Origin of the sequence: Streptomyces umbrinus (genome assembly GCF_030817415.1) — a bacterium.
GTDB classification, from domain to species: domain Bacteria; phylum Actinomycetota; class Actinomycetes; order Streptomycetales; family Streptomycetaceae; genus Streptomyces; species Streptomyces umbrinus_A.
This window is the reverse complement of the sequence record NZ_JAUSZI010000002.1, coordinates 5676195-5789833: the sequence shown is the minus strand read 5'-3', so window position 1 is coordinate 5789833 and position 113639 is coordinate 5676195. Positions and strand designations below refer to the sequence as shown.

99 protein-coding genes, 3 tRNA genes, 3 rRNA genes, 3 pseudogenes and 1 riboswitch (1 of these 109 only partly in view) are annotated in these 113639 nt (G+C 69.5%); of the genes and pseudogenes, 53 read left to right on the top strand and 55 right to left on the bottom strand.

The features are described from left to right. From QF035_RS25295 to QF035_RS25285, 3 genes are all read right to left on the bottom strand, one after another. Positions 1–161, bottom strand: partial view of an MFS transporter gene (locus QF035_RS25295; RefSeq protein WP_307522884.1) — the beginning only. 1135 nt of this gene lie to the left of the window's left edge; only the first 161 of its 1296 coding nucleotides appear in the window; it begins with the start codon at positions 159–161; its stop codon lies beyond the left edge, outside the window. A 241-nt stretch (positions 162–402) separates the two neighbouring features. Beyond that, positions 403–478 (bottom strand) — tRNA-Glu (locus QF035_RS25290). An 80-nt stretch (positions 479–558) separates the two neighbouring features. After that, complete coding sequence (locus QF035_RS25285) at positions 559–2136, bottom strand: metallophosphoesterase family protein (protein ID WP_307522883.1); 1578 nt, start codon at positions 2134–2136, stop codon at positions 559–561. Positions 2137–2262: 126 nt separating this feature from the next. On the opposite strand from QF035_RS25285, the gene QF035_RS25280 reads away from it, so the two are divergent. From QF035_RS25280 to QF035_RS25260, 5 genes are all read left to right on the top strand, one after another. Beyond that, positions 2263–2613 (top strand): metallopeptidase family protein, encoded by a 351-nt coding sequence (locus QF035_RS25280; protein ID WP_055613650.1) that lies wholly within the window; start codon positions 2263–2265, stop codon positions 2611–2613. Between the two features lie 219 nt (positions 2614–2832). Continuing rightward, positions 2833–3363, top strand: a complete 531-nt coding sequence (locus tag QF035_RS25275; RefSeq protein WP_307522881.1) for a hypothetical protein — start codon at positions 2833–2835, stop codon at positions 3361–3363. A 282-nt stretch (positions 3364–3645) separates the two neighbouring features. Next, positions 3646–5844 carry a DEAD/DEAH box helicase gene (locus QF035_RS25270; protein ID WP_307522880.1) on the top strand — a complete coding sequence of 733 codons (2199 nt, stop codon included), beginning with the start codon at positions 3646–3648 and terminating at the stop codon, positions 5842–5844. A gap of 168 nt (positions 5845–6012) precedes the next feature. After that, positions 6013–7548 carry an amino acid permease gene (locus QF035_RS25265; RefSeq protein ID WP_307522879.1) on the top strand — a complete coding sequence of 512 codons (1536 nt, stop codon included), beginning with the start codon at positions 6013–6015 and terminating at the stop codon, positions 7546–7548. Between the two features lie 200 nt (positions 7549–7748). Next, positions 7749–7821, top strand: a tRNA-Lys gene (locus QF035_RS25260). A gap of 107 nt (positions 7822–7928) precedes the next feature. On the opposite strand, the gene QF035_RS25255 is transcribed toward QF035_RS25260, so the two are convergent. From QF035_RS25255 to QF035_RS25245, 3 genes are all read right to left on the bottom strand, one after another. Continuing rightward, the gene (locus QF035_RS25255; protein ID WP_307522878.1) at positions 7929–8156 is read right to left on the bottom strand and encodes a hypothetical protein; all 228 of its coding nucleotides are present in this window, start codon (positions 8154–8156) and stop codon (positions 7929–7931) included. Between the two features lie 148 nt (positions 8157–8304). Further along, complete coding sequence (locus QF035_RS25250) at positions 8305–8505, bottom strand: hypothetical protein (protein WP_307522877.1); 201 nt, start codon at positions 8503–8505, stop codon at positions 8305–8307. Beyond that, positions 8505–8696, bottom strand: a complete 192-nt coding sequence (locus QF035_RS25245) for a hypothetical protein (protein WP_307522875.1) — start codon at positions 8694–8696, stop codon at positions 8505–8507. The genes QF035_RS25250 and QF035_RS25245 overlap by 1 nt, the downstream gene beginning before the upstream one ends. Positions 8697–8929: 233 nt before the next feature. Here QF035_RS25245 and QF035_RS25240 point away from each other — a divergent pair, with 233 nt between their 5' ends. Genes QF035_RS25240 through QF035_RS25230 form a run of 3 tightly spaced genes read left to right on the top strand, consistent with a single transcriptional unit; the run spans position 8930 to position 10565 of the window. Further along, a complete protein-coding gene (locus QF035_RS25240) occupies positions 8930–9190 on the top strand; it encodes a hypothetical protein (RefSeq protein ID WP_307522873.1) in 261 nt (86 codons plus the stop codon). Next, entirely contained in the window at positions 9162–9689 is a 528-nt protein-coding gene (locus QF035_RS25235) for a DUF6879 family protein (RefSeq protein ID WP_307522871.1), read from the top strand. The genes QF035_RS25240 and QF035_RS25235 overlap by 29 nt, the downstream gene beginning before the upstream one ends. A 24-nt stretch (positions 9690–9713) precedes the next feature. Next, positions 9714–10565, top strand: coding sequence for a helix-turn-helix domain-containing protein (locus QF035_RS25230; RefSeq protein WP_307522870.1), 852 nt, complete (start codon positions 9714–9716; stop codon positions 10563–10565). Positions 10566–11405: 840 nt separating this feature from the next. Here QF035_RS25230 and QF035_RS25225 read toward each other — a convergent pair. After that, positions 11406–11702 carry a GntR family transcriptional regulator gene (locus QF035_RS25225; RefSeq protein ID WP_307522869.1) on the bottom strand — a complete coding sequence of 99 codons (297 nt, stop codon included), beginning with the start codon at positions 11700–11702 and terminating at the stop codon, positions 11406–11408. A gap of 158 nt (positions 11703–11860) precedes the next feature. On the opposite strand from QF035_RS25225, the gene QF035_RS25220 reads away from it, so the two are divergent. Together QF035_RS25220 and QF035_RS25215 are read left to right on the top strand one after the other, a co-directional pair. Further along, positions 11861–12211, top strand: coding sequence for a hypothetical protein (locus tag QF035_RS25220; RefSeq protein WP_307522868.1), 351 nt, complete (start codon positions 11861–11863; stop codon positions 12209–12211). Then, positions 12211–12753, top strand: coding sequence for a hypothetical protein (locus QF035_RS25215; protein ID WP_307522867.1), 543 nt, complete (start codon positions 12211–12213; stop codon positions 12751–12753). The genes QF035_RS25220 and QF035_RS25215 overlap by 1 nt, the downstream gene beginning before the upstream one ends. Here QF035_RS25215 and QF035_RS25210 read toward each other — a convergent pair. From QF035_RS25210 to QF035_RS25200, 3 genes are all read right to left on the bottom strand, one after another. Then, positions 12696–13103 (bottom strand): RipA family octameric membrane protein, encoded by a 408-nt coding sequence (locus tag QF035_RS25210; protein WP_307522865.1) that lies wholly within the window; start codon positions 13101–13103, stop codon positions 12696–12698. The two genes, QF035_RS25215 and QF035_RS25210, sit on opposite strands and share 58 nt — an antisense overlap. Before the next feature lie 57 nt (positions 13104–13160). Continuing rightward, positions 13161–13787 (bottom strand): GTP cyclohydrolase II, encoded by a 627-nt coding sequence (locus tag QF035_RS25205; RefSeq protein ID WP_307522864.1) that lies wholly within the window; start codon positions 13785–13787, stop codon positions 13161–13163. A 134-nt stretch (positions 13788–13921) separates the two neighbouring features. Further along, positions 13922–14458, bottom strand: coding sequence for a MarR family winged helix-turn-helix transcriptional regulator (locus tag QF035_RS25200; protein WP_307522863.1), 537 nt, complete (start codon positions 14456–14458; stop codon positions 13922–13924). 148 nt (positions 14459–14606) lie between these two features. Here QF035_RS25200 and QF035_RS25195 point away from each other — a divergent pair, with 148 nt between their 5' ends. From QF035_RS25195 to QF035_RS25175, 5 genes are all read left to right on the top strand, one after another. Continuing rightward, positions 14607–15746, top strand: a complete 1140-nt coding sequence (locus QF035_RS25195; RefSeq protein ID WP_307522862.1) for a dihydrofolate reductase family protein — start codon at positions 14607–14609, stop codon at positions 15744–15746. 148 nt (positions 15747–15894) lie between these two features. Continuing rightward, a tRNA-Met gene (locus QF035_RS25190) sits at positions 15895–15968 on the top strand. A 166-nt stretch (positions 15969–16134) separates the two neighbouring features. After that, complete coding sequence (locus QF035_RS25185) at positions 16135–17238, top strand: PP2C family protein-serine/threonine phosphatase (RefSeq protein ID WP_373466716.1); 1104 nt, start codon at positions 16135–16137, stop codon at positions 17236–17238. Positions 17239–17541: 303 nt separating this feature from the next. After that, positions 17542–17697: riboswitch (cyclic di-AMP (ydaO/yuaA leader) on the top strand. A gap of 11 nt (positions 17698–17708) precedes the next feature. Further along, complete coding sequence (locus QF035_RS25180; protein WP_307522861.1) at positions 17709–18758, top strand: M23 family metallopeptidase; 1050 nt, start codon at positions 17709–17711, stop codon at positions 18756–18758. An 80-nt stretch (positions 18759–18838) separates the two neighbouring features. Continuing rightward, the gene (locus QF035_RS25175; RefSeq protein WP_307522858.1) at positions 18839–19783 is read left to right on the top strand and encodes an aldo/keto reductase; all 945 of its coding nucleotides are present in this window, start codon (positions 18839–18841) and stop codon (positions 19781–19783) included. Positions 19784–19931: 148 nt separating this feature from the next. Here the strand turns inward: QF035_RS25175 and QF035_RS25170 are convergent, their stop codons facing one another. From QF035_RS25170 to QF035_RS25155, 4 genes are all read right to left on the bottom strand, one after another. Further along, a complete protein-coding gene (locus tag QF035_RS25170) occupies positions 19932–21212 on the bottom strand; it encodes a PrsW family intramembrane metalloprotease (RefSeq protein ID WP_307522857.1) in 1281 nt (426 codons plus the stop codon). Positions 21213–21344: 132 nt separating this feature from the next. After that, the gene (gene trmB / locus QF035_RS25165; protein WP_307522855.1) at positions 21345–22154 is read right to left on the bottom strand and encodes a tRNA (guanosine(46)-N7)-methyltransferase TrmB; all 810 of its coding nucleotides are present in this window, start codon (positions 22152–22154) and stop codon (positions 21345–21347) included. Between the two features lie 285 nt (positions 22155–22439). Then, positions 22440–23651 (bottom strand): L-2-hydroxyglutarate oxidase, encoded by a 1212-nt coding sequence (gene lhgO / locus QF035_RS25160; protein WP_307522852.1) that lies wholly within the window; start codon positions 23649–23651, stop codon positions 22440–22442. 402 nt (positions 23652–24053) lie between these two features. Further along, complete coding sequence (locus QF035_RS25155; RefSeq protein ID WP_143643663.1) at positions 24054–25478, bottom strand: MFS transporter; 1425 nt, start codon at positions 25476–25478, stop codon at positions 24054–24056. A 775-nt stretch (positions 25479–26253) separates the two neighbouring features. Between QF035_RS25155 and QF035_RS25150 the strand changes: the two genes are divergently transcribed. Together QF035_RS25150 and QF035_RS25145 are read left to right on the top strand one after the other, a co-directional pair. Next, complete coding sequence (locus QF035_RS25150) at positions 26254–28347, top strand: asparagine synthase-related protein (RefSeq protein ID WP_307522850.1); 2094 nt, start codon at positions 26254–26256, stop codon at positions 28345–28347. Between the two features lie 306 nt (positions 28348–28653). After that, positions 28654–32005: pseudogene (locus QF035_RS25145) on the top strand (BTAD domain-containing putative transcriptional regulator). On the opposite strand, the pseudogene QF035_RS25140 reads toward QF035_RS25145, so the two are convergent. Continuing rightward, positions 31999–33952 (bottom strand): annotated as a pseudogene (locus tag QF035_RS25140) (sigma-70 family RNA polymerase sigma factor). The pseudogenes QF035_RS25145 and QF035_RS25140 sit on opposite strands and share 7 nt — an antisense overlap. 298 nt (positions 33953–34250) lie before the next feature. Continuing rightward, entirely contained in the window at positions 34251–35045 is a 795-nt protein-coding gene (locus QF035_RS25135) for a TetR/AcrR family transcriptional regulator (RefSeq protein ID WP_307522849.1), read from the bottom strand. Between the two features lie 378 nt (positions 35046–35423). Here QF035_RS25135 and QF035_RS25130 point away from each other — a divergent pair, with 378 nt between their 5' ends. From QF035_RS25130 to QF035_RS25120, 3 genes are all read left to right on the top strand, one after another. Beyond that, a complete protein-coding gene (locus QF035_RS25130) occupies positions 35424–36788 on the top strand; it encodes an NAD(P)/FAD-dependent oxidoreductase (RefSeq protein WP_361923481.1) in 1365 nt (454 codons plus the stop codon). Positions 36789–36911: 123 nt separating this feature from the next. Next, positions 36912–38558: an ATP-binding SpoIIE family protein phosphatase gene (locus QF035_RS25125; protein ID WP_307522848.1), complete on the top strand. Its 1647-nt coding sequence runs from the start codon at positions 36912–36914 to the stop codon at positions 38556–38558. Between the two features lie 79 nt (positions 38559–38637). After that, positions 38638–39468 (top strand): class I SAM-dependent methyltransferase, encoded by an 831-nt coding sequence (locus tag QF035_RS25120; protein ID WP_307522847.1) that lies wholly within the window; start codon positions 38638–38640, stop codon positions 39466–39468. An 85-nt stretch (positions 39469–39553) separates the two neighbouring features. Here the strand turns inward: QF035_RS25120 and QF035_RS25115 are convergent, their stop codons facing one another. Next, the gene (locus tag QF035_RS25115; RefSeq protein WP_307522846.1) at positions 39554–40825 is read right to left on the bottom strand and encodes an MFS transporter; all 1272 of its coding nucleotides are present in this window, start codon (positions 40823–40825) and stop codon (positions 39554–39556) included. A gap of 148 nt (positions 40826–40973) precedes the next feature. On the opposite strand from QF035_RS25115, the gene QF035_RS25110 reads away from it, so the two are divergent. The 4 genes from QF035_RS25110 to rrf all read left to right on the top strand — a co-directional run bounded on the left by QF035_RS25110 (position 40974) and on the right by rrf (position 47401). Continuing rightward, positions 40974–41522, top strand: coding sequence for a MarR family winged helix-turn-helix transcriptional regulator (locus QF035_RS25110; protein WP_269653814.1), 549 nt, complete (start codon positions 40974–40976; stop codon positions 41520–41522). A 704-nt stretch (positions 41523–42226) separates the two neighbouring features. Then, a 16S ribosomal RNA gene (locus QF035_RS25105) occupies positions 42227–43756 on the top strand. Between the two features lie 317 nt (positions 43757–44073). Next, positions 44074–47197 (top strand): 23S ribosomal RNA (locus tag QF035_RS25100). 87 nt (positions 47198–47284) lie between these two features. Continuing rightward, positions 47285–47401: ribosomal RNA gene (gene rrf / locus QF035_RS25095) — 5S ribosomal RNA — on the top strand. Together the 16S, 23S and 5S rRNA genes form the textbook arrangement of a ribosomal RNA operon. A 99-nt stretch (positions 47402–47500) precedes the next feature. Here rrf and QF035_RS25090 read toward each other — a convergent pair. The 4 genes from QF035_RS25090 to QF035_RS25075 all read right to left on the bottom strand — a co-directional run bounded on the left by QF035_RS25090 (position 47501) and on the right by QF035_RS25075 (position 51297). Continuing rightward, positions 47501–48169: a response regulator gene (locus tag QF035_RS25090; RefSeq protein WP_307522844.1), complete on the bottom strand. Its 669-nt coding sequence runs from the start codon at positions 48167–48169 to the stop codon at positions 47501–47503. Next, positions 48166–49419, bottom strand: a complete 1254-nt coding sequence (locus QF035_RS25085) for a sensor histidine kinase (protein ID WP_307531401.1) — start codon at positions 49417–49419, stop codon at positions 48166–48168. Before QF035_RS25085 ends, QF035_RS25090 begins: the two co-directional genes overlap by 4 nt. A gap of 193 nt (positions 49420–49612) precedes the next feature. Beyond that, positions 49613–50386: an ABC transporter permease gene (locus tag QF035_RS25080; RefSeq protein ID WP_307522842.1), complete on the bottom strand. Its 774-nt coding sequence runs from the start codon at positions 50384–50386 to the stop codon at positions 49613–49615. Then, positions 50383–51297 (bottom strand): ABC transporter ATP-binding protein, encoded by a 915-nt coding sequence (locus QF035_RS25075; protein WP_307522841.1) that lies wholly within the window; start codon positions 51295–51297, stop codon positions 50383–50385. Before QF035_RS25075 ends, QF035_RS25080 begins: the two co-directional genes overlap by 4 nt. Before the next feature lie 95 nt (positions 51298–51392). Here QF035_RS25075 and QF035_RS25070 point away from each other — a divergent pair, with 95 nt between their 5' ends. Next, positions 51393–51983: a GNAT family N-acetyltransferase gene (locus tag QF035_RS25070; RefSeq protein WP_307522839.1), complete on the top strand. Its 591-nt coding sequence runs from the start codon at positions 51393–51395 to the stop codon at positions 51981–51983. Between the two features lie 33 nt (positions 51984–52016). On the opposite strand, the gene QF035_RS25065 is transcribed toward QF035_RS25070, so the two are convergent. The 7 genes from QF035_RS25065 to QF035_RS25035 all read right to left on the bottom strand — a co-directional run bounded on the left by QF035_RS25065 (position 52017) and on the right by QF035_RS25035 (position 61170). After that, positions 52017–53600, bottom strand: coding sequence for a type IV secretory system conjugative DNA transfer family protein (locus tag QF035_RS25065; RefSeq protein WP_307522838.1), 1584 nt, complete (start codon positions 53598–53600; stop codon positions 52017–52019). A 14-nt stretch (positions 53601–53614) separates the two neighbouring features. Beyond that, on the bottom strand, positions 53615–55039 hold the full coding sequence (locus tag QF035_RS25060; RefSeq protein WP_055613372.1) for an ATP-binding protein: 1425 nt from the start codon (positions 55037–55039) through the stop codon (positions 53615–53617). A 12-nt stretch (positions 55040–55051) separates the two neighbouring features. Further along, on the bottom strand, positions 55052–56611 hold the full coding sequence (locus tag QF035_RS25055) for an SCO6880 family protein (RefSeq protein WP_307522837.1): 1560 nt from the start codon (positions 56609–56611) through the stop codon (positions 55052–55054). Then, positions 56608–57930 carry a hypothetical protein gene (locus tag QF035_RS25050; RefSeq protein ID WP_307522835.1) on the bottom strand — a complete coding sequence of 441 codons (1323 nt, stop codon included), beginning with the start codon at positions 57928–57930 and terminating at the stop codon, positions 56608–56610. Before QF035_RS25050 ends, QF035_RS25055 begins: the two co-directional genes overlap by 4 nt. Beyond that, a complete protein-coding gene (locus QF035_RS25045; RefSeq protein WP_307522834.1) occupies positions 57920–58759 on the bottom strand; it encodes a hypothetical protein in 840 nt (279 codons plus the stop codon). Before QF035_RS25045 ends, QF035_RS25050 begins: the two co-directional genes overlap by 11 nt. A 191-nt stretch (positions 58760–58950) precedes the next feature. Further along, positions 58951–59259 (bottom strand): hypothetical protein, encoded by a 309-nt coding sequence (locus QF035_RS25040; RefSeq protein ID WP_055613376.1) that lies wholly within the window; start codon positions 59257–59259, stop codon positions 58951–58953. A 543-nt stretch (positions 59260–59802) separates the two neighbouring features. Next, positions 59803–61170 carry a S53 family peptidase gene (locus tag QF035_RS25035; protein WP_373466715.1) on the bottom strand — a complete coding sequence of 456 codons (1368 nt, stop codon included), beginning with the start codon at positions 61168–61170 and terminating at the stop codon, positions 59803–59805. A gap of 317 nt (positions 61171–61487) precedes the next feature. On the opposite strand from QF035_RS25035, the gene QF035_RS25030 reads away from it, so the two are divergent. Next, positions 61488–61874, top strand: a complete 387-nt coding sequence (locus QF035_RS25030) for an ArsR/SmtB family transcription factor (RefSeq protein ID WP_307522833.1) — start codon at positions 61488–61490, stop codon at positions 61872–61874. Beyond that, the gene (locus tag QF035_RS25025; RefSeq protein ID WP_307522831.1) at positions 61871–62509 is read left to right on the top strand and encodes an SRPBCC family protein; all 639 of its coding nucleotides are present in this window, start codon (positions 61871–61873) and stop codon (positions 62507–62509) included. The genes QF035_RS25030 and QF035_RS25025 overlap by 4 nt, the downstream gene beginning before the upstream one ends. Before the next feature lie 7 nt (positions 62510–62516). Here the strand turns inward: QF035_RS25025 and QF035_RS25020 are convergent, their stop codons facing one another. Genes QF035_RS25020 through QF035_RS25010 form a run of 3 tightly spaced genes read right to left on the bottom strand, consistent with a single transcriptional unit; the run spans position 62517 to position 63831 of the window. After that, positions 62517–62780, bottom strand: a complete 264-nt coding sequence (locus QF035_RS25020) for a DUF397 domain-containing protein (protein WP_307522830.1) — start codon at positions 62778–62780, stop codon at positions 62517–62519. Further along, positions 62773–62967: a DUF397 domain-containing protein gene (locus tag QF035_RS25015; RefSeq protein ID WP_307522829.1), complete on the bottom strand. Its 195-nt coding sequence runs from the start codon at positions 62965–62967 to the stop codon at positions 62773–62775. Before QF035_RS25015 ends, QF035_RS25020 begins: the two co-directional genes overlap by 8 nt. Positions 62968–62976: 9 nt before the next feature. Beyond that, positions 62977–63831 carry a helix-turn-helix domain-containing protein gene (locus QF035_RS25010; RefSeq protein WP_307522828.1) on the bottom strand — a complete coding sequence of 285 codons (855 nt, stop codon included), beginning with the start codon at positions 63829–63831 and terminating at the stop codon, positions 62977–62979. A gap of 191 nt (positions 63832–64022) precedes the next feature. On the opposite strand from QF035_RS25010, the gene QF035_RS25005 reads away from it, so the two are divergent. From QF035_RS25005 to QF035_RS24980, 6 genes are all read left to right on the top strand, one after another. Then, positions 64023–64448 (top strand): ATP-binding protein, encoded by a 426-nt coding sequence (locus QF035_RS25005; RefSeq protein ID WP_307522827.1) that lies wholly within the window; start codon positions 64023–64025, stop codon positions 64446–64448. A gap of 207 nt (positions 64449–64655) precedes the next feature. Next, the gene (locus tag QF035_RS25000; protein ID WP_307522826.1) at positions 64656–65261 is read left to right on the top strand and encodes a Uma2 family endonuclease; all 606 of its coding nucleotides are present in this window, start codon (positions 64656–64658) and stop codon (positions 65259–65261) included. A gap of 92 nt (positions 65262–65353) precedes the next feature. Next, on the top strand, positions 65354–65824 hold the full coding sequence (locus QF035_RS24995) for a trypsin-like serine peptidase (RefSeq protein WP_307522825.1): 471 nt from the start codon (positions 65354–65356) through the stop codon (positions 65822–65824). 5 nt (positions 65825–65829) lie between these two features. After that, entirely contained in the window at positions 65830–66105 is a 276-nt protein-coding gene (locus QF035_RS24990; RefSeq protein WP_307522824.1) for a trypsin-like peptidase domain-containing protein, read from the top strand. A gap of 92 nt (positions 66106–66197) precedes the next feature. Continuing rightward, on the top strand, positions 66198–67205 hold the full coding sequence (locus tag QF035_RS24985) for a C40 family peptidase (RefSeq protein ID WP_307522823.1): 1008 nt from the start codon (positions 66198–66200) through the stop codon (positions 67203–67205). A 183-nt stretch (positions 67206–67388) separates the two neighbouring features. Then, positions 67389–68090, top strand: coding sequence for a phosphatase PAP2 family protein (locus QF035_RS24980; protein WP_307522822.1), 702 nt, complete (start codon positions 67389–67391; stop codon positions 68088–68090). A gap of 116 nt (positions 68091–68206) precedes the next feature. Here the strand turns inward: QF035_RS24980 and QF035_RS24975 are convergent, their stop codons facing one another. Next, entirely contained in the window at positions 68207–69763 is a 1557-nt protein-coding gene (locus tag QF035_RS24975; protein ID WP_307522821.1) for an FAD-binding oxidoreductase, read from the bottom strand. Between the two features lie 502 nt (positions 69764–70265). On the opposite strand from QF035_RS24975, the gene pstS reads away from it, so the two are divergent. The 4 genes from pstS (at position 70266) to pstB (ending at position 74384) form a co-directional block, all read left to right on the top strand. Next, a complete protein-coding gene (gene pstS, locus QF035_RS24970) occupies positions 70266–71387 on the top strand; it encodes a phosphate ABC transporter substrate-binding protein PstS (protein ID WP_307522820.1) in 1122 nt (373 codons plus the stop codon). 103 nt (positions 71388–71490) lie between these two features. Beyond that, positions 71491–72492: a phosphate ABC transporter permease subunit PstC gene (pstC, locus tag QF035_RS24965; RefSeq protein ID WP_307522819.1), complete on the top strand. Its 1002-nt coding sequence runs from the start codon at positions 71491–71493 to the stop codon at positions 72490–72492. Continuing rightward, complete coding sequence (gene pstA, locus QF035_RS24960) at positions 72489–73559, top strand: phosphate ABC transporter permease PstA (protein ID WP_189836709.1); 1071 nt, start codon at positions 72489–72491, stop codon at positions 73557–73559. Before pstC ends, pstA begins: the two co-directional genes overlap by 4 nt. A 48-nt stretch (positions 73560–73607) precedes the next feature. Beyond that, positions 73608–74384 (top strand): phosphate ABC transporter ATP-binding protein PstB, encoded by a 777-nt coding sequence (gene pstB / locus QF035_RS24955; RefSeq protein ID WP_055612687.1) that lies wholly within the window; start codon positions 73608–73610, stop codon positions 74382–74384. A gap of 266 nt (positions 74385–74650) precedes the next feature. On the opposite strand, the gene QF035_RS24950 is transcribed toward pstB, so the two are convergent. Both QF035_RS24950 and QF035_RS24945 read right to left on the bottom strand, forming a co-directional pair. Further along, on the bottom strand, positions 74651–75649 hold the full coding sequence (locus tag QF035_RS24950; RefSeq protein ID WP_307522817.1) for an inorganic phosphate transporter: 999 nt from the start codon (positions 75647–75649) through the stop codon (positions 74651–74653). Positions 75650–75656: 7 nt separating this feature from the next. Continuing rightward, entirely contained in the window at positions 75657–76277 is a 621-nt protein-coding gene (locus QF035_RS24945; protein WP_307522816.1) for a DUF47 domain-containing protein, read from the bottom strand. A gap of 203 nt (positions 76278–76480) precedes the next feature. Between QF035_RS24945 and QF035_RS24940 the strand changes: the two genes are divergently transcribed. Next, the gene (locus QF035_RS24940) at positions 76481–76852 is read left to right on the top strand and encodes a metal-sensitive transcriptional regulator (protein WP_307522814.1); all 372 of its coding nucleotides are present in this window, start codon (positions 76481–76483) and stop codon (positions 76850–76852) included. A 133-nt stretch (positions 76853–76985) separates the two neighbouring features. Here QF035_RS24940 and QF035_RS24935 read toward each other — a convergent pair whose 3' ends face one another. The 9 genes from QF035_RS24935 to QF035_RS24895 all read right to left on the bottom strand — a co-directional run bounded on the left by QF035_RS24935 (position 76986) and on the right by QF035_RS24895 (position 85923). Then, entirely contained in the window at positions 76986–77186 is a 201-nt protein-coding gene (locus QF035_RS24935) for a hypothetical protein (protein ID WP_307522812.1), read from the bottom strand. A gap of 100 nt (positions 77187–77286) precedes the next feature. After that, complete coding sequence (locus QF035_RS24930) at positions 77287–78126, bottom strand: hypothetical protein (protein ID WP_307522810.1); 840 nt, start codon at positions 78124–78126, stop codon at positions 77287–77289. A gap of 488 nt (positions 78127–78614) precedes the next feature. Next, positions 78615–79049, bottom strand: coding sequence for an NUDIX hydrolase (locus QF035_RS24925; RefSeq protein WP_307531399.1), 435 nt, complete (start codon positions 79047–79049; stop codon positions 78615–78617). Between the two features lie 23 nt (positions 79050–79072). Continuing rightward, complete coding sequence (locus tag QF035_RS24920; protein ID WP_307522809.1) at positions 79073–80128, bottom strand: CHAD domain-containing protein; 1056 nt, start codon at positions 80126–80128, stop codon at positions 79073–79075. Continuing rightward, on the bottom strand, positions 80109–82340 hold the full coding sequence (locus tag QF035_RS24915) for an RNA degradosome polyphosphate kinase (protein WP_307522807.1): 2232 nt from the start codon (positions 82338–82340) through the stop codon (positions 80109–80111). Before QF035_RS24915 ends, QF035_RS24920 begins: the two co-directional genes overlap by 20 nt. A 301-nt stretch (positions 82341–82641) precedes the next feature. Next, on the bottom strand, positions 82642–83526 hold the full coding sequence (locus QF035_RS24910) for a hypothetical protein (protein WP_307522806.1): 885 nt from the start codon (positions 83524–83526) through the stop codon (positions 82642–82644). After that, on the bottom strand, positions 83523–84536 hold the full coding sequence (locus tag QF035_RS24905; protein WP_307522804.1) for a hypothetical protein: 1014 nt from the start codon (positions 84534–84536) through the stop codon (positions 83523–83525). Before QF035_RS24905 ends, QF035_RS24910 begins: the two co-directional genes overlap by 4 nt. Then, positions 84533–85537 (bottom strand): ABC transporter ATP-binding protein, encoded by a 1005-nt coding sequence (locus QF035_RS24900; protein WP_307522802.1) that lies wholly within the window; start codon positions 85535–85537, stop codon positions 84533–84535. The genes QF035_RS24905 and QF035_RS24900 overlap by 4 nt, the downstream gene beginning before the upstream one ends. After that, positions 85534–85923 (bottom strand): GntR family transcriptional regulator, encoded by a 390-nt coding sequence (locus QF035_RS24895; protein WP_307522801.1) that lies wholly within the window; start codon positions 85921–85923, stop codon positions 85534–85536. The genes QF035_RS24900 and QF035_RS24895 overlap by 4 nt, the downstream gene beginning before the upstream one ends. Positions 85924–86060: 137 nt before the next feature. Between QF035_RS24895 and QF035_RS24890 the strand changes: the two genes are divergently transcribed. The 6 genes from QF035_RS24890 to QF035_RS24865 all read left to right on the top strand — a co-directional run bounded on the left by QF035_RS24890 (position 86061) and on the right by QF035_RS24865 (position 90835). Further along, a complete protein-coding gene (locus QF035_RS24890; RefSeq protein ID WP_307522799.1) occupies positions 86061–86612 on the top strand; it encodes an RNA polymerase sigma factor in 552 nt (183 codons plus the stop codon). A 59-nt stretch (positions 86613–86671) separates the two neighbouring features. Next, the gene (locus tag QF035_RS24885) at positions 86672–87529 is read left to right on the top strand and encodes a zf-HC2 domain-containing protein (protein ID WP_307531397.1); all 858 of its coding nucleotides are present in this window, start codon (positions 86672–86674) and stop codon (positions 87527–87529) included. Beyond that, positions 87529–87690 carry a hypothetical protein gene (locus QF035_RS24880; protein ID WP_200396790.1) on the top strand — a complete coding sequence of 54 codons (162 nt, stop codon included), beginning with the start codon at positions 87529–87531 and terminating at the stop codon, positions 87688–87690. The genes QF035_RS24885 and QF035_RS24880 overlap by 1 nt, the downstream gene beginning before the upstream one ends. Before the next feature lie 84 nt (positions 87691–87774). Then, positions 87775–88653 (top strand): ABC transporter ATP-binding protein, encoded by an 879-nt coding sequence (locus QF035_RS24875; protein ID WP_307522796.1) that lies wholly within the window; start codon positions 87775–87777, stop codon positions 88651–88653. Continuing rightward, positions 88650–90194: an ABC transporter permease gene (locus tag QF035_RS24870; RefSeq protein WP_307522795.1), complete on the top strand. Its 1545-nt coding sequence runs from the start codon at positions 88650–88652 to the stop codon at positions 90192–90194. The genes QF035_RS24875 and QF035_RS24870 overlap by 4 nt, the downstream gene beginning before the upstream one ends. Beyond that, entirely contained in the window at positions 90191–90835 is a 645-nt protein-coding gene (locus QF035_RS24865) for an ABC transporter (protein ID WP_307522793.1), read from the top strand. The genes QF035_RS24870 and QF035_RS24865 overlap by 4 nt, the downstream gene beginning before the upstream one ends. Positions 90836–90926: 91 nt before the next feature. On the opposite strand, the gene mshD is transcribed toward QF035_RS24865, so the two are convergent. Beyond that, positions 90927–91853, bottom strand: a complete 927-nt coding sequence (gene mshD / locus QF035_RS24860) for a mycothiol synthase (RefSeq protein WP_307522791.1) — start codon at positions 91851–91853, stop codon at positions 90927–90929. A gap of 237 nt (positions 91854–92090) precedes the next feature. On the opposite strand from mshD, the gene QF035_RS24855 reads away from it, so the two are divergent. The 4 genes from QF035_RS24855 to QF035_RS24840 all read left to right on the top strand — a co-directional run bounded on the left by QF035_RS24855 (position 92091) and on the right by QF035_RS24840 (position 97510). Beyond that, positions 92091–93911: a bifunctional metallophosphatase/5'-nucleotidase gene (locus QF035_RS24855; protein ID WP_307522789.1), complete on the top strand. Its 1821-nt coding sequence runs from the start codon at positions 92091–92093 to the stop codon at positions 93909–93911. 91 nt (positions 93912–94002) lie between these two features. Further along, positions 94003–95250 carry an LmeA family phospholipid-binding protein gene (locus tag QF035_RS24850; protein WP_307522787.1) on the top strand — a complete coding sequence of 416 codons (1248 nt, stop codon included), beginning with the start codon at positions 94003–94005 and terminating at the stop codon, positions 95248–95250. A 253-nt stretch (positions 95251–95503) separates the two neighbouring features. After that, positions 95504–95632: a hypothetical protein gene (locus tag QF035_RS24845; RefSeq protein WP_307522785.1), complete on the top strand. Its 129-nt coding sequence runs from the start codon at positions 95504–95506 to the stop codon at positions 95630–95632. Positions 95633–95731: 99 nt separating this feature from the next. Next, positions 95732–97510 (top strand): ABC transporter ATP-binding protein, encoded by a 1779-nt coding sequence (locus QF035_RS24840; RefSeq protein ID WP_307522783.1) that lies wholly within the window; start codon positions 95732–95734, stop codon positions 97508–97510. Between the two features lie 112 nt (positions 97511–97622). Here the strand turns inward: QF035_RS24840 and QF035_RS24835 are convergent, their stop codons facing one another. The 6 genes from QF035_RS24835 to QF035_RS24810 form a co-directional block, all read right to left on the bottom strand. Beyond that, on the bottom strand, positions 97623–99755 hold the full coding sequence (locus QF035_RS24835; RefSeq protein ID WP_307522781.1) for a pectinesterase family protein: 2133 nt from the start codon (positions 99753–99755) through the stop codon (positions 97623–97625). Positions 99756–99885: 130 nt separating this feature from the next. Next, positions 99886–100737, bottom strand: coding sequence for a hypothetical protein (locus QF035_RS24830; RefSeq protein ID WP_307522780.1), 852 nt, complete (start codon positions 100735–100737; stop codon positions 99886–99888). Between the two features lie 162 nt (positions 100738–100899). Then, a complete protein-coding gene (locus tag QF035_RS24825; protein ID WP_307522778.1) occupies positions 100900–101715 on the bottom strand; it encodes a PH domain-containing protein in 816 nt (271 codons plus the stop codon). A gap of 124 nt (positions 101716–101839) precedes the next feature. Beyond that, complete coding sequence (locus QF035_RS24820; RefSeq protein ID WP_307522777.1) at positions 101840–102682, bottom strand: intradiol ring-cleavage dioxygenase; 843 nt, start codon at positions 102680–102682, stop codon at positions 101840–101842. Positions 102683–102843: 161 nt separating this feature from the next. Then, a complete protein-coding gene (locus QF035_RS24815; RefSeq protein WP_307522775.1) occupies positions 102844–103131 on the bottom strand; it encodes a hypothetical protein in 288 nt (95 codons plus the stop codon). After that, complete coding sequence (locus QF035_RS24810; protein ID WP_307522773.1) at positions 103128–103352, bottom strand: hypothetical protein; 225 nt, start codon at positions 103350–103352, stop codon at positions 103128–103130. Before QF035_RS24810 ends, QF035_RS24815 begins: the two co-directional genes overlap by 4 nt. A gap of 128 nt (positions 103353–103480) precedes the next feature. On the opposite strand from QF035_RS24810, the pseudogene QF035_RS24805 reads away from it, so the two are divergent. Next, positions 103481–104311, top strand: a pseudogene (locus QF035_RS24805) (helix-turn-helix domain-containing protein). Further along, positions 104308–104526, top strand: coding sequence for a DUF397 domain-containing protein (locus QF035_RS24800; protein WP_307522771.1), 219 nt, complete (start codon positions 104308–104310; stop codon positions 104524–104526). Before QF035_RS24805 ends, QF035_RS24800 begins: the two are co-directional and overlap by 4 nt. Here the strand turns inward: QF035_RS24800 and QF035_RS24795 are convergent. Then, positions 104495–105667, bottom strand: coding sequence for a class I SAM-dependent methyltransferase (locus QF035_RS24795; RefSeq protein WP_373466714.1), 1173 nt, complete (start codon positions 105665–105667; stop codon positions 104495–104497). The genes QF035_RS24800 and QF035_RS24795 overlap by 32 nt on opposite strands. Before the next feature lie 357 nt (positions 105668–106024). On the opposite strand from QF035_RS24795, the gene QF035_RS24790 reads away from it, so the two are divergent. After that, complete coding sequence (locus QF035_RS24790) at positions 106025–106717, top strand: RNA polymerase sigma factor (protein ID WP_307522769.1); 693 nt, start codon at positions 106025–106027, stop codon at positions 106715–106717. Beyond that, positions 106714–107835: a CU044_5270 family protein gene (locus tag QF035_RS24785; RefSeq protein WP_307522767.1), complete on the top strand. Its 1122-nt coding sequence runs from the start codon at positions 106714–106716 to the stop codon at positions 107833–107835. The genes QF035_RS24790 and QF035_RS24785 overlap by 4 nt, the downstream gene beginning before the upstream one ends. 27 nt (positions 107836–107862) lie before the next feature. On the opposite strand, the gene QF035_RS24780 is transcribed toward QF035_RS24785, so the two are convergent. The 4 genes from QF035_RS24780 to QF035_RS24765 all read right to left on the bottom strand — a co-directional run bounded on the left by QF035_RS24780 (position 107863) and on the right by QF035_RS24765 (position 111573). Continuing rightward, entirely contained in the window at positions 107863–109323 is a 1461-nt protein-coding gene (locus QF035_RS24780) for a sensor histidine kinase (RefSeq protein WP_307522765.1), read from the bottom strand. Next, positions 109320–110051: a response regulator transcription factor gene (locus QF035_RS24775; protein ID WP_307522764.1), complete on the bottom strand. Its 732-nt coding sequence runs from the start codon at positions 110049–110051 to the stop codon at positions 109320–109322. Before QF035_RS24775 ends, QF035_RS24780 begins: the two co-directional genes overlap by 4 nt. A gap of 106 nt (positions 110052–110157) precedes the next feature. Then, entirely contained in the window at positions 110158–110343 is a 186-nt protein-coding gene (locus QF035_RS24770) for a hypothetical protein (protein WP_307522762.1), read from the bottom strand. 72 nt (positions 110344–110415) lie between these two features. Continuing rightward, positions 110416–111573, bottom strand: a complete 1158-nt coding sequence (locus QF035_RS24765) for a S1C family serine protease (protein ID WP_307522760.1) — start codon at positions 111571–111573, stop codon at positions 110416–110418. A 249-nt stretch (positions 111574–111822) separates the two neighbouring features. Here QF035_RS24765 and QF035_RS24760 point away from each other — a divergent pair, with 249 nt between their 5' ends. After that, positions 111823–113580 carry a trypsin-like serine protease gene (locus QF035_RS24760; RefSeq protein ID WP_307522758.1) on the top strand — a complete coding sequence of 586 codons (1758 nt, stop codon included), beginning with the start codon at positions 111823–111825 and terminating at the stop codon, positions 113578–113580. Positions 113581–113639 lie beyond the last annotated feature (59 nt).

Here is a 113639-nt window from a genome sequence, read left to right as displayed (position 1 = left end):
GCGTCCAGCACCAGAATGGCCAGGCTGGGCAGGGCGAACAGGGACACCTGGTCGCCGACCAGGCTGATGCTCTGGCCCGCCCACATCCGGCGGAAGTCCCGGCGGCCGGCGTCCCGTGCGGTGACGTCCGTACCGACGGCCGGTGCCCCCCGGACCGCCAAGCCGGGCCCTCCTCATCGCGCGCCGACGCCTCTGCCGCAGCTCTGTTCGCTCTCTTCTAGCAAAGGCCGCACGGCGCAACCAGTACGCCTCGGAGCGGAGGGTCGGTTCCCGGACAGGTCGTGGGCCGAACCAGCGGGCCGAACCAGCGGTCCGAAGCAGTGGGCCGAACCGGTGGGCTGAAGCCGGGAAAAACAAATCGCAGGCCAGAGAAGACTCTGACCTGCGACTCATATAAGTAGCTGGTGCCCCCAACGGGATTCGAACCCGTGCTACCGCCTTGAAAGGGCGGCGTCCTAGGCCGCTAGACGATGAGGGCTATCGGCCCGCCTGGGCGCCTTGCAGCGCGTCGGGGACGTGAGAAGCATATGGGATGTCGGGAGGGATCGCCAAAACGGTTTACGGGGTGGGTGCGGAAGGGGTCGGGGTGGCCGGGGTGGTGACGGCGCCCGGCTGGTTCTCCTTGGGGAGGTGACGGCTGACCTCGGCCGTGGTGAGGCCCAGGCCGCCGAGTTTGATCTCGTCCCAGGCCTGGAGGCGGCGGGTGTCGCGGTCGAGGTAGAGGATCGACGTCTCGATCGGTGCGGGGTCCTCGCCCTCCAGCGCGCGCAGACCGCCGCCGCCCGTGGAGCCCTCGATACGCAGCCGGGTGCCGTACTTCAGGATCTCCATCTCCTGGTGGTGGAGGTGGCCGGCCAGGACCAGGGGCACGTCGCCGTCCGTCTGGCGTGCGGCCGTCGGGTTGTGCGCGACGGCGATGTCGACCGGGGTGCCGGCCGCCTCCTGGTCGCGGAGGGAGGAGGCGAGGCGGGCGCCCGCGAGCACCTCGGACTGGTCGCCGCCCAGCTTGGCCGTGCGGTCGGGGGTGAACTGCGGGTCGCCGACGCCCGCGAAGCGCAGGCCCGCCACCGAGACGGCCCGGCCGTCGTCGAGCACGTGCACGTTCTTCATGCGCTCCAGATAGTTCTGGGTGACCCGGCCGTCGTGGTTGCCGCGCACCCAGACGTACGGAGCGCCGAGGTCGGACGCCGGGTCCAGGAAGCCGTTCTCCGCCGCCGTGCCGTGGTCCATGGTGTCGCCGGAGTCGACGATCACGTCGATCTTGTACTGCTCCACCAGCGAGGCGATGATCTTCCAGCTCGCCGGGTTGAGATGGATGTCGGAGACGTGCAGGACGCGGATGGTGGAGGGGTCGGGCGCGTAGGCGGGGAGCGTGGACGTGACGTCGTACAGCTTCGTCACGTTCGTCACCAGGCGGGCCAACTCCTTCTGGTAGACGTCGAATTCGCTGACGATGCTGCGGGCGTTGCCGACCACCGAGGGGGCGGAGGAGAGCAGGCCGGAGAACTTCGGTTCCAGGACCGAGTTGGGGTTCCAGGTCGCGAAGGCCGTCGCTCCCGAGGCCGCCAGCAGGGTCAGGGCCAGGCCGCCGGCCGCCAGGGCCCGGCGTGGGCGGCGGTAGACCGCGAGGCCGAGGGCGGTCGCGCCGGAGACGACGGCGACGACGGACCGTACGGCCAGGTCGAGGGTGCCGTCGCCGACGTCCTGGGCCACCTCGTCCTGGAGGCCGGAGAGGCGTTCGGGGTGGTCGACGAGGGCCTGGGAGCGGACGGGGTCGAGCTGGTCGACGTCCACGTCGAGGCGGAGCGGTGCCGTGTGGCTGCGCAGTTCCAGGGCGCCGAGCGGCGAGACGTTGATCTTCGTGCCGCCCGTGAGGGAGGGGCGCAGCGTCATCGTGGTGTCCATGGGGCCCACCGGCGCCCGGACGTTCCCGACGATCAGCAGGCCCAGCCACGCGCCGAACAGGACCACGGTGACGAGGCCCAGGGCTCGGACCCAGGGGTGCGGTTGGGGGACGAGTTCGACGACGGGGGCGACGGGGTGTGTGCGGCGGCGTGCGCGGAAGCGGCGTACGAGGGCGCGGGGAGCCCTTCGTACACGGTGCAGAGCGGTGGCGGCAGCGGGGACGCGGGCCATTGGTCCCGTATGCCCAGAGGTGGGGGCGGATATGCGGCGCGGCTCCCGCTGTCGGGCGTGCCCCGGGGTGTGTTCTCGTACGCCGCGTCCCATGGCGTCCGCGCGTCGGTGCCGGACAATGGCCCTGTGCTGGAGATGACGCGCGAGGAGTTCGAGGAGCAGGTCGCCGAGGCGCTGGACCGGATTCCGCCGGAGCTGACGCGGCTGATGGACAACGTGGCGGTGTTCGTCGAGGACGAACCGCCCGCCGACGACCCCGAGCTGCTCGGGCTCTACGAGGGGACTCCGCTGACCGATCGCGGCGAATGGTACGCGGGAGTGCTGCCCGACCGGATCACGATCTACCGGGGGCCCACGCTGCGGATGTGCGCGACGCGGGAGGAGGTGGTGGCCGAGACCGAGGTGACCGTGGTCCACGAGATCGCCCACCACTTCGGCATCGACGACGCGCGGCTGCACGCGCTCGGGTACGGGTGAGGACGTGAGGCCGTACCTTTTCGGGTACGGGTGACGACGTGCGGCCGCAGCCTCTCGAAGCGCGGCCGCGCCTCTCGGACATGGCTGACGATGCGCGGGTGACATATCTCTCGTGCCCTGCGGGCGGTTCTCCCGTGTCTCTCCGGCGTTCGCGTGTCTTCTTGCGGGCGGCGGGAGTTGGGCAGGGGGACTCCTCACACCGCCCGGAGGTGGCTGCCCGTGCGCGCCAAGTACGTACCCGTCCGTCTGGCCGCCGCCGCCCTGGCCGTCGCCGCGTCCGCCGGCTGCATGAGCGTCGGTGACGACGGGGGCGACCACGCGAAGCCCTCGCACTCGGCCGGGCAGCGGGGCGGTGAGGCGCCCGACGGCGGGTCCGCGGTGAGCGGCGGAGGCCCCGGCTACCGCGGGACGGGTGACGGAAAACACGGTCCGGTGAAGCCCCACGAGTCGGCGTCCGGGTCGGCGTCACCGTCCGCGGGGGAGAGCGGGACGGCCGCTCCGCCCAAGCAGGGCAAGGACGGCAAGGACGGCAAGGACGGGAAGAAGCCCAAGCCGGGGGCGCCCTCACCGACGAAGGCCCAGCCCACGCCGACGCGGCCGGCCCCCAAGCCGACGCCCACCAAGGAGGAGCCGCCGCCTCCGTCGCCGGACCCGACCACCGCCGAGCCGTCGTCCTCGGCGCACCCCGAGCCCGAGCCGCAGCTCGTGGAGCGGCGGGAACCGGCACCCCAGGCCGGTGTCGAGGCCTGAACGGGCCTGGCCGCAACGGGCCTGGTCACAGCGGGTGCGCCCGGGTTCGGCGAGAGGGCCCGGGGGCCGTGTGACCAGAGCCTCTCGGAGCCGGTTTGCCTTACCGGGTGGGGGGTGCGTATGGTGGTAGATCGTTTGATCCCATTGCCCGGCGCCAGTTAGAGCGCGCCGTGTGGCGCGTACTCTCCCTTGCCGTGGCTGACCGCATTGAGGCGGTCGTTTGCGAAATCACGGAGTTGACGGGCGCGTGCCGTACGAGACTCCGGAAGGTTTCGCATTCGCATGTCCATTTCCAGTACTGATCACGTCGTCGTGCCCGAGAACGAGAACATCGGGGACGCTGCCGACGAGACTGCCGCGCCTGCGGCCCCCGAGGTTCCCGAGGTCACCTTCAGCGACCTGGGTCTGCCCGAGGGCGTCGTGCGCAAGCTCGCGCAGAACGGCGTGACCTCCCCCTTCCCGATCCAGGCCGCGACCATCCCGGACGCCCTGGCCGGCAAGGACATCCTCGGCCGCGGCCGCACCGGCTCCGGCAAGACCCTCTCCTTCGGTCTGCCGATGCTCACGCAGCTCTCCGGCGGCCACACCGAGAAGAAGAAGCCCCGCGGCATCATCCTCACGCCGACGCGTGAGCTCGCGATGCAGGTCGCGGACGCCCTCCAGCCGTACGGCGACGTGCTCGGCCTGAAGATGAAGGTCGTCTGCGGCGGTACGTCGATGGGCAACCAGATCTACGCCCTGGAGCGCGGTGTCGACGTCCTCGTCGCCACCCCGGGCCGGCTGCGCGACATCATCAACCGCGGCGCCTGCTCCCTGGAGAACGTCCAGGTCGCGGTCCTCGACGAGGCCGACCAGATGTCCGACCTGGGCTTCCTGCCCGAGGTCACCGAGCTGCTCGACCAGATCCCCGGCGGCGGCCAGCGCATGCTGTTCTCGGCCACGATGGAGAACGAGATCTCCACGCTGGTCAAGCGCTACCTGACCAACCCGGTCACGCACGAGGTCGACAGCGCCCAGGGCAACGTCACGACGATGTCCCACCACATCCTCATCGTGAAGCCCAAGGACAAGGCGCCGGTCACCGCCGCGATCGCCTCCCGCAAGGGCCGCACGATCATCTTCGTCCGTACGCAGCTGGGCGCCGACCGTATCGCCGAGCAGCTCTGCGACTCCGGTGTGAAGGCCGACGCGCTGCACGGCGGTATGACGCAGGGTGCCCGTACCCGCGTCCTCGAGGACTTCAAGAAGGGCTACGTCAACGCGCTCGTCGCGACCGACGTCGCCGCCCGCGGCATCCACGTCGACGGCATCGACCTGGTCCTGAACGTGGACCCGGCCGGCGACCACAAGGACTACCTGCACCGCTCCGGCCGTACGGCCCGCGCGGGCCGTTCCGGCACGGTCGTCTCGCTCTCCCTGCCGCACCAGCGCCGCCAGATCTTCCGGCTGATGGAGGACGCGGGCGTCGACGCCTCGCGCCACATCATCCAGGGCGGTACGAGCTTCGACCCCGAGGTCGCGGACATCACCGGTGCCCGGTCGATGACCGAGGTCCAGGCCGAGTCCGCGGGCAACGCCGCGCAGCAGGCCGAGCGCGAGGTCACCGACCTCACCAAGCAGCTGGAGCGCGCGCAGCGTCGTGCCGTCGAGCTGCGCGAGGAGTCGGACCGGCTGATCGCCCGTGCCGCGCGTGAGCGTGGCGAGGACCCGGAGGCCGCGCTCGCCGAGGCCGCTGCCGTGGTCGAGGCCGCCGCCGCGGCCGTCGCCGAGCAGGCGGTGGCCGAGGAAGCCGCCGCTGCCGCTCGCGAGGAGCAGCCGCGTCAGCGTCGTGACGAGCGCGGCAACTACGAGCGCCGTGACCGTCGTGACGACCGCCCGTCGGGCGGTTTCAACCGTGACCGCGGTGGCGACCGTGGCGGCGACCGCGGTGGTTTCCGTCGCGACGACCGTCCGTCGGGTGGTTTCCGTCGCGATGACCGTCGTGACGACCGCGGTGGTGACCGTGGTGGGTTCCGTCGGGACGACCGTCCCTCGGGCGGTTTCAACCGTGACCGTCGTGACGAGCGTCCCTCCGGTGGCGACCGTGGCGGCTTCCGCCGTGACGACCGCCCGTCGGGTGGCTTCAACCGTGACCGTCGTGACGACCGCGGTGGTGACCGTGGCGGCGACCGTGGTGGTTTCCGTCGGGACGACCGTCCCTCGGGTGGCTTCAACCGTGACCGTCGTGACGACCGTCCCGCCGGTGGCGAGCGCGGCGACCGTGGTGGCTTCCGCCGCGACGACCGTCCCGCCGGTCACAGGGGCAGCGACCGCCCGTTCAACCGCGACCGGCAGGGCGACCGCCCTTCGGGCGGCGGCTTCCGCTCCGGCGGCCACGACCGCCCCTACGGCCGTCGTGACGACCACCGCGGCGCCGGTTCCGGCTCGGGCCCGTCCTTCGGACGCCGTGACGACAAGCCGCGCTGGAAGCGCAACGGCTGACGTCGCCTGAGCGGCGACTGCTGAACAACTGAAGGGGCCCGGACGACCTCGGTCGTCCGGGCCCCTTCGCGTGCCTGGGCACGGGCGGCGATGTGCGTGTACGGCACGTCAATTTTTGGCCAATCGCCTGGCGCATGTCGTACCCCCGGCAGGGGAATTGCTGGGGGCATGACAGATGACGCCAAGGCAAGTGGGCTGTCGGACGAGGAACGTCTCGCGCAGCTCGGCTACACGCAGGTCCTCGCCCGCCGCATGTCGGCGTTCTCCAACTACGCGGTCTCCTTCACGATCATCTCGGTGCTCTCCGGGTGCCTGACGCTCTACCTGTTCGGCATGAACACCGGCGGGCCCGCCGTGATCACCTGGGGCTGGGTCGCGGTCGGCCTGATGACCCTGTTCGTCGGACTGGCGATGGCCGAGATCTGTTCGGCGTACCCGACCTCCGCCGGCCTCTACTTCTGGGCCCACCGCCTCGCCCCGCCGCGTACGGCGGCGGCCTGGGCGTGGTTCACGGGCTGGTTCAACGTCCTCGGCCAGGTCGCGGTGACGGCGGGCATCGACTTCGGCGCGGCCTCGTTCCTGGGCGCGTATCTGAACCTGCAGTTCGACTTCGAGGTCACACCGGGCCGTACGATCCTGCTCTTCGCCGCAATCCTGGTCCTGCACGGCCTGTTGAACACCTTCGGCGTACGCATAGTCGGCCTGCTCAACAGCGTCAGCGTGTGGTGGCACGTGGTGGGCGTGGCGGTCATCGTGGGCGCGCTGACGTTCGCGCCGGACCACCATCAGTCGGCGTCCTTCGTGTTCACGGAGTTCGTGAACAACACGGGCTGGGGCAGCAGTTTCTACGTCGTGCTGCTAGGCCTCCTGATGGCGCAGTACACCTTCACCGGCTACGACGCCTCCGCGCACATGACGGAGGAGACGCACGACGCGTCGACGGCGGGCCCGAAGGGCATAGTCCAATCGATCTGGACATCATGGATAGCGGGCTTCGTCCTGCTCCTGGGCTTCACCTTCGCGATCCAGTCGTACGACGGTGCCCTCGGCTCGCCGACCGGGGTGCCGCCCGCCCAGATCCTCCTGGACGCGCTCGGCGCGACGGCGGGCAAGCTGCTCCTGCTGGTGGTGATCGGCGCCCAGTTGTTCTGCGGCATGGCGTCCGTGACCGCCAACTCCCGCATGATCTACGCCTTCTCGCGCGACGGGGCCCTGCCGTACTCGCACCTCTGGCACACGGTGAACCCGCGCACACGCACGCCCGTCGCGGCGGTGTGGCTCGCGGCGCTGGGCGCGCTGGTGCTCGGCCTGCCCTACCTGATCAACGTGACCGCGTACGCGGCCGTGACGTCCATCGCCGTGATCGGCCTCTACATCGCGTACGTCATCCCGACCCTGCTCCGCCTGCGCAAGGGCGAGGCCTTCGACCGCGGCCCGTGGCACCTTGGCCGTTGGTCGCGCCCGATAGGCGTGGTGGCGGTCGCGTGGGTGGGCGTGATCACGATCCTCTTCATGCTGCCGCAGGTCTCCCCGGTCACCTGGGAGACCTTCAACTACGCCCCCCTCGCGGTCCTGGCCGTCCTCGGCTTCGCCGCGGCCTGGTGGTTCGCCTCGGCCCGCCACTGGTTCCTCAACCCGGACCACGAACGCACCCATGCTCGGGAGGCGGCTCGGGCGGGGGCGCCGGATCCGGTTGATCCGTAGGCCGTACGCCCGGGCGGCCCCTGCGCTGCCCCGCTCCACACCTTTGCGCCGCACCCCGCTCCGCACCTCGCGCGGCACCCGCGCAACCCTTTCGGCGTGGCCGGGTCACCGATACCCGATCGGAGTCTCGGCCACGTCCGGCTATGCTCGTTCCTGCATCGACCACGGGTCGGTGCGTGTGTCGGCGTGGTCCGGCGCACGGACCCTTAGCTCAATTGGCAGAGCAGTGGACTTTTAATCCATTGGTTGTGGGTTCGAGTCCCACAGGGTCTACCGACGAGGCCCAGGTCAGAGGGAATCTGACCTGGGCCTTCGGTGTGTTTGGGGGCTTGGAGGTCGTTAGCTCAGTCGAAGCTCAACCGAAGCGCAGATGATCAGCCTCAGTCGCTGTCGTCGTCGGCGAGCCGATCCGCCCTGGAAACGAGAGCCTGGGCGCCATCCAGGTCGTCTCCAAAGTTCACCGTGATCCGGTAGTTGTTGATCGGCAGGTACTTGACGTCGACCTGGTGCTCCGCGGCAGCGCTATGAATGAGGTCCCTCACGTGCGACTCGACGGCGTCGGTGATCGTCAGGTCGACCGTGCACTCGATTTCCTTGCTGAGCTTCACGAGACCTCCGTGTCTCGCATCGTGGCGTCAGCGTGCTCCGCACCCCAAGCGTCCGCAAGACATGGAGCGGCCCCGGCCGGTGGACATGCCCGGCCGAGGCTGGTCCCACCCGCCCCGGAGCTCACGGGGTACAGGGACGGACGGGGATCTACTGCGGTAGCGCCCGCCACGCCTCCCATATGCCCTGCGCCACAGCGCACCGCCGGTTCCCGTAGTCGCAGTCCGCGCAGCCCTGCGAGTGGTCCATGTACTCGCGGAACTTCGCCTGCTTCGGCGTGAACTCGGCAGCGGTGGCGGCGGCCCGGGGTGATCCGCTGGACGTGTCGCGCCAGTCGGACCGGCCGCCCATCACGATGCGCTCCCGTGCTTGGGGTGGTTGCGCATCTCGACCTCGCAGTCGGTCGCAGCCCGCGTGTTCCCGCGCCGCTCATACCCGGCACGCTGCTTCTCCAGCGCCGCACACACATTGCAGCCCGGGGCCGGCTTCGGAGGGCTCGTCGGATCCAGCAACGTGACGGGGGATTCCTGGGTCGTGCTCATGCGCCTGCCTCCGCTGGCGTAGGTCTGCCCAGCGCGGCTATGCACGGGCAGAGTGGTGGGCCTGCCGCTGGTCACGACGCTAGGGACGCGATGTGCGGAAGTGCCAGCAATGTGCACTGATGTTCACAGAAATAGGTTCCGCCAGCTGTTGGCCACTTCGCACCCTTGACCCTCTACCTCAGGAGACTGACTGTGGTGTACATCCGTGAACACCAAGAGCGTCGGAGGCGGAGATGAAACTACGGTTCATCGGGATCGACCCCAACACGGGCACAGGTGAGAGCCCCACCGTGTGGGTCGACGAGAAGGAGAACGAGCTGGTCATCCAGGGATGGAAGCCCGGTCCTGAACTCGAAGCGGAGTGCGCTGCGTTCGAGGTGCCAGGCCACGCCGCAGGCATCCCCGACCACGAGGCAGTAGTCCGTATCCCGGCCCGCATGGTGCCGGTCTTGAGGAAGGCGTGCGATGCCGCAGAACGTGCCGACCTTCGCTGAACTCCTGGACGGTGCGCAGCACTCGGCCGTCCACCTGGAGATGCGCGATGCCTACGGCGTCGCCAGCGAGGCCGACGACTTCGCTCACTGGAAGCGCACCGGTGAACGCGACACAGACCCCGCCTCGCAGTACTGGGCGCCATGGGTGGACCTCATCCGGCGCACCGTAGTCCGTGGTGTGACCGTGCGCCGGGCCCGCATCGTGTCCGAGCCGGTCAGCGACTACATCCGCTACGAGCATGCGAGCACAGTCGTCAACGTGGAGGCCGGCGAACAGGTGCGGTGGCTGGCCCGTCGGCGCGCCTCGGACATTGCTCTGCCGGGCAACGACTTCTGGCTGATCGACGGTCGGCTGATCCGGTGGAATCACTTCACTGGGAGCGGTGCCTCCGGCGGCGGCGAGATCAGCGAGGACCCGGCCGCCGCGGAGCTCTGCGCAAGCGCCTTCGAGACTGTGTGGGAGCGAGCAATCCCGCACGACGACTACAAGATCAGTTAGCAAGGAAGGCGCACAGGTCAGCTCATGCCCGTCTCTCCTTCATCTTCGGCCCAGGCTGCACGCGAGCGCGTCGCACAGCGTCTCCGCGACCTACGCGCCGATGCGGGTATCACCGGGACTGAGCTGGCCTCGCGCTGCGGCTGGACCCATCCGAAGACCTCCCGCATCGAGAACGCGCGCACGCCTCCCACACCGGAGGACATCCGGCTGTGGTGCCGTGCGTGCGACAGCGCGGACCAGGCGCCGGACATCATCGCGCAGTCGCGGGATGCCGAGTCGCAGTACGTCGAGTGGCGGCGCAAGGTCCGGGCCGGCCTGAAGCGTCTGCAGAACAGCTATGTGCGGCTCTTTCGGTCGACGGAACTGTTCCGCGTCTACTCGCCCACCCTTGTCCCTGGTCTGCTGCAGACTGAGGGGTACGCACGCGCCCTGCTGTCCGCGAACGCCCGCCTGCTCGACCTGCCCGATGACGCCGAAGAGGCCGCAGTCGCACGCCTCGAACGCTCGCAGATCATCCACGAGCCGGGACGCCGATTCGTCCTGCTCATCGAGGAGAGCGTCCTGCGCTACCAGCTGGGCGACCAGGACGCCATGGCCGCCCAGCTCGGCTACCTGCTCACCGCGGGGGCCCTGCCGTCCGTCTCTCTGGGCATCATCCCCAGCGCGGCACCGGAACGGCCGCTGTGTCCGCAGGAGTTGTTTCACATGTACGACGACACGCTGGTCTCGGTGGAGCTGCTCTCCGCGCAGGTCCGTGTCACTCAGCCCAGCGAGATCGCCCTGTATCTGAAAGCGTTCGAGCAACTGCGGAGCATGGCCGTGTACGGGGCCGACGCGCGCGCCCTGATCGTGCAGGCCATCGACGCCCTGCGCTGACCCCTGGTGGGTCAGAGATGCTCTCCTACCAGTCGCTCTCGATGTAGCCCGGCACGTCACACATGCCGCGCCAGTCGACCGTGCCATCCCCAACGCCCTCATAGCTTTCGCGGCAAGTGTCCAAGTCCTCTGGGGGATTTGACGGGTCGGAACCGCTGCTGGTGCCGTAGCCGACAGCGGCGACGAGGAGCGCCACGACGACTATTGAGACCTTGACCCACCCTGGCATGCCGGCGTTTCTCCGTGGCCCAGGTGTGGAGGCGTGGGTACGGGAGAAGGGCGAGGAACTGGGTCGGGCCTCCAGCGGCGCGGTGGGGTGCCTGGCCTTCCTGGCGTGAAAGGCGGCGGCGCCTGCTTCTCTCCCAACCGTTGCGGGGACTGCCGCTCCACAGCCCTCATGAGTACAGCGCAGCGTTCTGACGGTGTCCGACACGACGGTCTCCTCGACGGCTCGGACGGGCAGCCGCTCCCCTGGAAACGTCACAGCATGGCACGACAAAGGCGCTCCCTGCACGGTCGTCATGACCGCGCAGGGGTCTGATGCCGTGCAGAGATCAGGTGGCGGGAAGCGCAGCGTCGCCCATACCGAGCTTGTCCGCGAGCCAGTCCACACCCTTGGGGGCAATGAAGGTCTGCTCGACCACCTTGTAGCAGCATGTACGAGCTTGACCTCGGCGCGGTCCTTCTTGATGTGGACCTTGTGGGGGATCCGCAGGTTCTGAATCTGCAGGAAGCGCAGGTCATCTTTGCGGAGCCGGTCCATGAACTTCGTGCGCCCGAGTCCGCCCGCCGACGGCCTTCCAGTAGCGCGAGATCTTCATGGCGGACCATGAGACAGATTCAGGCTTCCGGTGTGCCCTCGACCGGCGCGTCGCTCGGTGGCTGCTCGGCGACGAAGGATCCCTTGCCGCGCACGGTGACGATGAGCCCGCGCTCGCGCAGTTCCTGGGCGGCACGTCGTGCGGTGAGCCGCGCTACGCCGTACTCGTCGGCGAGATGGTTCTCCGAAGGAATGGGCCTGTCCGGTGCCAGCTCGCCAGAGGCAATCTTTCCGGAGATGACGTCGGCCAGCTGTACGTAGAGCGGTCTCGCGCTCATCGGGTCCAGGGTGGGCTTCGGCTCTTCCGGATCGCTCATATGTCCAACGTAGAGAGGCAGTGCCCTGCACGATCGTGTGGATCCCTCTGTACTTGTATGCAGAGGGCTACAGCCTGAGATAGCTTCAAGAACAGAAAAACCCCGGCGAGGTGTCCAGACCTCCCGGGGCACGGCCAACGCTGACTAGGAGCGTCGACATGCACGACCTTATCCGCCGCACCCTCGAATGGCTGCGCCTCCTCTTCTGCCCGGGCACGGGCAGACGGCGCCGCACCCGCCATCGCACCTACCTCTGCATCCACTTCACCGCCGTACGGCACCCCTCGCCCTCCGCACCCCTACCGCCACGGCTCCCCCACCACCGCTCCCCGTACGGCCTTGTCACGCCCCTCGACGGCGCCGACTCCGCCCTCGTACGCCCCTACCTCGCCGCTCACGACGAGGAAGCCGCACTACAGCAGCGCCGCCGCCTCGCCCTCGTGCTCGCCGCCGACTTGGGGATCGACCTCGACCGGCACCTGATCGGCGCGCAGGAGGTGGCCGCCTGATGAAGTACACGACGAAGCGGACCACCGGCCCCGCGGGGGTCTCTCCCGCGCCCCGCCTCCTGCCCTGGCCGTCCCTTGACGGCAAACCCTCCGACCTGGTCACGGAGGACGGCGGCGGATACGTGTCCCGCCTCGCCGACGATCTGGAGGCGGCCCAGCTCGCCACAAGCACCGATGTCCTCGGCCTGGCCCGCACAGTGCTGGACGATCCGGCCTCGCCGTACACCGAGGTCCGCTACGCCGGTCTCCGCCTCGCCGAGTGCCTGGCCGACGCCCTGCGCGTCGCCGAGGCCCGGGGCATGCGCCTGCCTGCACCGGATACCGAGGACGACGGGCAGGCCACCCAGGAGACGAAGAGGCATCCAACATCCGCCACCAGGTACGGCGGCTGGAGCCCGGCCAATGACGACACCGTCCGAAGCGCCTCGCCTCGGGACGACCGAGGCGCAGGGGTTGGTCGTGTTCCTGGCGGCAGCCGGCCGGCTCAAGTGATCAACAACAACGCCACCCACATCACCACAGCCAGGCACGGGAGCACGTAAGTGATCAGGGTGATCGACAGCCCCCGCCTGCGGCCGGTCCAAGTCGACCACGTGGTGGCGTAGTCGGGGAGGCGTTGTAGTGCTCTTGCCTGGACGTGGCGGTAGTAGAGGCGGTGGCGGTGGCCGACGTAGAGCCAGGTGAGGGCCAGGACGAGGCCGAAGGCGGCCAGGACGCGGGCTGCTGAGAGGTGTTTCTCCGTGGTGAGGAGTGTCGTGTAGGCCACGGCGAAGAGTGACTGGCCCACCAGGAAGAGGTTGCCTCGCTGGAACAGCATCGTGTTCTCGTGCAGCGTGTGCTGCCAGAGTCTGCCGTCCTCCGCCATGCGCTGAGCCTCGCTGTCGTCCCCCATGCCACTGTTCTGCCCTGCGATCGCGCGGAGCCACCCCTTCCGGGAGCGGGTCCGGGGTCAGCCCGCCGTCAGCTTCGCCAGCGGCAGCGTGTGCTGGGTCTGGAGGACCTTCGCGCGGAGGTAGCGGACGTTGTGGGCCGTGGTGAAGACGCCCGTCGGGACGCGGTGGCCGACCGTGATGCCCAGGTCGCGGAGCTGGTTCGCCTTGTCGGGGTTGTTGGACAGGAGGTCCAGTTCCGTGATGCCGAGGGCCGTCAGCATCTGGGCCGCCGCCGTGTAGTCGCGGGCGTCCTCGGGAAGGCCCAGGGCCGTGTTCGCCGCGTACGTGTCGAGGCCCTCGTCCTGAAGGGCGTACGCGTCGAGCTTGTTGTAGAGGCCTATGCCCCGGCCCTCCTGGCGGAGGTAGAGGAGCACGCCGCCGTGGGTCGCGATCTGCTCGACCGCCTCGCGGAGCTGGGGGCCGCAGTCGCAGCGGGACGAGCCGAAGACGTCGCCCGTCAGGCACTCGGAGTGGAGGCGGACCAGGGGCGTGGCCGAAGGGGTGCCGAGGATCACCGCCACGTGTTCCTTGCCGTCGGTCAGGCCGTGGAAGGTGACGAGTTCGGCGTCGACGCTGTAGCCGTCGTTGAAACGCAGCGGCACCCGGACGCGCGAGCGCTGGGTGGCGGCGGGGTAGTCGGGCATGCGGTTCTCCCGGTCCGATCTCTCACCTGCTTCAGATTTGAAGCAGATCCTCGGATCGAGACACTACCTCATGCTTTAAAGTTGAAGCAACGGGATAATGGGTTTGTGGTGCGGCCCATGTGCCCCCGTACGCCTCATGCGTCGCCCGTCGTCGGTCCTCCCGCGCACGGGCTCGACCGGCGGCGCCACGGGACGTCGTCAGGGGCCGCCTGCGGGTCGTCCCCCTCCAGGCCCCGCGCGATCCCCGTACAGATCTCCTCCAGCTGCCCCACCTGCTCGGGCGTGAGCTTGTCGAAGAGTGTGGCGCGGACCGTCTCGACGTGGCCGGGGGCCGTGCGCTCCAGCAGGGCCATCCCCTCGTCCGTGAGGATCGCGACGCTGCCCCGCTTGTCCGCGGGGCAGTCCTCGCGGCGTACCGCCCCGTCCTTCTCCAGGCGGGTCACCGCGTACGTCAGCCGGCTGCGGGTGATCTTCGTGCTCTCCGCGAGGTCCGTCATGCGCAGGCTGCGGCCCGGCGCCTCGGAGAGGTTGGCGAGGATGGAGTAGTAAAGGTGCGGCATGCCGGCCTCCTGCTGGAGCTGCCGGTCGATCGCGTCCTCCAGGAGATGGGAGGCGGCGATGTAGGCGCGCCAGGCGCGCTGCTCCTCGGGGGTGAGCCAGCGGGTCGTCATGCCCCCAGTGTAGGTTTGTTTCAAACTTGAACCAAGCCCGGATCGGCAACCGGGCGACACCGGCCCGCCGTCTGGGCAAGCCCCGCCTCTGTCTCCGAAGGAGCCCGCCATCCCGACAGCCCGTCAGAGTCCGAAAGAGAGCGCGTCAATGCCTCACCCCTACGTCCTGTTGTCCGCCGCCGTCTCCCTCGACGGCTGCCTGGACGACACCGGCCCCGGACGGCTGCTGCTCTCCGGACCGGCCGACTTCGACCGGGTCGACGAGGTACGGGCCGAGTCCGACGCGATCCTCGTCGGCGCGGGCACCCTGCGCGCCGACAACCCCCGGCTCCTCGTCAACTCCGCCGAGCGCCGCGCGGCCCGGGTCGCCGCCGGACGGCCGGAGTACCCGCTGAAGGTCACCGTCAGCGGCAGCGGCGACCTCGACCCCGACGCCAACTTCTGGTCCACGGGCGGCGAGAAGATCGTCTATACGAGCGATGAGGGGGCCGAGAGGGCCGGCGAAGCTCTGCGCGGGCTCGGCGTCGACGTCGTCTCCGTCGGCCCGGGCGTCGACTGGCGTGCCGTACTCACCCACCTCCACGACGTACGCGGCGTACGGCGGCTCATGGTCGAGGGCGGCGGCCGCGTCCACACCCAGCTCCTCCGCCAGGGCCTCGCCGACGAACTGCAGCTCGCCCTCGCGCCCCTCGTCGTGGGTGAGCCGGACGCGCCCCGGCTGTTCGGGCCCGGCGACTACCCGGGCGGCCCCCGCAACCGGCTGCGGCTGATCGAGACGAGGCCCGTGGGGGACGTCGTCCTCATGCGGTACGTCCCCACCGCGCCCGGCACCGGGACCGTACCCTCCGCCGCCGACCACCGATGGCTCGCGCTCGCCTGCGAACTGGCCGCCGAGTGCCCGCCCTCGCGGACCGCCTTCAGCGTCGGCGCGGTCGTCGTCGCGGCCGACGGTACGGAGCTGGCCCGCGGGTACTCCCGTGAGTCCGACCCCGTCTCCCATGCCGAGGAGGCCGCCCTCGCCAAGATCGAGCAGGGTGATCCGCGGCTCGCGACCGCCACGGTCTACAGCAGCCTGGAGCCGTGCGCCCGCCGCGCGTCACGGCCCGCGCCCTGCGCCCGGCTGATCCTCGACGCGGGCGTACGCAGGGTCGTGACCGCCTGGCGGGAGCCGGACACCTTCGTGGCGGGCGCGGACGGGAGCGGGCTGCTGGCCGCGGCCGGCGCCGACGTCCTGGTGCTGGCGGAGTACGAGGCCGACGCGAAGGCGCCCAACCGTCATCTGGCCTGACCGGCCCGTTTCCCGTCGGTATGGACGACGGGCAGGGCCGACCCGTATCGCCGATCGGCATGTTTCGTACCAAACCACCCGGTGAAGCGCGGGCGAAGTTAACGCGTGTGCTTCGGGTCCCGCAGATGGCGTACAGTGGAGTCAACGACGCGGGGTGGAGCAGCTCGGTAGCTCGCTGGGCTCATAACCCAGAGGTCGCAGGTTCAAATCCTGTCCCCGCTACTGAAGGCCTGGGGCCGGAATCCGATCAAGGATTCCGGCCTCAGGTGTTTTCCCGGGTATTTCTTCAGGCGCTTCCTCAGGTGCTTTCTCGGGTGTTCCCAGGTCTCTTCACCCGCCCGGTCCCCGTCCGCTCGCCCGCCACCCCCGCTCCCGGAAGCCTGGACAGGTGGAGGAGCAGGAGCCGGTGCGCGTCGAGCCCGTGGAGAGGACCGCCTCGCACCAGCGCACCCTCGTCCGCGCGCTGCCGGAGCTGCTGATCGTCGCCGGCGTCTGCTACGACCTCCTCAGCCCGCAGGACTTCACCGCGGCTCCCTTCTTCACGGCCGCGGTGCTCATCGCGGCGCCCCTCTTCTCGCTCGGCGCCACGGTGTGGACGGGAATCGCGGCGACCGTGGGCATGGCCCTCGTGCACCTCAGGTTCGCCTTCGACGCGGGCGCGGTCACCGAGGTCCTCACCGTGGCCACGGCCGCCGTGCTCGCCGTCGGCATCAACCGGCTCGTGGGACGCGGCAACGCACGCCTCGCCACCGCCCGCGAGATCGCGGAGGCCGCCCAGCGGGCCGTACTGCCCGAACCGGCCGCGCGGATCGGTGGTCTCGAGATCGCGGCACGGTACGAGGCCGCGCAGGAGGGTGCGTTCATCGGGGGCGATCTGTACGCCGTGCAGGACACCCCGCACGGTGTACGGCTCCTCGTGGGCGACGTACGGGGCAAGGGCATGGGAGCGGTCGCCGTCGTCGCCGTACTCATCGGTGCCTTCCGGGAGGCCGCCGAGCAGGAGGCGAGCCTGGAGGCGGTCGCCCAGCGGCTGGAGCGGGCACTCGCGCGCGAAGGCGTCCGGCGGGACATCATCGCGGTCCTCGAGGACTTCACCACCGCCGTGCTCGCCGAGATCCCGCACGGCACCCCGGTCGTACGCCTCGTGAACCGCGGCCACCCCGGGCCACTCCTGCTGCACGGCGACGGAGAGGTACGTACGCTCGCCGCGCCTGAGCCGGCCCTGCCGCTCGGGACCGGGGAGTTGGGGGCCTGGCCCGACCGCGCGCAGGAGGAGGCGTTCCCGGGCGGGGCCATGCTGCTCTTCCACACGGACGGGCTGTCCGAGGCGCGGGACCGGCGAGACGTCTTCTACGACCCGGCGCGGCGGCTGTCCGGGCGGGTCTTCCCCGGGCCCGACGCGTTGCTCGCCGCGGTACTGGACGACGTCCTGCGGCACACCGGGGGCGGGGCGACCGACGACATGGCACTGCTCGCGGTGCGGCGGCCGTGAGGGTGCGGTCGTGGTGATTGCGTGACGGTCATGAGTGCGGCGGCCGTGAGATGCGTCGCTCTTTCGGCGGCCTTTATCACCGTTCGTAGTCGAACAGCATCCCTCCGCACAGCATCTGACGCATCATCAACAGGGCTCCCGTTCCTGAATGTCGATCAACTCGCCCGATTTACCCCGCTCGTGACCTGTTAGTCCAGGCCAAGAGCCGTAACGATCATCAGGAACAGCTTGGAATCCGGTGCCCGGGTCTATTAACGTTCGATAACGCAGCGCGGTCGTCCCAGCCGTCACAAGAGTCGGCTCCGTGCGCACGCGCCGAATCCCGCAAGGGAACCGGGGAACCACCACTTGGGGTGAATCGCTCGTCTTCGCGGTGTAGCGCACCGCGGTTGACGCGCGTAGGAGACCTTCCTGCTCCGAACCCGTCAGCTAACCCGGTAGGCGAGAAGGAAGGAAAGGAGTGCGCCTACGTGGCGTCCAACCGGTCTGCCCTCACACCCTCGTTCGTTCCGGATGAGTTGACGGGTGAGTCCTCGGGCGAGAAGAAGCCCGACACATTCGCCTACGGCGCTCGTAAGGACGAGGAGACGTGGGAGGTCTGGAATCCCAGCGCGGAGACCGTCCTTCCCGTCCGCGGCCGGCACCGCGTCGCCAAGCAGCGCGGCGGCGGACTCGCCCGTAGCTCGACCGTTCTGGGCGTCGGCGTCATAGCCGCCGTCGGTGCGGGTGGCATGGCCAGCGCGCAGACCGGCAAGCCCCCGGTGTCGATCTCGATCCCCGACCTGCCGAACGTCGGCTCGCCGTTCTCGGACGACGACGCCCCCGAGGGCTCCAGCACCCCGATCACCGCCGTCGGCCTCACCACCGCCGACGCCGAGCAGGGCAACTCGGACGCGGGCGAGGCCCTGCGCGCCCGCATCATGCTCCAGGCCGAGCAGCAGCAGGACCAGGTGGACCGCGAGGCCCAGGAGGCCGCCGAGGCCGCCGCCGCGAAGAAGGCCGCCACGCTGGCCGCCAAGGAGCGGGACGCCGCCGAGGCCAAGGTCGCCGCCGCCAAGAAGAAGGCGGACCAGGAGGCCAAGGAGAAGGCCGAGGCCGCGCGCCTCGCCGAGCTCGCCAAGCAGTTCACGCTCCCCACCTCCTCGTACACGATCACCTCGACCTTCGGGCAGTCCGGTGCGCTGTGGTCGTCCGGTCAGCACACGGGTCTGGACTTCGCCGCTCCCACGGGTACCCCGATCAAGGCCGTTCACAGCGGCACGATCAAGGAAGCCGGCTGGAACGGGTCGTACGGCTACCGCACGGTCCTCGAACTCGATGACGGTACGGAGATCTGGTACGCGCACCAGTCGTCGATCGGCGTCAGCGTCGGGCAGAAGGTGAACACCGGCGACATCATCGGCCGCGTGGGCGCGACCGGCAACGTCACCGGGGCGCACCTCCACCTGGAGGTCCACACCAGCGGTGGCGACGGCATCGACCCGATGGCGTGGCTGCGGGGCAAGGGGCTCACCCCGTAGGACGGGCCTGACCCGTAAGGCGGGCCCGAGAGGCTCCTGGGTGCGGAATACGGCCGTCCGGTACGGCCGTTGACCCATCCATGACCTCTCTCCGCAAGCTGGGTTCGTCCGACCTCGAAGTCTTTCCGCTCTCCCTCGGCGGCAACGTCTTCGGCTGGACCGCCGACCGGGCGCAGTCCTTCGCCGTGCTCGACGCCTACACCGCCGCGGGCGGGAACTTCGTCGACACCGCCGACACCTACTCGGCCTGGGCGCCGGGCAACGAGGGCGGAGAGTCGGAGACCGTCCTGGGCGACTGGCTCGCCGCGCGCGGCAACCGCGCCGACGTCGTCGTCGCCACCAAGGTCGGTGCGCACCCCAAGTACAAAGGTCTGTCCGGGGTGAACATCAAGGCCGCGGCCGACGCCTCCCTGCGGCGGCTCAAAACGGACTACATCGACCTGTACTACACCCACTTCGACGACCCGTCCGTGCCGGTCGAGGAGATCATCACGGCCCTGGACGAGCTCGTCCGCGCCGGCAAGGTGCGCGCCGTCGCCGCGTCCAACCTCTCTCCCGAGCGGCTCCAGGAGTCCCTCGACCTCTCCGACCGCGAGGGCCTCGCGCGGTACGTCGCGCTCCAGCCGCGGTACAACCTCGTCTCCCGCGACTCGTACGAGGGCCCGCTCCGGGACGTCGCCTCCCGGGCCGGTCTGGCCGTCGTCCCCTACTCCTCGCTCGCCTCGGGCTTCCTCACCGGCAAGTACCGGGCGGGTGCCGTCGTCGACAGCGCGCGGGCCGGGTCCGCGGGGGCGCATCTGGAGTCCGAGCGCGGGCCGCGGGTGCTGGCCGCGCTCGACGAGGTCGCGCGGGACCGTGGGGTCGAGGTCGCCACCGTGGCTCTGGCCTGGCTGGCGTCCCGGCCGACCGTCGTCGCGCCCATCGCCAGCGCTCGCACTGTGGAGCAGCTTCCGGCGTTGCTGGGGGTGGCCGGGCTTGTCCTCACGGAGGGGGAGTTGGGGAGGCTGACCTCGGCTTCTGGCTGAGGTTGAGGGGCGGGATGGGGCCGAGGTTGAGGGGCGGGATGGGGCTTGGGCTTGGGCTTGGGTGGGGGTGGGGTTTCGTCTTGGGTTTGGGCTGGGGTGGGGGTGCGGTTGTGTTTTTGGGGTCGCGTTGTGGGTCGGGCTGCGCCTGTTAGCGGTACGGGTTGTACGTGTACGGCGTTGGGTAACCCTGCCACTGCGGTGCCACCGGTGCCGGAGCCGTCGCCCGGGCCGCGTACAGGAGAGCCGGGCGGGCCGGTTCCCGGCGCGTCCACAGTTTGTGGAGCAGCTCCCGCTCCCGTACGACGAAGTCGGCTCCCGCGCGGCCCTTGCGGCCCCGGTGGCGCAGGAACGCCAGCGACGTCGCGTACGCCTCGTACTCCGCGACCGCCCTGCCCGCCGCGCGACCGCCGTGGTGCGTGGCGTAATCGCGGGCCAGCCGCCGTGCCTTCATCGAGCCGAGGACGAACGGTTCCGGGGCCGTGAGCCAGCCCGCCATCGCGTACGCGGGGAGTTCGTCGCGGATCGTGCCCAGTTCGCGCTGGCGGGTCCAGATGACCAGCCAGGTCAGCAGGCCGAACGCCGGGACCATGAAGGCCGCGTAGACCGCGAAGAAGCCGTACTCGCCGAACGTCGACGAGCCGTTCCACATCGCGTGCATGCCCATCGCCAGCAGCAGCCCGATGATCGGGAGCAGTACTCGGCGTACCTGGTGGCGGTCCGCGGACAGCGCCGCGATGCCGAAACCGATGCCCGTGAGCACGGTGAACAGCGGATGCGCGAACGGCGACATGATCACGCGTACGAAGAAGGTCGCCGCCGTGACCGAGGCGATGCCGCTGCCGCCGCTGAGCTGGTCCGTGCCGAACGCCGTGCCGAGGTACAGGATGTTCTCGGTGAACGCGAAGCCGGTCGCCGTGACGCCGGCTATCACCACGCCGTCGAGGATTCCCGTGAACTCCCGTCTGCGGAACAGGAAGACGAGTAAGACGGCTGCTGCCTTCGCCGACTCCTCGACTATGGGTGCTATGACCGTCGCGCCCAGTGTGTCGGCGCTGGACGGGTCCGCTGTCGCCGTCGCTATCCATCTCGTCGCGAAGCTGTTCGCGACGATGGCTATCAGTGCGGCGGCGCAGGCGCCCCAGGCGAAGGAGAAGAGAAGGTTCCGCCAGGGGCCCGGGTCCACTCTGTCCAGCCAGCGGAACGCGGCGACGAGGAGCGGGACCGGGAGTACGGCGAGGCCCAGGCCCACCAGGAAGCCCTCGGTGCCGGTCTGTTTGCGGACCAGGGCCAGGATGACGAGGCCGGAGAGGGCCAGCAGGGTGGTCAGGGCGCTGTAGCGGACCCACTTGCGCTGCCACCAGTGCGGGGCGCCTCCGGCGGGGATGCCGGGGAAGCCGGGGTGTGGTGGGAGCGGGGGACCGGTGGCCATGACAAAGACCCTAACGACGGAGGGGCGTGGGCCGCGAGAGCGCACTGTCGGGGGCGTGGGGGCGGGGCGGTGCGTTGTGTGGCTTCGCCTTGTGGGGCCCTCCAGGCCGTGTGGGCCGTGCGTCGTGTGGCTCTAGCTGCCCGTGTTCGCTGTATGCGGTACGCGGCGGAAGAGCAGATCGTTCACCACGTGTCCCTTGTCCAGGCCCTGCCCCTCGAAACGAGTCAGGGGGCGGAAGTCGGGACGTGGCGCGTAGCCGCCGTCCGGCTGGGTGTTCTCGAAGTCCGGGTGGGCGGTGAGGACTTCGAGCATGACCTCGGCGTACGGTTCCCAGTCCGTCGCGCAGTGCAGCAGTGCGCCCGGCTTGAGGCGGGACGCGGCGAGGGTGAGGAACTCCGGCTGGATCAGGCGGCGCTTGTGGTGGCGCTTCTTGGGCCAGGGGTCCGGGAAATAGACGCGCAGGCCGTCCAGGGAGTCCGGGGTCAGCATCTCGCGGAGCAGGATGATCGCGTCGCCGTTGGCCACGCGGAGGTTGGACAGGCCGGCTCGGTCCGCGAGGTTCAGGAGGTTGCCCTGGCCCGGGGTGTGGACGTCCACGGCGAGGATGCCGGTGGTGGGGTCCTCGGTGGCCATCTGGGCGGTGGCCTCGCCCATGCCGAAGCCGATCTCCAGGACGACCGGGATGTCGGCGGCGAAGAGATCCTTGAGGTCGAGGGGGTGCCGGCCGTCGATGTCCAGGCCCCACTTGGGCCACAGGCGCTGTAGCGCGTCCGCCTGGCCCTGGGTCACTCGGCTTCTGCGGGGCTGGAAGCTGCGGATTCTTCGCTCGAAGTGGGAGCCGGCGGGGTCGGGGCGGGGGCCGTCGGGGAAGCGGGGTTCGCCCTTTGGGCGGGGCTTCCTGGCGGCGTTCGTCGGGTCGGGGGGTGTGGTGGAGTCAGACACAGTGCGTCGATTTTACGGTGTGGGGGGCGGGGTGGGGTGGGTGGCTCGGGGTGGCGGGGTGGCTGTGCGGGCCGTTGTGGGGCGGGGCCGTGCCGGTACGTCGAGTCCGCCGCGTTCCGGGTATACGGCTGTTGTTCTTTGGAGGGAGCCGTTTCTTGGAGGAGCCCTATGCGGCGGACTTCGACGTACCGGCACGGCCCCTTCCGTTCGTGGGTCCCTCTCCCGCCGCCGTCCCCACCCTCATATGTGTGGGCTCATATGTGTGGGCTCCGATTCGTTCTGTGCTCAGGTGGTTGTCATTGATCTGAGGGCTCGGGCTGCGATCTCTCTCCCGATGGGGAGGGAGGCGGTGGCTGCGGGGGAGGGGGCGTTGAGTACGTGGACTGTGCGGGGGGATTCCTGGATCAGGAAGTCGTCCAGGAGGGTGCCGTCCCGTAGGACTGCCTGGGCTCGGACGCCTGCGGTTGCGGGGATCAGGTCGTCGGGGGTGGCGGCCGGGAGCAGGCGGCGGACTGCGTTGGTGAAGGCTGTCTTCGAGAGGGAACGGTGTAGTTCGCCGCCTCCGTAGCGCCAGTGGCGGCGGGCTATGCGCCAGGAGCCGGGCCAGGTGAGGGTTTCTGCCAGCTCTCGGGGGCGTACCGTCCGCCAGTCGTAGCCCTCGCGGGCCAGGGCGGGGACCGCGTTGGGGCCGATGTGGACGCTTCCGTCGATGCCCCGGGTGAGGTGGACGCCGAGGAAGGGGAAGGCCGGGTCCGGGACGGGGTAGACGAGGCCGTGGACCAGATCCGGGCGGGCCAGGGTGTAGTACTCGCCTCGGAAAGGGACGATCCGCATTTTGGGGTCGTCGCCCGTCAGGCGGGCGATGGCGTCGCAGTGGAGGCCTGCGCAGTTGACCAGGACTCGGGCTCGGGTGATGGTGCCGTCGGTGGTGCGGACCGCCACTCCGAGGTCGGGGCGGCGGTCGATCTGGGTGACCTCGGCGTTGTACTTGATGTGGGCGCCGGACGCGTCCGCGAGGTGGCGGGCCACGCCCACGAAGTCGCATACGCCTGTCGTGGTCACGTGGATCGCGGCGAGGCCTCGCACCTGGGGTTCGTACTCCGCGATCTGGGAGGCGCCCAGCTCGCGGACCGGAATGCCGTTCTCCCGGCCGCGCTGGACCAGTGCGTGCAGGCGGGGCAGCTCTTCGCGTTCCGTGGCGACGATCAGCTTGCCGGTGACGGCGTGGGCGATGCCGTACTCCGCGCAGAACTTGACCATCTCGGCGGCGCCCCGGACGGCGTACCGGGCCTTGAGGGAGTTCGGGCGGTAGTAGATACCGCTGTGGATGACGCCGCTGTTGCGGCCTGTCTGGTGCCGGGCCGGGCCCGGTTCCTTCTCCAGCACCGTCACCCGCGTGCCCGGCGCGGCACGCGTGATCGCATACGCCGTCGACAGACCGACGATCCCGCCGCCGATCACCAGCACGTCACAGTCGTAAGCGACCTTGCGCCCCATCTGTCCGCCCCACCTCCAGCCTCCGACTCCCACCCCCGATAGTGCACTGCGCCACTGACAACCCGCTCAAACCCACAGAATGGCAGGGCCGAAGGGAAAGACACGTGGTTCCGGTCCCGGTCCCGACACCGGGGGCGGGTGGCCCCGGCCACGTCGTCGGCCGCCCGTGGTCCCGGTCACGTCATCGGAGGCAGGTAGCTCCGGTCACGTCATCGGAGGCGCGTGGTCCCGGTCACCTTCATATTCGTAGTGCCCGGTCTCCTTTTTTGGTCCGGTCACGGGGATGGTGCCGGTTCGCGCAGGCCGGGCCCCGACAGGGGCGCGGGGAACTGCGCGACCAGCCACATCCGGCCGGCAGCCCCAGGACCACCTCAGCCCCGCAGACGCCAAGGGGGCTTTCCACTAGGCCGGTGCCATCAGCAACGGCCTGGCCCGCTCGCGCAGCTCCACCACCCGCGGCTCATCCCCGTACGGCTCCAGGCGGTGAAGGAGATCCTTCACGTACTCGGTCGTGCGGGCCGACGAGATGCGCCCGGCGACCTCCACCGCCCGCACCCCCTGCTCGCACGCCGCATCGAGGTTGCCCGACTCGAGTTCCGCGACCGCCGACACCACCAGGCGCAGCCCGTGGGAGCGTACGAACTCCTCCGTCGGCTTCGACAGGGCCTGCTCCGTGAAGCGGCGGACCTGGCGCGGGGCCTTCAGGTCGCGGTAGCACTCGGCCGCGTCGGCGGCGAAGCGGTCGTAGCCGTAGAAGCCGAGCCAGGACGGATCGTGGTCGCCGTCGCGGGCCCGCTCCAGCCAGCCCTCGGCGGCCTTCAGGGCGCCGCCGGCCGCCTGGGCGTCACCCGCGCGCGCGTGGGCTCGTGCTTCGACCAGGCGGAAGAAGCTCATCGTGCGGGCGGTGGCCAGGCCCCGGTTGCGCTCCAGGGCGGCCTGGGCGAGGTCGACGCCCTCGTCGCCGAAGCCCCGGTAGGTCGCCTGGAGGGACATGGAGGCCAGTACGTAGCCCCCGAGGGGCACGTCGGCCGCGGCGCGGGCCAGGCGCAGGGCCTGGATGTAGTAGCGCTGGGCGGCCTCCTGCTGGCCGGTGTCGAACGCCATCCAGCCGGCCAGGCGGGTGAGTTCGGCGCTGGCTCCGAAGAGGGCCCGTCCGACCTCGTCCGAGTACGAGCCCAGCAGCAGGGGTGCCGCCTCGACTCGTAAGCACTCCGGCACCATGGACGAACGCCAGTCGCCGCCTCCGTACTTGGAGTCCCAGCGCCTGGCGTCCTCGGCGGCCTCTCGCAGCTTCTGTACGTCGCTGTGGCCGACTTTCAGCGGTGCTCCGGAGCCTTCCAGCGGGCTGGCGTCCCGTGCCACCGAGCTGTCGGCCGGGGTTATCAGCCACCGGGACGCGGGAGTTGCGTATGCGCTCACTGCGAATGATCCGGCGAGCGACTGCCAGATGCCGCCGGAGCCGGCCCGGCGGCCGGCGAGATCGAGACGGTAGAGGTCCGTGGCCGACCGCACGGCCTGTCCCACGTCACGAGGGAAGGCGAGGCCCACTTCCGGTGCGGGATCCGCGTCCGCCAGGCCGATCTCGTGGAGCGGCACCGGGCGGCCGAGCTTCTGGCCGATGGCGGCAGCGATGAGGTGCGGCGCGGCACCCTGCGGCACCATGCCTTTCGACACCCAGCGCGCCACCGACGTCTTGTCGTAGCGAAGAGTCAACCCGCGTTGAGCGCCAAGATCGTTGACGCGTCGGGCGAGTCCTGCGTTGCTGATTCCCGCGAGGGCGAGAACGGCGCCGAGTTTTTCGTTCGGCCCGCGTTGCTCCCTGGACATTGCGCCACCCCTCGACACAGACGGCTGCCGCGCGGGTGGTGGCCCAGCGGCATTCGTGCTGCGTCTTCCCGGGCGCCAACCCCTGGAACCCCACCCGCAAAAGCACGTGGCCGAGCCCTCAGGAATATGCCTCCCGCGAAAACACAGGCAAACACAGGGTAGTTCGCCGCATCCCAAGCGTTAAGGGGCATTGTTCCGGATGGCGGGATTGTGGCCCGTTGGCAAGCACAGAGCGTCGTGTCGTGCTCCCGCTGTGTGGCCGTGCGCCCGTCCGTGCGCTCTTCTCCGGCCATCGGGGGAGCGCTTCCATGGATCGTGCGTGGGTCGGCCCGCTGTACTGGATCCAGTGGGCTGGGGGACACCGCCGCCTCCATCCCCGCGGGTGGCGGACCGGTCCGGGAGGCGGAGTCCGCCTCCCGGACTGTGCGTTGCGCACAGCATGTACGGAGCGTGTGCACGCGTGTTCGTCCATCACCGATTTGGCTGAATATCGCCCATGCCTTTCGAGGTCAAATACCCCTCCCACCATGGCACTTGAGGGCGCGTTAGGTGTTTTTGGGGAGCGTACCGGGGGCGCATTCACGTCGTCACCCTTGGGTAAATTCTGTGCGATCGCCGCCCGCCGCGCGTGCGTTCGCTTTTTCGCGGGCATCTCCCAGGGGCGCACTCCGGGGAGCACAAGCGGCCGCACCGGCCCTCCCGGGCGCATTCTTCGTGGCAGCATGGTGACCGGTTCGTACGGTGCACTGGTTGTCCACAGCCTGTGGAGGCGGCGATGCGGTGGTTGGTGGGATGGAGCAGTACCGCCGCTCGTGCGCCCGGGATCGGTTCGGCGGGAGCGACGGGCAGCGACGGCGAGACGGTGCACCCGGTGGGGTCCCAACTCCTGTGGGGCGACCCCGATCCGCTCTGGGCGGTCGGTGACTGGCGCCCCGACGAGGTGCGCGTGGTCAAGGCCGACGAGCAGAACCGCATGGCGGTGCTCGGCACCTGTGGAGCCTCCGACGAGGAACTGCGCGTGGGCCTGTTCGCCGCGCGCGGCGGGGCACTTCGGCATCTGACAGCCTGGTCCGGCAGCTACACGGCCGTCGTCCAGGTGGGCCGCCGCCTCATGGTCTGCGGCGATCTGGCGGGCGTCAGGCCGGTGTTCTACACCCCCTGGGCGGGCGGCACGGCGTACTCGACCGCGGCCCTCCCCCTCGCCGACCTCATCGAGGCCAACCTCGACTTCGGGCACCTGGCGGCCCTGCTCGCCGCTCCCGACGTACCGGCCGCGCTCCAGGACTCGACGCCGTACGAGGGTGTGCGGCGCATTCCGCCGGGGCACGCGCTGATCCTGCGCGCGGGGGCACGGGAGATTGCCGGGTACGAGCAGGTGGCCTCCCTCGCCGTCGCGGCCGCGACCACCGACCCCGACAGCGCGGTGAACGCCGTACGCGACGCCCTCGTCGAGGCCGTACGCGCACGACTCGCCGCCCCGAGGCACGTACCCGGGGCGGACATCGACCCCGGTCCCGTCCCCGGCATGGGGCCCGCCGAGCGGCGCGCCGCGCGCGGCATGCCCGTGCCCGGCATCGGAGCCGACCTCTCCGGAGGACCCGCTTCCGGCACCCTCGCCCTCCTCGCCGCCGGCCTGCCCGGCGCGCCGGGCACTGTCCTGGGCCATGGCACGGGGGCCGGCGAACGCCTCCTCGCGGTCACGTTCAACGACCTCGCGGTGAAGGGCCGCGAGGCCGAACTGGAGCGGGCGGGCACGCTCGCCGCCAATCCGCGTCTGCACCACGTGGTCGTCGCGGGTGGCGAAGAGGTACTCCCCTACGCCGAGTTGGAGGGCCCGCTGACCGACGAGCCGGGGCCCTCCCTGGTGACGGCCGCCCGGCACCGCGCGCGACTGGCCTCGGGCAGCGCGGACCACTTCACCGGGTACGGCGCGCGTCAGGTACTGGACGCGCACCCGGCCCGCCTCGCCGACCTGCTGATGGACCGTAAACGACGTCATCTGGTGCGCCCCATCGCGGCGTTGGCGAAGGCCGACGGTTCCGTCATGGTCCCCGCGCGCGTGTACGGCGCGGCGCGCAAGCTGTCCCGTACGCCGTATCTCGTCGGCATAGAGGGACTCGCCGACCGGCTGCTGCACAAGCGGTTCGAGGAGCCGGGAGGTGCCGTGGGGGCGTCGCTCGCCGCGCTCACATGGGCCAGACCCGGGCCCGCCGCGCGCTGGCTCACCGGTGAGGCCCTCGCTGAAGTATCGGTTCGCCTGGCGGGGGCGACGACCCGGGGCGGCGTCGGTCCGGGCCAGCGGCCGGGCGATTTCCGCGCGCGCTCGGCCTTGGCACGCCACGCCTCGGACCTCCGGATCCTGGAGCAGGCCGCGGAGGTCCGCTTCCAGCGGCTGCACGCCCCGTTCCTCGACAACCAGGTCGTACGTGCCTGTCGTGCCCTTCCCGAGGCGCTGCGGGTGCAGCCCGGGGCGCGGGCCGCGATCCTCCGTACGGTCCTCGAGGGCGCCGGGGTGGCCGATCTTCCGCCCGGCTGGGGTGCGCCGTCCCATGCGTCCTCGACGGCCGCGGCCCGTACGGGGCTTCGGGTCGCCGTGGACGATCTCGTCGCCCTCTTCGACACGCCTCTCCTTGCCCAGGCGGGTCTGGTCGAGGCCCGGGTCGTCCGCAAGGCCCTCCGGGCGGCGGCCGACGGCGAGACCCTGCCCCTGGAAGGCCTCGCGGACCTGGTGTCCCTTGAGCTCTGGCTCCGCCGGCTGCTGGACCGCCGGGGGACGTGCTGGACGGGGACGCCTGCGCGGCAGCGGGCCGTCCCTGCGGGGATTCGGCCTCAGCGGGGGGCTTTGGGGGCGGGGGCGAGGAGAGGGTAGCGGGGGTGGATTCCGCCCCCGCCGCCCCTACCCATTCCCGTCACTACTCGGGGGCCGGCCCCCGAACCCCCGCTCCTCAAACGCCGGAGGGGCTGAGATACCTCAGGGCCGAGATACCTAAGGGGCGCGGGGAACTGCGCGACCAGCCACAGCCGGGCCCGCACGTACGCTCCATCCCGATCGCCCACCCCTCCCGGCCCGTCCGGCGTTTGAGGACGAGTGCGGCAGCCCTCAGGGATGGGACGGGTAGGGGCGGCGGGGGCGAAAAGATCGGCCCTGCCGGGGTGGAGCGGTGACAATGGCCCCGTGCGGTACAGAATTCTGGGCGTTGCCCAGGCAACGGACGCCCAGGGCGAGGACGTGCCCCTGGGCGGCCCCCGCCTCCGCGCACTCCTGACGGCGATGGCCCTGAGGCCGGGCCGAACGACGTCTCCGGAGACCCTCATCGACGAGGTCTGGCCGGACAGCCCCTCACACGCCGCCCCCGCCGCACTCCACGGCCCTCGTCGCCCGCCTCCGCCGAGCCCTCGGCAAGGACGCGATCACATCGGAGCCCGGCGGCTACCGCCTCGCCGCCAGCCCCGAGGACGTGGACCTGTTCGTCTTCGAGCGCTTGGTCCGCGAGGGCAGGGCGCAACTGGACGAAGCCCCGGAGACAGCGGCCCGCACCCTCCGCGAGGCACTCGCCCTATGGCGCGGCCCGGCCCTGGCCGACCTCCCGGACCGTACGACGGCCGCGACCCGCCCGGAATCCCTCCGCCAGGAGGCGACACGCGCGCGCGTGGAGGCGGACCTGCGCAACGGCCACGCCCACGACGCCGTACCGGAGCTGAGGGAACTCACCGAGACCCACCCGTACGACGAACCTCTGCACGCCCTCCTCATCCGGGCCCTGCGTGACACGGGCCGCACGGCGGACGCCCTGGCCGCGTACGAGATGGCCCGCCGGGCCCTGGCGGACGGCCTCGGCACCGACCCGGGCCCGGAACTCCGAGCCCTGCACGGGGAACTGCTGACGCCTCAGCCGACGGCCCCTGCAGCCCCGGCCGCCGCTCCGAGCCCGACGGCGCCCCCGAACTCGTACACCCCAGCCACCCCTTCAAGAGCCGACCGCACCGGCAACATCCGCCCCCGCCTGAATTCCTTCGTGGGCCGGGAACCCGAACTCGACGCCATCCGTTCCGAATTGCACAGGGTCCGTCTCGTCACCCTCACGGGACCGGGCGGATCCGGCAAGACCCGCCTCGCCGAGGAAGCCGCCGCCGGGCATCCGCAGGCATGGCTGGCCGAGCTCGCCCCGCTCGACCGGCCGGAGGCGGTGACCAGCGCGGTCGTCAGCGCTCTCGGTCTGCGCGAGACCGTGCTGATGACCCACGAGATGACGGTGCAGCAGGACGACCCGGTCGCCCTGCTCATCGAGTACTGCGCCCCGCGCAGCCAGCTCCTGATCCTTGACAACTGCGAACATGTGATCGGTGCCGCGGCCGAGCTCGCCGAGACCCTCCTCACCCACTGCCCGGGCCTCACCATCCTCGCCACCAGCCGCGAACCCCTGGGCGTGCCCGGCGAGTCCGTGCGCCCGGTCGAGCCCCTGCTCCCCGACCCGGCGCACCGCCTCTTCACGGAGCGGGCGGTCGCGGCGTACCCGGACGCCGACGTCAGCCACGACCCCGCCGTCGACGAGATCTGCCGCCGCCTCGACGGCCTGCCCCTGGCCATCGAGCTGGCCGCCGCCCGGCTGCGCATGCTCACCCCGCGCCAGATCGCCGACCGCCTCGACGACCGGTTCCGCCTCCTCACCTCCGGAAGCCGCACGGCGCTGCCCCGCCAGCAGACCCTGCGCGCGGTCGTCGACTGGTCCTGGGACCTGCTCGACGAGCCCGAGCGGACCGTCCTGCGCGAGCTCTCCGTCTTCGCGGGCGGCTGGGACCTGGACGCCGCCGAGGCCGTGTGCACCGGACCCGTGGCCGAGATCGTCGGCGCGCTCGTCGACAAGTCCCTGGTCGTCGCGACGCCCTGCCGGCGAGGGATCAGCGGTATGCGCTACCGCATGCTGGAGACGATCCACGAGTACGCGGCGGAGCGTGCCGCCGAGACCCCCGAGCTGCGCGCCGCGGCCGAGCGCCGGCACCGCGCGTGGGTCCGCGCGCTGGTCGAGGAGGCCGATCCGCTCCTGCGGTCCGCCGACCAGCTCCGGTGGATCGGCCGACTGGAGTCCGACCTGGACAACATCCGCGCGGCACTCCACCGGGGCCTCGTCGCCGCCGACGAGCCGGAGATGAGCTCCATCGTCCTCGCCATGGGCTGGTTCTGGTGGCTGCGCAACTTCCGCCGGGAGGGCGCGGCCTGGGCGGATCAGGTCCTGCGCCTGGGCGCGGCGCTCGACACCCGCTCCCGCGACTCCTCCCGCACGCCCCGGCTCGACAGCGTCGACCACGTCGAGGCCTACCTCGCCGACCCCGGGGTCGAGAGGGATCACCCCTCGCACCGGCCCCGGATGAGACTGCGCGTACTGGATCTCTTCCTGAGGGCGGAGCTCGGCCAGGTCCCGCTGAAGGACGAGCGGACGCAGGAGTACGCCAGGGGCGTGCGGGCCTCCATGGCGCGGGGCGGGCCGGACGCGGCGCGGTTCCCCGGCATCATCTGGCCGCTGATGGCGTTCGTTCTCGGCAACACCGAAGGCATCCGCGACGACATGGAGAGGTCACTGGCCAACTGCCGGGAGCACGGCGGTGACTGGGAGATCGGCGCGGCCCTGCTGTTCGGTGTCCATGTGGCCGTGGACAGCCCCGGCGGTATGGATGGCGTCGACGAGACCCTCGCGGAGCTGCGCACCGTCGCCCGGCGCACGGGGGACCGCTGGATGCTCGCCCAGGTGAGCAGCGCGGGCGGCGAGACGGCCATGGCCCGCAGCCGTTTCGACGAGGCGAAGAGCGAGTTCGAGGACGCCATGCGGCTCGCGGTCGAGGTGGGGGCGTATGTGGAGACGCCGTTCCTCATCGCCCGCCTCGGCGAGATCGCCTACTACGTGGGGGACCGGGCGCAGGCTCTCGCGGCGCTGGACGAGGCGACGGCCGCGGCCGATCGCTACGCGGTGCCGGACTCGAGGGCGTTCGTCCTTCTCATGCGGTCGCAGATGGCCTTCGACGACCGGGACTTCGTACAGGCCCGCGAGCTGCACGGGGCGGCCCGCGTGGAAATGGAGCGTGGCACACCGCCGGCCCATTTCCTGGCCGCGCTGAACGGCCTCGACGCGCTGCTGACCGCGGTCGAGACGAGCCCCGGTCACGGGCTGCGCAAGCTGGTCGACACCCTGCGCGAGGCCGCGACGGCGCGGTGCTCGGAGGTGGTCCTTGCCACGCTGGCCGAGCGGGCGGCGGGCGTCCTCAGCGACATCGACGACCACGCGCGCGTGGTCCGCCTCCTCGCCGCGGGCTCCCACTGGCGCCAGGGCCACCCCCGTCCGTTGCCCTACAGCCGGGACATCGACCGCATCGAGACCGCCGCCCTGTCCCACCTGGGCCGACGGGCGTACGACACCGAGCGGCGCACCGGGGCGACCTTCACCCCGGAGGACGTCCTACGGGAACTCTCCGAAGCGTCAGCCACGGCCGCAGCCGCAGCCGCAGCCACGGACAGCGCCAGCAGCAGTCACTGACACCGGAACCGTGAATCCGCCCAGTCCGCCAACGCCACCGAGTCGAAGGGCGAATGCGGCTCGACGACCAGGCGGATCGTTTTCCTGCCGGTCAGATCCACATGCACGGGCACCGCGCCATGACCGCCCCGGACCAGGCCCGACTGCCACATCCGGGCCCCGTCCGCGAACACGGAGAACCGCACCTGACCGAGCCCCATCGTCATGTCGTCGACACCGACCACCGCGTCGTACGAGGAACACGTGCGGTTGAGATCGATGGTGACCGAGGAGGAGCCGTGGACGGTGACGCCGTTCGCGTACGACGTGTCGGCGATCGACATGCCGTACCGCTGCCAGACCCAGCTGCTCTCGCCGAGCCGCATCTCGGGCTTGGTGCCGTCGCCGGTGACGCCGTAGTCCAGCTGGTTCCACTGGAAGACCGCCGGGGGCGCAGGCGGAGGGGGCGGCTTCGGGGCCGGTGCGGGGGGAGGCGTGGGCGCCGGCTTCGGCGGGGGAGTCGGTTTCGGAGTGGGCTTGGGGGTGGGCGTCGGCTTCGGGGTGGGGCTCGGCGTAGGACGCGGCGAGGGCGCCACGATCGGCACCGGCCGGTTCGGCGCGGGCTCCGCCTTCGGGGGCTTCGGCGACGGCGAGGGCACGCGCGGTTCGACGACGGGCGGGGACGGTTCCGGCTTGGCCACGGGGTCCTTGGGCTTCACCTCGTCACCGGCCAGCGCGAGCGCCACCACGGCGACGGCCGCCGCGACGACACCGGCCGCGATGCCCGCCTTCACGGGCGCCCCGAGCCCCTCGGCGGCGGCCCCGCCACCGGCGCCGGCCCCTCCGGAGCTGCCGCCCGCCGCCGACGCTGCCCCCGCGGCACCGGCCGCACCCACGCCGGTCCCGCCCGCGATGAGCGCGGCCGCCTTCGCGTACCCGGCGGCACCGAACCAGCCGACGACGGCGATCGGTACGAACGCGGGAATCCCGCTGGCGACTTCCTTGATCTGACCGGCCGCGAGCCGGCACTTGGCGCACTCCTCCAGGTGTTTGCGCAGCCCGCGCTCGGCGCGCGTGCGCAGCCCCCCGCGCGCGTACGCGCCGAGCCGGTCGGCGTAGCGCGCGCACTCCTCGTCGGTGGTGAGCGTGACGCTCACATGGGCCTGGAGATACGCCTGCTTGAGGCCTTCCCGGGCCCGACTGGCCAGGACGCGCGTGCCGTTGGCGTCCAGCCCGAAGAGCGTGGCGACCTCACTCGGCGACTCGTCCTCGACCTCGGTGTGCCAGAGCACGGCCTGCCACCGCTCAGGCAGCGACCGGAACGCCTGCATGGCCATCGACTGCTCGGCCTCGTGCATCGCCCGTACGTCGGCGCCCAGGTCCAGAGTGTCATCGTCCGACACCTCGGAGCCGCGTGCGGCCTGTGCCGCGAACACGGCGAAGTCGTCGACGAGGTGCTCGCGCCTCGCCGACTTGGTCCAGCTCGCCGCGACGCGTCGTACGGTCGTCAGCAGATAGGCGCGTACGGCGTGCTCGGGGCCGCGCCCGCCGCGTACGGCCTGGAGCATGCGGGCGAAGACCTCGGCGGTGAGGTCGTCAGCGGTGTGGGCGTCCCGGCAGCAGGTGCGCGCGTACCGGCGGACGGCGTCCGCGTGGCGCCGGAACAGCTCCTCGTACGCGGTGTCGTCGCCCGAGCGCATCCGCTCGATCAGCTCGGTCGTACGCGGTGTCGTCGCCCGAGCGCATCCGCTCGATCAGCTCGGCGTCGGCGGGCGGCAACTCGATCGGGGGCGGCAGTACGCCGCTGTCGTGCCACTCGCGCCGGTCCCGCTGCGTCGGAACGGCCTCCGGGGATCCCGCAGGGGTGCCCTTCGCCCGGCCGCCCTGGCTCGGCACCTGCGGCGACGGCAGCCCACCGGCCTCCGCGCCACCCTCACCGGGTGACTCGTCCCGCCCGTCAACGCTCATCGCGGAAAGGCCCCCGCCTGCACACTCGGACCCGAACACCGGGAAAGAGTGCCACACGGACCCACCGCTGTTACCCGGAGGAACGGACCAACCACTCGTCCGTGGAGACTTGGCGAACCACAGCACTACCGTTCACCCAAACGGGGAAGACTCAACCACCTTCCCCGCTATTCAAGTTGACGAAAGCGCGCCTGCCAGGGGCGCGGGGAACCGCACGATCAGCCCCCACGACCCCGAACCCGACAACGAACCCACACGCATCCCCCGCCGGAGGCACCCGCACCCGTGCCCTTGGGCGCTACGCCGGCCGCGACCGAAGCCCCTCCAGCAGAATGTCCAGCAACCGAGCCGAAGCCGCCGCCTGCTGGGCCGCATCCGGCAAGGACGGCGCCGCCGTGGCGATCACCAGCAGCACATCCGCCACCGTGACGTCCGCACGCAGTTCGCCCGCCGCACGCGCCCGGTCCACGAGCCGCCCCACGACCTCCAGCAGCTGCGCCGCACCGGCGTCGTCCTCGATCGACACGACCTCGACGGTCTCCTGCAGGGGTGTCGGCCGCTGCTCCACGAGCCGCAGCTCGGGCGAGAGCGGCTGGGACCGCTGCTGCGGCACCCGCGTCTCGTCCAGGACCGTGCCCTCGGACCCCTCGTCGCCGACGCCCACCCGCAGGATCTGCGGAGGCAGCAGCCGCCCGGCACCCGAGGCCACCGACGTCCGCAGGAAGCGCGAGAGCGCCGACCACGGCTCGTCCTCCTGACCGAGCGCGGAGCGCGCCTGGTCGGTCAGCCGGGAGGTCTCCTCCTCGGCTATCCGCCGGACCAGGACGTCCTTGCTCGGGAAGCGCCGGTACACCGTGCCGACACCGACGCGGGCGCGCCGCGCCACGTCCTCCATCGGCGCGCCGTACCCCAGCTCGCCGAAGACCTCACGGGCCGCTCGAAGTACGTGCTCCAGATTGCGCTGTGCGTCCACGCGCAGTGGCGTCGTGCGCGACGGGTCCCCCACGCCGCGTCCGTTCGTTGCCGCCGCACTGATCGCTCCGCCCGCTCCGATGGCAGACGCGGAAGACCATTGAGAGTCCTGAATGTGCATATGTGTTCCCCCGGTAATGACGTCTCCCCCCGGAGACTCTCCCCGCCATTGACAGCCGGAGCGAGCGGAACAGCCTTCGCCGCGCGGTCTCGCCGCACGAACCCGTCGAGCGCATCCCCCTACACCCCGATGACACACGAACATAGTTGAGTGGGGGTCAATTCAGAAGGGGCAGGTTCCGCACGGAGCGCCCCCCGATCGGACTACGGGCCGCATACGTCCCGGTTGCGCCCCCTACTTCCACCCCGCTCACACCCGCTGACCTGCGAAGCTTCCCCGCACTCCGGCAAATCGGCCAACCGTGCGCGTCTCAGGCACCCGGTCACACAAATTGACGGGCCTGTGGACAAACTCCCGTAGCCGGTGCGTCATGGGTGAGTGAAGGAACGTGCGCGCATTCTCGTTGTCGGCGGCGGCTACGTCGGGATGTACACCGCTCTCGGGCTCCAGCGGAAGCTGAAACCCGAGCTCAGGCGGGGCGACGTGGAGATCGTCGTGGTGACGCCCGACCCGTACATGACGTATCAGCCGTTCCTGCCCGAGGCCGCCGCGGGCTCGATCTCGCCGCGTCATGTCGTCGTGCCGCTGCGCCGTGTCCTCGACCAGTGCCGGGTCGTCATCGGCGAGGCCGCGTCCATCGACCACGCCAAGCGCACCGCGACCCTCACCACCCTCGCCACCGAGGAGGAGGGCACGGGCCCCGAGCAGATCACGTACGACGAACTCGTGCTGGCCCCCGGCTCCGTCTCCCGGACCCTCCCGATCCCCGGGCTCGCCGAGTACGCCATCGGCTTCAAGACCGTCGAAGAGGCCATCGGGCTGCGCAACCACGTCATCGAGCAGATGGACATCGCCTCCTCCACCCGCGACCCCGCGATCCGCGACGCCGCCCTGACCTTCGTCTTCGTAGGAGGCGGTTACGCCGGAGTGGAGGCCCTCGGCGAGCTGGAGGACATGGCCCGCTACGCCGCGCGGTACTACCACAACGTCAAGGCCGACGACATGAAGTGGATCCTCGTCGAGGCCTCGAACCGCATCCTCCCCGAGGTCGGCGAGGACATGGGCAAGTACACGGTCACCCAGCTGCGCCGCCGCAACATCGACGTACGCCTGGAGACCCGGCTCGACTCCTGCGCGGACCGCGTCGCCGTCCTCAGCGACGGTGCGCGCTTCCCGACCCGTACGGTCGTGTGGACCGCCGGCGTGAAACCGCACCCCGTCCTCGCGGCCACCGACCTCCCGCTGAACGAACGCGGCCGCCTGAAGTGCACCGCCCAGCTGACCGTGGACGGCACCACGCACGCGTGGGCCGCGGGAGACGCCGCCGCCGTCCCCGACGTCACCGCCGCCGAGCCCGGCACGGAGACCGCCCCCAACGCCCAGCACGCCGTGCGCCAGGCCAAGGTCCTCGCCGACAACATCGCCCGCTCGCTGCGCGGCCAGTCCCTGGAGACGTACTCGCACAAGTACGTCGGCTCGGTCGCCTCCCTGGGACTGCACAAGGGTGTCGCGTTCGTCTACGGGCGCAAGCTGAAGGGCTACCCTGCCTGGTTCATGCACCGCGTCTACCACCTGAGCAGGGTGCCCACCTTCAACCGCAAGGCCCGCGTGCTCGCCGAATGGATCCTGTCGGGGCTCTTCAAGAGGGAGATCGTCTCCCTCGGTTCGCTCGAACATCCCCGTGCGGAGTTCGAACTCGCGGCCGGTGGAAAGCCTCCTCAGAACCCGAAGGGGTCGTCCTGACCGGACCCAGGAACTCCATCGGCCGCGCCCGCGTCTGACGGATGTCGGTCCGGTCGGACACACTGGTCCACACCATGGGCGGGCCGACCGCTCGCCCTTCAAACCCACGAGGCCTGTCCCACTGTGAACTTCACGCGCTGGAGCGCCCGGCTCCCCGGAACGCAGCGCCGCGCGGCAGCGCGGACCGAGGATTCGCCGACGGCGCTCCCTTCGGAGGGCTCCGTGCCCGCGGCACGCGCCGAGCGGCTGTCCGACGCGGCGCTCCTGCCCGTCGTCGACGAGCTGCCGGTCCGCGAGGTCCTCGACCGCATCCCGGCCCTCGTCGCCCTGGTCCAGGGCCCGGACCACCGCCTCGCGTACGTGAACGACGCCTATGTGGCGGCTTTCGGCGTCCGCCCGGCCGGCGAGCCCGCCCGCGTCGCGCTCCCCGAGCTGGCCGAGATCGGCTTGCTGCCGCTCCTCGACCAGGTCCTGCGCAGCTCCAAGCCCCGTACGGTCAAGTCCCGCAAGGCCCCCGGCGGCCGCTCGTACACGTTCACGTGCACACCGGTCGAGGTCTCGGCCACCCCCGAAGGGGGTGGCGTACTGATCTTCGCCGCCGACGTCACCGACCACGCCGAGGCCGCCGAGCGGCTGCGCGCCAGCGAGCGCCGGCAGCGTGAGACCGCCGTCACCCTCCAGCGCTCCCTGCTGCCCCAGGAGCTCGAAGAGCCCGACGACCTGCGCGTCGCCGCCACCTACCACCCGGGCGGCACGGAGGCCGCGGTCGGCGGCGACTGGTACGACGTGATCACCCTCGGCGGCGGCCGCACCGCCCTCGTCATCGGCGACGTCATGGGCCGCGGCGTCCGCGCGGCGGCCGTCATGGGCCAGCTCCGCACGGCCGTCCGGGCGTATGCCCGCCTCGACCTGCCCCCGCACGAGGTCCTCCAGCTCCTGGACGGCCTCGCCATGGAGATCGACGCCAACCAGATCGCCACCTGCGCGTACGCGGTCCACGACCCGAACGAGGGCCGGCTGGTGTACGCCTCCGCGGGCCACCTCCCGATCCTCGTCCGCGACGAGAGCGGCACGGTCCTGCGCGCCGACGAACCCACCGGCCCCCCGCTCGGCACGGGCGGCTGGATGCACGCCTCCGGCTCGATCCCCCTCGGCCCCGGCTCCACCGCCGTGCTCTACACCGACGGCCTGGTCGAGCGCCGCGACGCGGACCTGGACGAGGGCATCGCCTCCCTGGAGCGCGCCCTCGCCGGCGCCACCGGCACCCCCCAGGTCGTCTGCGACCGCCTGGTCCGCTCGGCGGGCGTGACCGCCGACCACGACGACGACGTGGCCGTCCTGGTCCTCCAGCACCCGGCCCGTACGGGACCGGACAGCGAGCTCTTCCGCAACGCCGCCCTGGAGCTGCTCGGCGGAGTCGAAGCGGCCCCACGCGCGCGTGCCTTCGCCTCCGGCGTCCTCACCAGCTGGCGCTTCCCGACCGACCTGCACGACCTCGGCGTACTGGCCGCGAGCGAGCTCGTCGCCAACTCCCTCCAGCACGGCACCCCGCCGATGCGCCTCAGACTCCGCCGCACCGACCGGCGCCTCATCGTCGAGGTCACCGACGGCGACGACCACCTCCCGCGCCGCCGCCGGGCAGAGCCGGCCGACGAGTCCGGCCGGGGCATCGCGATCGTCGCCACCATCGCCTCGAACTGGGGCTCCCGCCGCACCCCGGGCGGTGGCAAGGCGGTGTGGTGCGAGTTCGCACTTCCGCGCACCACCTGACCCGGAAGCCGCGCACCATCTGACCCACGGGCCGCGCGCCATCTGGTCGGACCCGGCCGGCGGTGCTAGTAGCTCACCCATGGCTAGCTCACCCCAGGCAGACGAAACGGGCTTTCAGCTCAAAGGCAGCGCTCCCGAGCGCTACGAGGAGTACAGCGCACCGATCATGGCGCCGTTCGTCGAGGCGCTGCTGGACGCCGTGGACCTGTGTCCGGGCCACCAGGTTCTCGATGTGGCCTCCGGAACCGGCTTCGTGGCCCGCGCGGCCGCCGCCCGGGTCGGCCCCACGGGCCATGTCGCGGCCGCCGACTTCAACGAGGCCATGCTCAAGGTGGCCGCCGCCAGGGCACCCCGCATGTACCCGGACATCGAGTTCACCGTGGCCCCCGCCGACCACCTCCCCTATCCGGACGACACGTTCGACGCCGTCCTCTGCCAGCAGGGCGTCCAGTTCTTCCCGGACCTCGGCGCGGCCCTCGTCGAGGCGTCCAGGGTCCTGCGCCCCGGCGGCCGGTTCGCCGCCACCGCCTGGGCCGCCCGGGACCGCTCCCCGTACTTCGTGGCCCACGACCGCGCCATCACCGCGTACGGCGGCCCGCAGGCCGAGGCGCACTTCGCGATGGCCTTCTCCTGCCCCGCCGAACGCCTCACGGCCGCCCTCACCGACGCGGGCTTCCACGACGTGGTCAGCCGTGACGTCACCTTCGGCATCACCCTGCCCCCGCTCTCCGCCTTCGCCCGCGGCCACCTCTCGGCCGTCCCCTGGGGCCAAGCAATCGAGGACGCCGGCGGCCCGGACCGTCTCACCCAGGCCGCCGAGGCGGTGGCCGCGACCCTCACCGACCACACGAACCCCGACGGCACGGCAACGCTCCCGTTCACGTCCACCCTGGTGACAGCCACCCACTGAGCACCTACACGCGAAACAAAACAGGACGGCCGCCTCCACATCAGTGGTGACGGCCGTCCTGTGTATCTCAAGCCCTGTACGCCAGTCAGGCGGCGGTCTGCACCGCATCCGCCGAAGCCCCGCCCCGCGCGACAACCCGGCTCTTCGCCAACGACGGCTGATTCTGTACGGGAGTGAGCTGCTTCCCCAGTCGCACCGCCAGGAACGTGATCCCCAGCGAGAACAACAGGAACGTCACGACGTACGGAGCATGCAGCGAGGCCCCCATCGGCCCGCCCACCGCGGGCCCGACCGCGAGCGCCAACTGCTTCACCAGGGCGAAGGCGGAGTTGTACTGCCCCGCCATCCCGCTCGGCGCCAGATCCGCGACCAGTGGCGCCACGGTCGGCGACAGCATCGCCTCCCCGAGCCCGAACAGCGCGTACGTCGACACGAACGCGGCCGTCGCCATGGTCTGGCTGGCGTGTCCGAGCCCCGCGTACCCGGCGACGACCCAGGCGAAGGCCCAGATCAGGCCGACAGCGCCGATCACCCGGGACCGCTTCCGCCGCTCGACGAACCGCAGCACGGCGAACTGGGCCACCACGATCATCGCCGTGTTCGCGGCAAGCGCGGTCCCGAGCGCGGACGTGGAGATCCCCGCCGCCTCGACGCCGTACGCGCTCAGCCCCGACTCGAACTGCCCGTAGCAGGCGAAGAACAGCACGAAGCCCACCGCGCACAGCTGCACCATGGCCCGGTTGCCGAGCAACTGCTTCCAACTGCCCCTGGCCCCTCCCGGAGCCCCCTCGACCTTGGGCGCACGCGGCATCCGTACGGTCGCCATGATCACGACGAGCAGCAGGAACATCGCCGCCTCGATCGAGAACAGCAGCGTGAACGAGCTCGCCCGTGAGGCGTCGACGAGATGACCGCCGATGAGCCCGCCGACCCCGAGCCCGAGGTTCTGCAGGAAGAACTGGGTGGCGAAGGCGCGCGACCGCGTCTCGGCCGACGAGAAGTCCACGATCATCGTCGCGAGCGCCGGCTGCATCACGGCCTGACCGGCACCGAGCGCGGCCGCGGACAACAGGACGGTCGTCGAGCTGTTCGCGAGCCCGAGGCTCAGCGCTCCGACGGCGGCGGTGACCAAGGCGGCGAGCAGCACCGGCAGCGGGCCCCGGCGGACGATGGCCCGCCCGGCGAACGGCAGCACCACGAGCGCGGCCACGGCGAAGACGGCGAGCACGAGCCCCGCCGTCATCGCACCAAGATCCCGTACCTGCGCCACATAGACGTACAGATACGGGACGGTAAAGCCGAGCCCGAACGCGCTGAGTGCGTTGCCCACATGGATCCGGCGCATCTCAGCGCCCATCGCCCTGGTCACTTTCACCTGCCTTGGTAGGGGAAGTCTTACGTCTGCCTCAGAAGTTAGGGGTGAAGACTTCGAAGCTAAAGTTAGGATCTAAACAGTACATCCCGAAGGACTTCAACGCCAAGCGGGCGCGTGCCATACTGCGGCCATGGGTGACACCCGCCGCGTCAGCGAGCCGACGATCGAAGAGCAGATCGCCGCCTACCAGCGCGAATTCCAGGACCTCGACCCCCAGGTCGAGAAGATCGTCTCGGCGCTGGGCCGCCTGAACCGCCGTATGAACGTCGCCTACGGCCGCCAGACCGCCACCCTCGGCATCAGCAACGCCGAGTGGGAGGTCCTCAAGGCCCTCGTCCTCTCCGGCGCCCCCTACCGAATGGGCCCGAGCGACCTCGCCAAGCGACTCGGCCTCACCCCGGCCGCCATGACCCACCGCATCGACCGCATGGTCGCGGAGGGCCTGGTCACCCGGGAACGCGACGAGTCCAACCGGGTACGCGTCATCGTCGAGCTGACAGAGGAGGGGCGCGGGAAGTGGCTGGAGGCCATGCGCCTGGCCACGGTCTTCGAGGAAGACCTCCTCCAGGACCTCTCCCCGGAGGATCGTGGCGTCCTCGGCGAGGTGCTGACCCGGCTGCTTCGCCGCGTGGAGCACGCCCAGCCGGACGCCGGCGGCCGGCTCACCGACCTTGACTGAGGCCCGAGTTGGGGCTCGGCCCCGGCTCCGACTTCCTGCCCGCCGCTGGTTTGCCGGATGGCCGCCCGGGGGAGACTTGACACTCCCCTCGCCGATCCGTAAGGTTCTTCGAGTTGCCACGGGGCCGTAACGGTTCTGCGACAGCACCTCCGCCGCAGAAGTGGCACACCAAACCATCAGCACGATCTCCCCAACGGGGCGAATTCGGCGTGCCCGAATTCAATTCGATTTGGGGTCGGCAGCCCGATTAGGAACTGCCGAGAGAATCCGCTAACGTTTGGAACGTCGGAACGGCCCAACAGCCGCAAAGACAAACCCGGTTGACAGGGAGTCAGGCCCGAAAGGATCTGATACAGTCAACACAGCCGGAAGGCCAAAAGGTCGGAAAGCACCGAGGAAATCGGATCGGGAAACGGTCTGATAGAGTCGGAAACGCAAGACCGAAGGGAAGCCCGGAGGAAAGCCCGAGAGGGTGAGTACGAAGGAAGCGTCCGTTCCTTGAGAACTCAACAGCGTGCCAAAAATCAACGCCAGATATGTTGATACCCCGTCCACCATGTCATGTGGTGGGTGGAGGTTCCTTTGAAAAAGTCCTGCCGGGCATTTTGTTTCGGCAGGCGCACAGCGAGGACGTTGTGAACAGTCGGGCTTATTCCGCCCGGTTGTTCCGCTCTCGTGGTGTTACGCCGGATTACCGGCAGACATTCACGGAGAGTTTGATCCTGGCTCAGGACGAACGCTGGCGGCGTGCTTAACACATGCAAGTCGAACGATGAAGCCCTTCGGGGTGGATTAGTGGCGAACGGGTGAGTAACACGTGGGCAATCTGCCCTTCACTCTGGGACAAGCCCTGGAAACGGGGTCTAATACCGGATAACACTCCTACAGGCATCTGTGGGGGTTGAAAGCTCCGGCGGTGAAGGATGAGCCCGCGGCCTATCAGCTTGTTGGTGAGGTAGAAGCTCACCAAGGCGACGACGGGTAGCCGGCCTGAGAGGGCGACCGGCCACACTGGGACTGAGACACGGCCCAGACTCCTACGGGAGGCAGCAGTGGGGAATATTGCACAATGGGCGAAAGCCTGATGCAGCGACGCCGCGTGAGGGATGACGGCCTTCGGGTTGTAAACCTCTTTCAGCAGGGAAGAAGCGAAAGTGACGGTACCTGCAGAAGAAGCGCCGGCTAACTACGTGCCAGCAGCCGCGGTAATACGTAGGGCGCAAGCGTTGTCCGGAATTATTGGGCGTAAAGAGCTCGTAGGCGGTCTGTCACGTCGGATGTGAAAGCCCGGGGCTTAACCCCGGGTCTGCATTCGATACGGGCAGACTAGAGTGTGGTAGGGGAGATCGGAATTCCTGGTGTAGCGGTGAAATGCGCAGATATCAGGAGGAACACCGGTGGCGAAGGCGGATCTCTGGGCCATTACTGACGCTGAGGAGCGAAAGCGTGGGGAGCGAACAGGATTAGATACCCTGGTAGTCCACGCCGTAAACGGTGGGAACTAGGTGTTGGCGACATTCCACGTCGTCGGTGCCGCAGCTAACGCATTAAGTTCCCCGCCTGGGGAGTACGGCCGCAAGGCTAAAACTCAAAGGAATTGACGGGGGCCCGCACAAGCAGCGGAGCATGTGGCTTAATTCGACGCAACGCGAAGAACCTTACCAAGGCTTGACATCGCCCGGAAAGCATCAGAGATGGTGCCCCCCTTGTGGTCGGGTGACAGGTGGTGCATGGCTGTCGTCAGCTCGTGTCGTGAGATGTTGGGTTAAGTCCCGCAACGAGCGCAACCCTTGTTCTGTGTTGCCAGCACGTCCCTTCGGGGATGGTGGGGACTCACAGGAGACTGCCGGGGTCAACTCGGAGGAAGGTGGGGACGACGTCAAGTCATCATGCCCCTTATGTCTTGGGCTGCACACGTGCTACAATGGCAGGTACAATGAGCTGCGATGTCGCAAGGCGGAGCGAATCTCAAAAAGCCTGTCTCAGTTCGGATTGGGGTCTGCAACTCGACCCCATGAAGTCGGAGTTGCTAGTAATCGCAGATCAGCATTGCTGCGGTGAATACGTTCCCGGGCCTTGTACACACCGCCCGTCACGTCACGAAAGTCGGTAACACCCGAAGCCGGTGGCCCAACCCCCTTGTGGGGAGGGAGCTGTCGAAGGTGGGACTGGCGATTGGGACGAAGTCGTAACAAGGTAGCCGTACCGGAAGGTGCGGCTGGATCACCTCCTTTCTAAGGAGCACTTCTTGGCTGACAGGCTCTGCCTGCCGGTCCAGAGGCCAGTACATCGGCGAATGTCTGATGCTGGTTGCTCATGGGTGGAACGTTGATTATTCGGCACTCTCAGTCATCTCGGGCTGCAAGTACTGTCCTTCGGGGCGTGGAAAGCTGATCACGGGTGGCGAGGGTGTTGGGCACGCTGTTGGGTGTCTGAAGGTATGGCCGCAAGGTCTGTCTTCAGTGCCGGCCCCGGTAAAAATCTGCTTCGGCGGGTTGTGACGGGTGGTTGGTCGTTGTTTGAGAACTGCACAGTGGACGCGAGCATCTGTGGCCAAGTTTTTAAGGGCGCACGGTGGATGCCTTGGTACCAGGAACCGATGAAGGACGTGGGAGGCCACGATAGTCCCCGGGGAGCCGTCAACCAGGCTTTGATCCGGGGGTTTCCGAATGGGGAAACCCGGCAGTCGTCATGGGCTGTCACCCACATCTGAACACATAGGGTGTGTGGAGGGAACGCGGGGAAGTGAAACATCTCAGTACCCGCAGGAAGAGAAAACAACCGTGATTCCGGGAGTAGTGGCGAGCGAAACCGGATGAGGCCAAACCGTATACGTGTGAGACCCGGCAGGGGTTGCGTGTACGGGGTTGTGGGATCTCTCTTTCACAGTCTGCCGGCTGTGAGACGAGTCAGAAACCGTTGGTGTAGGCGAAGGACATGCGAAAGGTCCGGCGTAGAGGGTAAGACCCCCGTAGTCGAAACATCAACGGCTCGTTTGAGAGACACCCAAGTAGCACGGGGCCCGAGAAATCCCGTGTGAATCTGGCGGGACCACCCGCTAAGCCTAAATATTCCCTGGTGACCGATAGCGGATAGTACCGTGAGGGAATGGTGAAAAGTACCGCGGGAGCGGAGTGAAATAGTACCTGAAACCGTGTGCCTACAAGCCGTGGGAGCGTCGCTGTATGTGCTTGCACATACAGTCGTGACTGCGTGCCTTTTGAAGAATGAGCCTGCGAGTTTGCGGTGTGTTGCGAGGTTAACCCGTGTGGGGAAGCCGTAGCGAAAGCGAGTCCGAACAGGGCGGTTTAGTAGCGCGCTCAAGACCCGAAGCGGAGTGATCTAGCCATGGGCAGGTTGAAGCGGCTGTAAGAGGTCGTGGAGGACCGAACCCACCAGGGTTGAAAACCTGGGGGATGACCTGTGGTTAGGGGTGAAAGGCCAATCAAACTCCGTGATAGCTGGTTCTCCCCGAAATGCATTTAGGTGCAGCGTCGTGTGTTTCTTGCCGGAGGTAGAGCACTGGATAGGCGATGGGCCCTACCGGGTTACTGACCTTAGCCAAACTCCGAATGCCGGTAAGTGAGAGCACGGCAGTGAGACTGTGGGGGATAAGCTCCATGGTCGAGAGGGAAACAGCCCAGAGCATCGACTAAGGCCCCTAAGCGTACGCTAAGTGGGAAAGGATGTGGAGTCGCAGAGACAACCAGGAGGTTGGCTTAGAAGCAGCCACCCTTGAAAGAGTGCGTAATAGCTCACTGGTCTAGTGATTCCGCGCCGACAATGTAGCGGGGCTCAAGCGTACCGCCGAAGTCGTGTCATTTCAGCATATAGGGCCAACGCCCGCTGGGATGGGTAGGGGAGCGTCGTGTGCCGGGTGAAGCCGCAGCGGAAGCTAGTGGTGGACGGTTCACGAGTGAGAATGCAGGCATGAGTAGCGATACACACGTGAGAAACGTGTGCGCCGATTGACTAAGGGTTCCTGGGTCAAGCTGATCTGCCCAGGGTAAGTCGGGACCTAAGGCGAGGCCGACAGGCGTAGTCGATGGATAACCGGTTGATATTCCGGTACCCGCTGTGAAGCGTCAAACATTGAACCAGGCGATGCTAAGTCCGTGAAGCCGCCCTGGAGCCTTCGGGCAAAGGGGAGTGGTGGAGCCGACGGACCAGACCTGTAGTAGGTGAGTGATGGGGTGACGCAGGAAGGTAGTCCAGCCCGGGCGGTGGTTGTCCCGGGGTAAGGGTGTAGCCCGTGTGATAGGTAAATCCGTCGCACATTAAGGGTGAGACCTGATGCCGAGCCGATTGTGGTGAAGTGGATGATCCTATGCTGTCGAGAAAAGCCTCTAGCGAGTTTCATGGCGGCCCGTACCCTAAACCGACTCAGGTGGTCAGGTAGAGAATACCGAGGCGTTCGGGTGAACTATGGTTAAGGAACTCGGCAAAATGCCCCCGTAACTTCGGGAGAAGGGGGGCCATCACTGGTGATCGGATTTACTCCGTGAGCTGGGGGTGGCCGCAGAGACCAGCGAGAAGCGACTGTTTACTAAAAACACAGGTCCGTGCGAAGCCGTAAGGCGATGTATACGGACTGACGCCTGCCCGGTGCTGGAACGTTAAGGGGACCGGTTAGTGCACTTTCGGGTGTGCGAAGCTGAGAACTTAAGCGCCAGTAAACGGCGGTGGTAACTATAACCATCCTAAGGTAGCGAAATTCCTTGTCGGGTAAGTTCCGACCTGCACGAATGGCGTAACGACTTCTCGACTGTCTCAACCATAGGCCCGGTGAAATTGCACTACGAGTAAAGATGCTCGTTTCGCGCAGCAGGACGGAAAGACCCCGGGACCTTTACTACAGTTTGATATTGGTGTTCGGTTCGGCTTGTGTAGGATAGCTGGGAGACTGTGAAGCGGGCACGCCAGTGTCTGTGGAGTCGTCGTTGAAATACCAGTCTGGTCGTGCTGGATGTCTAACCTGGGTCCGTGATCCGGATCAGGGACAGTGTCTGATGGGTAGTTTAACTGGGGCGGTTGCCTCCTAAAGAGTAACGGAGGCGCCCAAAGGTTCCCTCAGCCTGGTTGGCAATCAGGTGTTGAGTGTAAGTGCACAAGGGAGCTTGACTGTGAGACCGACGGGTCGAGCAGGGACGAAAGTCGGGACTAGTGATCCGGCGGTGGCTTGTGGAAGCGCCGTCGCTCAACGGATAAAAGGTACCCCGGGGATAACAGGCTGATCTTCCCCAAGAGTCCATATCGACGGGATGGTTTGGCACCTCGATGTCGGCTCGTCGCATCCTGGGGCTGGAGTCGGTCCCAAGGGTTGGGCTGTTCGCCCATTAAAGCGGTACGCGAGCTGGGTTTAGAACGTCGTGAGACAGTTCGGTCCCTATCCGCTGTGCGCGTAGGAATATTGAGAAGGGCTGTCCCTAGTACGAGAGGACCGGGACGGACGAACCTCTGGTGTGCCAGTTGTCCTGCCAAGGGCATGGCTGGTTGGCTACGTTCGGGAGGGATAACCGCTGAAAGCATCTAAGCGGGAAGCCTGCTTCGAGATGAGTATTCCCACCAACTAGATTGGTTAAGGCTCCCAGTAGACGACTGGGTTGATAGGCCGGATGTGGAAGCCCCGTAAGGGGTGAAGCTGACTGGTACTAATAGGCCGAGGGCTTGTCCTCAGTTGCTCGCGTCCACTGTGTTGGTTCTGAAACCACGAACAACCGTCGTAGCCAAGGCCACGGCTCCGGTTGACAGTTTCATAGTGTTTCGGTGGTCATAGCGTGAGGGAAACGCCCGGTTACATTCCGAACCCGGAAGCTAAGCCTTACAGCGCCGATGGTACTGCAGGGGGGACCCTGTGGGAGAGTAGGACACCGCCGAACAAATATTATGGGAAAGCCCCCGCACTTCGGTGCGGGGGCTTTCTTGCGTTTAGGGGTACTTTTCCCGGCACCTTTTCCTGCCCCTTTTACCGGTCCCTTTCAGGACGGCTCCACCAGCCTTGTGTCGTACGCCAGGATCACCGCTTGGATGCGGTCCCGGGAGCCAGTCTTCGCGAGGATGCGGCTCACGTGGGTCTTCACCGTTGATTCGGCGAGATGGAGCCGGGTGGATATCTCTGTGTTCGTCCAGCCCTGGCCGACGACCGTCAGGATTTCGCGCTCGCGGTCCGTGAGGGAGGTCAGGCGCGGGTCCTGGCCGGGGGCTGTTTCCGGGCCCGGAGTGGGGAGGTGCTCGGCGTAGGCGTCGAGGAGGCGACGCGTGAGGCTCGGGGCCACGACCGCGTCGCCCGTGGCCACCGCGCGGATGCCGGCGAGCAGTTCCTCGGGCTGGGCGTCCTTGATGAGGAAGCCGGAGGCGCCCGCCCGCAGGCCTGCGTACGCGTACTCGTCCAGGTCGAACGTGGTGAGGATGAGGACGCGGGTGCGGTTTCCGGAGGAGACGATGCGGCGGGTCGCCTCGATGCCGTCGAGGCCGGGCATGCGGATGTCCATCAGGGCGACGTCCGGGTGGAGTTCGGCCGTCATGCGGATCGCCTCGCTGCCGTTGGACGCTTCGCCCACGACCGACATGTCGTCCTGGCTCTCCAGGAGCATGCGGAAGCCGAAGCGCTGCAGCGGCTGGTCGTCGACGATGAGCACGGTGGTCACTGCGGGGTTTCCTCCGGTAGGTGAAGGTGGACGCGCCAGCCGTGGTCCGGGAGCGGGCCGGACTCAAGTGTCCCGCCGTACAGGGCAGTTCGTTCGCGCATTCCGGTGAGACCGCGGCCCCCGGTGCCGTTGCTCCGGCCTGTGCTTCCGCGGCCGGTGTCGGTCACCGTCGCGGTCACGGCGCCTCCGTTCCCGTACGACACCGAGACCGTCGATGTCGCGTCTGGGCCGCCGTGCTTGAGGGTGTTCGTCAGGGCTTCCTGGATGACTCTGTAGACGGCGAGTTGGCGGCCCGGCGGGAGGGCGGTGGCTTGGCCGTGGATGGTGGTGCGGACGGGGAGGCCGGCGGAACGTACGCCTTCTATGAGGTGGTCCAGGTCGGTGAGGGACGGCTGGGGGGCCATCTCCACTCCCGGGGGTTCAAGGGGGCCAAGTGGGTCAAGTCCCAGGCGTTCGGCTCCTGGTGGCTGTGTTCCTGAGGGGTCCGCGCGTAGTACGTCCAGGAGGCGGCGGAGTTCGCCCAGGGCCTGGCGGCTGGTCGTGCCGATGGCGGTGAGGGCCTGGGCGGCTCGTTCGGGGTTCTTGGCGGCGGCGTACGAACCGCCGTCCGCGAGGCTCGTGATGACCGAGAGGTTGTGGCCGATGATGTCGTGCATCTCGCGGGCTATGCGGGTGCGTTCGGCGGCGGTGGCGAGGCGGGCCTGCTGGTCGCGCTCCACCTCCAGCTGGCGGGCGCGCTCGACGAGGGAGGCGAGGTACTCCTGGCGGGTGCGGTACGAGACGCCCACGATGGCCACCATGGCGAGGCGGGTCGCCTGCGGAACGATGGACTGGTCGGCGCCCTGTTCTTCGGGGTAGCGGAGGGCGTCCACGACGATCGGCCCCAGGGTGAGGGCGTACGACCAGAGCAGGGTGCGCAAGCCGGTGTGCAGCGCGATGTTGAACGTGGCGACGAGCAGGGTCAGGCTCGCCTGGAGGTCCGTGCCGGTCCAGGCGTTGACGACCGCGAGCGGGAGCATCGCCAGGAGGATCGTGACGGGATATGTGCGGCGCCACAGGAGCGGGACCGTGAATCCCAGCGTCAGGGTGGTGAGAAGCCAGGTCGGTGCGTCCGGGTTCTCGGTGATGTTCCGCCAGCCTCCCTGCATGTCGTTGACCGCGGCGGCCAGGAGGAAACCCGAGACCAGGACGTCCCACACCAGCGGGTGGCGCCGGTCGAAGGCGCGCACCCGGTGGCTGAGGCGGTGTATCTGGCGGGTGGCGGGCTGTTGGCGGGCCCCGTCCGGTGACCAGCCCCGCCAGGACTGGTCGCGCCAGGCCTGGTCCCGGCGGGCGCGGTCACGGCGGCTCTGGTCGCGGGCCCTGCGCAGCCAGTTGCGGGGCCGGTCCCGTGTCTCGGTCACGGTTCCATCCTCGTACGCGAGCCGGTGGTGAGGGAGTTGGTCATACGTCCCGTCGTTCGAGGAGGAGGCCCGCGGCGCCCAGGATCGCCGCCGTCCACAGGGCGAGGGCGAGGAGGGCGGGGCCCGTGGCCCCGTAGTCGGAGCTGTCCTGGAGGGTCATCAGGCCCTCGGCCGCCCTGCCGGGGAAGTACTTGGCGGCGCTGTCCATGACGTCGTACGGGAACATCCTGAGGACCTCAGGGAGGACCGTGACGCCTCCGATGAAGGCGGTGATGCCGCCGGGGACCGAGCGGAGCAGGGCGCCCAGGCCGAGGCCGATGAGGGCCAGGGCGGTCAGGCCCGCCGCGCTGCCGAGGAGGGTGCCGAGGACGCCCGGTTCGGTGAGGGACAGTTCCTTGTCCGTGCCGTCGAGGAAGAGTTGCCCGGCCGTGAACGTGACGAGGAACGTGGCCAGGGTGGCGGTGAAGACGACCGCGGTGACCACGCCCGCCTTGGACCAGAGGACCGGGAGGCGGCGCGGTACGGCCACCATCGTTGAGCGGATCATCCCCGTGCCGTACTCGCCCGCGATGAACAGGACGGCGACGACGGCCAGGATGATCTGCGAGAACTGCGTGCCGAAGAGGAGGAACTGGACGGGGTCGACGCCGGTGACCTCGCCGCGGTCCTGTTCGTAGGACGCGCCCATCGCGATGCCGACGCCGAGAGTCAGGACGGTCGCGGCGGTCAGCATGATCCAGGTGGAGCGGACCGTCCACAGCTTGTGCCATTCGGAGCGCAGGATGCGGGTCGGGGTGAGGGCGAGGGTGGTCATGCCGGCTCCAAGTGGGCTGCGTACTCGAGGGAGTCGCGGGTCAGGTCCATGAAGGCCTGCTCCAACGAGGCGGCGTGGGGGGTGAGTTCGAAGAGGGGGATGCCGTGGGTGGCGGCGGTGCGGCCGATGTGTTCGGCGTCCGTGCCGCTGATTTCGAGGGTTCCGGGGGTGGGGCTGGTGACGTCCACGCCTGGGGCGCCGAGGAGTTGGGTGAGCAGGCCCGCTTCCGGGGTGACCACCTTGATCGTGCCCGCGCCCGATTCGCGTACGAACGTGTCGACCGTCGTGTCGGCGAGCAGGCGGCCCCTGCCGATGATGATCAGGTGCTCGGCGGTCAGGGCCATCTCGCTCATCAGGTGGGAGGAGACGAAGACCGTACGGCCTTCCGCGGCAAGGGACTTGAGGAGGTTGCGGATCCACAGGACGCCCTCGGGGTCGAGGCCGTTGACCGGTTCGTCGAGGATCACGGTGGCCGGGTCTCCGAGCAACGCGGCGGCGATGCCGAGGCGTTGGCCCATGCCGAGGGAGAAGCCCTTGACCCGTCGTCCGGCCACGTCGGTCAGGCCGGTGAGGTCCAGGACGTGGTCGACGCGGCTCCTGGGGATGCCGTGGGTGAGGGCGAGGGCGACCAGGTGGTGGCGGGCCGTGCGGCCCGGGTGGACCGAGCGGGCCTCCAGGAGCGCGCCGACCTCGTGGAGGGGTGCGGGGTGGTCGGCGTACGCGTGGTCGCCGACCGTCGCGGTGCCGTGTGTCGGGGCGTCCAGGCCGAGGATCATCCGCATGGTCGTGGACTTGCCGGCGCCGTTGGGGCCGAGGAAGCCGGTGACCGTGCCCGGTCGGACGGTGAAGGTGAGGTCGGAGACGACGGTCCTGTCGCCGTAGCGTTTGGTCAGTTCGGAGGCCGTAATCATGTCTTCGATGGTCGGCCGGGCGGGTCGCCGGGGGCGTCGGACGACGGCGGGATATGAGGTGAAGGGTGTAGTACCCCGGTATTACGGTGACCCTCATGAGCCCCGATGTTCGTTCTGATGACCGTCCCGATGCCTCGGCTGACCATGTGGTGCGTTCGATACGTGCCGACGAGTGGCCCGCGGCGAAGGAGCTGCGGCTGGCCGCGCTCCGGGATCCGGTGGCGCACCTCGCCTTTCTGGAGACGTACGAGGCTGCCGTGGGCCGGCCCGACAGCTTCTGGCGGGAGCGGGCGGCCGGGGCCGCCGAGGGCGTGCGTGAGCGGCAGCAGGTGGTGGCCGTGGCGCCCGACGGGCGGTGGGTCGGGTCGGTGGTCGTGCTCGTCGAGGAGGCGGGGGCCCAGGGCGCGCTCGGGGATGTGAGCGACGTACGCCAGGGGCATCTCGTGGCCGTCTATGTGCGGCCGGAGGTGCGGGGGCGGGGGCTCACCGAGCGGCTCTTCGCGTACGCCCTGGAGTGGGCGTGGGAGGTCGCGGGGGTGGAGCGGGTGCGGTTGTTCGTGGACGAGCGGAACGGGCGGGCCGAGGCCTTCTACCGGAAGTTCGGGTTCGTGCCCACGGGGGAGAGTGTTCCGGTGCCCGGGGATCCGGGCGCGCGGGAGCTTGAGTTCGTGTTCAAGCGGCCCTAGGGGGCGGTGAGTTACCCGGACTTGCCCGGTGACCTACACCGGGAGTTCGTGGTGGGGCCAGCGGGAGCGGGCCTGTTCGCGGGAGCGGAGGAGGGCCAGGGTGGGGAGGCCCCGGTCCTGGCCCGTGCCTCCGCCCACGGACAGGAGGTCCGGGAGCTGGGGGAGCGGGGCCACCGCCGCCACGTCGTCCAGGACGAGGGTGAGTGGTGGGTCGAGGCGACCGGAGGATGACCGTTCGGCCATGCGCCGGCCGCGCTCGACCACGCTTGAGGCGAGGGCCGTCAGCAGGGGCATCGCGCCGGGATTCGCCCTGGGGTCCTCGATGGGTTCACCGACCACATAAAGCGTGCCCCCTTCGTCGACGAAGGAATCCAAGGTGAGGCTGTCGGTTCGATTTGGGGTGCAGGCTTCGCGGACATTCACCGTGAACAGGGCGGACAGGGCCCGGGCCGTCAACTCCTGGGCGATGTCCCGGCGTTCGGGGTGCGAGGTGAGGGTGGCTTCGAGTTCGCCTGCGGAGCCGGAGGCGGCCTTGGGGTTCGTACGGAGGATGCGTACGGCTTCCTGGACCTGGGTGCCCTGGGCCCAGCGGTGGACGTGGCGGATGGTGCGGCCGTCCACGGCGGCGGCGTGGAGGTAGCTGCGCAGGAGGGTCTCGGCCGTGTCGGCGACCGTCTGGTCGATCTTCGCGGTGGGGCGGACCGGGGCGAGGAGCGCTGCCGCGCGGGCCTTGGCGGTGTCCTTGTTCTCGCAGCCGGCGGACGGGGACCAGTGGAGGCGGGCCGGGGTGTCGCAGAGGTGGGAGGGGTCGTAGAGGAGGACGGGGCCCAGTTTCGCGCGGGCGTCCTTCGTGTCCGACCAGAGGGTGGGGTTGGAGGTGATGACGAGGGCCGGGCCGTCGGCGTCCCGGATCGCCTGGACGGCGAGGGGGTGGCGGGTCTCGGGTGGGCCGAGGATGACGGGGCCGCGCGGTGCCGGCACGGGGCTTTCCCATCCACCCGCCCGTTCACCGTCAGTCGTCACAGGAACCGATTCCAGCGGCGGCTCCGCCGCCCGGACCGGGGCCGCCGCGGGATGGTCCGCCGCCGGCTGCGGCGCCGTGGCGTGCTCGACCGGCGGGTGTGCCGGGTGCTCCGCTCCCGGCCGCTCCACCTCGGTCCGCTCCGCCGCCCGGCTCCGAGGGACCTCGCGAGGCTCGTCCTTGGACAGAAGGTCCGGCTCCGCCGCGGCAGCCAGCGCCAGCGCCCTGCGTCTCGCCCTCACCGCCCGCCACCTCGCCGCCGTTCCCATGACGAACACCGTCAGGACCAGCAGGACCATCAGCTGGCCGATGAACAGGCCCCAGAAGAGGCCGTACCCGGAGAGTTGGGTCTCCGGGGTCTCCGGCCAGGCGGCCGCGATGTCGTGGGGGGCCTCGACGAGTTGGCGCATGGCCAGGGGCGTACGGCGGAAGGTGACCTCGGAGGGCCAGGAGCCGTGGGTGAAGAGGCCGGCCAGGCCGGTCGCCGTCCACACCATGACGGTCATGCCGAGGACGAAGGCCAGGACACCGACCAGCAGTCCGTCGGGGATGCCGCCTTCGCCGCCGCGGTGGCGGTCGCGCTCGTCCGGTCTCATCTCGGGCCGCTCCTCTACGCCACCGTGGACTCGGACGAGTCGTCGAGGTCGCTCAGGTGTTGCTCCATGAACGCCGCCGCGCGTTCCTCCGCCTCCAGCTCGGCGGCCCGCAGGGCGTCGTCCGTCAGGTGGTCGGCCGACGACTGTGTCATGGCGCGGTCGGTGAAGACGAGGGGGCGTTCGGTCTCGGTGATCAGGTGTTTGACCACTTGGACGTTGCCGTTGACGTCCCAGACCGCGATGCCGGGCGTCAGGGTGGGGATGATTTCCACAGCCCACCTGGGCAGGCCGAGGACTCGTCCCGTCGACCTCGCCTCGTCCGCCTTCTGGGCGTAGATCGTCCGGGTGGACGCCATCTTGAGGATCGCGGAGGCCTCTTTCGCCGCCGCTCCGTCGACCACGTCGCTCAAGTGGTGGACCACCGCCACGAACGACAGACCCAGGCGGCGTCCGAACTTCAGCAGGCGCTGGAAGAGCTGGGCCACGAACGGGCTGTTGATGATGTGCCAGGCCTCCTCGACCAGGAAGATGCGCTTCCTTCGGTCGGGGCGGATCCAGGTGTGCTCCAGCCACACGCCGACGATCGCCATGAGGATCGGCATGGCGATGGAGTTGCGGTCGATGTGGGACAGGTCGAAGACGATGAGCGGCGCGTCGAGGTCGATGCCGACCGTCGTCGGGCCGTCGAACATGCCGCGCAGGTCACCGTCGACGAGGCGGTCGATGACGAGGGCGACGTCCAGGCCCCAGGCCCGTACGTCGTCTATGGCGACGTTCATCGCCTCCGCCGACTCCGGTTCGGGGTGGCGCAGTTGCTCGACGATGTCCGTCAGTACGGGCTGGCGCTCGACGATCGTCTCGTTGACGTAGGCGTGCGCGACCTTGAGCGCGAAGCCGGAGCGCTCGTCCAGGCCGTGGCCCATCGCGACCTCGATGATCGTCCGGAGCAGCGCGAGCTGGCCGGTCGTGGTGATCGCGGGGTCGAGCGGGTTGAGCCGGATGCCCATGTCCAGGGCGGCGGTCGGGTCGAGCCGGATGGGGGTTATACCCAGCTCACGGGCGATGAGGTTCCACTCGCCGTCGCCGTCCTCGCCCTGCGCGTCGAGCACGACGACCTGCCGGTCCTTGAACCTCAACTGCCGCAGGACGTACGTCTTCTCAAGGGCCGACTTGCCGTTGCCGGACTCGCCGAGGACCAGCCAGTGCGGTGCCGGGAGCTGCTGTCCGTACAGCTGGAAGGGGTCGTAGATGTAGCCCTTCCCGGAGTAGACCTCGCGGCCGATGATGACGCCGGAGTCGCCGAGGCCGGGGGCCGCGGTCGGCAGGTAGACGGCCTGGGCCTGGCCGGTGGAGGTGCGCACCGGTGGGCGGGTCGTCTCGACCTTGCCGAAGAGGAAGGACGTGAAGGCCTCGGTGAGGACGGACAGCGGATCCCGCATCAGTACTCAGCCCTACCTTCGGATGCCGGTGGCGAACGGGAGTGTGTTCACGAAGGCGCGGTGGTGTTCGCGGTCGCACCACTCCAGCTTCAGATACGACTTGCCGGCCGAGGCCCTTATGGTCCGCTTGTCGCGGGCGAGGGCTTCGGGGTTGCGGGACGAGACGGTGATGTAGCCGACGATGTTGACGCCGGCCGCGCCGCTCGCGAGGTCCTCGCCGCGCTGGTCCATGCGGTTGTGCGAGGCGACGTCGCGCGGGTCGACGGTGCGGTTCATCTTGGCCTGGCGGCTGGCCTCGGCGTCGTCGTTCGTCTTCTCGGTGAGCATCCGCTCGATGGCGACCTCGGTGGGTTCGAGGTCCATCGTCACGGCGACCGTGCGGATCACGTCGGGGGTGTGGACGAGCAGCGGGGCGAGGAAGTTGACGCCCACCGGGGTCATCGGCCACTCCTTCACCCAGGCCGTGGAGTGGCACCAGGGGGCGCGGGTGGAGGACTCGCGGGTCTTGGCCTGGAGGTAGGTGGGCTCCATGGCGTCCAGCTCGGCCGGCCACGCGTTGCGCTTGGTCATCGCCTGGATGTGGTCGATGGGGTGGTCCGGGTCGTACATCGAATGTACGAGGGAGGAGAGGCGGCCCTGTCCGAGCGGCTGGCGCACCCGGATGTCGGCCTCCTGGAGGCGTGAGCAGATGTCGGTGAGCTCGCGGGCCATGACGACGGCGAGTCCGGAGTCGCGGTCGAGCTTCTTGCCGCCCTGCGGGCGTGCGGCGCGGGCCATCGCGTGGCCCTCGGCGGCGAGTTCGCGGGAGTAGTGCATGCAGGCGACGAGGTAGGCGCGGTGCTGTTCGCTGCTCGTCGACACCATGGACTGGAGCTGGTCGTACGACTGCTGGAGCCAGCCGGGGGCCTTCTCGTCGCCGCGTACGACGACGTCCTTGGCGTGGGCGTCCGGGTCGGCGGGGAGCGTACGGGCGAGCATCTGGAGGCGGGTGACGAAGCCGTCGCCGTTCGCGACGTGCTTGAGCAGGGTGCCGAAGCGGTCGACGAGGGTTTCCTGGTCCTCGCTGTCGCGGAGGCCGACGCCCGGGCCCTCGATCTCGATCGCCGCAGTGACGGTTTTCCGGTCGGCGTGCAGGAGGACGGCGATCTCGTCCGGGCCGAAGGGCGCGGCGAGCCAGGTGATCCGTCCGATGCCGGGCGGGGGGCCGACCTCGACCTCGCGGCCGTCGATGCGCGTGCCGGACTCCATGACCTTGCTGCGGTAGGCGGTGCCCTGGCGGAGGCTGCGCTTGTAACTGCGGTTGATCTCGAACCACTTGTAGAAGGTCCGTCGCTTGTACGGCACGTACACCGCGGCCAGTGCCAGCATCGGGAAGCCCACGAGGGCCACGATGCGCAGGGAGAGCACGGGGACGATCAGACCGGACATCATGCCGAGGAACGCGCCCACGATGATCAGCGCGATCTCGCCGGACTCGCGGTTGCGGCCGACGATCGCGTTCGGCCGGGCGCGGCCGATCAGATATGTCCGGCGGGGCGTGACCGGATGGGACACGTGGGACTCGGTCGTCAACGCCCTTCACCTCCCGTGCGGTTGTTGCTGCTGTTGCGTGTGTTTCCGGCGTGGGGGGTGTTCACCGGGCTGCTGCGCGGTGGGGGTGCGGCGGAGGGGACAGATCCGCCGCCCCCGCCCGAGCCGCCGCGTGAGCTGTGGGCGGCGACGCCGCCGGAGACGGGGTTGGAGGGGCGGGCTCCGCCGCCTCCGCCTCCGCCGCCGTTGTTGTCGGCCCGGGCGCTGTGGGTCTTGATGCCCTGGGCGACGAGGGTGGCGGGCGAGCTGATGACGGCCGCGGCCTTGCCTTCGGCGCCCTGCATGATGCGGTTGTTGCGGGAGCCGGCGATCTCGTCGCCGAAGCCCGGTACGAAGCGGTAGATCATCGCGCTCGCGAAGATGGCGAGCAGGATGATGGCGAGGCCGGAGACGACGGCGGAGAACGCGTCGGGTCCGTCCTCGGCGGAGAGGGCGCCGGCCAGGCCCAGCACGATCACGATCACCGGTTTGACGAGGATGACGGCGATCATGATGCCCGCCCAGCGGCGGACGTGGCCCCAGAGGTTCTTGTCGACCAGGCCGGCGTAGACGACGGTGCCGAGGAGCGCGCCCACGTAGAGGAGGGCGGCGCGGATCACGAGCTCCAGCCACAGGACGCCCGCGGCCAGGATCGACACGAGCGACACCACGATCAGCATGATCGGGCCGCCGCCGATGTCGGTGCCCTTGTTCAGGGCGCCGGAGAAGTTGCCGAAGAACGTGTCCGTCTGGTTGCCGGTGGTCTTGGCGAGGACCTCGGCGATGCCGTCGGTCGCCGACACGACGGTGTAGAGGATCAGCGGGGTGAAGGCCGACGCCAGCACCGTCAGCCAGAGGAAGCCGATCGCCTCGCCGATGGCCGTGCTGAGGGGGACGCCTCGCACGGCCCGTTTGGCGACCGCGAGCAGCCACAGGAGGAGGGTCAGGATCGTCGACGCGGCGAAGACGACCGCGTACTGCTGCAGGAACGTGGTGTTCGTGAAGTCGACGGTCGCCGTGTTCTGGACCGCGTCACTGAGCTTGTCGATGGTCCAGGAGGCGGCTTTGGCACAGCCCTTGGCGAGGGAGGCTAGGGGGTCGAGGGTGTCGGCCACGCCGGGCGGGGTGGTGTCGCCCTTGTCGGCGCTGCCGCGTTCGCAGTATTCCTTTGCAGGGCCGGCGATCAGTGAGCAGGGATCGTCCGAGGGCGTCGGCGTTGGCGTCGGAGCCGCGTAGGCCTGTGAGGCCAGCAGCACGACAGTGGTCTGTACGGCTGCTACGACGCCGGTGAGCTTGAGCGCGCGCTGCGGGCTACCGGGCATACGTGAACCCTCCGAACTCCTCGACCGCCTTGCCGATCTCGTCCGTCCCGGAGACGGGGTTGTCTCCGTTGACGGGGGTTGGGCCGGTCTTCTGGCTGGTCTCCAGGACCTTCCAGTCGCCACTGGCCCAGTTCAGCTTCATGGTCACGGTGAACCAGCCGTTGGTCACGGGGTTGGTGGACGCGTCCCCGGTGAGCCCGAAGAGGCTGTTGCACCAGACTTCGACGGTGGCCGCGTCGGCGCTGTGGGAGGTGACCTTGGTGCCCACTGGCAGCGTCCGGTTGACGAACGTGGTGCCTGAGGGCGCAGCGCCGTCCTTGTCGAGGCCGATCTTCTTCAGGAAGTCCGCCGAGTAGTCCGCGTCGAACCCCGACTGGAGTTGATCCAGTGCGCCGGGATCGGCGACCGCCTGCACGATCTCGTGCCTCTTGGCGGTGTTGAACATGCCGTCGGAACCCAGCGCCACCGTGTAGTTGGCCGCCGCGCTCTGCGCACCCTGCTCGTTGTGCGCGTACCCGGACGGAATCCCGGCCGCCTTCGTGTCCACGGGCCGCTCCCCGGTGGCAGCCGTCGGCGCCGATTTCGTCTTGTCGCCGCCCGACTCGTCCGAGCCGGAATCACCGCCACCACGGTTCGCGAAGGCGATGGCGGCAATCAGGAGCACCACGACCCCCACCACCGTGACGAGGCTGCGGGAGGACGAACGGCCGCCGCGTCGTGCGCCGCCGTAGACGTCACCGGCACTGTCGGGGAGCCGTGTGCGGGTCTGGCCGGTACCCCCGTATCCGCCGTCGTCGCCGCGCGCTCCGTGCTCGTCGCCGAGACTCATGCCGCGTACGCCCCCTCAACCTCTTGCTGAACCGCGTAATACGACGGTAGCCGCGCTGGCTTCAGCGCGGGCGCGGTGTGGTGACTCGACATCAGGGAAACGCAACCTCAGCCGGTGGGCACGACGGACGGATGGGTAGAGGGAGACCGGGCGTGCCCGGCCGGGTCTGAGAACGCCGAGCCGGCGGCCGCCTAGACGGCCATGCCGTACACGATGGTGAAGACGGTGCCGAGGGAACCGATGATGAAGACTCCGGTGAGACCCGCGACGATGAGGCCCTTGCCTTGTTCGGCGCTGAAGGTGTCGCGGAGGGCCGTCGCGCCGATGCGTTGCTTCGCCGCGCCCCAGATCGCGATGCCGAGGCACAGCAGGATGGCGACCGCCATCACGACCTCGATCATTACCCGCGCCTCGTTGCCCAGGCTGCCGAAGGGGCCCCAGTCCGGGGCAATCCCGCCGATGATGGTGTTGATGTCGCCCTTTTCGGCTGCGAAAAGCATGTAAGTCACCGCCCCTTGTGGGTTGTTCTGCACCCCCTGCCACTCTGCGCAGAGGTCAGGGCCATTGTCGCCGACAATGACGCTGTCGCATGTCGACTTGGCGTCATTGATTGGCGGGTTTCGTACGGATCCCTTGTCACCGGCCCTCGCGGGGCCCTGACGGGAGCGGGGGTCGGTATACAGGGAGGCATATCGTCACTCTGTGTATCACGGCAGGTCACGCCGGGCAATGAAGTGGAACCGGAAGTCGAACCGGAACCTGAGATGTGGTTCCGTCGTTAGCCCCTCTTATCCGGCTCACTCCGGGCGTTGACCCACTCCGCCCGCCCATCGAGCCCGACCCCGTCCCATGTGCGCCGGTCCGTCGTGCCGATGTTCTCCGGGTCGTACGTCTCCTGGTGAGTAGACGCCGCCCGTTTTGCGCTGGGGAGAGGCTAACCCGGCGCGGGGGGTGGGGATGTGGCGGGGTGTCACCCACAGGGCATGGCAATGGGCCGGGGATCCATGATCCCCGGCCCATTGGTTCTGTCGGTCGAGTGACCGTCAGCCGGTGAAGGCCGAGAGTCCCTCGGGTGTGCCCAGGCCCGTCGGGCCGTCGTAGCCCGACCCGGCCGTGCAGAGGTAGCTCGTGGTGCAGGTGCCGTTGCTGCCGCTGGTCACGTCGTTGAGGGCGGACGTGCCGGCCGCCGTGTACGGGAACTTCGCCGGGTAGGAGCTGGTGGAGGGGGTGCCGGCGAGGGCGTACACGCCCGCGATGATCGGGGCTGAGGCGCTGGTACCGCCGAAGGTGTACCAGCCGGCCGTGACGCCGTAGGAGTCGTAGACCGAGACGCCCGTCGCCGGGTCGGCGACCGCCGAGACATCCGCGATCGCTCGCTTGGCGCAGCCCGTGTCCGTCTGCCAGGACGGCTTCGTGTCGTACGCGGAGCAGCCCGAGCCGGTGCCCTCGGTGCTGCTGGTCGACCAGACCTGCTCGCTCCAGCCGCGGGACGAGGAGCCGGAGGAGAGGGCGGTGCCGCCGACCGCGGTCACGTACTGGGAGGCCGCCGGGTACTCGGCGCCGTAGCCGCTGTCGCCCGCGCTGACCGTGATCGCGACGCCCGGGTGCTTGAAGTACGAGGTGTCGTAGGAGGAGTCGGAGGACGACTCGCCGCCGCCGTAGCTGTTGGACACGAACTTCGCGCCGAGCGTGACCGCCCTGTTCACGGCCGTGCCGAGGTTGGCCATGGAGGACGACTTGGCCTCGACCAGCAGGATGTCGCAGTTCGGGCAGGTCGCGCTGGCCATGTCCAGGTCGAGGGAGATCTCCTCGGCCCAGCCGCTGTCGGCCGTGGGGAGGGAGGTCGTGGAGCCGGTCTGACCGACCTTCTTGAAGCAGCCGTTGGCCGTGGTGCACGAGGAAAGGCCGTAGTACGAGCGGTACTTGGCGAGGTCCGCCTCGGCGTTCGGGTCGTCGTACGCGTCCACGATCGCAATGGTCTCGCCGGAACCCTTGGAGGAGGCGGCGGACGTCAGGCCGTACGCGTCCTGGAGGTCGCTCGGGCCGTAGCCGGAGGGGGTGGAGGCGTCCGCGGCCTTCGGTGTGACGCCGTCGGCCTTCGCCTCGGCCTTCTGGAAGGCGGTGGTGCCGCCGGTGACGCGCAGTGCCTTGCAGGCCATCCGGCCCTTCGCGGGCGTGGCGCACGCGCGGGTCCATGTCACCTTGCCGGTCGATGACTTGGCGGCGGCGGTGGCGTTGGTGGTGGCGGGGGCCGCGGTCGCCTGGACGGCCGTGCCGAGGCCGGCGAGGACGAGTGCGGTGGCGGCGATCGCGGCGGATCCGACGCGGCGCCATCTGACGCGTATGGAGGGACTGTTGGTGGATCTGCTGATGGATCCGTCGGACGGGGTGTGGGGGGTCGTGGAACGCAACGGACAGCCTCCTGGGCGTGGTTGACCGGGGCGGTGCGGGTGCGGTGTCGCCGGTGCGGTGTCCCCGGCGGGGGGCCTGGGTCGAAAGGATCAGCGGCCCGCGGATGACCATCCCTTGTTGGGTACGTGACAACAAGGCGCGTTCTGGAATCCTGACTTCCGCCTTACCGAACCCGGCGCCCCCCTTACTGATCAATGGCTGTGCGATGGCAAGGGGCTGGCTGTGGCTTGACCCGACTCACAGGAATGACAAGCGGTGCCTCTAAGTGTCTCTATTGTCTCGTGCTTATATAAGTGAGCGGTGATACGTTGGTGCCGTGCACGCATTCGACGTACTCGGGGATCCCGTACGCCGCCGGATCCTTGAGCTGCTCGCCGACGGTGAGATGAGCTCCGGGGCCGTCTCGGAGGTCATGAAGGAGGAGTTCGGCATATCGCAGCCGGGCGTCTCGCAGCATCTGAAGGTGCTGCGGGAGAACGGCTTCGCCACGGTCCGGCCGGAGGGGACCCGGCGGCTCTACGCGGTCAACTCCGACCCGTTGCGCGACATCGACGCGTGGCTGGCCCGCTTCCGGCATTTCTGGACCCCCCACCTGGACGCCCTGGCCACCGAACTGGCCCGGGGCAAGCGCGAGCGCCGGCTCCGTGAGTCCGCTGACGGCTCCGGCGGCGACGACCCCGTACAGCAGAGGAGCAACCCATGATCGACGTCACCCACCAGATCAACGCCGTACGGCGCCGCGTCGGCAGCCGTGTCATCGAGGCCGGCGAAGGACACGTGGTGACCCTGAGCCAGACGTACGACTCGACCGTCGAGGACCTCTGGGACGCCTGCACCAACCCCGAGCGCATCCCTCGCTGGTTCCTGCCCGTCACCGGTGACCTCCGCGTCGGCGGCAAGTACCAGCTGCAGGGCAACGCCAACGGCACCGTCGAGAGCTGCGACCCGCCGCGGGGCTTCACCGCGACCTGGGAGTTCGCCGGGGACGTCACCTGGATCGAGCTCCGGCTTGTCCCCGAGGCGGACGGCGGTACGCGCTTCGAGCTCGACCACATCGCCCCCGACGACGACGAGAAGTGGGCCCAGTTCGGCCCCGGAGCCGTCGGCGTCGGCTGGGACATGGCCCTCATCGGCCTCACCCTGCACCTGTCCACCGGCGAGGCCGTGAACCCCGAGGAGGCCATGGCCTGGTTCGGCACCGAGGAGGGCCTCCGGTTCGTGACCCTGAGCAGCGAGGGCTGGTACGCGGCGAGTGTCTCCGACGGTGAGGCGGAGGGGGTCGCACGGGCGCGGGCCGACCGGACGACTGCGGCGTACACCGGGGCCGAGTCGGACTGACGTCGGTCTAGGGCGACCCGTCGCCCGAGTCCTCCAGGCCTTCCACGCCCTCCACGCCCTCCACGAAGTGGTCGAACTCGCCTGCCTGTACGCCGAGTACGAAGGCGTCCCACTTCTTCTGGGTGGTCGTGACGACGGTCTCCGGGTCGCTGGTCTCGCGGATGTAGACGAGGTCGTTGTCGCCGAAGGCGAGCTCGATCCAGGGGCCCGGGCCGGTCGCCTCCGGCGGGGCCGCGCGTTCCCAGGTGAGGTTCGCGGGGATGTCAGACATGGTCCGGGTTCTCTTTGAGTACGTGGATGAGGGCGGCGAAGGCCTGGGGGGTCGCCCCGAGTATGGAGTGGGTCGCGTCGCCGCTTTCGGTGAGATGGATGGTGGGGGTAAGGGTGCGGGTGGCTATGTGTATGCAGGATTCGCCCTCCCCGCAGTAAGTCGACTTCTGCCAAGCCATGGTGGACATCTGTGCCTCTCAGAGGTTCTGGATGATGTTGTGGATGAGGGCCCGTGACTCCGTCTCGATCAGGCTGAGTGCCGTGAGGCGGTCGAGGATCCTTCGGTACTTGTCGAGCTGGGCCTCGGCGTCCAGCAGGGCGATTCCATGCGACTGATCCAGCTGGACGGTGTCGAGTTGGGGCACTGGTCCGTGGACGTAGTAGATGGGCTGCCCTGCTCCGGGGTAGCCGCCTGCGTCGAAAGGGATGACCAGGACCGAGATGTTGGGATGCTCGCCGAGCTTGAGCAGATGCTTGAGCTGCTGCCTGGCGACGTCCCGACCGCCGAATCTCATGTGCAGGGCGGCCTCGTGAATGATCGCCTGGTACGGGACCACTGGCCCGTTCTGGTAGAGAACCGCCTGACGCTTGATGCGGAACGAGGTGCGGTGCTCCACCTCTGGAGGCGACAGCTCGGGCACGACCTGGTGAAAGATCTCGCGGGCGTGGTCCGTCGTCTGTAGAAGGCCCGGGATGCCGGATGTGTGAGCTGTGCGCAAGGCGTTGCCGTGGCGCTCCAGTTCGGCCAGGTCCAGAAGGCCTGCGGGCAGGATGCTCCGATACTCCTCCCACCAGCCGCGCTTGCGCTCGCCTGTCATTGCGGCGATTGCCTCCACCAGGTCCTTGTCAGGGCACTCGTACTGGCAGGCCAAGGTGCGCACACGTTCCGCGCTCACGCCGAGGCGTCCGGTCTCCATATTGCTGACTTGGGCTTGCTTCATGCCGAGAAGCTGAGCGGCTTCCGTCGAGGTGAGACCCGCTCGCTCACGCAGTCGCCGCAGCTCTGCTCCGAAGCGGAGCTGACGCGCTGTTGGCTTGGTCCTCACGGGCATGCTGTTCGTTCCTCCGTGCTGTCGGGTCACCCACATGAGTGGTTGCAGTAATTATCGTCCCGAATGGGATCAAGAATATATGCACTCGCGCTACCTTCCTCTCAGGCGCCCCGCTCAGAAGTATCCCGCTCGACGGAGCGGCCGGATCACTGAGCAACCGTCCAACTCCCCTCCGTGATCGGAGACTTCCGATGGCAACCGTATCCCCGTCCTGGGCCTACACCCTTCAACTCCCGCACGATCCCCGTGCCCCGGGCATCGCCCGCGCGACCCTGCGAACCGTCCTCGCCGCTCACGACCTCACTCGACTCGTCCCCACGGCGGAGCTGCTCGCCGCCGAGCTGCTCGCCAACGCCCACCTCCATACCAACGGCCCGTACGCCCTTCGCCTGCGCGCCGCCGAGTCCGGGCGGCTGTGGATCGGTGTGTGGGACTCCGATCCGACCGTCCCGCGGGGCTTCAACGCCCCCGGCGCCGTACCGCCGGACACGTCGGAGAACGGGCGTGGGCTGCACCTCGTGCGGGCGTGCGCGGACACGTGGGGTGCATACGCGCTGGGCGGAGACCGGGGCGGGAAGCTGTTGTGGGCCGAGTGTCAGTGTGATGGCCTACGGTGATTGAACGTGATCGGAGAGTGAGGGAGGCGCGGCGTGGCACAGCTTGAACAGCGACGCAAAGGGGCTGCGTGTGCACGTACGGGCAGTGAGGCCGAGGCAGCGCCGGAGACCGCACAGTACGGTGGGATCGATGCCGAGCGGGATGTCGGGCCTCCCATCGACCCCGCTCGCGCAGCCACCGAGGTGGAGGGATGGAGGCAGCGAGCAATGGCCGTATCGCCCTATCCGCGACCCCGCCCGGGGAATCTGCGCGAAATCGCCGAGAAGATCGAGAACGCGTCGGGTCTGCGGGTGCAGATCGTGGGAGGAAAGCTCGTGATGTCCCCGTCGCCGCGTGGGAAACACGCGGGTGTGGTGGTGCGACTGCGTCGGCAGCTGGAGGCGGTTCTGCCCGAAGGGCTGGGCGCGTACGAGATGTCCTCGATCGCGTTGCCGGAGGAGCCGGACGACTATGTGACGCCGGATCTGATCGTGCTGCCCATCGAGTGGGAGGAAGACGACGACTGGCTGGCTGCTTCTGAGGACGCGGTGCTGGCGATGGAGGTGATCTCCCAGTCCGAGAAATCCAGGGAGATCAGGGACAAGGCCGACTGGTACGCGGTCGCCCGTGTCCCCGTCCTCCTCGTCGTCGACCCCCGCAAGGGCACCTGGGCCCTGCACACCCGCCCGGACAACGGCGCCTATCAGGACGTGCTGCCCGGCAAGTTCGGCGAATCCGTGCCGCTGCCTGCGCCACTCGGCTTCGAGGTCGCCACGGACCGGTTCCCCCTGTACGGCGATTCGCCGCGTGCCGGGCGACGTACCGGCGCGTAGGAGTCGGGCGACCGTTTCGCTGACCCGGTTCATACAGGATTCTCAGGTGGGGCCAGGCGTTTCTCTCACCCCGCCCGGCAAGGCTTCCTCCGATGAAGCGCCCCATCCGTCTCCCCCTCCTCGTTGCCGTCGCGCTGCTGGCCACCGGGTCGGTTCCCGTGGCGGTGGCGCACGGTCGGGTGCGTACGCCCGAACCGCTCGGTGTCACGACGACGGCTCCCGTGAGCGCCGAGAACGCGCGGGTCGGTGTGCTCGTCAGGGGTGGGGCGCACTACTGCACCGCCTCCGTCGTGCACAGCGAGGGGCGGGATCTCATCGTCACCGCCGCTCACTGTCTGACCGGGAGTGGGAGCGGGAGTGGGGGCATTGAGTTCGTGCCTGGTTATCGGGACGGGCGGGCGCCGTACGGGAAGTGGGCCGTGGCGCGGACCTATGTCGGTGACGGGTGGCAGGGGCGGCAGGACGAGGACAGTGACGTGGCGTTCGCTCGTGTTGCCTCCCGGGGTGGGGAGGAGATCGAGGATGTTGTGGGGGTAACCGGTTGGTTGCCGGGCGAGGGCTGAGTCCGGTGGGGCGGACCGTCACCGTCGTCGGGTATCCCAAGGCTCGGGAGACGCCCGTGTGGTGCACGAACCTCTCCACCGCCTACGGCGACAGCCAGCAGCGCATCGAGTGTCCGGGGTACAGCGGGGGCACGAGCGGGAGTCCGTGGGTCGATGCGGAGGGGCGGGTCGTGGGGGTGCTGGGCGGGTTCCAGCAGGGCGGTACCACCGATGACGTCTCGTACAGCGTTGTCCTTGGGGGCGAGGCCGCCGCGTTGTACGGGGAGGCGACGTCAGGGTGAGCTCCGGCGGCTACCAAAGCGTCGGTTGCGCCGGCTTCAGGGTGGGAAGCTCCTAGACTGACGTGGGCCAATTACGGAGCTGCGGAGGGCGGTTGACGGTGCGTAAGGCGTGGATCGTGGTGACCGTCGCCGCGGGGGCGGGGCTCAGCTTCGTCATGGTGCTGGTCGTCGGGGTCTACATGGTCGCCGGGAACCTCGCCAACGGCGTGGGGCAGGGGGCCCGTGGCCTGGCCAAAGGCGCCGTACCGGCCGCGTACCAGGCGCTCGTGCAGAAGTGGGGCAATCTGTGCACCGCCATCAATCCCGCACTTCTCGCCGCGCAGCTGTATCAGGAGAGCGGGTTCAATCCCAACGCCAAGAGCCCGGCCGCCGCGCAGGGGATAGCGCAATTCATCCCGGGAACGTGGGCGACGCACGGAATCGACGGCGACGGTGACGGCGACCGCGACGTATGGGATCCGAATGACGCGATTCCATCGGCCGCGAAGTACGACTGCACACTTGCGAAGTACGTGAAGGACGCGCCCGGCGATCCGACGCAGAACATGCTCGCCGCGTACAACGCGGGGGCGTACGCCGTCATCAAGTACGGGGGCGTACCGCCGTACAAGGAAACGCAGAACTACGTGAAGACGATCACGACACTGGAGGAGAGCTTCGCCGCTCCGGTCACCCGTGTCGACCCCTCCAAGCAAGCCGCCGGGGCCATTTACTACGCGCAGAAGAAACTGGGGACGCTGTATCTCTGGGGTGGGAACGGTACCGCTGACCAGGGCGGACGTTTTGACTGTTCGGGGCTGACCAAGGCCGCGTACGAGAGTGTGGGGATCACCCTGCCCCGGGTCGCCAACGACCAGTACAACGCCGGGCCGCACCCGAACCGGGACGAGCTGCTGCCCGGGGATCTGGTGTTCTTCTCGGACGACCTCACCAACTCCCGGGCCATCCGGCACGTCGGGATCTACGTGGGCGGCGGGTACATGATCAACGCGCCCCGGGCGGGTGCCGTGATCCGGTTCGACCCGATCGACACCCCCGACTACTTCGGGGCGACCCGGGTCACCGAAGATGGCGCGAAAGCGTTGCCCACCTCTGTGTGAAACCCTCCCCTGAGCTGCGGCGATGTATCTCTCTTCGATAACGTCTGAGTGATCATTCGGTGGAGGGTGGAACGTATTGAAGGGGAGTGTGCGTTCCTGTTCTCGTAGCCGACGACGGGGGTTGATGGCGCGGCGTACCCGGTGGGTGCGTCGGGAAGAAGATGACGAAGGGGCCGTTGCACCATGGCTGGACTCGCCGAATCCGGTTCGAACCCTGACGTTGACTTGCTCTACGACATCAATGGTCTCGCCAAAGACGCACCGCACTGGTTCGACCGCGTCATGGAGTTCGTGGGCGAGTGGGGGCTCCTGCTCGCCATGGTGATGCTGGTGCTCTGGTGCTGGCTCACCGTGCGGAAGCGGGGTGGTGAGGATGCCGCCTCGTCCGTCGCCGCGCTGGTGTGGGCGCCGCTCGCCGCCGGTGTCGCCGTACTCGTGAATGTGCCGATACGGGGATTTGTGGAGCGGCCCCGGCCTTTTGTCGACCATGACGGGCTGGACGTTCTTATCGGCGGCAAGAGCGACTTTTCGTTCGTGAGCGATCACGCGACTCTCATGATGGCGATGGGGGTCGGGCTGTTCGTCGCGAATCGGAAGTTCGGGCTCGTGGGGATAGCGCTGGGTCTGTTCGGTGGGTTCTGCCGGGTTTATATGGGCGTGCACTATCCGACTGATGTGATCGGTGGCTTTGCGCTCGGGACGGCTGTGGTTCTGCTGCTTTCGCCGCTTGCGATGGCTTTGCTCACGCCGGTTGTGGCTGCGGTGGAGAGGTCGCCTCGGGTGGGGTGGCTGGTTCGGTCGCGCGGTGCCTCCGGGGGGCCGGGGAAAGTGATTCCTGGGGCTCGGAGTGAGGTTGAGGCGGAGGAGAGGGATCTGGCGGCGTAGGTGGGGGCGCTTGTTGCACGTTGCCGGGTGCGTGCCCGGTGGGGGCTGGTCGCGCAGTTCCCCGCGCCCCTGAAAGCCAAAGACTGCGCAGTTCCCCGCGCCCCTGAAGGGGCGCACTACAGCGACTGCGGGAACTTGAAGAAGGTCTCCGGGTCGTACTTCCTCTTCAGGGTCTTGAGGCGGGGGGCCGCCTCGCCGTAGTACGCCTGGCGCCAGTTGGTCAGGGTTGGGTCCGTGTAGTTCTGGTAGGCCGCGCCTGAGGCGTACGGCCTCATCGCTTTGTGGGCCTGGGTCAGCCAGGAGTTGGATGTGGTGGCGGAGGTTCCTGGGCGCCAGGCGGCGATGTACTGGGCCAGCATGCGGGAGCGGCGGTGGACGAAGGCCGTTGCCGTGGGGTCGATTCGGTTGATGGCGCCGCCCAGGGCGGTCAGGGCGATGCTGCCCGTGCCGCCCCGGACCCCCGATATCCGGGAGAGCAGGGTCTGGATGCCCGCCGCCGAGATCGAGCGGTCGAAGAAGTCCGAGCGGCCCGTGTACGTTTCACGGCCCAGGGCGCCCTGGGGGGAGCGGCCCGGTGTCGCGCCCGGGAGGTGGCACTGGGCGTCGTCCGGGAAGGTCGAGCAGCCCGCGTACACCTCCATCGACTCCTCGTAGGAGCGGCGCTTGAGGGAGACGCTGCGGGCGGAGGCGCCGATGCGGTCGGCGAGACGGTCCACCGCGTTCTGGAGTTCGCCGTACGTGCCCAGGGAGAAGGCCGAGACGGAGACCGTGGGCGTGCCGCCGGCCGCGTTCTCGAAGTGGCACGAGGACCAGATCTCGTCGGGCTGGTCGGGGCCCCACTCCTGCCAGGCCTTGAGGACGGCGGCGGCCCGGGACCACGGCCAGGACATGTACGCCGAGACGCCCTGCGGCGCCGGGTGCGTCTTGAAGCGGAGCTCGGTGACGACGCCGAAGTTGCCGTTGCCCGCGCCGCGCAGGGCCCAGAAGAGGTCCTTGTTCTCGGTCGCGCTCGCGGTGAGCTGCTTTCCGGCGGACGTGATCAGGGTCGCCTGGGTGAGGCTGTCGCACGTCAGGCCGTAGGCACGGGACACGACGCCGTGGCCGCCGCCCAGTGTCAGGCCCGAGACGCCCACCGTCGGGCAGGAACCGGCCGGGATCGTGACGCCCTTCGCGGCCAGCGCGCGGTAGACGTCGATGAGCTTGGCGCCCGCGCCGACCACGGCCTCGTTGCCGGAGGCCCGGACCTTGGAGAGCTTCGAGATGTCGAGGATCAGCCGGCCGTCGCCCGAGGACCAGCCCGCGTACGAGTGGCCGCCGTTACGGATCGAGACGGGGACGGCGTGGGACCGGGCGTACGCGAGTGTCGTACGGATGTCCTCGGCGTGGGCGACGTACGCGACGGCCGTCGGTTTGAGCGAGTCGAAGCGGGTGTTGTAGAGCTGGCGGGCTGCCGCCCAGTTCGCCTCGCCCGGGCGGACCAGGGGGCCGTCCAGATCCCGCGCCAGGGCCTTGAGGTCGGCCGCGGTACTCGTCGTCTTCACTGGCGTACCGGACGTGCGGGCCTCCTCGCCTGCCCGCGGCCCGGAACTCCCGCCGGTGCCGCTGGTGCACGCGGCCGAAACCGCCGTCGCCGCGAGCGCGGCGCCGCCACCCATGAACGTACGCCGTTGCATGTGCGCCTCCCGTTGTTCCCGTGGAACGAGACGGGTCCACGGTCCGGCGGGTTCCACGGGCGGGCCCCGGGAATCGCGAAGGCGGCTGCTCGGGGCCGCCGATTTCCGGCCATGGGAGGGCCTGGGCGTGCGGGGTGGGTGGAGGGGTGAGAGGAGGGGCGGGAGCGGTGAGAAGCGGGTGGAAGAGGGGAGTGATGCTTCCGAAGGAGGTGGTTCCGGTAGTCGGGACCCACACGTGTTCTCCCCGTGAGCGTTCCGTGACCTCACCGCACTGACGGCAGGGGTTCACCCTCCGTTCACCCACGGCCATTGGCCGCTTCACCTGATCTGCCTAATTTCGGCCTTACCCGGTGCGTGGTGCGAGCAGAAGCCCGCTCACGTACCAATCGATATCAGTTGTCAGCGGTTAGTCAGTAAGACGGCAGTCTCGTGCGGACGAGAGGCTGCACCACGACCTCGCACGCCGCCGGCAGACGGCGGCTCCTGGAAGGAACTCCCGAAAGTGAAGCTTCAGCGCAAGAACCGGCTTCGCGCCCTTTCGCTCGGTGCTGTCGCCGTCTCCGGCGCCCTGGCGCTGACGGCGTGCGGCTCCGACGACACCGGCACCAAGGGTGACGAGAGCGCGCCCGCGGCCAACAGCGCCATCAAGTGTGACGACGCCAAGGGCGAGCTGCTCGCGGCCGGCTCCTCCGCGCAGAAGAACGCGGTCGACGCCTGGGTCAAGCAGTACACGGCCTCCTGCAAGGACGTTCGGCTCAACTACAACCCGAACGGTTCCGGCGCCGGTATCACCAACTTCCTCCAGGGCCAGACCGCCTTCGCCGGTTCGGACTCCCCGCTGGACGCCGAGGAGATCACCAAGTCCGCCGAGGTCTGCAAGGACAGCCAGGCCATCGACCTGCCGATGGTCGGCGGCCCGATCGCCGTGTCGTACAACCTCCCGGGTGTGGACGACCTCGTCCTGGACGCCCCGACCCTGGCCAAGATCTTCGACGACAAGATCAAGACCTGGAACGACGAGGCGATCAAGAAGCTGAACCCCGAGGCGAAGCTGCCGAGCACCAAGATCCAGACGTTCCACCGCTCGGACGACTCCGGTACCACGGACAACTTCACCAAGTACCTGAAGGCCGCGGCCGCCTCGGACTGGAAGTACGAGGGCGGCAAGGCCTGGCAGGCCAAGGGCGGCCAGTCCGCCTCGGGTTCCTCCGGTCTCGCCCAGCAGGTGACCCAGACCGCCGGTGCGATCTCCTACATGGAGCTCTCGTACGCCAAGGACGCCCAGACGGTCCACGTCAAGACCGGGGCCGCCACGCCCGTCGAGGCCACCGTCGACAACGCCACCAAGGCGATCGCCGAGGCCAAGGTCGTCGGCGAGGGCAACGACCTCGCCCTTGAGCTGAACTACAAGCCCACCGCCGAGGGCGCGTACCCGATCACCCTCGTGACGTACGAGATCGCGTGCGAGAAGGGCAACAAGGCGGAGACCCTCGCCGCCACCAAGTCCTTCCTGACCTACGTCGCCAGCGAGGAGGGGCAGGCCATCCTCAAGGAGGCCAGCTACGCCCCGATGCCCGAAGAGATCATCACGAAGGTCCGCACGACCGTCGCCGGCCTGAGCTGACCCAAGCGTGCGGCCCGCACCGGTTGAACCGGAGCGGGCCGCACCGTCCGGTGCACCGCCGCCTGGAGCCCGCACCCCGAGGTTCCGCAGACCGGAGAACTCCATGGACATATCTACTCAAGACGCACCAGTTCCTCCCCCCACCACACAGACCGCCGAAGAGAAGCGCAACGCGCGTGGTGCCACCCGCCCCGGAGACCGGATCTTCCTCGGTCTCTCGCGAGGCTCGGGCATCCTGCTCCTGGTGATCATGGCCGCGATCGCGGCCTTCCTCACCTACCGTGCCGCTCTCGCCATCTCCGAGGACGAGGCCAACTTCCTCACCGCCTTCGAGTGGGAGGCCAACGCCGACCCGCCGAAGTTCGGTATCGCGGTCCTCGCCTACGGCACGGTCATCTCCTCGGTCATCGCCATGGTGATCGCGGTCCCGATCTCCGTGGGCATCGCGCTGTTCATCACGCACTACGCCCCGCGCAGGATCGGCGGCCTGATCAGCTACGTGATCGACCTGCTGGCCGCCGTCCCGTCCATCGTGTACGGCCTCTGGGGCGCCCTCGTCCTCGTACCGCACATGGACGGTCTGTTCGGCTGGCTCGACTCGTACTTCGGCTGGACGGGCATCTTCGACTGGCAGGGCGGCCCCGCGCGCTCCCTGTTCACCGTCGGCATCCTGCTCGCGATCATGATCCTGCCGATCGTGACCAACGTGAGCCGCGAGGTCTTCCGCCAGGCGCCGCAGATGCACCAGGAAGCCGCGCTCGCCCTCGGCGCCACGCGCTGGGAGGTCATCCGGATGTCGGTGCTGCCCTTCGGCCGCTCCGGCGTCATCTCCGCCTCGATGCTGGGCCTCGGCCGCGCCCTCGGCGAGACGATGGCCGTCGCCACGGTGCTCTCGCCGAGCTTCCTGATCGAGACCAGCCTGCTCGACCCGGGCGGCGGCACCTTCGCCCAGAACATCGCCAGCAAGTTCGGTGAGGCCACCGAGACGGGCCGCAACGCCCTGATCGCCTCCGGTCTGGTCCTCTTCGTCATCACCCTGCTGGTCAACGGCGCGGCCCGTGCGATCATCGCCCGCCGCAAGGAGTACTCGGGGGCCAACGCATGAGCAACGTCGTCATGGACAAGCGTCCCGAGCGCCCCAGCAGCAATCTGCAGGGCGCGCGGCTTCCCAAGTGGACCCCGTGGGCGGTCGCCGTGGGCTCCGTGGGCGCCGGCCTCGGCATCAGCGCGGCCGCCGGGCTGGAGAGCAGCATCCAGTGGGCGCTGATCGCCGCGCTGCTGTTCGTCCTGGTCAGCTACGGTCTCGGCGTCAAGGTCGAGGGCAGTCGGCAGGCCAAGGACCGGTTCGCCACCAGCCTCGTCTGGGTCGCTTTCCTCCTTGCCGTCATCCCGCTGGCCTCCCTCATCTGGGAGACCATCAGCCGCGGTGTGAAGGTGCTCGACTTCTACTTCCTGAGCCACTCGATGGGTGTGGTCGCCGACTCGGAGGTCGGCGGTGGTATCAACCACGCCATCATCGGAACCCTGGAGCAGGTCGGCCTCGCCACGGTGATGGCCGTGCCGGTCGGTGTGCTCACGGCGGTCTACCTCGTCGAGTACGGGCGCGGAAAGCTCGCGCAGACGGTCACCTTCTTCGTCGACGTCATGACGGGTATCCCGTCGATCGTCGCGGGTCTGTTCATCCTGGCGATCATGCTTCAGCTGAAACTGGAGCCCTTCGGCTTCGCCGGTTCGCTCGCTCTCGCCATCCTGATGATGCCGGTGGTGGTCCGCTCCACGGAGGAGATGCTCAAGCTCGTACCGAACGAGCTGCGTGAGGCCTCGCTGGCCCTGGGCATCCCGAAGTGGCGCACGATCATCAAGGTGGTTCTGCCGACGTCCATCGGTGGTATCACCACTGGTGTGATGCTCGCCGTCGCGCGCATCGCCGGTGAGACCGCGCCCGTACTGCTTCTGGTGTGGGGCAGCGCCTTCATCAACAACAACCCGTTCGAAGGCGCTCAGGCGTCGCTGCCGCTCTACATCTACCAGCAGTACGCTCAGAGCGCCGGCAACGCCGCAGCCTATGACCGTGCCTGGGCCGCGGCACTCGTGCTGATCATCATCGTCATGATCCTCAACCTCGCGGCCCGCGGCATCGCCCGCTGGAAGGCCCCGAAGACCGGTCGCTGACGCGGCCATACAGCGACCAGACTTACCCCCGCGAAAGAAGTAGATCCCATGGCCAAGCGAATCGACGTAAGCGGACTGACCGCTTACTACAGTGCCCACAAGGCAATCGAAGACATCTCGATGACCGTCGAGCCGCGTTCGGTGACGGCCTTCATCGGTCCGTCCGGCTGCGGCAAGTCCACGTTCCTGCGCACGCTGAACCGTATGCACGAGGTCACGCCCGGCGGGCGGGTCGAGGGCAAGGTGCTCCTGGACGACGAGGACCTGTACGGGCACGGGGTCGACCCCGTGGCCGTGCGCCGCACCATCGGCATGGTCTTCCAGCGGCCGAACCCCTTCCCGACCATGTCGATCTTCGACAACGTGGCGGCCGGGCTGAAGCTCAACGGCTCCTACAAGAAGTCCGAGCTCAGCGATGTCGTCGAGAAGTCGCTCAAGGGCGCGAACCTCTGGAACGAGGTCAAGGACCGGCTGAACAAGCCGGGGTCCGGGCTTTCCGGTGGTCAGCAGCAGCGGCTGTGCATCGCGCGGGCGATCGCTGTCGAGCCGCAGGTGCTGCTGATGGACGAGCCCTGCTCGGCGCTCGACCCGATCTCGACGCTGGCCATCGAGGACCTCATCGGTGAGCTGAAGGAGCGCTTCACGATCGTCATCGTGACGCACAACATGCAGCAGGCTGCGCGGGTGTCCGACCGGACGGCGTTCTTCAACCTCTCCGCGGTCGGTCAGCCGGGGCGTCTCATCGAGATAGACGACACGGAGCGGATCTTCTCCAACCCGTCCGTCCAGGCCACGGAGGATTACATCTCCGGGCGCTTCGGCTGAGCGGTCGCGCTCCGCTCACTTTCCCGACCCCCCGCGGTGCTGCATGGCGGTGCCACCGCGGGGCCCGATAGGGCCCGCCCCCCGGCTTCCGGGGGGCGGGCCCGTCGGTTTGGGTGCGGGTCCGGCTGTGGCTGGTCGCGCAGTTCCCCGCGCCCCTGAAAGCCGAAAGATTGCGCAGTTCCCCGCGCCCCCTTTTTAGGGGCGCGGGGAACTGCGCAATCTTTTGGCGGGGGTTCGGGGGCGGAGCCCCTGAGTAGGTGGCGGTCCTACACGAACGCCAGGTTCACGATCCAGAAGCTTGCCGCCGCTACGAGCGCGGCCGCCGGCATCGTGATGAACCAGCCGAGGATGATGTTCTTGGCGACGCCCCAGCGGACGGCGTTCACGCGCTTGGTGGCACCGACGCCCATGATGGCGGACGTGATGACGTGGGTCGTCGAGATGGGCGCGTGGAAGAGGAACGCCGAGGTGAACATGATCGAGGCGCCGGTCGTCTCCGCGGCGAAACCCTGCGGCGGATCCAGCTCGATGATCTTCCGGCCCAGCGTCCGCATGATGCGCCAGCCACCCGCGTAGGTTCCCAGGGACAGCATCACCGCACACGCGATCTTGACCCACACCGGGATCGGATCACCCGCGTCCTCGACATCCGCGATGACCAGGGCCATCACCACGATGCCCATCGTCTTCTGGGCGTCCTGAAGGCCGTGGCCGAGGGCCATGCCCGCCGCCGACACGGTCTGCGCGATACGGAAACCGCGCTTGGCCTTGTGCGGATTGGACTTGCGGAACATCCACAGGATCGCGCACATCACCAGGTAGCCGGAGACCAGACCGACGACCGGCGAGATGAACATGGGGATGACGACCTTCTCCAGGACGCCGGACCAGATGACCCCGATCCCGCCCGCGAGCGCCGCCCCCACCATGCCGCCGAACAGCGCGTGCGAGGAGGAGGACGGAAGGCCGAAGTACCAGGTCACGAGGTTCCACACGATCGCGCCCACCAGGGCCGCGAACAGGATCCACATGCCCTTGTTGCCGTGCGGTGTCTCGATCAGGCCTTCACTGACGGTCTTGGCGACCCCGCTGCCGAGGAACGCGCCGGCGAGGTTCATCACCGCGGCCATCGCGAGCGCCGCCCGCGGCGTCAGGGCGCGGGTGGACACGGACGTGGCGATGGCGTTGGCCGAGTCGTGGAAGCCGTTGGTATAGGTGAATCCGAGCGCGACACCGATGGTCACGATCAAGGCGAAGGTGTCCATGAAGAGGTCAGGACTCCTTGACCGCGATGGTCTCCACCGTGTTGGCCACGTGCTCGAAGGCGTCGGCGGCCTCTTCGAGGACGTCCACGATCTGCTTGAGTTTCAGTACCTCGATGGCCTCGTACTTGCCGTTGAACAGCATGGCCAGCAGCTTGCGGTGGATCTGGTCGGCCTGGTTCTCCAGGCGGTTGACCTCGATCCAGTACTCCGTGAGGTTGTCCATCGTCCGCAGGTTCGGCATGGCCTCGGCGGTCAGCTCGGCCGCCCGCGCCAGTACCTCGATCTGCTGCTCGACGCCCTTCGGGAGATCCTCGACGTTGTAGAGGACGACCAGGTCGACGGCCTCCTCCATGAAGTCCATGATGTCGTCGAGGGACGAGGCGAGTTTGTAGATGTCCTCGCGGTCGAACGGCGTGATGAACGAGGAGTTCAGCTGGTGGAAGATCGCGTGCGTGGCATCGTCACCGGCGTGTTCCGCGGCCCGCATACGCTCGGCGATCTCGGCCCGGCCGGAGGCGTCCGCCCCGAGCAGTTCCATCAGGAGCTTCGAGCCCGTGACGATGTTGTCCGCGGATGCGGCGAACATGTCGTAGAAGCTCGTCTCCCTGGGGGTCAGACGAAATCGCACGTGGGGTCCTCGGATTGCTTGGGTTTCGGTCAGGCTGATGCTAGGCGCATCATCCGGCCACGGCTAACCGGCCGCCCACCAGTGTCGCGCATCGGGCACAGTGATCAGCACGGGGTCCTTCGAGGACGTTGGCCAAGGGCCCTATACCCAGCAAAGTTCGTTACCATATACCCGGTAGGGGTATCAGTCAGCAGGAGGACGCGATGACGACCACCGAGGCCGGCGCCACAGTGCCCTCCGGTGAGGCGCCGGAGGCCGGGGCCCAGGAGATCGTGACCGACCACGACCGCGGGATCCACGGCTACCACAAGCAGAAGGACGAGCACCTCAAGCGGCTGCGGCGTATCGAGGGCCAGATCCGTGGCCTGCAGCGCATGGTCGACGAGGACGTCTACTGCATCGACATACTCACCCAGGTCTCGGCCTCCACCAAGGCGCTCCAGTCGTTCGCCCTGCAGCTCCTGGAGGAGCACCTTCGTCACTGCGTCGCGGACGCGGCCCTCAAGGGCGGCACGGAGATCGACGCGAAGGTGGAAGAGGCTACGAAGGCGATCGGGCGGCTCCTGCGGACGTGACCCCTCCGGGGGCGGGCGGGTAAAGGCCGGTGCGTTGTCGGGTGCGGCCCGGTGGGGGCTGGTCGCGCCCACGCGGCGGAGCCGCATATCGGCACAACCCCGCGCCCCTTGCGGGGCCGGGGCAAGCGAGCCGTCAGGCTGAGCTGTCGGTCTTCTCGCCGTGTTCTTCCAGGAAGCGTTCCTCGGCCAGCTTCAGGACCTCGTCGATGCGGTCGGGGCTGAGCCGGTCCTCGCGGGCGGCCGAGGCCGCGATGATCAGGTCGCCGCACAGCTCGATCTCGGCGAGGGCCACGTGGTCCTGAACTGCCGTACCGCGCGCCGGAGCCACGTGCATCACCTCTTCCTGCCGTCACCGACTTCCTAGAGTAGGGAGGGGCCCACGGACGGCGCATGGCACCAACGGACCATTTCCGGCCCCGCACATTCCGGCCTCCCTATTCGGCGATCCGTCCGGCGTAGATGTCTTTCGCGTCCGGCAGCCGTACGTCGACGGGGGTTCCGAAGTCGTACAGCAGGGTCGTCGAGGAGACGGCGACCGTACCCTTCTGCTGCCCGTTCACGAAACTGAAGCGGTGGCGGACCTTGCGGATGCGGCCCTCGTCGTCGAGGTAGACGTCGAAGGGGACCGTCGCCGTGGCGAAGCCCTTCGCCGCCGCCCGCAGGGACGCCCGGCTCCAGGGAGAGGCGTCGCGCGCGGCCACGGCGAGATCGGCCGTACCGCGGTAGTGCCGTACGGCGGTGCCCGCGACCGACGTACGGCCCACGTACGTCGCCTTCCGCGTGCCCCGCAGCAGTTCCGCGGCGGCGAACGGGTCGGTCGCGCCGCCAGTGACCAGGTTCCCGTCGGAGAGCGTGGCCGTGTCGACGCGTACCCACTTGTCGGCCGGGACGCCGGCGCCGCGGTTCTTCATGTAGAGGGCGCCAGGCGCGAGGAGCTCGGTGATCGGGCGGCGCTCGTCGATGCCGGCCGGGTCCTGGGGGAGGAGCACCTTCAGGCGGCCCACCTGGTCCTCGTAGTCGTAGACGCCCTCGCCGCGGATCGTCACGCGGGTGCCGCCGGTGGCCATCTCCATCGACGTACGCGCCTTGGAGCTGCCCGCCTCGACCAGGTTCTCCGCGCTCCGGTGGAGGATCCCGACCGGGTTCTCGGCGGCCCGCGCGTCCTCGGCGGCGGCCCCGGGGCCCGAGCAGCCGGCGGCGCAGACCACCAGCCCCGCCGTCGCGGCGGCCAGGGCGACAGCATTGCCCCGCAGTCTCAGTTGCCGCTCCACCATCGCCTGCCAACCCCCAGCCGGGCCGTCCTCGCGCGGGCCTCCTGTCGTTCCGCTTAACGACGGGTGGGGGGTGTTGTCACGCGAGGACCCGGCTTGGGGTGGCGTTCACCCGCGGTGGGTACCGTTGTTCCCGTGGCGCATCAGGAGCAGAGCAACCCTCCGGAACATCACACGACGACGGTCGACCAGGGCCGTTTCTGCCTGGCGCGCTGCACCTGCGGCTGGAGAGGCCCGGCGAGGCGAGCCCGCAGCCTGGCCCGCACGGACGCGGAGACCCACTCAACAGCTCCGGCTTGAGTGTGCCCCTTCTTCCCTTGAGCGTGCCCCCTCTTCCAGGGCCGCACCTTTTTCAGGGGCGCACTTTGAGGGGCGCGGGGAACTGCGCAGTCTCTTGGCTTTCAGGGGCGCGAGGAACTGCGCGACAAGCCCCCACCGGACCCGTAGCCGCAAGACGGGCCCCCAGCCATACCCGTGCACGCCGCGCAGCGCTACGCGTGCCGCAGCACAGCCAGCAACTCGTCGACAAGATCCTTGTCGCGGGGCTGGGTCAGCCGATGCCGCGCCCCCGTCGGGGAGAGCCAGAGGATGCGGTCGACCTCCCGGTTGGGCGCGAAGCGCCCCTCCGTCGCCTCGGCCGCCCAGTAACTGACCTGCTTGGGGCGGTCGTTGGCCATGTAGTGGAGCGTGGCGAGCCGCGGTCCGGTGGCGCACCGGTAGCCGGTCTCCTCCTCCACCTCGCGCACCGCGCCCGCCAGCGCTTCCTCGGAGCGTTTCAGCTTGCCCTTCGGATGCGACCAGTCGTCGTACTTCGGCCTGTGGACCAGACAGATCTCCAGTTCGCCGTCGAACGGCGAGCGGCGCCACAGTACGCAGCCCGCCGCGAGCACGGGGTCTCCGTTCGTCACGTCCACCGGGCCTCCCATCGCGTGTACGGGGCCTCCGCGGGTCACGGAGTGCCGACCGTCTCCCTCAGCCAGGCCCGCTGGAACGCGAACCTGGCCGCTTCCACCTCGTGTCGCTGGTCCGCGTGCAGCACCCCGAGGGCGTACGCCGTCGCCGGGGCGATCCGCGGGGTGCGGGCCGCGGAGGCCGCCGCCGCGGCGGCCTCGGCCGCATCGCGGTGCCGGTCCAGGGCCTGACCCGCCGTCAGCAGGCGTACGTCCACCGGGGCTTCGTCGCCGAACAGGACCTCGCGCGCATAGCGGTGCAGGCGCAGCAGGAGCCGGACCTGGTGCCAGGGGGCGTCCTGGGGCTGCGGGGCCGTGTCGGCGGAGAGGCCGTGGATGAGGGCCTCCGCGTTGTAGGGGTGGCCCGCGGTGATCAGGGGCAGCCCGGCCACCGCGTCGCAGAGGCGCTCATCCGCGGCGGCGGCCAGGGGCTTGAGGCCGGTGACGGACGCGGACGAGGTCAGCGGGACCTCGCTGGCGAGGACGGCGACGTTGTCGGCGACGGCGTGGAAACGGGAGGAGCCGAGCGCTTGCAGCGCGGCGGAGTGGGCGCGCGTCCGGGCCAACGTCAGCTGGCGCTCCAGAAGGGCGCCCGCCTTGGCCGCTCCGACGGTCAAGGCGCCTTTCTCAGAGGGGAGTTGGGCGCGAGCGCCGGGATGCGTGCCGGGATCCGAGGCCTGGGCCGGAAACGCCGACGAGCCCGACAGGCGGTGCAGGGCCGCCAACAGGCGTTCCAGCCGGGCCCCGTACGCGTGCTCGCGGGCCAACGTCCCCGACAGCCAGGCCAGTTCGGGGCGCATGCCCTCCGACCAGCCCTCGTCGAGGAGCGGCCGGAACGTGTGCAGCGTGCCGCTGATGCGGCGCGCCGAGCGGCGCAGGGCGCGCGCCGCGTCCACGGCCTCCTCCGTCCCATTCGTCGCCGTCGCCGTCGCACCGCCGGTCTCGCGGTGCTGGCGCAGCGCGCGGAGGAACTCCGTGGCCTGGGCCTGGAGATAGGCCGCCAGGGTGTCCCCGGCCACGGGTCCGGCCGTGGGGTCAAGGTGTTGCTGTGCCACGCCGGCGCCTCCGGGCGTCTATGAGCATCTCCTGGACGTTGCGCAGCGGCTGGCCGTCGGCGTCGGTCGCGTGCCGGGTCCATTCGCCGTCGGGGCCGAGATGCCAGGAGGAAGTGGAGTCGGACATGCCGGTCTCGAACAGCCGGCTGAGGGCCGCCCGATGAGCGGGGTCGGTGATCCTGACCAGGGCTTCGATACGGCGGTCGAGGTTGCGGTGCATCATGTCGGCGCTGCCGATCCACACCTCAGGCTCGCCTCCGTTGCCGAAGCCGAAGACCCGGGAGTGTTCGAGGAAGCGGCCGAGGATGGACCGTACGCGTATGTTCTCGGACAGGCCCGGGACTCCCGGTCGTACGGCGCAGATTCCGCGCACCCACACATCCACCGGCACGCCCGCCTCGGACGCGCGGTAGAGGGAGTCGATGAGCGCCTCGTCCACCATGGAGTTGACCTTGATGCGGACGTAGGCGGGACGTCCGGCACGGTGGTGCTGGACCTCCTTGTTGATACGGGCGATCAGGCCGTCGCGCAGGGACTTGGGCGCGACGAGCAGCCGGCGGTAGGTCTCGCGGCGGGAGTAGCCGGAGAGCCGGTTGAAGAGGTCCGAGAGGTCCGCGCCTACCTGTGGGTCGGCGGTCAGGAGTCCCAGGTCCTCGTACAGCCGGGCGGTCTTCGGGTGGTAGTTGCCCGTGCCGACGTGGCAGTAGCGGCGGAGTGTCTCGCCCTCCTGGCGCACGACGAGGGACAGCTTGCAGTGGGTCTTCAGGCCGACGAGGCCGTAGACCACGTGGCAGCCCGCCTCCTCCAGCTTCTTCGCCCACTTGATGTTGGCCTGCTCGTCGAAGCGGGCCTTGAGCTCGACCAGGACCAGCACCTGCTTGCCGGACTCGGCGGCCTCGATGAGCGCGTCGACTATCGGGGAGTCGCCGGAGGTCCGGTACAGGGTCTGCTTGATGGCGAGGACGTCCGGGTCCTCGGCCGCCTGCTCCAGAAAGGCCTGGACGGAGGTGGAGAAGGAGTCGTACGGGTGGTGGAGGAGTACGTCCCGCTCCCTGAGCGCCGCGAAGATGTCCGGCGCCGACGCCGACTCGACCTCCGCGAGGTCGCGGTGGGTGCCCGCGACGAACTTCGGGTACTTCAGCTCGGGCCGGTCGAGCTTGCCGATGCCGAAGAGGCCGGTGAGGTCCAGGGGGCCCGGCAGCGGGTACACCTCGGCCTCGGTGATCTTCAACTCCCGTACCAGCAGGTCGAGTACGTACCGGTCGATGGACTCCTCGACCTCCAGGCGCACCGGCGGTCCGAGGCGGCGCCGCATGAGTTCCTTCTCCAGGGCCTGGAGAAGGCTCTCGGTGTCGTCCTCCTCGACCTCCAGGTCCTCGTTCCGGGTGACGCGGAACGTGTGGTGCTCCAGGACCTCCATGCCCGGGAAGAGCTCCTCCAGGTGGGCCGCGATGACGTCCTCGATGGGGACGTAGCGGTCCGGGGAGGCCTCCAGGAAGCGGGAGAGCAGCGGCGGGACCTTGACGCGCGCGAAGTGGCGGTGGCCGGAGACCGGGTTCCGTACGACCACGGCCAGGTTCAGCGACAGGCCCGAGATGTACGGGAAGGGGTGCGCGGGGTCGACCGCCAGCGGGGTCAGCACCGGGAAGATCTGGTGGCGGAAGAGCGTGAAGAGGCGGGCCTGCTCCTTCTCGGTCAGCTCGCTCCAGCGGACGAGGTGGATGCCCTCCTCGGCGAGCTGGGGGGCCACGTCCTCCTGGTAGCAGGCGGCGTGCCGGGCCATGAGCTCACGGGAGCGGGCCCAGATCATCTCCAGCACCTCACGGGGCTGGAGCCCCGAGGCGGAGCGGGTGGCCACGCCGGTGTGGATGCGGCGCTTCAGGCCGGCCACGCGGACCATGAAGAACTCGTCCAGGTTGCTGGCGAAGATCGCCAGGAAGTTCGCCCGTTCGAGGAGGGGCGTGTTCGGATCCTCGGCGAGTTCGAGGACCCGTTCGTTGAACGCGAGCCAGCTGCGCTCCCGGTCGAGGAAACGGCCCTGCGGAAGCTGGACGCCGTCCTGCACCGTGTCCTCGTACGCGTCGAGGTCGGCGTCGAGGTCGGGCTCCAGGTCGGAGACGTTCGCGGCCACCGTGTGCGGGCGGTGCGCGGCTATGGAGCCGACGGACGGCTGCGGGTGCTGGACCTGTGCGCTGGCGTTGGGCTGACTCATGAACCCATTCTTCCGCGCCGGGGCGGAAACGGGCGCGTCGGAGAGGGCGGGCGGGAGCTGTACGGGGACGTGCGGGCTTCCGTTCTCCCTCACGGACGAGGGCTCGTGCTCCGGCGGAGGCGAGGGCTCGGGCGCGGCGGGGTTCATTGCCTGAGCGTCGCAAGCCCGTCTGAATGACCGGTTACGGCGACATGACGTGCGGGATAGCGGGGGGCGGCTCCCCGGCGTCGGGGCCGCGCCCCGTAAGGGGCGCGGGGAACGGCGCGATCAGCCACATCCGGCCCGCACGTACAACGACCGCTCAGCCCGTACGGCGCCGAAGCACCCAGAATGCCGCCCCCGTGGCAAGAACGGCGACCCCCAGCACAATCCCGGTCTCCACCAGATGCATGGGCCAGTAGTGGGACTGGGGATGAAAACGCCCGCTCCCGTCCCCGATCTGCCAGACGTCCTCGGACATCTCGACCCCCTTGCCAGGGGCAGGCGTAGCCGCGGGCCACAGATCCTCGCGGTACTTCTCCAGGTTGTGGTTGACCAGGTACATCACCCCGCAGGCGACCCCCAGCGCGGGCAGCGACCGTCGCAGCACGACCCCGGCGAGCGCGCCCACGCCCAGCCCGCACAACCCGTACGCCACCAGGGCGGGCCCCCGCGCGGCGAACACGTCGTTGAAGGTCCAGTCGTCGCCCATCAGGTCCCGGTTGGCCGCCCAGGCCCACCGGAAGACGAACACGAACACCGTGCCGCCGGCCACCAGCAGCACCGCGGGCACGGCGAGCTTGGTGGCCAGCCACCGCGTCGGCGAGACGGACTGAGTCCAGGCGAGCTGCGCGGTGCCGTTCTCCAACTCGCGCCCGATCAGCGCGCCGGCGGCGAACGCGGCGACGGCGAAGAAGCTGTAGTAGACGAGGGTGGAGGCCCAGCCGATGGTGCTGCTGTAGTCGGTCAGGTTCTGGATCCGGCACAGGCCGCCGGTCCGTCCGCACGCGGCAATCCGGTCCCGTACGGAGTCCGCGGTGATCTCGACCTCCCACACCAGCATGCCGACGGCGGCCAGCATGAGGGCGCCCCACACCACGAGCGCCGCGCGGTGCAGCCGCAGTACGGCCCACGGCAGCCCCCTGACCGGCCCGCCGGGCGGCACTCCGGGGGTCTCGGCTGTTCCCTTCATGGCGAAGGCACTCATACGGCGACTCCTTCTGTGGCGGTACGGCGGCGGAGCAGGACGAACGCGGCGGTGACCGCGAGGGCGGCGACGGCCAGCACGACGCCGGTCTCGGCGAGCTGGAGCGGCCAGAAGTGGGACTTCGGGTGGTACGTGGTCCAGAAGTCGCTGATACCGGCGTCGGTCATGCAGCGCTTGAGGTCGGCCGCACTGTCGGAATCGGTGCAGGCCAGGTTGTTGCCGATGCGGGTGCCCTCGGTGGTGATCACGCCGTGTTCGAGGTCGAGGGCCTCCGCCGGCAGGCTCGGGATCCTGGTATCGGTGGCGGTGACCGTGGGCCACAGGCTCACGCGGTACTCGTTGCCCAGGTAGAACACGGGCAGCAGGGCGGCGAAGGCGACGCCCAGGGCGGGCAGCGCCCGGCCGACGACCAGGCCCGCGAGGGTGCCGAGGGCCAGGCCGCACAGGGCGTACGCGAGCGTGACGGTTCCGTTCGCGTGGAAGGTGTTCTCGTCGTACCAGTCCGCCCAGAGCAGTTCCGCGCCGCGGTTCCACATCAGGCGGTGCAGCGGGACCAGTACGGCCGTGCCCGCGGTGATGAGCAGCGCGGGCACGGCGAGCTTCGCGGCGAGCCAGCGGGTGGGGGAGACGGACTGGGTCCAGGCGAGGTGCGCGGTGCTGGTCTCCAGTTCGCGGCCGATGAGGGCCGCGCCCGCCCAGGCGGCGACGAGGAAGGGGAAGTACGCCACGGTGAGCGTGGTGAAGGCCACGGTCGTGTCGTACTTGTTCAGCCAGGGGCCGTTGGGGTAGTGGCAGGCCTCGACGCTGTCGCGGCACTGCTCCCGGACGTCGGCGACGGCGGCGTCGTAACCCGGGCCGTACGCCCAGAGCATCGCCGCCGAGAGGGCCGCGACGAGCAGCAGCCAGAGCCACAGGGCCGACCGGTGCAGGCGCAGCACGGACAGGGCGAGGCCGCGGCCGGTGCGTGGGGAGGTGCCGGTGGACGTGCCGGTGGTGAGGAGGGTCGTCATGCGCGCGCGTTCTCCTCGTTCTCCTGGTCTTCTCCGGTCTCTCCGGCCGCTTCGGTCTTTTCCGCCTCGCGCTCGCCCTTCTCCTCGCCCGCTGCGGTGTCCTCGGTGAACAGGTCGGGTGCCTTCGGGTCGCGGAGGTGGGCCAGGAGCAGCTCCTCCAGGGTGGGCGCGGCGGTCTGCCAGTCGTCGGACAGTGGGCCGCCTGGGCGGATCAGGGCGGTGAGCTGGCGGCCCGTGTCTCGGGACTCGACGACGGTGTGGCCGGTGAGGTCGCGCGCCGGGCCGGTGACCAGGGTGTGCGCGGCGAGCAGCTCTTCGGGGTCGCCGCCGAGGCGGATCCGGCCGCCGCCCATGAGGAGCAGGTGGTCGCAGACGCCCTCCAGCTCGGCGACGACGTGCGAGGACATCACGATCGTCGTGCCGTGCTCGGCGGCCTCGCCCAGCAGTGCTCCGAGGAGTTCGCGCCGGGCCAGCGGGTCGAGGTCGGCCATCGGCTCGTCCAGCAGCATCAGCTCGGGCCGCTTGCCGAAGGCCAGGGCCAGGGCGACGCGGGTGCGCTGGCCGCCGGAGAGGGAGCGGATCCTCGCGGTGGGGTCGAGGGCGCCGTCCCGCGGGCCCTGCGGAGTGGGGTGTCCGTACGCGATGCGTTCCGCGGCCGGCCCGTCCCAGCGGGCGCGGTTCAGCTCGGCGCCGAGGCGGAGCGTGGCGGCGACGGTGAGCTGGGGCGGCAGCGGTTTGCCCTGGCCGACGTACGCGAAGCGCTCGCGGGCCGCGGCGGGGCTGGTGCCGAGGACGGTCAGGGTGCCCTCGGTGGGGCGTATCAGACCGGCCGCCAGTTGCAGGAGGGTCGACTTGCCCGCGCCGTTCGGGCCGACCAGGGCGCAGATCCGCCCGGTCGGCAGCCGGAACGAGCAGTCCCGCAGCACATGGCCGCGTCGGCGCCGATACCGCTTGCCCAGTCCGACCGCTGTCAGCGCGGTCCCTTCCCCAACCCTGTTCATCGCTCCCCCTCAGGGCATTTCTCGTCCAGTGCGGAGGCGAAGAGCGCGCTGATGTCCTCGCGCTCCAGGCCTTCCTTGCGTGCCTCGTCCAGCCAGACGGTCAGCTTCGAACGCAGGGCTGTGTGGTCGGCGGGAGTGGCGCCCAGCGAGCGCCGTACGAACGTGCCGAGGCCGCGTCTGGCCTCGACCAGGCCCTCGCGCTCCAGCTCGCGGTAGGCCTTCAGGACGGTGTTCGGATTGATCGCGGTGGCCTCCACGACCTCACGGGCCGTGGGGAGCTTGTCGCCCGGTTCGAGGACGCCAAGACGCAGGGCCTGTTTGGTCTGCTGGACGATCTGGACGTACGTGGCGACACCGCTGCGCCGGTCGATGCGGTACTCGACCACGCTCGACCACCACCCTTTCACTAATTGAGTAGTGAAAGGGTGGTGGATTGCCGGGGGCCTGTCAAGGTGAATGCCGGGTTCCGGAAACTTCTCGCGGAGACGTGAACCGATCGGCGGGGCTCGCGCGATGAGGGGGTGTGAGGGAAACGAGAAGCGACGGGGATCTGCTGCGGGCCATCGCGGCGGACAGTGACCGGCGCGCCTTCGAAGAGCTGTACCGGCGGTACGCGCCGTGGCTCGGAGCACGGCTGCGCGGGCGGTGCGCGGACGCGGGGATCGTCGACGACGTCGTACAGGAGACGTTCCTCGCGGTCTGGCGCGGCAGTGCCCGCTACCGCGAGGAGGGCACCACCGGAGATGTCGCCGGCTGGCTGTGGCGCATCGGCTCGCGGCGGCTGATCGACGCGCTGCGGGGCGACGGCGCGCGGGGCCGGCTGCGGCAGGCGCTCGGGCGCCTGCGGCACCGGGACGAGGCGTCCGCGGAGGAGCGCGTGCTCGCGGGGGTGGAGCACGGGGACCTCGCGGGCGCCCTGGTCCGGCTGTCGCCGGAGCTGCGGGCGGTCCTCCAGGCCACGGTCATCGACGGGCTGACCACCAGGGAGGCGGCCGTCCTGCTCGGCATCCCGCCGGGGACGGTCAAGACACGGGCCCTCAGGGCCCGCAAGCAGCTGCGGGAGGAGTTGGCATGAGCAGCGACACGAACGACACGAACGCGAACGGCGTGAACGGCACGAGCGACGCGGACAGCATGACCTGGCACGTCGCGGAGGACGACCTCCGGGCGTACGCACGCGGTGAGTTGGCGGCGCCGATGCTCTGGTCGGCCGACACCCACCTCCTCGCCTGCGCGCGCTGCCGGGCACAGCTCGCCGAGGTGAGCGACCCGGTCGCCCTGGACGCGGGATGGGAGCGCCTCGACGCCGAACTGGACGTACCGCGGCCGGGGTTCCTGGAGTCGCTGCTCGTCCGGATGGGCGTGGCCGACCACACCGCCAGGCTGCTCGCCGCGACACCGGTGCTGCGCCGGTCGTGGCTGGGCGCGGTCGTCGCCGTACTGGTCATCACGGTGATCGCCGCCAACGCCGCCCGGACGCCCGAGTCCCCGGCGATGTTCCTCGCCCTCGCCCCGCTGCTGCCCCTCGCCGGGGTCGCGCTGTCGTACGGGCCGGTGCTCGACCCGACGTACGAGATGGCCGTGGTGTCGCCGATGCACGGTTTCCGGCTGCTGCTGATCCGCACGGTTCCCGTGTTGGCCGTCGCGCTCGTCCTGAACGGCCTCGCGACCCTCGCGCTTCCCTCGTACGGACTGCGGGCCCTGGCCTGGCTGCTGCCCGCGCTCGCGCTCACCGCGACCGGGCTCGCGCTGACGCCCCGGCTCGGTCCGGTCCTCGCGCCCGGCCTGGTCGGCGGAACGTGGGTCGCCCTGCTGGTGGTCGCGCAGCGGACGACCGAGGAGACCCTCGCGCCCTACACCGCGGCGGGGCAGGGCATCGCGGCCGCCGTCGCCGCACTCGCCGCCGGGCTCTTCTACCTCGGCCGCGACCGATTCGACTCGACCTCCGCGCACACACCGTTCGCGGGCTACTCGGACGGAGGCACCGCGTGATGTCCGACGCCACGCGCAGGCGGCTCAAGCTGCTCAAGGCCGGGCTGCTGATGACCGCCTCGGTCGTCCTCCGGGTCCTCCATTTCATCGCCGTCCTGCTCCCGAAGAGCTCCGGCAACCGCAGTTCCTCCTCTTCTTCTTACGACGGGGGCGACGGGTGAGGGCCACCGCTCTCCCTCCGGCGCCGGTGCCGTATCCCGGCCGCCGCCTCCCCCTGCTTCCGCTCTCTTCCACAGGAGTCACGCATGTCTGACCTTCCTACGACGCCGACGGTGTCCGCCTCCGGGCTGACCCTCCGCTACGGCGGAACGGCCGCGCTCGACGACGTGTCGGTGCGGCTCGGCGAGGGCGTCACCGGGCTGCTCGGTCCCAACGGGGCAGGAAAGACCACTCTGTTGAGGGTTCTGGCCACCGCCGTGCCCCCGGACAAGGGAGCGTTCACGGTGCTCGGCAACGACCCGGGCACGACCGCCGGACGCCAGGAGGTGCGGCGCACCCTGGGCTATCTGCCGCAGGCACCCGGCTTCCACCCGGACTTCACGGCCTTCGAGTTCGTCGACTACGTGGCGATCCTCAAGGAGCTGACGGACCGCACCGCCCGGCACCGCGAGGTGCGGCGGGTCCTGGACGACGTCGCGCTGTCCGACGTACGGGGCAAGCGCATCAAGAAGCTCTCCGGCGGGATGCGCCAGCGGGTCGCGCTGGCCGCCGCCCTCGTCGGCGACCCCGGTTTCCTGGTCCTCGACGAGCCGACCGTCGGCCTCGACCCCGAACAGCGCATGCGCTTCAGGGAGTTGATCGCCAGGGCGGGGGAGGGGCGGACCGTGCTGCTCTCCACCCACCAGACCGAGGACGTCGCGATGCTCTGCCACCGCGTGATCGTCATGGTCCGCGGCCGCGTCCGCTTCGACGGCACCCCGGCCGAACTGACCGCGCGGGCGGCGGGCCGGGTGTGGAGCAGCACCGAACGCGACCCGGGCGCGTGGGCGGGCTGGCGCACCGGTACGGGCTCCTTCCGCAACGTCGGCGAGCCCCCCGAGGGCGCCGACCTCGTCGAACCGACCCTGGAGGACGGCTACTTGCTCACCCTCGACGGCGAGGCCTCGGAGGTGGCGGCCGCATGAGCACCGTTCTCGAGACACCCGCCCGGGCCGTCGAGCCGGCGCACCCGCCACGCTCCTGGGCGGCCGTGTTCGCCCTCGCCCGCTTCGAGGCGCGCGAGCTGCGGATGACCATCCCCCTCTTCGGCCTCTCGATCCTGTACGTCGCCTGGATCGTGTGGGATACCACGCAGCGCCAGGGCGACTATCCGATACTCCAGGACGTCGACCGGGCCACCCAGAGCATGCCGCTACTGATCGGGCTCGCCGTCATGCTGGGCGTCAACCGCGCGGTCCTGCGATCCCACCGGCGGGACACGGACCGCCACTTCGACGTGCTGGTCCTCGAGCCGTGGCGGCGCACGGTCGCCCACGCGCTGTCGATCGTCCCGGCGGCCCTGTTCACGGCGGTGTGCGTCCTCGTCCAGTTCACCTGGGCCGCGCTCAAGCCCGGCGCGGCCGGACACGGTTCGCCCGCGGAACTCGCCGTCGGCCCGCTGACGGTCCTGCTGTTCGGCGCGCTCGGTGTCCTCCTCGCCCGTCTGTTCCGCTCGGTCTTCGCCGCGCCGGTCATCCTCGTCCTCCTGCTCTTCGGGATGCTCTTCGTGGCGCCCTCGTCCGGCTCCAACTGGACGACCTGGCTGGGTCCGGTCGTCACCGAGAGCGGCTCCTCCCCGTTCCCCTCCGACCTGCTGGGCCGCCCCGCCGGCTGGCACGTCCTGTACCTCGTCGGGCTCGTCCTGCTCGCGGCCCTGGTCGCGGTGCTGCTCAGCGGCGGGCGTACGACGGTCGTCAAGGTGGCCGTCGCCGGATCGCTCGCCCTCACGCTGGTGGGTGCTGTCGGCCAGTCCGGCGGCACCCCGGCCGGGTCGACAGCGGCCCGCGAGCGGGCCACCAACGCTCCGGAGAAGGTCCAGTCGTGTCTGAAGCACGGCGGGTCCACGTACTGCGCCTTCCCCGAGTGGAGAGGCCGCACCGCCGACTGGGCCGAGGTCGTCGACCGGGTCCAGAACCTCGCGGGCGGCAGGGCCGGGGGCGAGCGGCTGACCGTACGGCAGCGCATCGACGCCACCTCCGGGCTGGAGACCGACACCCTGATCTCCCCGTCGACCACGCCCGGCCAGGTGACCGTGGGCACGGCCTGGGGCGGCAACCGCGTCCCCGAGTTCGCCGTCGCCGCCGCGTCCGTGCTGGTGGCGGGGAACGAGAAGGCGGGCAGCGAGGTGTGCGACGCCCGCATGGTGACGATCATGTGGCTGGCGCTGGGCGGGGAGTCCGACCCGATGACCGCGCTCCGCAACGTCCGCCTCGACGACGACGTCTCGGGCTCCGCCGTCGTCCTGTCCCCCACGGAATCCTTCGTCATGAGCGCCGAACAGACCCGGATCGTGGTGGAACTGCTCAAGAAGCCCCGCTACAGCGTCGCCGGCAAGGTGAAAGCCAAGTGGGCGGAGCTCACCTCGCCCAAGACGTCGACGGCGCGGGTGGCGGAACTGCTGGCAGTACCGGCCGCGGACAAGACGGCGGACGGCGCGGAAGCGGACGGTGGCGCGTGCAAGGAATGACCGTCACGACACGCGCCCTGCTGACCCCCGTACTGCGCACGCTGCCCTGGCGCGCGCTCGCGGCCGGCGGCGCCACGGGGCTGCTGCTGGCCGGCATCCCGCGCATGCTGTCGGGCGTCCCCGACCCGTGGCTCGGCCTCCTCGCGCTGCGGGGCGCCGCGCTCGCCTTCGCCCTCGGCCTCGCGTTCCTGCTGGACGACCCGGCCCGGCACATCACCTCGGCGGTGCCGGTCAGGCGCCCGCTGCGCGTCGGCCTGCGCGTGGCACTCGCCGCCCCGTGGGCCGCGCTCTGCTGGACCGCGGCGGTGTTCCTCGTGCCCGAGGAAGCACGGCCGCCGGTCGGCGCCCTCACCCTGGAGGCGATCGCCACCGCCGTGTTCGCCCTCGCCTCGGCGGCCCTGATCATCCAGCGCTCGACCGTCACCGAGCCGGGGGTGGCGGTGTCCACCTGGCTCCTGTCCACCGCGGCCGCCGCATTCCTGCTCCTCCCCGACGGCTGGGCCCTCCTGGTGACCCCGGACGACCCTCGCTGGGCCGACACCCACGAACGCTGGGCGATGCTCCTGGCGGTGGCGACCGTGGTGGGCGCGAGGGCGTGCGTGGAGCCGCTACGGGCATGGCTGCGGCTTAGGCCCCTTTAGGGGCGCGGGGAACTGCGCGACAAGCCCCCACCGGCCCGCACCATCGAAACGGTCCGCTGAATCCCGTCGCCCGTCCGGCGAGGACCTCCGTTCAGGACTCCGTCCGATACATCAAATCGGTCTCGTACGTGACGAACCCGAGCCGCTCATAAACAGCCACCGCCGCCGTGTTGTCCGCATCGACGTACAACATCGCCGTCGGCACCCCCCGCCCCGCCAGATACCGAAGCCCGATCGTGGTGAGGGCCTTGCCGAGCCCACCCCCCTGCGCCCCGGGCCGTACGCCCACGACGTACACCTCCCCGAGCCCCTCCTCCGCATGGACCTTCGTCCAGTGGAACCCGACCAGTTCCTCGTCCCGGAAGGCGAGAAAGAACCCGGCCGGATCGAACCACGGCTCACCCTTGCGGTCGTCGAGGTCCCGCTGGCCCAGCGAACCCTGCTCGGGGTGGTGCGCGAAGGCGGCGGCGTTCGCGGCGAGCCACGCCGTGTCGTCCTCGCCGGGCACGAACGTCCGTACGTGCACGCCGTCGGGAAGCTTCGGCCCGGCCAGGTCGAGGTCCGTCAACGGCCGCCGCATCTGCCGCAGTTCGCGGAAGAGCGTGAGACCGAGGACCTGTGCGAGATGGCGGGCCGAGGAGTGGCCGCCGTGGGCCCAGACACGCACCCGCTTGCCGGACTCGGCGAGCAGCGCGTTGCCGAGCGCCCGTCCGTGCCCGTGCCCGCGGTGCGCCGGGTGGACGACGAGTTCGGCGGCCGGGGCCTCGACGGGATCGGTGTCCTCCAGCTGTGCGTACCCGACGAGCCGGTCCTGGGAGGTCAGCAGCAGATGGCGGACCCCCTCCCGGGCGCCACCGCGCAGCTGCAGCCGGCCCTGCTCGGACACCGCCTGCTGTCCGTCGGCCCGGGCGGCCTCCGCGAGGAGGTCGAGCACGGCCTCGGTCTGCCCGGGGCTCAGCGCGGAGAGGATGTCGAGGGAGCGGGCCGGGACAGCCGGTGCGGTGTCTTCGCTGGTCATGAGTACGAGAGTACGACGTGTCCGGTTCATGGCGAAGTGGCCCGACGAGTGTGGACGCGGCCAGTGCGCCGGGAGTGCGCCGAGAGCGCGCCATCGGCCCGCGACCTGTCCGGTTCGCGGTGAATCGCCCCGCGCGGCAACCAGTCCGTAACCCTGAACCCCCTGTCGCGCTACGCGCGTTGACTCTAGGCTGCGCCGGGACGGGGCCCACATATCAGCCGACCCACAGGGGGGCGCATGTCAGCCACACCTCATCCCTACCGACGCAGACGCCGGACCACCCGCTTCCTCGCGGTGGCCGCGGGCGTCGCCACCGTCGGCGCCCTCGTCGCCGCGATGCCGGCGTCCGCGGGCGAGACGGGCAAGAAGAAGCCCGGCCACCAGAAGCCGGGCCGCTACCAGGACGTCCAGCTGCTCTCCTTCAACGACCTGCACGGCAACCTGGAGCCTCCGGCCGGGTCCTCCGGCCGGGTCACCGAGCTTCAGCCGGACGGCACCAGCAAGACGATCGACGCGGGCGGTGTCGAGTACCTGGCGACGCATTTGCGCCAGGCCCGCGAGGGCAGCAAGGCCAACGGGTACTCAGTCACGGCGGCCGGCGGCGACATGGTCGGTGCCTCCCCGCTGATCTCCGGGCTTTTCCACGACGAGCCCACCATCGAGGCGCTGAACAAGCTGGACCTCGACGTGACGAGCGTCGGCAACCACGAGTTCGACGAGGGTGCCAAGGAGCTGGGCCGCCTCCAGAAGGGCGGCTGTCACCCCACGGACGGCTGTTATGTGAAGGGCGAGAAGTTCGAGGGGGCCGACTTCCCGTACCTCGCGGCGAACGTCCTCGACGAGAAGACCAAGAAGCCGATCCTCAAGCCCTACTGGGTGTGGAAGAAGAACGGCGTCAAGGTCGGCTTCATCGGCGTCACGCTTGAGGACACCCCGGGTGTCGTCTCCGCCGAGGGTGTGAAGGGCCTCAAGTTCAAGGACGAGGTCGAGACGATCAACAAGTACGCCAAGGAGCTGGAGAAGCAGGGCGTCAAGTCGGTCGTCGCGCTGATCCACGAGGGCGGACTGCCCGCCTCGGCTGCGTACAACTACGACTGCGACTCGCCCGGTGCCGGCGACGGCATATCCGGCCCCATCGTGGACATCGCCAAGAACATCACGCCGAAGGTCGACGCGCTGGTCACCGGCCACACCCACGCCGCGTACGCCTGCACGATCAACGACCCGTCGGGCAAGCCCCGCATGGTCACCTCGGCCGCGTCCTTCGGGCGGCTCTACACCGACACGACGCTGACGTACGACCGCTGGACCGGCGACATCGCCCGGACCGCCGTCGCCTCCGCGAACCACGTGGTGACGCGTACCGTGCCCAAGGCGCCGGACATGACCGAGCTGATCACGAAGTGGAACACGCTCGCCGCGCCGATCGGCAACAAGCCCATCGGTTACATCTCCGGTGACATCTCCAACGTCGGCACCGAGTCCCCGATCGGCGACCTGATCGCCGACGCGCAGCTCGCGTACGGCAAGGAGCTGGATCCCGAGACCGACCTCGCGCTGATGAACCCGGGCGGTATCCGGGCGCCCCTCACCTTCGCGGCCAAGGGCGCCGAGGGCGACGGCGTGGTGACCTACGCCGAGGGCTTCACGGTCCAGCCGTTCGCCAACACGGTGAACCTGCAGAGCTTCACCGGCGCCCAGCTCGTCCAGGTGCTCAAGGAGCAGGTCACCGGCGTGAACGCGGCCTCTCCGAAGGTGCTCCAGATCTCGAAGGGGCTCACCTACACGCTCGACCTGACGAAGACCGGCGCCGACCGTGTCGTCGCCGACTCGGTCAAGCTGAACGGTGCCGCGATCGACCCGGCCGCCACCTACCGCGTCGCGACGAACAGCTTCCTCGCGGGCGGCGGCGACGGCTTCACCACCCTGGGTCAGGGCACGGGCGACCTGGTGGGCGACGACGACCTCGCGGCCCTGGAGAAGTACCTGCTGGCCAACTCCTCGGCCACGAACCCGATCGCGCCGCCCGCGGCCGACCGGATCACCGTCGTGAAGTAGCCACCCGGTAACGGCGATCTGTCCGTGAGGTAGATCGCAAACCGCCTATTCGAGTTGCGGGTGGGGTTGGTACGCATGGTCGAATCAGTTGATGCGTACCCCCCATCCCATCGCGGCGCATTCTCATTCCCCTCCGAACCCGTACGAGGATCTCGCCGCCCTCGACGACGGACCCCTTGAGGACTTCCTCCAGGTGGAGGAGCCGGCCGTGGCCGAGGGGGCCGAGCGGGAAGCGGAGTGGGCACCGCCCAACCACCGCCGGGGCTCCCGGGACTCCGGAGCCCGCCCCCGCCGACGCACCCGTCGGCGCCGGCGAAGTCCCTTCACCGGACTGTCCCTCGCCGTCAAGGCCGTCATCGCGGTACTCGTCCTCGCCGCCTTCCTGGCCCTCGGCGACCGCTGGGCGCTCCTGTACGCCGAGCGCACGGCGGCCGAGAAGGTCAGGGACCAGCTGAAGCTCAGCGCGTCCCCCGAGGTCGAGATCGAGGGCTTCCCCTTCGTCACCCAGATCCTCGACCAGCGGCTCGACTCCGTCTCGGTCACCGTCCCGGACGTGGCGGCCGACCGGGTCTCCCTGGCGAAGGTCTCCGCCACCGCGACGGGCGTACGGGTCGACGGCGGACCCACCTCCCTGCGCGGCGTCCGGATCCCGGAGCTGCACGGCGAGGTGCTGCTCTCCTTCGACGACCTGAACCGTGAACTCGGCGCGTCCCAGATGACGTTCACCGGTCACGGCGGCGACGAGGTGCGGGCGCGCGGGGTGCTGCCCGTCGCCGGGCACGACCTCCGGATGCGGGCCGACGCGCGGATCAAGCGCGACGGCGAGCGCGGCATCTCGACCGAGGTCGGCGGAATGCGCCTGGACATCGGCGACCTGGCCACCTTCCGTCCCGGCACCCGCGAGTCCCAGGGCCTGCACCTGACCCGCAAGTCCGCCACGCGCCTGGCGAAGGAGAAGAAGAAGGCCAAGGAGCTGCTGTCGGTGCCGTCGATCGCGAAGCGCATCGGTGTGCCGGACTCCGCGGTCCAGGAGGCGCTGAGCGACGACTCCAAGTTCGAGGAGTTCACCGGCTCCCCGCGCTTCGCAGGCCAGTTGATGAAGGTCAACCTCATCGACCTCGCCGTGGAGAACCCCGAGCTCCTCAAGCGCCTCGGCTTCGACCTGGCCCTCCTCGACGGGCTCTCCCGCCTGACCCGCCCCGCCCTCGTCGACCGCCTCTCCATCGGCTTCCGCCTCCCGAAGCCCCCGAAGGGCGAACTGACCCTGCGGGACGTGCGCGTGCAGAAGGACGGGATCCGGGTGCGGGTCACCGGGCAGGGACTGTCGATCGGCAAGTAGGCCGCCGAGCAGGCCGCCAAACAGGCCGCGCGGTAAATAAGTTCCGGGTGAGCGGCGTAATAAAGTCTGTGTGAATTGCGCTTCGGTTCCCGCGGGTTCCTGAAATCTGTCTCAGCCGCAATTAATCGAGGTCTCAGCGGATTTGGCGATTTTCGCTTCTGCGGTCTCGTAGTGTTTTCCATGTCGAAGCCGAACGGAGCTTATGGCAAACGGAAATACACCACAGAAGAAGCAGAAGAAAGAGGGACGTCTCATGAGCTTCCACAAGATCACCCCGGTCAAGAAGAACCGCAAGCCCGCCGCCCCGAAGAAGCACGCCGCGAAGCCCGCGCCGAAGGCCGGTGCCAAGAAGCCGCAGCGTCGCCCGGTCGGCAAGAAGTAGCCACTGCCACGAGGCGGGGTCTCCGGATTCGTTCCGGAGACCCCGCCTCGGCCATTTGTCGGTTCTTTTTGCGGGAATCAGGAAAGGGAATGTGACGGCATGCGGGAAGTCCGGGAGGCATTCGCGCGGTTCTGGCCTCTGACGCGCGGCGACCGCAGGTGGCTGCTGCTGATCGTCGCGTGCGTCATCGTGTCGGCGCTGGCGGAGACGGCCTCGATCCTGCTCTTCGCGGAGCTGACCGACCACGCGCTCAAGGCCGGTTCGCTCGCCGCCTTCTGGGGGCCCGCCGGTGCCTGGCTCGGCGTCGCCGTGCTCGGCGCGATCGTCGGATACCTCGGGAACTCCCTCGCCGTCTGGACGGCCGAGAGATTCGTACTGCGGCTGCGCGCGAACGTCTTCCGGCACGTCCAGGACCTGCCGCCGCACTTCTTCCAGAAGCACCGACAGGGCGATCTGGTCGAACGGCTCACGGGTGACGTCGAGGCCATCGAGCAGATGGTCGTGTCGGGGGTCGTGGGCACGGTCTCCGCCGTGTTCTCGGCGCTCTTCTACTCCGCCGCCGCCCTCTGGCTCCGCTGGGACCTCGCCCTGGTCACCTTCCTCCTCGCCCCTCTCTTCCTCGTCGCCGCCCGCCGCTTCGCCTGCCGGATCAGGACGGCCGCCCAGGACGAGCGCACCGCCGACGGCGCGATCACCTCGGTCGTCGAGGAGTCACTGGGCAACGTCGTACTCACCCAGGCCTACAACCGCCGCCGCGCCGAGGAGAAGCGCCTCGACCGCGAGGCCAGGGCCTGGCTGCGCGCCAGCGTGCGGGGCGCCCGCGCGAGTGAGCTGTACGAGCAGTTCGTCGAGGTCGTCGAGACGGTGTGCGTGCTCGCGGTCATCGGGCTCGGCGCCTGGGAGATCTCCCAAGGACGCATGTCGCTCGGTCAGTTGCTCGCCTTCGCCGCCTTCCTCGGCTATCTCTACCCGCCGATCCGCGACCTCGGCCGGCTCGGCCTGACGCTGACCGCCGCGACGGCCGGCGCCCAGCGGCTCCAGGAGATCCTGGACGCCGAGCCCGCCGTCACCGACCCCGCCGAACCGGTCCGGCCCTGGCCCGTACGCGGCTGGGTCAGCCTCCACGGCGCCTCCTTCCGCTACCCGGGTGCCGAGCGCGACAGCCTGCACGACGTGACGTTCACCGCGGGACCCGGCGAGTTCGTCCTCGTCACCGGCCCGAGCGGCGCCGGAAAGTCGACGCTCTCCAAGCTCCTGACCCGCTTCTACGACCCCACCGCGGGCGTGATCTGCCTGGACGGCGTCCCGCTCACGGACGTACCCCTGGAGTTCCTGCGCGAGAACGTCGCCCTGCTGCCCCAGGAGACGCTGATCCTGCACGGCACGATCCGCGAGAACATCGGCTGCGGGCGGCCGGGCGCGAGCGACGCGGAGATCGAGCGGGCCGCGCGGGACGCCGACGCCCACGCGTTCATCGGCGCGCTGCCGGACGCGTACGACACGGAGATCGCACCCGGCACGGCCATCCTCTCCGGCGGCCAGCTCCAGCGCGTCGCCCTCGCCCGCGCGATCCTGCGGGCCGCCCCCGTCCTGGTACTCGACGAACCGACCACCGGACTCGACGGGCCCGCCGCCCGCCGGGTCGTACAGCCGCTGCGGCGCCTGGTCTCCGGCCGTACGACCGTCATGATCACCCATGATCTGACCCTCGCCCCCGACGCCGACCGGATCCTGGTCGTGGACGGCGGACGGCTGGTGGAGGAGGGCACGCACGAGGAGTTGATGGCGAGGGGTGGGGTGTACGCGGGGCTCGCGGGGCCGATGCCGACGGGCGTGGAGACGACGATGAGGCTGTTGCTGCCGCAGCCGTGCCCGTAAGGGCGTGGCGGGGTGGCAGGGCGCCGGCTGGGGAGCGGCTCTTGGCTCGCACTCCCCAGCCGGACGGGTGTCGGCCGTCGTGACGGCGTGACGGTGTGACATCGGGCCGTCGTCAGGCGGTCGGGTTCCAGGTGCCCAGCCAGTCCGCGACCTCCTGGCCGGTGGCCTGGGAGTCGGTCAGCTGCGGGCGGTCGCCGCTCGCGGCGCCCGAGCCGGGGCCGGTGTTCCTGTACTCCGCGAAGCGGTCGTTCTTCCAGGAGAAGCCGCCCATGTCCGACCACGGGGTCGACTTGACCGCGGCGCTGAGCGTGGAGTTGCGGACCGTGGTCTGCGGACGAAGGGTCGCGTCGCCGCCCGCGTGCCAGTTGCGGCCGAGGAAGAAGCTCCCGGCGGACACGTCACCGTTGACGACCGAGCGGTTGATGAGGATGCCCTTGCGGTCGGCCGTGGTGCTGGGCGCGGTGATGTACCCCGCCGACGTGCCGTCCCAGCGCTTCTTCAGGGTGATGACGGACTGGTCGATCACGGCGGTCGCGCGGCCGAAGACGAAGTCGACGTTGCCGCTGACGTAGGAGTTGCTGACGTAGACCCGGCCGAGCCTGTCCTTGGCCGCGGTGTCCAGAAGCAGGGTGTCCTGGTCGCCGTCGACGATGATCCCGTCGAGCAGGACCTGGTCGGCGGCCGTCCGCAGCGCCACGGCCTGGTGACCGCTCAGGCTCTGGTTCCTCGCCTCGTCGAAGTCGTTGCTGATGGTCAGGTTGCGGGCCTGGAAGTCGTCGGCCTCGACGGCGACGGTCGCGCTGCCGCTCGTGCCGTACGTTCCGCCGCCGGGCTTCGCCGTACCGGCCGCGTTGTTGAAGACGATGACCGTGTCCTTGCGGCTGGCGCCCGCGCCCTGAACGGTCACGTGCGGCTTGTTCGCCGGGACCTTGACCGTCTCGCGGTACGTGCCCGGCTTGACCGAGATCACCACGCGGGAGGGGTTGTTCGTGGGGACGGCGTCGACGGCGGCCTGGACGGTCGTGAACCGGCCCGAGCCGTCCTTGGCCACGGTGAGGGGGGCGGCCGCTGCCCCGGTGGCCGCCTTGGTGTTTGCCGCGCCCGCGGTGCCGTTCGCGGTGCCGATCGTCGTACGCGGTCCCGTACCGGCCGTGAGCAGCGCGGGCACGTCCGCCGTCCTGTCCGGCGTGTAGCCGTAGAACGACTTGGGGTCGAAGGCGGTGCCGCCGCTCTCGTTGCGGCCGCTGGTGCCCGAGAAGGTGTTGCCGCGCTGGACGATCGCGGCCGTGGCGTCCTTGGTGACCGGGTTGTTCATGCCCTGGAAGTAGCTGTTCTCCAGGACCATCCTCGTGCTGCCGCGCGAGTAGTTGCCGTAGGACGACTTGATGGTCGTGCCCGGGTCGTCCTGCAGGTAGTTGTTGTAGAGGTGCGCGTGGGCCGCGTTGTCCGTGGACGGGTTGCGCTGCTCGGTCTCGCGGAACCAGTTGTGGTGGACCGTGATGTCGGTGACGAGGTTCTCGGTCCAGCCGATGCCGAAGGTCTTGTTGTTGTCGCTGAACTTGTTCCAGGACACCGTCACGTTGGTGCTGTCCTTGCGGACGTCGATGAGCCCGTCGGCCATGTGGCGCAGGTCGTTGTGGTCGATCCACACGTGGTGGGCGCCGTCCATCTGGACCGCGTCGAAGTCGTGGTCCTTGTCGTTCCAGACGCCCTGGTAGGAGTCACGGATCGTCAGGTTCCGGATGATCACGTTGTGCACGCCGGTGCCGAGGAAGAAGCCGCCGCCGACGATCTGCCCGGACGTGCCCTGGCCCACGATGGTCTTGTCGGACTTGACCTTGATCTCCTTGCCGACCGGGTTCATGGTGATCGCCGCGGCCACGACGATGACGTACGGCTCCTCGGCGGTCGCGTACTTCTCCAGGTCGGCGAGGGTCTTCACGGTGACCGTCCGGCCGTCGCGGCCGCCGTAGGTGCCGTTCTGGCCGAGCGAGTCGACGGAGGCGAAGCCGTCGGCGGTGTCGGCGGCCCAGGCCGGCGCGGCGGCGGTTGTGGCACTGGTGGCGCTGCCGGCGTTCGTGGCGGCGGACGCCGTCTGCTGGGCGCCCTCGCCGAAGACGCCGAGGCCAGTGCCGTAGGTCGTGGTCACGGCGGCGGTCAGGGCCAGGGGGATGCCGACCGTCAGTGCGGTCCGCCTTCTGCGGTGGCGGGGTCCGGCAGTCGTCTTGCCGTGGCGCTCACTCATGCGGCGTACCTTCCGTGCGGGGGGGTGGGGGAATCGGATCGCTGGTGAGTCGCCGCCCCGCACGGAAAGGTTGCCGGGTTCCTGTTGCTCGGGTCCTGTTGCCGGGATCCCGCCTACTCGCCCTACTCGCCTACTGGGCGCAGGTCTTCGGATCCAGCTTCTCCTCCACCTTGTCCTCGCGGCCGTCGGGCTGGCCGTTGGGGAGGAGCTTGTCGGAGGTGCCGTCGATGTAGTAGCCGTACGAGTAGATGGTCCGGTAGCCCCGGTCGCGCCAACTGTGCACGGTCTTACGGCCGTCGCCCTTGTTCCACTGGTAGTCCTCGACGTAGAAGACCGGGTTCACCCGCACCACGCGCTGGTACGGCGTCCATGTCACGGCGACCTGGGTGCACGGCGGGATCGTCTTCTCGCTGCGGCGCTCGAAGGACGAGCTCTTCTCCCAGCCCCACTCGTAGGTGAAGCTGCCGCCCGCGGTGCCGGAGAAGATGCTCTTCGCGGCGGAGAGGCTGATCGAGGCCCCGACGCTCTTCTTGGCGAACGTCTTCGTGCCGTAGCTGCTGACGAAGGTCTCCTTGTCGTCCTTCGACCCGCGGTTGCCGATCCACGGCGAGGTGCGGACGGCGGCACCCTTGGTGGACCAGGTCGAGGCCTGCGCGTACCCGCACCAGCCGCGGAAGAGCTCCCACGGCCCGGCGGGCTCCCACAGGCCGAAGACGTCCCGCAGGTACTCGTCGTGGGTCTTGAACTCGCCGGTGTCGACGTTGAGTGCGCCGTAGACGCCCGTCAGGCTCGTCTCCTGGTTGCAGAGCCGCTCGATCATCGAGTCGGTGTTGCCGGGGTCGACGCCACGGATGTTCGTGGCGCCGCCCGGCCCAGCCGCCTGGGCGGGCCCGGCGACGGTCATCAGACCGGACACGGCGAGTGCGGTGGACGCGGCCACCAGGGCACTCTTCTTGAGGGCCGACTTGAGTACGGATCGCACGCTGAGCTCTCCTCCGGAGGACGGAACCCGGCGGCGGAGAGGGGGAGCGGCGCCACCGGTGGTCGACAAGAAGCGAACCCGGCGAACGTCACGGGGACATCGCGGCTGGATCAGAGATGCCTCAGAAAATCCGGCCCGGCCGCGACCCGGTCCTCCGGCCGACTACCCGCGGCGGACGGCCGGCGGCGGCTCCGACTCCCTGAGCGAGCGCGGAACCTGCGACTCCCACCGCCAGTTGAGGAGGGCCGCGAGGGCGGCGAAGGATGCCAGCGGTACGCACACGAGCAGCAGGACCACAGGTGCCTCGCCGTGGACGACGATCAGCGCCACCAGCACCGCGAACATACAGAGGAGAACGACGATTGCGCCGATCCACGCGTGTTCCCAGGCCTTGCGGTGGCCCGCCCGTCGGCGGATGCGCGCCTCCACCTCAGGTCGGCGCTCCCAGGTCATGCCGCGATGCCTGGCCGCGGCGGTGAGAAGGTCCGCGACCTCGGCGTGCGGGTCGTCCAGTTGCCAGTCGTCGAGGTGCGGAAGACCCAGGCGGCGGCCGTCGTTCCCGTACAGGAGGGTGACGTGGCGGCGCGCCGAGGGGCCCCCTCCGCGCGGGGTGGGCTCGACGCGGATGTCGTAGATGTCGTGCCAGGACCGCTTGCGCTCGAACACCGCTCCCCGTACAGCGATCCCGTCGGGTCCTACGCGAGTGCGTCCTCGGCTCATGAACAGGGTCACCCAGACGACGCTCGTCAGCACGAGGACCGCCATACAGGCCAGCAGCCAGGTGGGCAGGGCGTCGAAGTGTCTGCCCACCTGGAGGACGAAGTTGCCCAACGCGAAGGCCATCACGAGCAGCCAGCGCCTGGGCGGCTTCTTCCGCCTGCGGTACTCGCGCTCGATACCGAGCCCGTTCTCGTTCCCGCCCCCGGCTCCGGTTCTGTCCTCGTCGCCGGCCTGGTCCCCGCCCCCGTACCCGCTCATCGGCCCCTCCCCAGGGTGTGATCGCCGGGCTCGATCGTAGGGGCGGGCCGGTCGCGGTTGTCCCTGGGGATCGTCAAGAGATGTGCTGGTGGATGCGCCGGCGTCCGTACCGACAGGGGTACGCCTACACCGGCACGGTGAGCGTGGCCGTGTAGCCCTTCTCGACGCTGCCCTTCGTCGTGGCCAACTGCTGGTCGTAGCCGTCGCTGAAGATGTTGTCGGTCTCCAGGGAGAGCCGGCCCATGTTCTGGACGCTGCGGTCGTAGCCGTCCGTCGCGTACACGGTGTCGCATACGTCCTTGGGGAGGGCGAGTTGCGAAGTGGCCGTGATGGACGTGGCGTTGGTGGCGTTGGTGGCGTCCTCCAGGCTGCCGTACACCTCGAAGTGGATGTGGGGCCAGCGGCCCGTGTAGCAGGCGGGGAAGATGCTGGTGAACGTGACCTGCCCCTTGGCGTCGGTCTCCTGGACGCCGCGCAGGTAGTTCTCCTCGGTGACGCCCTCGGAGTAGAGGGAGTAGTTGCCGTCCCGGTCGCAGTGCCAGAGGTAGACGGCGGCGCCCTCCTTGGGCGTATCGCAGCCGGAGGCGGCGTCGACGACGGTGAGGGTGACGGTCAGCGGCACCCCTTCCGCCTTGCCGCTCGCCGTCCCGAAGCTGGAGGTGATGTCCTTGCGGACGACACCGCTCTCCTTCAGGACGTTCACGCCGTTGGAGCCGTCACCGGGGTACGGGCCGGCCGTCTCGCCGGGGATGGTCTCGCACTCGGCGCTTCCGGAGGAGGCGGCGGAGGAGGAGGACGAACCGGCGGAGGGGTCGGCCGAGGAGGCCGAGCTGTCCGAGTCGTCGCTGCTGCATCCCACCAGCGGCACCAGGCCGACACCGGCCAGCAACCGGATCATCTTCCGCCGCTGAAGCGTCGGCAGGTCGAAGGAGAGACCTCTGTCGTGGTCGTGCAGTTCTTCACTCATGGCTGCTCTCCCTGTACCTGTGCCGTGCCTGTGCTGTACCTGCGCCTGTCCACGGCCGCTTCCGCGCCCGTGCCGCCCGCTGCTTGAAAGTGACAGTAGGCGCATTGCCTGTGGGGCATCCATGGGGCGGCTGTTCGTCGGCTGAGGGGCGGAGCAGGAAATCACTGCTCGTTCCCGGGGATGCGTCCGCCCCTGCTGACCGCGACGCGGAGTACGTCTCCCAGGCACTCCACCGCCCTGGTGAGCGCGAAGCGCACGGCGCGTTCGCCCGCCTCGGTGTCGGCGAGTACGGCTCTGGCGCCCGTGAGGACCTGTTCGCCGGAGTCCAGTTGCGCCGACTCCAGGTCGTCCGCGAGCCGGGAGAGCCTGCTCTCCTCACTGTCGGTGCTCAGGTAACAGGGCTTGCCCTCCGGTGTCGTCCACGGCAGCAGGCGCAGTGGGCCCGTCATGCGGACACCTCCACGTCGTGGAGGTACGGGCGCACGAGGGGTGTGTCCCACTCGAAGGACCTTGCTCCGTAAGTGAGTTGGCAGCGGCATGCGGGTGCGGCGGGCGCCCACGGCTCGCGCCTGTCGGGCGGGTAGGTGGTGGGTCTCGCCCGATGTCGGCCCCTGGCGGGCAGCAGTACGCGCAACAGCAACTCGCAGAGGGTTGTGACGAGTCCGCCCATGGCAGTGCTCCTTCTGGAGAGAGGGCTTTGACGAGCGGTGATTACCGTTCGTATCTCGATCGTCACTGCTCGGACCTACGCTGCGGAAGGGGTTCGGTGTTGTCTGGGGCGCCAGGCAACGGTTAGGGGTGACGGTGGGCGAACAGGTTGACGGTGAGCAGGAGACGGGTCGGGCTGTGCTCGGCCGGACGCTTCGGTATCTCCGAGAGAAGGCGGGTAAATCGCTCGGGCAGTTGGCTGATGAGACCGGGTACGACAAGAGCTATCTGTCCCGGTTGGAGTCGGGTGAGCGGCTGTCCAAGGTGACGGTCATGGAGGACTTGGACGCGTATTACAAGGCCGGTGACCTGCTGGTCAGCCACTGGAGGGTGACGCGGCTGGACGCGTTCAAGGATCAGTACAAGAGGTTCATGCGGCTGGAGTCGACGGCGCGGATCATGTGGAAGTTCACGCCCGCGGTGCCCGGCCTCCTGCAAACAGAGGATTTCGCCCGCGAGGTGTTGTCTGGGGCCCAGACAACGGCTGACGGTGAAGATCTGGTGGAGGAGCGGGTGGCGGCGCGCATCGGGCGGCAGTACCTGCTATAGCAGAGTCCGGAGCCCGATGTCCGGATCATCGTGGACGAGTGCGCGTTCCGGCGTCCGACTGCCCGCGCCAAGACCTGGACTAAGCAGCTGCTTCACCTTGAGGTCGTTGCGGCGTGGCCCAATGTGGCGCTCCAAGTGCTGCCGTTCTCAGCGGGAGTTCACCACCACATGACGGGTTCGCTGACGCTGCTCTGGCAGAAGGACGGAAGCGCTGTTGCCTACAAGGAAGGCAACGGATGCAGTGAGTTGGCCGAGGATCCGGACGAGGTCCTGCGGCTCCGACTGTCCTACGATCGGCTGCGCGACCTGGCGCTGTCACCGTCGGACTCGCTGACGTTCATCAGGGACGTACTGGAGGAGCACAGATCATGACGCGCACCCTCGATCTCAGCACTGCGATATGGCGCAAGTCGAGCTACAGCGAGGGAGGAGACAACGACTGCGTCGAGGTCGCCGACGGCTACCCCGGCATAGTCCCCGTCCGCGACAGCAAGTTCCCGCAGGGCCCCGCCCTGGTCTTCGGGGCGGAGCCCTGGGCCCTCTTCCTCGGGAACGTCAGTCGGGGATCAGGCGCCAAAGCGAGGTGACTTCGGCGGTTCGGGCGCGGTGGAGAGGGTCCGTGGTGTCCCGGGCCCGGGGGTGGCGGGGGCTCGTGTCGAGGCGGGTCGTCACGCGTAGGCCCGCCGTGGTGATGGCGGTCAGTAGGTCCTCGCGTTTCCTGAGGCCCAGGTGTTCCGCCAGGTCGGACAGGACGAGCCAGCCCTCGCCTCCTGGGTTGAGGTGGGCGGCCAGGCCGTTCAGGAACCCGTGGAGCATCGTGCCGTCCGGGTCGTAGACGCCCTGTTCGACGGTCGAGGTCGGGCGGGCGGGGAGCCAGGGCGGATTGCAGACCACCAGGTCGGCGCGGCCCTCGGGATAGAGGTCGGGGCCTGTGACCTCGATGCGGTCGGCGAGGCCCAGCCGCTCGGCGTTCTCGCGGGCGCAGGCCAGCGCACGCGCGCTGATGTCGGTCGCCACGACGTGGGAGAGGCCCCGGCGGGCCAGTACGGCGGCCAGCACCCCCGTTCCCGTACCGAGATCGAACGCCGTACGGGGGTTCGCGGGCAGCGGTGCCTTTGCCACCAGGTCGATGTACTCACCTCTGACCGGGGAGAACACGCCGTAGTGGGGATGGATGCGCATGCCGGCTCCCACGGCCGGCACCTCCACACCCTTCTCGCGCCACTGATGTGCCCCGATGACACCCAGCAGCTCCGTCAGGGAGACCGCTCGGTCGCCTCGCGGGGGCCCGTACGCCTCGGTGCACGCCCGGCGTACGTCGGGCGCCCGGCGCAGGGTCAGGGAGTGGTCGTCCTCCAGGAGGACCAGGAGTCTGCCCAGTACGCGGGCACGGTGGCCGCGGGCCCGGCGGTGGAGGTGGAAGGACTCGGCCGGGGTGGCATCGGGCCGGGTGGGGTTCGACTTCCGCTCGATGCGGCGGCTCATCGACTTGAGCAGCTGACGCGCGTTGTGGAAGTCGCCCTGCCACAGCAACGCCGTTCCCTCGCAGGCCAGTTGGTATGCGGTGGCGGCCTTCGTGCGGTCGTCGGCGACGACGACCCGGCGGGGAGGCGGAGCGCAGCTCTCCGAGTGCCAGCGGGCGGATCGGGCCGGCTGATCAGATCGGTCGGATTGATCAGTTCGGTCGGATCGGTCTTCGGGCCAAGTGATCGTGGGCGTCGTGGACACGACGTACTCCTCGTGTTCGAACGTGCGGTGGGCACGAAGAGCACTTCGACGAGGAGCCGGGGAAGTGGGGAAGCCGCCGTGCGTGGCAGACGGCCCGTCTCGCGGTATCGCGCGGTACGGGTTCGTAGGTCGGGCAGGAAGGGGGCTACCGCTCCCGCGTCGAAGCGCGGGAGGAGAAGTCGCCGAGGACCAGACCTGGAACCATGCCGGGCATCACGGGTCAGCCTTTCGGAGAGATGATGCCCGAGACTCGCACGGGCCTCGCCTCGCGGGCAAACCGGGCCCCGCCTCCCCTGTGACGCAGCTCACGGGAAGGCGGTCCCTCCCGCCGTACAGCTCATAGAGGTGACCACTCATATGCGAACCCGGATACGGGCCGGGGACTCGAGCGCTTTCGCCGAACTCTTCGACGCGTACGCCCGTGCGGTCTACAACCACGCGTTCCGGCTGACCGCCGACTGGTCGACGGCCGAGGACGTGATGGCCGCGACCTTCATGGAGGCGTGGCGGCTGCGCGACAGGGTCGACCCGGAGGGCGGCTCGCTGCGGCCCTGGTTGCTGGGCATCGCCACGAACACGGCTCGCAACCAGTACCGCAGCAACCGGCGCTACCGCCGAGCCGCGAACGCCGCCGCCGCGGCCGAGCTCGCCGTGCCCGACCACGCCGAGGAGGTCGCCGACCGCGTCGACGACCGGCACCGGCTCGCCACGGCCCTCACCGCGCTCGCGACCCTGCGCAGACCGGAGCGCGAGGTCATCACGCTCTGCCTGGGGGAGGGCCTGGACTATGAGGCCGCGGCGGAGGCGCTCGGCATTCCCGTCGGGACGGTCGCCTCCCGCCTCTCCCGCGCCCGCAAGAAACTGCGCTCGATCGCCGAGGCTCAGCTCGCCCTGCCCCAACTTGCCGTGAGCCAGGGGGAGTTGGGGCGTCCTGTCTCCGGCATCGCGTTCAAGAAAGTTCGCGAAAAACGGGAAGGCCCCGGCCCCGTACGACAGACAAGAGGCGATCACGTAAATGCGATCCGGCCCGCACAGGAAGGAAACCGATGAACGCGAACACGTCCCGGCAGCACCCTGCCGAGTGGGACCAGGAGGCACAGCTCCTGTCCCAGACGGCGCGTGACCTGCCGACGGGCCGCCACCAGTTCCACAAGGAGCGTCTGATGGCCCAGATCCACGAGCAGGTCCAGCGGGAAGAGCGCACGGCGACTACGGGGATGACCGCCGCGGCCCCTCAGAAGGCCCGGCGATTCCGGCTGCCGCGCCCCGCGATCACGCTGCCCGCGATGGCGGCCGCCCTGTCCGCGGTGGTCATCGCCGGAGTGGTGACGGTCGGCGGTGACGGCAGCGGGGTACGGGACAGCGGTGTGGCCACCGGACCGGCCCTGACCACCGACGTCGGTACCGCGTCCGCGAAGGGCGTGCCCCAGCTGCTCGACCAGATCTCGCTGGCGGCGGCCGAGGGCGACCACCCGACCGTCAAGCCCGGTCAGTACATCTACATCGAGTCCGTGCTGGCCGACACCTTCGTGAAGACCGTCGACGACAAGTCCAGCCTGGCCAGCCACGAACTGCACCGCCGGCAGATCTGGGAGTCCCCGGACGGCGTCAAGGGCTGGCTGATCGACCCCGCCGTCAACGAGGGCCCCGAGGGCGAGACCCTGAGCCTGCCCGACGAGCAGGGCAACACCCCGAAGGCGCACCTGGGCAGCCCGTCGTACGACTACCTGACCAAGCTGACCACCGACCCCGACGCACTCCTTGCCAAGATCTACAAGGAGACCAAGGGCCAGGGGAACACCCCCGACCAGCAGGCCTTCACCACCATCGGTGACCTCCTCGCCGAGAGCTACCCGCCGGCCGAGCTCTACCCGGCGCTGTTCGAGGCCGCCGCCAAGATCCCGGGCGTCGTCGTCGTCGACGACGCGGTGGACGCCGCCGGTCGCCACGGGGTGGCGGTGGCCCGGCTGGACGAGACCAGCGGGCAGCGCGAGGAGTGGATCTTCGACAAGAAGACCCATGTCTACCTCGGTGCGCGCAATGTCCAGGTGAGGCAGCTCAAGGAAGAGGGCGTCCTGGTCAAGCCCGGCACGGTGAACTTCACCATGGCCATCAAGAACCGTGCCGTGGTCGACGGAATGAAGCAGACACCGTCCCAGGCGGGCTGAGACCGGCCCTCGGGGGAAGGGCCCGCCTCAGTCCAGCGCGGGCGGCGGTGTCGGTGCGCCGGGCAACCGGATCGTCGCCACCGTGCCGCCGCCCTCGGCCGGGCTCAACGCCACGTCGCCGCCCGCCTGTTGGACCGTACGGGCCACGATGGACAGGCCCAGGCCCGAGCCGGGGAGTGCCCTTGCACTCGGTGAGCGCCAGAAGCGGTCGAAGACGTGCGGGAGTTCGTCGGCGGGGATGCCCGGGCCGTGGTCCCGTACGGTCAGTTCGCCGTCCTTGAGGGCGACGTCGACCGTGCCGCCCTCGGGGCTGAACTTCACCGCGTTGTCGAGGATGTTCACGATGGCCCGCTCCAGCGCGGAGGGCTCCGCCCGTACGAACCAGGGGTCCACGTTCGCGGTGATCGTCAGCTCCGGGCCGCGCAGACGGGCCCGGCGCAGGGCCGCCTCCACGGTGTCCTGCAACGACACCACCTGTACGCGGTCCGCCGGCGTCCCCGCGTCCGACCGCGACAGCGTCTGCAAGTCCCCGATCAAAGCGGCCAGTTCGGTCATCTGCGCCTTGACGGAGGCGAGCAGCGCCTTGCGGTCCGCCTCGGGGATGGGCCGCCCCGTCTCCTCACTGCGGGTGAGCAGCTCGATGTTCGTACGGAGGGAGGTGAGGGGGGTACGCAGTTCGTGACCGGCGTCGGCGATGAGTTGCTGTTGCAGCTCGCGGGAGCTGGCCAGGGCGCTGGTCATCGAGTTGAAGGAACGGGAGAGCCGGGCGACCTCGTCCTCGCTCTCCTCCTCCACCGGGATGCGCACGGAGAGGTCCTCGGTGCGGGCCACGTGTTCCACGGCTTCGGTGAGCTTGTCGACCGGCCGCAGGCCCGCACGGGCGACCGCGAGACCGGCGGCGCCGGCGCCGAGAACTCCGATGCCGGAGACGAGGAGCAGGATGAGGGCCAGGTCGTTGAGGGTGCTTTGGGTGCTCTTGAGGGGCACGCCGATGAGGAGTGCCGTGTCCGCGTACAGCTGCGGCCGGCTCGGGCCCTGAGTGACGGTCAGAGGGACCGTCAGGATGCGTACGGCGTTCCCGTCGGTGTCGGTTCCGTTTCGGAAGATCCCGTTTTTGTCGTCCGCGTTCTTGATCACGTCCGTGTCGTCGCTGGTGACCTTGACCGTGCCTTCGGAGTTCACCGAGACGCAGGGCGTTCCGTCCGCCTTGACCAGTTGCAGGTAGTAGGTGTCCCGGGCGCCGAAGTCCTCATTCTTCGGCAGCGGTGTCTGGGCGCAGCTCTCCAGTGCGGCAACGACCTGTGAGTACGGCTGAGGCGTGGAAGCCGCTTGCAGGTCGTCGTCGACCTGGTCGTACAGCTTCCCCTGGACGATGAACCAGCACGTCACAGAAACGGCCGCCACCGCGAACGCCACCGCCGCCGCGACCAGAAGCGACAGCCGGGTCCGGATCGGGAGGGAGGTGAACCGGCGTACTACGCGCTTCACTCCGCCCCACCCGACCGCAGGACATACCCCACACCCCGCACCGTGTGCACAAGACGGGGCTCGCCGCCCGCCTCGGTCTTCCTGCGCAGGTACATCACGTACACATCAAGGGAGTTGGAGGACGGCTCGAAGTCGAAGCCCCACACCGCCTTCAGGATCTGCTCGCGGGTGAGGACCTGGCGCGGATGGGCGAGGAACATCTCCAGCAGGGTGAACTCCGTGCGGGTCAGCTCGACCGGCCGCCCACCCCGCGTGACCTCGCGCGTCGCGAGGTCCATGCGCAGGTCGCCGAAGGTGAGCGCGTCGTCCGCGGGGGCGCCGACGGCCGCGGCCGCGTAGGAGCTGCGGCGCAGCAACGCCCGTACGCGGGCGAAGAGTTCGTCGAGTTCGAAGGGCTTGACCAGATAGTCGTCGGCGCCGGCGTCGAGGCCGGTGACGCGGTCGCCGACCGTGTCGCGGGCCGTCAGCATGAGGATCGGCGTCGTGGTGCCCGCGCCGCGCATCCGGCGGGCGGCGGTCAGGCCGTCCATCCGCGGCATCTGGATGTCGAGGACGACCAGGTCCGGCTGGTACACCGTGGACTTCTCCAGGGCGTCCGCGCCGTCGACGGCGACCTCGGTGTCGTAACCCTCGAAGGCGAGGCTGCGCTGGAGTGCTTCGCGCACGGCCGGCTCGTCGTCGACGATCAGGATGCGCTGGGGTTCACGGTCGCCTTCGGCGGGGCTCATCGCGGTCAGTTCCTCGGGTGCGGTGGGACGTGGTCGGGGCGCTTTCAGCCTCGCACGTTCAGGGCTGTTCTCGTAGCGCCTGCCGGGCCCGTGAGCCCGGCAGGGATCAGCCTCGTACGGTTCGGCCGGTACGGGCGCCGACCCCTCGGCGGGCGCCGCGCGGAGCGGCCGCGGCGGCCAGTTCGGGCGCGCGGGGCGCCGGTGCGTGGAGCTCGTACGCCACTTCGAGGGCCAGGGCGAACGCGGCCGGGTCGGCGCCCGCGACGGTGTGGGAGACGTTCCTGATCTTCATGACGAACTCCGGGTGGCTCGGTGCGAAGGGAGTGAGTCGGAGGGGCTGACGGGGAGGGGTGCGGGCGGACGGTCAGCTGTCGGAGCCGCCGGCCCGCAGGGTGTCCAGATCGGCCTTGACGGTGTTGATCGGGATGGCGAACCCGAGGCCCACGCTGCCGGCGCTCGACGAGGTGGCGTCCGCGGCGGAGTACATCGCGGAGTTGATGCCGATGATGTTGCCGTTCATGTCGATCAGCGCGCCGCCGGAGTTGCCCGGGTTGAGGGACGCGTCGGTCTGGAGGGCCTTGTAGGTGGTCGTGGACGAGCCGGTGTCGCCGTTGAACTCCTGGCCGCCGAACTCGAACGGCCACTGACCGCTGCCGCCGCCCTGCTGTTGCTGCTGCTGGCCCTGGCTCTCGTCCGTGGAGACGGTGACGTCACGGTTGAGGGCGGAGACGATGCCGCTGGTGACCGTGCCGGTCAGGCCCTCGGGGGAGCCGATCGCCACGACCTGGTCGCCGACCTTGACGCCCGCGGAGTCGCCGAGCGTCGCGACCGTCAGACCGGACGGCGCGTTCTCCAGCTTGATGAGCGCGAGGTCCTTCTTGCTGTCGGTGCCGACGACCTTCGCGGTGTACGACTTGCCGTTGCTCAGCTGGACCTTGATCTCGGAGGCGCCCGAGACCACGTGGTTGTTGGTGATGATCTCGCCGCCGCTGGTGATGATCACGCCGGAACCGGTGGACTGGCCGGCGTTCGAGGTGGCGCTGATCTCGACGATGCTCGGGCTGACCGCCTTGGCGACCCCGGCGACGCTGCCCTTCTCACTGGTGGGCACGACGCTGGTGCTGGTGCTGCTGCTCGCCACCGTGTCGCTGCCGGTCAGCTCCTGGAAGGCGTACGCGGTACCGCCGCCCACGGCCGCGGCGGCTATCGCCACGGCGGCCAGCAGCGCCAGCGGACCCTTGGCGCGCTTGCGGGGAGCGGCGGGAGCCGGGGAGACGGGCTCGGTGAGGAGGGCCGTGGGAGCGGCGCCCTGCTGCGCCGGCTCGTACGCCGGCGGGGGCGGCCACTCCGGGTTCACGGAGGAACCGGAGAAGGTGGAGGAGTCGGAGGAGGAGCTCGCGGGGTGCGCGGAGGCGTACGGCTGCTGGGGGTACGCGGACTGCTGCGCGTCGCCCTGCGTGTACGCGGACTGCTGCTGTTCGCCCTGGGGGTACTCGCCGCTGCGGCGGAAGCTCTCGGTCATGACTCAGACTCTGAACCCCGACCATGAGAGCTCCCTGAGTGCTCCCTGAGAAGCCCGACAGAACCGCGTATGCCCGATATAAAGGCGCCTGGGGCCGCTGAAATCGGTGAAACAGGGGGTTGCGGCACGGTGATGTGAGGGAAGCGGCGGACGAATACTTGTCGGACCCCTGTGAAGGACGTGTGCAACGGGAAACGAGGGGCGCAATCTTGGTGGGTTCACGACACACCACCACCTCAGGAGCCCTGAGTGATACGTGCCCTGCGCGACCGTTGGAGACGCCCCGTCACGGCGTTCCCCGCGGCCGCTCTCGCGCTGGCGCTGAGTTGCGCCAGCGTCCTCGCGGCCCAGCCCGCGACAGCGGCGGACGACCCCACCGGGGGTCTGCCCGACGCGAACCTCTCGCAGCCCGCGAAGCCGACCGCCTCCGCCAAGGAGCTGCGCGACCGGATCGTCGCGGCGGCGAAGGCGACCGGCGAGACCCCCGCGGACGCCTCGCCCAGCAAGTCACCGTTCATCATCGGCGGCGGTGAGACCACCATCGCCAGTGCCCCGTGGATGGTCCAGCTCGGCTACTCCGACCCGGCCACCGGCAACGGCTACTTCTGCGGCGGCACCCTCGTCGCCCCGAACAAGGTCCTCACGGCCGCCCACTGCGTCGCGGGCCTCGACTGGGTGAGCAACGGCGCCGTCCTGGCCGGCACCACCGACCTCGACGACTACGCCACCGGCACCCCCGCAGGCGTCTTCCGCCAGTGGACCCACCCCCGCTACAACGACGCCACCGCCCAGAACGACATCGCGGTGCTCACCCTGGACCGCCCGCTGGAACAGCAGTGGCTGCGCCTGGCCGCGTCCGACGACAGCGCGCTCTACAAGGCCGGCACCGCGGCCACTGTCTACGGCTGGGGCCTGACCTCCGGCGCCGAGGACGCCACCCTCTCGACGAAGCTGAAGAAGGCGAGCCTGCCGCTGGTCGCCGACTCCACCTGCAACAGCGCCATGCAGACGGTCCTCGGCGACGACGAGTTCATCGAGGGCTCGATGACCTGCGCGGGCACCCCCGCGACCGGCGCCGACGAGGGCACCGACAGCCCCTGCAACGGCGACTCCGGCGGCCCCCTGGTCGTCGGCGACAAGATCGTCGGCATCGTCTCCTGGGGCGTCGCGGGCTGCACCGGCAAGGGCGCCTACCCGGTCTTCACCAAGGTCAGCTCCTACGCCTGGGCGGCCCAGCCGCGCGTCGACGACACCGACCTGACGTACGACGGCCGCGCCGACCTGCTGGCCCGCACGCCCTCGGGCGGCCTCTTCCAGCAGGACAGCAAGGGCACCTCGCTGGCCCAGCGCGCCTACCAGGGCAACGGCTGGCAGACCGCCACCTGGGTCCTCCAGGCCGACCTGGACCGGGACTTCTACCAGGACCTGATCGTCCGCGACAAGACCGACGGCAAGCTGTACCGCAGCTACATGGACCACGCCGTCGGCGACTGGACCTGGATGCAGATCAGTTCGGTCTGGGGCGGCTACAAGTCGTATGCGATCCCCGGCGACATGACGGGCGACGCCCGCCCGGACCTGCTCGCGGTGGACGCCGACGGCTCGGTCTACCTCTACCCGGGACGCGGCAACGGCGAGTTCTACGGCAAGGTCAAGGTCGTCAGCGGCTCCTGGAAGAACGTGAAGATCTTCGGCCACGGCGACCTCTCCGGCGACGGCAAGCCCGACCTCCTCGTCCGCTCCACGGACGGCACCCTCTGGCTCTACCGCGGCACGGGCAAGGAGAAGACCCCCTGGTCGGCCCGCATCAAGGCCCGTACCGGCTGGAACTTCACCTCGTACGTCTCCAACGGCGACGTGACGGGTGACGGCGTGGCCGACATCATGGCCCGCGACTCGGGCGGCACGCTCTGGCTCTACCGCGGCACGAACAAGGCGTCCAGCGACCTCTTCGCCGCCCGCACCAGCCTGGGAACGGGCTTCAACCAGTACAACTTGCTGTTCTAGAAACCGCTGAACAGACGTCGGCCCCCGCCACTTGGCGAGGGCCGACGCTTTTGTCCTTT

Excerpts from the sequence above, each read along its gene's own strand:
- QF035_RS25285 (WP_307522883.1), bottom strand. The coding sequence starts at position 2,136 with ATGGCCCGCGTCCCCGCTGCCGCCACCGCTCTGCACCGTGTACGAAGG.
- QF035_RS25270 (WP_307522880.1), top strand. The coding sequence starts at position 3,646 with ATGTCCATTTCCAGTACTGATCACGTCGTCGTGCCCGAGAACGAGAAC.
- QF035_RS25265 (WP_307522879.1), top strand. The coding sequence starts at position 6,013 with ATGACAGATGACGCCAAGGCAAGTGGGCTGTCGGACGAGGAACGTCTC.
- QF035_RS25250 (WP_307522877.1), bottom strand. The coding sequence starts at position 8,505 with ATGGGCGGCCGGTCCGACTGGCGCGACACGTCCAGCGGATCACCCCGG.
- QF035_RS25245 (WP_307522875.1), bottom strand. The coding sequence starts at position 8,696 with ATGAGCACGACCCAGGAATCCCCCGTCACGTTGCTGGATCCGACGAGC.
- QF035_RS25240 (WP_307522873.1), top strand. The coding sequence starts at position 8,930 with ATGAAACTACGGTTCATCGGGATCGACCCCAACACGGGCACAGGTGAG.
- QF035_RS25235 (WP_307522871.1), top strand. The coding sequence starts at position 9,162 with ATGCCGCAGAACGTGCCGACCTTCGCTGAACTCCTGGACGGTGCGCAG.
- QF035_RS25230 (WP_307522870.1), top strand. The coding sequence starts at position 9,714 with ATGCCCGTCTCTCCTTCATCTTCGGCCCAGGCTGCACGCGAGCGCGTC.
- QF035_RS25225 (WP_307522869.1), bottom strand. The coding sequence starts at position 11,702 with ATGAGCGATCCGGAAGAGCCGAAGCCCACCCTGGACCCGATGAGCGCG.
- QF035_RS25220 (WP_307522868.1), top strand. The coding sequence starts at position 11,861 with ATGCACGACCTTATCCGCCGCACCCTCGAATGGCTGCGCCTCCTCTTC.
- QF035_RS25215 (WP_307522867.1), top strand. The coding sequence starts at position 12,211 with ATGAAGTACACGACGAAGCGGACCACCGGCCCCGCGGGGGTCTCTCCC.
- QF035_RS25210 (WP_307522865.1), bottom strand. The coding sequence starts at position 13,103 with ATGGGGGACGACAGCGAGGCTCAGCGCATGGCGGAGGACGGCAGACTC.
- QF035_RS25205 (WP_307522864.1), bottom strand. The coding sequence starts at position 13,787 with ATGCCCGACTACCCCGCCGCCACCCAGCGCTCGCGCGTCCGGGTGCCG.
- QF035_RS25200 (WP_307522863.1), bottom strand. The coding sequence starts at position 14,458 with ATGACGACCCGCTGGCTCACCCCCGAGGAGCAGCGCGCCTGGCGCGCC.
- QF035_RS25195 (WP_307522862.1), top strand. The coding sequence starts at position 14,607 with ATGCCTCACCCCTACGTCCTGTTGTCCGCCGCCGTCTCCCTCGACGGC.
- QF035_RS25175 (WP_307522858.1), top strand. The coding sequence starts at position 18,839 with ATGACCTCTCTCCGCAAGCTGGGTTCGTCCGACCTCGAAGTCTTTCCG.
- QF035_RS25170 (WP_307522857.1), bottom strand. The coding sequence starts at position 21,212 with ATGGCCACCGGTCCCCCGCTCCCACCACACCCCGGCTTCCCCGGCATC.
- lhgO (WP_307522852.1), bottom strand. The coding sequence starts at position 23,651 with ATGGGGCGCAAGGTCGCTTACGACTGTGACGTGCTGGTGATCGGCGGC.
- QF035_RS25155 (WP_143643663.1), bottom strand. The coding sequence starts at position 25,478 with ATGTCCAGGGAGCAACGCGGGCCGAACGAAAAACTCGGCGCCGTTCTC.
- QF035_RS25150 (WP_307522850.1), top strand. The coding sequence starts at position 26,254 with ATGCGGTGGTTGGTGGGATGGAGCAGTACCGCCGCTCGTGCGCCCGGG.
- QF035_RS25135 (WP_307522849.1), bottom strand. The coding sequence starts at position 35,045 with ATGCACATTCAGGACTCTCAATGGTCTTCCGCGTCTGCCATCGGAGCG.
- QF035_RS25120 (WP_307522847.1), top strand. The coding sequence starts at position 38,638 with ATGGCTAGCTCACCCCAGGCAGACGAAACGGGCTTTCAGCTCAAAGGC.
- QF035_RS25115 (WP_307522846.1), bottom strand. The coding sequence starts at position 40,825 with ATGGGCGCTGAGATGCGCCGGATCCATGTGGGCAACGCACTCAGCGCG.
- QF035_RS25110 (WP_269653814.1), top strand. The coding sequence starts at position 40,974 with ATGGGTGACACCCGCCGCGTCAGCGAGCCGACGATCGAAGAGCAGATC.
- QF035_RS25080 (WP_307522842.1), bottom strand. The coding sequence starts at position 50,386 with ATGACCACCCTCGCCCTCACCCCGACCCGCATCCTGCGCTCCGAATGG.
- QF035_RS25075 (WP_307522841.1), bottom strand. The coding sequence starts at position 51,297 with ATGATTACGGCCTCCGAACTGACCAAACGCTACGGCGACAGGACCGTC.
- QF035_RS25070 (WP_307522839.1), top strand. The coding sequence starts at position 51,393 with ATGAGCCCCGATGTTCGTTCTGATGACCGTCCCGATGCCTCGGCTGAC.
- QF035_RS25065 (WP_307522838.1), bottom strand. The coding sequence starts at position 53,600 with ATGAGACCGGACGAGCGCGACCGCCACCGCGGCGGCGAAGGCGGCATC.
- QF035_RS25060 (WP_055613372.1), bottom strand. The coding sequence starts at position 55,039 with ATGCGGGATCCGCTGTCCGTCCTCACCGAGGCCTTCACGTCCTTCCTC.
- QF035_RS25050 (WP_307522835.1), bottom strand. The coding sequence starts at position 57,930 with ATGCCCGGTAGCCCGCAGCGCGCGCTCAAGCTCACCGGCGTCGTAGCA.
- QF035_RS25045 (WP_307522834.1), bottom strand. The coding sequence starts at position 58,759 with ATGAGTCTCGGCGACGAGCACGGAGCGCGCGGCGACGACGGCGGATAC.
- QF035_RS25040 (WP_055613376.1), bottom strand. The coding sequence starts at position 59,259 with ATGCTTTTCGCAGCCGAAAAGGGCGACATCAACACCATCATCGGCGGG.
- QF035_RS25025 (WP_307522831.1), top strand. The coding sequence starts at position 61,871 with ATGATCGACGTCACCCACCAGATCAACGCCGTACGGCGCCGCGTCGGC.
- QF035_RS25020 (WP_307522830.1), bottom strand. The coding sequence starts at position 62,780 with ATGTCTGACATCCCCGCGAACCTCACCTGGGAACGCGCGGCCCCGCCG.
- QF035_RS25015 (WP_307522829.1), bottom strand. The coding sequence starts at position 62,967 with ATGTCCACCATGGCTTGGCAGAAGTCGACTTACTGCGGGGAGGGCGAA.
- QF035_RS25010 (WP_307522828.1), bottom strand. The coding sequence starts at position 63,831 with ATGCCCGTGAGGACCAAGCCAACAGCGCGTCAGCTCCGCTTCGGAGCA.
- QF035_RS25005 (WP_307522827.1), top strand. The coding sequence starts at position 64,023 with ATGGCAACCGTATCCCCGTCCTGGGCCTACACCCTTCAACTCCCGCAC.
- QF035_RS25000 (WP_307522826.1), top strand. The coding sequence starts at position 64,656 with ATGGCCGTATCGCCCTATCCGCGACCCCGCCCGGGGAATCTGCGCGAA.
- QF035_RS24995 (WP_307522825.1), top strand. The coding sequence starts at position 65,354 with ATGAAGCGCCCCATCCGTCTCCCCCTCCTCGTTGCCGTCGCGCTGCTG.
- QF035_RS24980 (WP_307522822.1), top strand. The coding sequence starts at position 67,389 with ATGGCTGGACTCGCCGAATCCGGTTCGAACCCTGACGTTGACTTGCTC.
- QF035_RS24975 (WP_307522821.1), bottom strand. The coding sequence starts at position 69,763 with ATGCAACGGCGTACGTTCATGGGTGGCGGCGCCGCGCTCGCGGCGACG.
- pstC (WP_307522819.1), top strand. The coding sequence starts at position 71,491 with ATGGACATATCTACTCAAGACGCACCAGTTCCTCCCCCCACCACACAG.
- pstA (WP_189836709.1), top strand. The coding sequence starts at position 72,489 with ATGAGCAACGTCGTCATGGACAAGCGTCCCGAGCGCCCCAGCAGCAAT.
- pstB (WP_055612687.1), top strand. The coding sequence starts at position 73,608 with ATGGCCAAGCGAATCGACGTAAGCGGACTGACCGCTTACTACAGTGCC.
- QF035_RS24950 (WP_307522817.1), bottom strand. The coding sequence starts at position 75,649 with ATGGACACCTTCGCCTTGATCGTGACCATCGGTGTCGCGCTCGGATTC.
- QF035_RS24940 (WP_307522814.1), top strand. The coding sequence starts at position 76,481 with ATGACGACCACCGAGGCCGGCGCCACAGTGCCCTCCGGTGAGGCGCCG.
- QF035_RS24935 (WP_307522812.1), bottom strand. The coding sequence starts at position 77,186 with ATGCACGTGGCTCCGGCGCGCGGTACGGCAGTTCAGGACCACGTGGCC.
- QF035_RS24930 (WP_307522810.1), bottom strand. The coding sequence starts at position 78,126 with ATGGTGGAGCGGCAACTGAGACTGCGGGGCAATGCTGTCGCCCTGGCC.
- QF035_RS24925 (WP_307531399.1), bottom strand. The coding sequence starts at position 79,049 with ATGGGAGGCCCGGTGGACGTGACGAACGGAGACCCCGTGCTCGCGGCG.
- QF035_RS24915 (WP_307522807.1), bottom strand. The coding sequence starts at position 82,340 with ATGAGTCAGCCCAACGCCAGCGCACAGGTCCAGCACCCGCAGCCGTCC.
- QF035_RS24910 (WP_307522806.1), bottom strand. The coding sequence starts at position 83,526 with ATGAGTGCCTTCGCCATGAAGGGAACAGCCGAGACCCCCGGAGTGCCG.
- QF035_RS24905 (WP_307522804.1), bottom strand. The coding sequence starts at position 84,536 with ATGACGACCCTCCTCACCACCGGCACGTCCACCGGCACCTCCCCACGC.
- QF035_RS24900 (WP_307522802.1), bottom strand. The coding sequence starts at position 85,537 with ATGAACAGGGTTGGGGAAGGGACCGCGCTGACAGCGGTCGGACTGGGC.
- QF035_RS24885 (WP_307531397.1), top strand. The coding sequence starts at position 86,672 with ATGACCTGGCACGTCGCGGAGGACGACCTCCGGGCGTACGCACGCGGT.
- QF035_RS24880 (WP_200396790.1), top strand. The coding sequence starts at position 87,529 with ATGTCCGACGCCACGCGCAGGCGGCTCAAGCTGCTCAAGGCCGGGCTG.
- QF035_RS24875 (WP_307522796.1), top strand. The coding sequence starts at position 87,775 with ATGTCTGACCTTCCTACGACGCCGACGGTGTCCGCCTCCGGGCTGACC.
- QF035_RS24870 (WP_307522795.1), top strand. The coding sequence starts at position 88,650 with ATGAGCACCGTTCTCGAGACACCCGCCCGGGCCGTCGAGCCGGCGCAC.
- QF035_RS24865 (WP_307522793.1), top strand. The coding sequence starts at position 90,191 with ATGACCGTCACGACACGCGCCCTGCTGACCCCCGTACTGCGCACGCTG.
- mshD (WP_307522791.1), bottom strand. The coding sequence starts at position 91,853 with ATGACCAGCGAAGACACCGCACCGGCTGTCCCGGCCCGCTCCCTCGAC.
- QF035_RS24855 (WP_307522789.1), top strand. The coding sequence starts at position 92,091 with ATGTCAGCCACACCTCATCCCTACCGACGCAGACGCCGGACCACCCGC.
- QF035_RS24850 (WP_307522787.1), top strand. The coding sequence starts at position 94,003 with ATGCGTACCCCCCATCCCATCGCGGCGCATTCTCATTCCCCTCCGAAC.
- QF035_RS24845 (WP_307522785.1), top strand. The coding sequence starts at position 95,504 with ATGAGCTTCCACAAGATCACCCCGGTCAAGAAGAACCGCAAGCCCGCC.
- QF035_RS24840 (WP_307522783.1), top strand. The coding sequence starts at position 95,732 with ATGCGGGAAGTCCGGGAGGCATTCGCGCGGTTCTGGCCTCTGACGCGC.
- QF035_RS24835 (WP_307522781.1), bottom strand. The coding sequence starts at position 99,755 with ATGAGTGAGCGCCACGGCAAGACGACTGCCGGACCCCGCCACCGCAGA.
- QF035_RS24825 (WP_307522778.1), bottom strand. The coding sequence starts at position 101,715 with ATGAGCGGGTACGGGGGCGGGGACCAGGCCGGCGACGAGGACAGAACC.
- QF035_RS24820 (WP_307522777.1), bottom strand. The coding sequence starts at position 102,682 with ATGAGTGAAGAACTGCACGACCACGACAGAGGTCTCTCCTTCGACCTG.
- QF035_RS24815 (WP_307522775.1), bottom strand. The coding sequence starts at position 103,131 with ATGACGGGCCCACTGCGCCTGCTGCCGTGGACGACACCGGAGGGCAAG.
- QF035_RS24810 (WP_307522773.1), bottom strand. The coding sequence starts at position 103,352 with ATGGGCGGACTCGTCACAACCCTCTGCGAGTTGCTGTTGCGCGTACTG.
- QF035_RS24800 (WP_307522771.1), top strand. The coding sequence starts at position 104,308 with ATGACGCGCACCCTCGATCTCAGCACTGCGATATGGCGCAAGTCGAGC.
- QF035_RS24790 (WP_307522769.1), top strand. The coding sequence starts at position 106,025 with ATGCGAACCCGGATACGGGCCGGGGACTCGAGCGCTTTCGCCGAACTC.
- QF035_RS24785 (WP_307522767.1), top strand. The coding sequence starts at position 106,714 with ATGAACGCGAACACGTCCCGGCAGCACCCTGCCGAGTGGGACCAGGAG.
- QF035_RS24775 (WP_307522764.1), bottom strand. The coding sequence starts at position 110,051 with ATGAGCCCCGCCGAAGGCGACCGTGAACCCCAGCGCATCCTGATCGTC.
- QF035_RS24770 (WP_307522762.1), bottom strand. The coding sequence starts at position 110,343 with ATGAAGATCAGGAACGTCTCCCACACCGTCGCGGGCGCCGACCCGGCC.
- QF035_RS24765 (WP_307522760.1), bottom strand. The coding sequence starts at position 111,573 with ATGACCGAGAGCTTCCGCCGCAGCGGCGAGTACCCCCAGGGCGAACAG.